The sequence below is a fragment of the Arthrobacter agilis genome (assembly GCF_006494655.1).
Taxonomy (GTDB): Bacteria; Actinomycetota; Actinomycetes; order Actinomycetales; family Micrococcaceae; genus Arthrobacter_D; species Arthrobacter_D agilis.
In genome coordinates this window covers 1-115,343 of record NZ_VHIM01000007.1, presented here as the reverse complement: position 1 = coordinate 115,343, position 115,343 = coordinate 1, and the positions used below count along the sequence as shown (strand labels likewise).

At 69.4% G+C, this 115,343-nt stretch carries 95 protein-coding genes and 1 tRNA gene (1 of these 96 running past the window's edge); 28 read left to right on the top strand and 68 right to left on the bottom strand.

Translation table 11 applies throughout. The features are described 5' to 3' along the window. Nucleotides 1-736, top strand: partial view of a M56 family metallopeptidase gene (locus FJV46_RS11925; RefSeq protein WP_087026141.1) — the 3' portion only. Its footprint begins 260 nt before the window's first position; only the last 736 of its 996 coding nucleotides appear in the window; its start codon lies off the left edge, out of view; it ends in the stop codon at nt 734-736. 35 nt (nt 737-771) lie between these two features. Here the strand turns inward: FJV46_RS11925 and FJV46_RS11920 are convergent, their stop codons facing one another. Beyond that, nucleotides 772-2,880, bottom strand: coding sequence for a DNA gyrase/topoisomerase IV subunit B (locus tag FJV46_RS11920; protein WP_087026138.1), 2,109 nt, complete (start codon nt 2,878-2,880; stop codon nt 772-774). Nucleotides 2,881-3,151: 271 nt separating this feature from the next. Here FJV46_RS11920 and FJV46_RS11915 point away from each other — a divergent pair, with 271 nt between their 5' ends. Continuing rightward, the gene (locus FJV46_RS11915) at nt 3,152-3,373 is read left to right on the top strand and encodes a DUF7455 domain-containing protein (RefSeq protein WP_087026136.1); all 222 of its coding nucleotides are present in this window, start codon (nt 3,152-3,154) and stop codon (nt 3,371-3,373) included. A 271-nt stretch (nt 3,374-3,644) separates the two neighbouring features. On the opposite strand, the gene FJV46_RS11910 is transcribed toward FJV46_RS11915, so the two are convergent. The 4 genes from FJV46_RS11910 to FJV46_RS11895 form a co-directional block, all read right to left on the bottom strand. Further along, on the bottom strand, nt 3,645-4,829 hold the full coding sequence (locus FJV46_RS11910; protein ID WP_232008628.1) for an RNA polymerase sigma factor: 1,185 nt from the start codon (nt 4,827-4,829) through the stop codon (nt 3,645-3,647). A gap of 331 nt (nt 4,830-5,160) precedes the next feature. Continuing rightward, the gene (locus FJV46_RS11905; RefSeq protein WP_087026130.1) at nt 5,161-6,537 is read right to left on the bottom strand and encodes a DUF4192 domain-containing protein; all 1,377 of its coding nucleotides are present in this window, start codon (nt 6,535-6,537) and stop codon (nt 5,161-5,163) included. Nucleotides 6,538-6,691: 154 nt separating this feature from the next. Then, complete coding sequence (locus FJV46_RS11900; protein WP_087026127.1) at nt 6,692-8,032, bottom strand: MFS transporter; 1,341 nt, start codon at nt 8,030-8,032, stop codon at nt 6,692-6,694. A gap of 180 nt (nt 8,033-8,212) precedes the next feature. Continuing rightward, nucleotides 8,213-9,259, bottom strand: coding sequence for a proteasome assembly chaperone family protein (locus FJV46_RS11895; RefSeq protein ID WP_087026124.1), 1,047 nt, complete (start codon nt 9,257-9,259; stop codon nt 8,213-8,215). 282 nt (nt 9,260-9,541) lie between these two features. On the opposite strand from FJV46_RS11895, the gene FJV46_RS11890 reads away from it, so the two are divergent. From FJV46_RS11890 to FJV46_RS11870, 5 genes are all read left to right on the top strand, one after another. After that, nucleotides 9,542-11,089: a leucyl aminopeptidase gene (locus FJV46_RS11890; protein ID WP_087026121.1), complete on the top strand. Its 1,548-nt coding sequence runs from the start codon at nt 9,542-9,544 to the stop codon at nt 11,087-11,089. Nucleotides 11,090-11,399: 310 nt separating this feature from the next. Beyond that, nucleotides 11,400-12,782 (top strand): dihydrolipoyl dehydrogenase, encoded by a 1,383-nt coding sequence (gene lpdA / locus FJV46_RS11885; RefSeq protein WP_087025804.1) that lies wholly within the window; start codon nt 11,400-11,402, stop codon nt 12,780-12,782. Nucleotides 12,783-12,932: 150 nt separating this feature from the next. Next, nucleotides 12,933-14,789 (top strand): 2-oxoglutarate dehydrogenase, E2 component, dihydrolipoamide succinyltransferase, encoded by a 1,857-nt coding sequence (gene sucB, locus FJV46_RS11880; RefSeq protein ID WP_087025801.1) that lies wholly within the window; start codon nt 12,933-12,935, stop codon nt 14,787-14,789. A gap of 373 nt (nt 14,790-15,162) precedes the next feature. Continuing rightward, nucleotides 15,163-15,594 carry an OsmC family protein gene (locus tag FJV46_RS11875; protein ID WP_087025799.1) on the top strand — a complete coding sequence of 144 codons (432 nt, stop codon included), beginning with the start codon at nt 15,163-15,165 and terminating at the stop codon, nt 15,592-15,594. Between the two features lie 190 nt (nt 15,595-15,784). Next, a complete protein-coding gene (locus FJV46_RS11870; RefSeq protein ID WP_087025796.1) occupies nt 15,785-16,681 on the top strand; it encodes a TIGR01777 family oxidoreductase in 897 nt (298 codons plus the stop codon). Nucleotides 16,682-16,736: 55 nt separating this feature from the next. Here the strand turns inward: FJV46_RS11870 and FJV46_RS11865 are convergent, their stop codons facing one another. Beyond that, nucleotides 16,737-18,407 carry a protein kinase domain-containing protein gene (locus FJV46_RS11865; protein WP_126130569.1) on the bottom strand — a complete coding sequence of 557 codons (1,671 nt, stop codon included), beginning with the start codon at nt 18,405-18,407 and terminating at the stop codon, nt 16,737-16,739. Nucleotides 18,408-19,029: 622 nt separating this feature from the next. Between FJV46_RS11865 and FJV46_RS11860 the strand changes: the two genes are divergently transcribed. The 4 genes from FJV46_RS11860 (at nt 19,030) to FJV46_RS11845 (ending at nt 22,030) form a co-directional block, all read left to right on the top strand. Continuing rightward, entirely contained in the window at nt 19,030-19,404 is a 375-nt protein-coding gene (locus tag FJV46_RS11860; protein WP_087025790.1) for a hypothetical protein, read from the top strand. Between the two features lie 51 nt (nt 19,405-19,455). Next, nucleotides 19,456-20,196 carry a lipoyl(octanoyl) transferase LipB gene (lipB, locus tag FJV46_RS11855; protein WP_087025787.1) on the top strand — a complete coding sequence of 247 codons (741 nt, stop codon included), beginning with the start codon at nt 19,456-19,458 and terminating at the stop codon, nt 20,194-20,196. Continuing rightward, the gene (gene lipA / locus FJV46_RS11850; protein WP_087025785.1) at nt 20,193-21,194 is read left to right on the top strand and encodes a lipoyl synthase; all 1,002 of its coding nucleotides are present in this window, start codon (nt 20,193-20,195) and stop codon (nt 21,192-21,194) included. Before lipB ends, lipA begins: the two co-directional genes overlap by 4 nt. 83 nt (nt 21,195-21,277) lie before the next feature. After that, nucleotides 21,278-22,030 carry a DUF4191 domain-containing protein gene (locus tag FJV46_RS11845; RefSeq protein WP_087025782.1) on the top strand — a complete coding sequence of 251 codons (753 nt, stop codon included), beginning with the start codon at nt 21,278-21,280 and terminating at the stop codon, nt 22,028-22,030. 131 nt (nt 22,031-22,161) lie between these two features. Here the strand turns inward: FJV46_RS11845 and FJV46_RS11840 are convergent, their stop codons facing one another. After that, on the bottom strand, nt 22,162-22,599 hold the full coding sequence (locus tag FJV46_RS11840) for an RDD family protein (RefSeq protein WP_087025779.1): 438 nt from the start codon (nt 22,597-22,599) through the stop codon (nt 22,162-22,164). Between the two features lie 255 nt (nt 22,600-22,854). On the opposite strand from FJV46_RS11840, the gene glnA reads away from it, so the two are divergent. After that, a complete protein-coding gene (gene glnA, locus FJV46_RS11835; protein ID WP_087025778.1) occupies nt 22,855-24,279 on the top strand; it encodes a type I glutamate--ammonia ligase in 1,425 nt (474 codons plus the stop codon). Nucleotides 24,280-24,359: 80 nt separating this feature from the next. On the opposite strand, the gene FJV46_RS11830 is transcribed toward glnA, so the two are convergent. Both FJV46_RS11830 and FJV46_RS11825 read right to left on the bottom strand, forming a co-directional pair. Beyond that, on the bottom strand, nt 24,360-27,371 hold the full coding sequence (locus tag FJV46_RS11830; RefSeq protein WP_087025775.1) for a bifunctional [glutamine synthetase] adenylyltransferase/[glutamine synthetase]-adenylyl-L-tyrosine phosphorylase: 3,012 nt from the start codon (nt 27,369-27,371) through the stop codon (nt 24,360-24,362). 48 nt (nt 27,372-27,419) lie between these two features. Beyond that, nucleotides 27,420-28,760 carry a glutamine synthetase family protein gene (locus FJV46_RS11825; protein ID WP_087025772.1) on the bottom strand — a complete coding sequence of 447 codons (1,341 nt, stop codon included), beginning with the start codon at nt 28,758-28,760 and terminating at the stop codon, nt 27,420-27,422. Between the two features lie 254 nt (nt 28,761-29,014). Here FJV46_RS11825 and panB point away from each other — a divergent pair, with 254 nt between their 5' ends. Further along, nucleotides 29,015-29,914 carry a 3-methyl-2-oxobutanoate hydroxymethyltransferase gene (gene panB / locus FJV46_RS11820; RefSeq protein WP_087025770.1) on the top strand — a complete coding sequence of 300 codons (900 nt, stop codon included), beginning with the start codon at nt 29,015-29,017 and terminating at the stop codon, nt 29,912-29,914. Here the strand turns inward: panB and FJV46_RS11815 are convergent. After that, a complete protein-coding gene (locus tag FJV46_RS11815; protein ID WP_126130568.1) occupies nt 29,911-30,072 on the bottom strand; it encodes an SPOR domain-containing protein in 162 nt (53 codons plus the stop codon). The two genes, panB and FJV46_RS11815, sit on opposite strands and share 4 nt — an antisense overlap. Nucleotides 30,073-30,185: 113 nt before the next feature. Between FJV46_RS11815 and map the strand changes: the two genes are divergently transcribed. Together map and ppgK are read left to right on the top strand one after the other, a co-directional pair. Continuing rightward, nucleotides 30,186-31,064 carry a type I methionyl aminopeptidase gene (map, locus tag FJV46_RS11810; protein ID WP_087025767.1) on the top strand — a complete coding sequence of 293 codons (879 nt, stop codon included), beginning with the start codon at nt 30,186-30,188 and terminating at the stop codon, nt 31,062-31,064. A gap of 75 nt (nt 31,065-31,139) precedes the next feature. Next, on the top strand, nt 31,140-31,952 hold the full coding sequence (ppgK, locus tag FJV46_RS11805; protein ID WP_087025764.1) for a polyphosphate--glucose phosphotransferase: 813 nt from the start codon (nt 31,140-31,142) through the stop codon (nt 31,950-31,952). A 207-nt stretch (nt 31,953-32,159) separates the two neighbouring features. Here ppgK and nrdR read toward each other — a convergent pair whose 3' ends face one another. The 3 genes from nrdR to FJV46_RS15620 all read right to left on the bottom strand — a co-directional run bounded on the left by nrdR (nt 32,160) and on the right by FJV46_RS15620 (nt 34,902). Next, nucleotides 32,160-32,657, bottom strand: a complete 498-nt coding sequence (nrdR, locus tag FJV46_RS11800; RefSeq protein WP_087025761.1) for a transcriptional regulator NrdR — start codon at nt 32,655-32,657, stop codon at nt 32,160-32,162. A gap of 93 nt (nt 32,658-32,750) precedes the next feature. Next, nucleotides 32,751-34,211, bottom strand: coding sequence for a histidinol dehydrogenase (gene hisD / locus FJV46_RS11795; RefSeq protein WP_087025758.1), 1,461 nt, complete (start codon nt 34,209-34,211; stop codon nt 32,751-32,753). Nucleotides 34,212-34,374: 163 nt separating this feature from the next. Further along, nucleotides 34,375-34,902, bottom strand: a complete 528-nt coding sequence (locus FJV46_RS15620) for a hypothetical protein (protein WP_104150503.1) — start codon at nt 34,900-34,902, stop codon at nt 34,375-34,377. 150 nt (nt 34,903-35,052) lie between these two features. On the opposite strand from FJV46_RS15620, the gene FJV46_RS15615 reads away from it, so the two are divergent. Further along, the gene (locus tag FJV46_RS15615; protein WP_232008627.1) at nt 35,053-35,580 is read left to right on the top strand and encodes a flavin reductase family protein; all 528 of its coding nucleotides are present in this window, start codon (nt 35,053-35,055) and stop codon (nt 35,578-35,580) included. Between the two features lie 8 nt (nt 35,581-35,588). On the opposite strand, the gene dnaE is transcribed toward FJV46_RS15615, so the two are convergent. The 23 genes from dnaE to dinB form a co-directional block, all read right to left on the bottom strand. Continuing rightward, on the bottom strand, nt 35,589-39,134 hold the full coding sequence (gene dnaE / locus FJV46_RS11780; protein ID WP_256940800.1) for a DNA polymerase III subunit alpha: 3,546 nt from the start codon (nt 39,132-39,134) through the stop codon (nt 35,589-35,591). Between the two features lie 35 nt (nt 39,135-39,169). Continuing rightward, nucleotides 39,170-40,105: an RluA family pseudouridine synthase gene (locus FJV46_RS11775; protein WP_232008626.1), complete on the bottom strand. Its 936-nt coding sequence runs from the start codon at nt 40,103-40,105 to the stop codon at nt 39,170-39,172. Then, nucleotides 40,095-40,799, bottom strand: coding sequence for a signal peptidase II (lspA, locus tag FJV46_RS11770; protein WP_306298271.1), 705 nt, complete (start codon nt 40,797-40,799; stop codon nt 40,095-40,097). Before lspA ends, FJV46_RS11775 begins: the two co-directional genes overlap by 11 nt. A 138-nt stretch (nt 40,800-40,937) precedes the next feature. Beyond that, nucleotides 40,938-41,600, bottom strand: a complete 663-nt coding sequence (locus tag FJV46_RS11765; RefSeq protein ID WP_087025752.1) for a DivIVA domain-containing protein — start codon at nt 41,598-41,600, stop codon at nt 40,938-40,940. 144 nt (nt 41,601-41,744) lie between these two features. Next, a complete protein-coding gene (locus FJV46_RS11760; RefSeq protein ID WP_087025750.1) occupies nt 41,745-42,035 on the bottom strand; it encodes a YggT family protein in 291 nt (96 codons plus the stop codon). A 57-nt stretch (nt 42,036-42,092) separates the two neighbouring features. Next, a complete protein-coding gene (locus tag FJV46_RS11755; RefSeq protein WP_087025747.1) occupies nt 42,093-42,626 on the bottom strand; it encodes a cell division protein SepF in 534 nt (177 codons plus the stop codon). 95 nt (nt 42,627-42,721) lie between these two features. Further along, a complete protein-coding gene (locus tag FJV46_RS11750; protein ID WP_087025744.1) occupies nt 42,722-43,468 on the bottom strand; it encodes a YggS family pyridoxal phosphate-dependent enzyme in 747 nt (248 codons plus the stop codon). After that, nucleotides 43,465-44,217 (bottom strand): purine nucleoside phosphorylase YfiH/LACC1 family protein, encoded by a 753-nt coding sequence (locus FJV46_RS11745; RefSeq protein ID WP_087025741.1) that lies wholly within the window; start codon nt 44,215-44,217, stop codon nt 43,465-43,467. The genes FJV46_RS11750 and FJV46_RS11745 overlap by 4 nt, the downstream gene beginning before the upstream one ends. A 3-nt stretch (nt 44,218-44,220) precedes the next feature. After that, nucleotides 44,221-45,414, bottom strand: a complete 1,194-nt coding sequence (gene ftsZ / locus FJV46_RS11740; RefSeq protein ID WP_087025738.1) for a cell division protein FtsZ — start codon at nt 45,412-45,414, stop codon at nt 44,221-44,223. Nucleotides 45,415-45,678: 264 nt separating this feature from the next. Then, nucleotides 45,679-46,437: a cell division protein FtsQ/DivIB gene (locus tag FJV46_RS11735; protein ID WP_158250117.1), complete on the bottom strand. Its 759-nt coding sequence runs from the start codon at nt 46,435-46,437 to the stop codon at nt 45,679-45,681. 47 nt (nt 46,438-46,484) lie between these two features. Continuing rightward, the gene (gene murC / locus FJV46_RS11730) at nt 46,485-47,891 is read right to left on the bottom strand and encodes a UDP-N-acetylmuramate--L-alanine ligase (protein ID WP_232008670.1); all 1,407 of its coding nucleotides are present in this window, start codon (nt 47,889-47,891) and stop codon (nt 46,485-46,487) included. A 173-nt stretch (nt 47,892-48,064) separates the two neighbouring features. Then, a complete protein-coding gene (gene murG / locus FJV46_RS11725; RefSeq protein ID WP_087025733.1) occupies nt 48,065-49,204 on the bottom strand; it encodes an undecaprenyldiphospho-muramoylpentapeptide beta-N-acetylglucosaminyltransferase in 1,140 nt (379 codons plus the stop codon). 26 nt (nt 49,205-49,230) lie between these two features. Then, on the bottom strand, nt 49,231-50,643 hold the full coding sequence (gene ftsW, locus FJV46_RS11720; RefSeq protein ID WP_087025730.1) for a putative lipid II flippase FtsW: 1,413 nt from the start codon (nt 50,641-50,643) through the stop codon (nt 49,231-49,233). Beyond that, a complete protein-coding gene (gene murD, locus FJV46_RS11715) occupies nt 50,643-52,217 on the bottom strand; it encodes a UDP-N-acetylmuramoyl-L-alanine--D-glutamate ligase (protein ID WP_087025726.1) in 1,575 nt (524 codons plus the stop codon). The genes ftsW and murD overlap by 1 nt, the downstream gene beginning before the upstream one ends. Beyond that, complete coding sequence (gene mraY / locus FJV46_RS11710; protein ID WP_087025724.1) at nt 52,214-53,314, bottom strand: phospho-N-acetylmuramoyl-pentapeptide-transferase; 1,101 nt, start codon at nt 53,312-53,314, stop codon at nt 52,214-52,216. Before mraY ends, murD begins: the two co-directional genes overlap by 4 nt. Beyond that, entirely contained in the window at nt 53,311-54,870 is a 1,560-nt protein-coding gene (locus tag FJV46_RS11705) for a UDP-N-acetylmuramoyl-tripeptide--D-alanyl-D-alanine ligase (RefSeq protein ID WP_087025721.1), read from the bottom strand. The genes mraY and FJV46_RS11705 overlap by 4 nt, the downstream gene beginning before the upstream one ends. A 6-nt stretch (nt 54,871-54,876) precedes the next feature. Next, a complete protein-coding gene (locus FJV46_RS11700; RefSeq protein ID WP_087025829.1) occupies nt 54,877-56,481 on the bottom strand; it encodes a UDP-N-acetylmuramoyl-L-alanyl-D-glutamate--2,6-diaminopimelate ligase in 1,605 nt (534 codons plus the stop codon). A gap of 58 nt (nt 56,482-56,539) precedes the next feature. Then, nucleotides 56,540-58,345 (bottom strand): peptidoglycan D,D-transpeptidase FtsI family protein, encoded by a 1,806-nt coding sequence (locus FJV46_RS11695; RefSeq protein ID WP_306298270.1) that lies wholly within the window; start codon nt 58,343-58,345, stop codon nt 56,540-56,542. 71 nt (nt 58,346-58,416) lie between these two features. Then, nucleotides 58,417-59,076 carry a cell division protein FtsL gene (gene ftsL, locus FJV46_RS11690; RefSeq protein WP_087025718.1) on the bottom strand — a complete coding sequence of 220 codons (660 nt, stop codon included), beginning with the start codon at nt 59,074-59,076 and terminating at the stop codon, nt 58,417-58,419. After that, entirely contained in the window at nt 59,073-60,074 is a 1,002-nt protein-coding gene (rsmH, locus tag FJV46_RS11685; RefSeq protein ID WP_087025715.1) for a 16S rRNA (cytosine(1402)-N(4))-methyltransferase RsmH, read from the bottom strand. Before rsmH ends, ftsL begins: the two co-directional genes overlap by 4 nt. Nucleotides 60,075-60,293: 219 nt before the next feature. Beyond that, the gene (gene mraZ / locus FJV46_RS11680) at nt 60,294-60,725 is read right to left on the bottom strand and encodes a division/cell wall cluster transcriptional repressor MraZ (RefSeq protein WP_087025712.1); all 432 of its coding nucleotides are present in this window, start codon (nt 60,723-60,725) and stop codon (nt 60,294-60,296) included. Between the two features lie 335 nt (nt 60,726-61,060). Beyond that, nucleotides 61,061-61,438, bottom strand: a complete 378-nt coding sequence (locus FJV46_RS11675; RefSeq protein ID WP_087025709.1) for an SCO2097 family morphological protein — start codon at nt 61,436-61,438, stop codon at nt 61,061-61,063. Between the two features lie 242 nt (nt 61,439-61,680). Next, nucleotides 61,681-62,919: a DNA polymerase IV gene (gene dinB / locus FJV46_RS11670; protein WP_306298269.1), complete on the bottom strand. Its 1,239-nt coding sequence runs from the start codon at nt 62,917-62,919 to the stop codon at nt 61,681-61,683. Nucleotides 62,920-63,048: 129 nt separating this feature from the next. Between dinB and FJV46_RS11665 the strand changes: the two genes are divergently transcribed. Further along, the gene (locus tag FJV46_RS11665) at nt 63,049-64,239 is read left to right on the top strand and encodes a polyprenyl synthetase family protein (RefSeq protein ID WP_087025706.1); all 1,191 of its coding nucleotides are present in this window, start codon (nt 63,049-63,051) and stop codon (nt 64,237-64,239) included. A gap of 4 nt (nt 64,240-64,243) precedes the next feature. On the opposite strand, the gene FJV46_RS11660 is transcribed toward FJV46_RS11665, so the two are convergent. After that, nucleotides 64,244-64,597, bottom strand: a complete 354-nt coding sequence (locus tag FJV46_RS11660; RefSeq protein ID WP_087025703.1) for an Rv2175c family DNA-binding protein — start codon at nt 64,595-64,597, stop codon at nt 64,244-64,246. 318 nt (nt 64,598-64,915) lie between these two features. Between FJV46_RS11660 and FJV46_RS11655 the strand changes: the two genes are divergently transcribed. Further along, nucleotides 64,916-66,508 carry a lytic transglycosylase domain-containing protein gene (locus FJV46_RS11655; protein ID WP_087025699.1) on the top strand — a complete coding sequence of 531 codons (1,593 nt, stop codon included), beginning with the start codon at nt 64,916-64,918 and terminating at the stop codon, nt 66,506-66,508. Nucleotides 66,509-66,608: 100 nt separating this feature from the next. Next, nucleotides 66,609-68,834, top strand: coding sequence for a Stk1 family PASTA domain-containing Ser/Thr kinase (locus FJV46_RS11650; RefSeq protein WP_232008625.1), 2,226 nt, complete (start codon nt 66,609-66,611; stop codon nt 68,832-68,834). A gap of 138 nt (nt 68,835-68,972) precedes the next feature. Here the strand turns inward: FJV46_RS11650 and FJV46_RS11645 are convergent, their stop codons facing one another. Together FJV46_RS11645 and FJV46_RS11640 are read right to left on the bottom strand one after the other, a co-directional pair. Beyond that, a complete protein-coding gene (locus FJV46_RS11645; protein ID WP_087025696.1) occupies nt 68,973-70,355 on the bottom strand; it encodes a class II 3-deoxy-7-phosphoheptulonate synthase in 1,383 nt (460 codons plus the stop codon). Between the two features lie 94 nt (nt 70,356-70,449). Then, nucleotides 70,450-71,319 (bottom strand): lysophospholipid acyltransferase family protein, encoded by an 870-nt coding sequence (locus FJV46_RS11640; RefSeq protein ID WP_087025693.1) that lies wholly within the window; start codon nt 71,317-71,319, stop codon nt 70,450-70,452. A 254-nt stretch (nt 71,320-71,573) separates the two neighbouring features. On the opposite strand from FJV46_RS11640, the gene FJV46_RS11635 reads away from it, so the two are divergent. Then, complete coding sequence (locus tag FJV46_RS11635; RefSeq protein WP_087025691.1) at nt 71,574-72,116, top strand: hypothetical protein; 543 nt, start codon at nt 71,574-71,576, stop codon at nt 72,114-72,116. A gap of 65 nt (nt 72,117-72,181) precedes the next feature. Here FJV46_RS11635 and FJV46_RS11630 read toward each other — a convergent pair whose 3' ends face one another. Further along, a complete protein-coding gene (locus tag FJV46_RS11630; RefSeq protein ID WP_087025688.1) occupies nt 72,182-73,270 on the bottom strand; it encodes an ROK family glucokinase in 1,089 nt (362 codons plus the stop codon). A 135-nt stretch (nt 73,271-73,405) separates the two neighbouring features. Between FJV46_RS11630 and FJV46_RS11625 the strand changes: the two genes are divergently transcribed. Then, nucleotides 73,406-75,214: an AMP-dependent synthetase/ligase gene (locus tag FJV46_RS11625; RefSeq protein ID WP_087025685.1), complete on the top strand. Its 1,809-nt coding sequence runs from the start codon at nt 73,406-73,408 to the stop codon at nt 75,212-75,214. A 36-nt stretch (nt 75,215-75,250) separates the two neighbouring features. On the opposite strand, the gene FJV46_RS11620 is transcribed toward FJV46_RS11625, so the two are convergent. Then, the gene (locus FJV46_RS11620; RefSeq protein WP_087025682.1) at nt 75,251-76,654 is read right to left on the bottom strand and encodes a mycothione reductase; all 1,404 of its coding nucleotides are present in this window, start codon (nt 76,652-76,654) and stop codon (nt 75,251-75,253) included. Nucleotides 76,655-76,773: 119 nt separating this feature from the next. Beyond that, on the bottom strand, nt 76,774-80,187 hold the full coding sequence (locus FJV46_RS11615; RefSeq protein ID WP_087025679.1) for a pyruvate carboxylase: 3,414 nt from the start codon (nt 80,185-80,187) through the stop codon (nt 76,774-76,776). A gap of 232 nt (nt 80,188-80,419) precedes the next feature. Here FJV46_RS11615 and FJV46_RS11610 point away from each other — a divergent pair, with 232 nt between their 5' ends. Further along, a complete protein-coding gene (locus FJV46_RS11610) occupies nt 80,420-81,244 on the top strand; it encodes a ParA family protein (protein ID WP_087025675.1) in 825 nt (274 codons plus the stop codon). A 36-nt stretch (nt 81,245-81,280) separates the two neighbouring features. Here FJV46_RS11610 and FJV46_RS11605 read toward each other — a convergent pair whose 3' ends face one another. The 14 genes from FJV46_RS11605 to FJV46_RS11540 form a co-directional block, all read right to left on the bottom strand. Then, complete coding sequence (locus FJV46_RS11605) at nt 81,281-81,868, bottom strand: MerR family transcriptional regulator (RefSeq protein WP_087025672.1); 588 nt, start codon at nt 81,866-81,868, stop codon at nt 81,281-81,283. A 211-nt stretch (nt 81,869-82,079) separates the two neighbouring features. Further along, nucleotides 82,080-82,583, bottom strand: coding sequence for a bifunctional nuclease family protein (locus FJV46_RS11600; protein ID WP_087025669.1), 504 nt, complete (start codon nt 82,581-82,583; stop codon nt 82,080-82,082). 8 nt (nt 82,584-82,591) lie between these two features. Continuing rightward, nucleotides 82,592-83,341 (bottom strand): transcriptional regulator FtsR, encoded by a 750-nt coding sequence (gene ftsR / locus FJV46_RS11595; RefSeq protein ID WP_087025666.1) that lies wholly within the window; start codon nt 83,339-83,341, stop codon nt 82,592-82,594. Between the two features lie 8 nt (nt 83,342-83,349). After that, nucleotides 83,350-83,796 (bottom strand): FHA domain-containing protein, encoded by a 447-nt coding sequence (locus FJV46_RS11590; RefSeq protein ID WP_232008624.1) that lies wholly within the window; start codon nt 83,794-83,796, stop codon nt 83,350-83,352. Nucleotides 83,797-83,924: 128 nt separating this feature from the next. After that, nucleotides 83,925-84,311 (bottom strand): glycine cleavage system protein GcvH, encoded by a 387-nt coding sequence (gcvH, locus tag FJV46_RS11585; protein ID WP_087025661.1) that lies wholly within the window; start codon nt 84,309-84,311, stop codon nt 83,925-83,927. Between the two features lie 195 nt (nt 84,312-84,506). Continuing rightward, a tRNA-Pro gene (locus tag FJV46_RS11580) sits at nt 84,507-84,580 on the bottom strand. Nucleotides 84,581-84,667: 87 nt separating this feature from the next. Beyond that, on the bottom strand, nt 84,668-86,224 hold the full coding sequence (gene der / locus FJV46_RS11575; RefSeq protein ID WP_087025819.1) for a ribosome biogenesis GTPase Der: 1,557 nt from the start codon (nt 86,222-86,224) through the stop codon (nt 84,668-84,670). Between the two features lie 78 nt (nt 86,225-86,302). Next, nucleotides 86,303-86,956 carry a (d)CMP kinase gene (gene cmk, locus FJV46_RS11570; RefSeq protein ID WP_232008668.1) on the bottom strand — a complete coding sequence of 218 codons (654 nt, stop codon included), beginning with the start codon at nt 86,954-86,956 and terminating at the stop codon, nt 86,303-86,305. An 80-nt stretch (nt 86,957-87,036) separates the two neighbouring features. Continuing rightward, nucleotides 87,037-88,161: a prephenate dehydrogenase gene (locus tag FJV46_RS11565; protein ID WP_087025658.1), complete on the bottom strand. Its 1,125-nt coding sequence runs from the start codon at nt 88,159-88,161 to the stop codon at nt 87,037-87,039. 3 nt (nt 88,162-88,164) lie between these two features. After that, nucleotides 88,165-89,373 (bottom strand): pseudouridine synthase, encoded by a 1,209-nt coding sequence (locus FJV46_RS11560; RefSeq protein ID WP_087025655.1) that lies wholly within the window; start codon nt 89,371-89,373, stop codon nt 88,165-88,167. Between the two features lie 81 nt (nt 89,374-89,454). After that, complete coding sequence (gene scpB, locus FJV46_RS11555; RefSeq protein ID WP_087025652.1) at nt 89,455-90,093, bottom strand: SMC-Scp complex subunit ScpB; 639 nt, start codon at nt 90,091-90,093, stop codon at nt 89,455-89,457. After that, nucleotides 90,090-91,157 carry a segregation and condensation protein A gene (locus FJV46_RS11550; protein WP_087025649.1) on the bottom strand — a complete coding sequence of 356 codons (1,068 nt, stop codon included), beginning with the start codon at nt 91,155-91,157 and terminating at the stop codon, nt 90,090-90,092. The genes scpB and FJV46_RS11550 overlap by 4 nt, the downstream gene beginning before the upstream one ends. A 41-nt stretch (nt 91,158-91,198) precedes the next feature. After that, a complete protein-coding gene (locus tag FJV46_RS11545) occupies nt 91,199-92,083 on the bottom strand; it encodes a ParA family protein (RefSeq protein WP_087025646.1) in 885 nt (294 codons plus the stop codon). Between the two features lie 297 nt (nt 92,084-92,380). Further along, nucleotides 92,381-93,781, bottom strand: coding sequence for a cation:dicarboxylate symporter family transporter (locus tag FJV46_RS11540; protein WP_087025644.1), 1,401 nt, complete (start codon nt 93,779-93,781; stop codon nt 92,381-92,383). A gap of 218 nt (nt 93,782-93,999) precedes the next feature. On the opposite strand from FJV46_RS11540, the gene FJV46_RS11535 reads away from it, so the two are divergent. Then, nucleotides 94,000-95,763, top strand: a complete 1,764-nt coding sequence (locus tag FJV46_RS11535) for a sensor histidine kinase (protein WP_087025641.1) — start codon at nt 94,000-94,002, stop codon at nt 95,761-95,763. Beyond that, nucleotides 95,760-96,482 carry a response regulator gene (locus FJV46_RS11530; protein ID WP_087025638.1) on the top strand — a complete coding sequence of 241 codons (723 nt, stop codon included), beginning with the start codon at nt 95,760-95,762 and terminating at the stop codon, nt 96,480-96,482. Before FJV46_RS11535 ends, FJV46_RS11530 begins: the two co-directional genes overlap by 4 nt. Nucleotides 96,483-96,492: 10 nt before the next feature. Here the strand turns inward: FJV46_RS11530 and FJV46_RS11525 are convergent, their stop codons facing one another. Beyond that, complete coding sequence (locus tag FJV46_RS11525; RefSeq protein ID WP_087025635.1) at nt 96,493-98,439, bottom strand: AMP-binding protein; 1,947 nt, start codon at nt 98,437-98,439, stop codon at nt 96,493-96,495. Nucleotides 98,440-98,645: 206 nt separating this feature from the next. Here FJV46_RS11525 and FJV46_RS11520 point away from each other — a divergent pair, with 206 nt between their 5' ends. Genes FJV46_RS11520 through FJV46_RS11505 form a run of 4 tightly spaced genes read left to right on the top strand, consistent with a single transcriptional unit; the run spans nt 98,646 to nt 103,007 of the window. Then, nucleotides 98,646-99,383: a GntR family transcriptional regulator gene (locus tag FJV46_RS11520; RefSeq protein WP_087025632.1), complete on the top strand. Its 738-nt coding sequence runs from the start codon at nt 98,646-98,648 to the stop codon at nt 99,381-99,383. Beyond that, nucleotides 99,376-100,896 (top strand): MmgE/PrpD family protein, encoded by a 1,521-nt coding sequence (locus FJV46_RS11515; protein WP_087025630.1) that lies wholly within the window; start codon nt 99,376-99,378, stop codon nt 100,894-100,896. Before FJV46_RS11520 ends, FJV46_RS11515 begins: the two co-directional genes overlap by 8 nt. A gap of 9 nt (nt 100,897-100,905) precedes the next feature. After that, nucleotides 100,906-101,856: a methylisocitrate lyase gene (prpB, locus tag FJV46_RS11510; RefSeq protein WP_087025627.1), complete on the top strand. Its 951-nt coding sequence runs from the start codon at nt 100,906-100,908 to the stop codon at nt 101,854-101,856. Beyond that, a complete protein-coding gene (locus FJV46_RS11505) occupies nt 101,853-103,007 on the top strand; it encodes a bifunctional 2-methylcitrate synthase/citrate synthase (protein WP_087025625.1) in 1,155 nt (384 codons plus the stop codon). Before prpB ends, FJV46_RS11505 begins: the two co-directional genes overlap by 4 nt. 17 nt (nt 103,008-103,024) lie before the next feature. On the opposite strand, the gene FJV46_RS11500 is transcribed toward FJV46_RS11505, so the two are convergent. The 11 genes from FJV46_RS11500 to FJV46_RS11450 all read right to left on the bottom strand — a co-directional run bounded on the left by FJV46_RS11500 (nt 103,025) and on the right by FJV46_RS11450 (nt 115,112). Beyond that, nucleotides 103,025-103,567 (bottom strand): 8-oxo-dGTP diphosphatase, encoded by a 543-nt coding sequence (locus tag FJV46_RS11500; RefSeq protein WP_170212738.1) that lies wholly within the window; start codon nt 103,565-103,567, stop codon nt 103,025-103,027. A 1-nt stretch (nt 103,568) separates the two neighbouring features. After that, the gene (gene xerD / locus FJV46_RS11495; RefSeq protein WP_087025622.1) at nt 103,569-104,591 is read right to left on the bottom strand and encodes a site-specific tyrosine recombinase XerD; all 1,023 of its coding nucleotides are present in this window, start codon (nt 104,589-104,591) and stop codon (nt 103,569-103,571) included. Next, nucleotides 104,531-105,217 carry an NUDIX domain-containing protein gene (locus FJV46_RS11490; RefSeq protein WP_232008623.1) on the bottom strand — a complete coding sequence of 229 codons (687 nt, stop codon included), beginning with the start codon at nt 105,215-105,217 and terminating at the stop codon, nt 104,531-104,533. Before FJV46_RS11490 ends, xerD begins: the two co-directional genes overlap by 61 nt. Before the next feature lie 2 nt (nt 105,218-105,219). Then, nucleotides 105,220-106,920, bottom strand: coding sequence for a CTP synthase (gene pyrG, locus FJV46_RS11485; protein ID WP_087025618.1), 1,701 nt, complete (start codon nt 106,918-106,920; stop codon nt 105,220-105,222). Further along, the gene (gene recN, locus FJV46_RS11480; protein WP_087025616.1) at nt 106,917-108,644 is read right to left on the bottom strand and encodes a DNA repair protein RecN; all 1,728 of its coding nucleotides are present in this window, start codon (nt 108,642-108,644) and stop codon (nt 106,917-106,919) included. The genes pyrG and recN overlap by 4 nt, the downstream gene beginning before the upstream one ends. Further along, nucleotides 108,641-109,567 carry an NAD kinase gene (locus FJV46_RS11475; protein WP_087025613.1) on the bottom strand — a complete coding sequence of 309 codons (927 nt, stop codon included), beginning with the start codon at nt 109,565-109,567 and terminating at the stop codon, nt 108,641-108,643. Before FJV46_RS11475 ends, recN begins: the two co-directional genes overlap by 4 nt. Further along, complete coding sequence (locus tag FJV46_RS11470) at nt 109,560-110,411, bottom strand: TlyA family RNA methyltransferase (protein ID WP_158250118.1); 852 nt, start codon at nt 110,409-110,411, stop codon at nt 109,560-109,562. The genes FJV46_RS11475 and FJV46_RS11470 overlap by 8 nt, the downstream gene beginning before the upstream one ends. After that, nucleotides 110,398-110,745 carry a hypothetical protein gene (locus tag FJV46_RS11465; RefSeq protein ID WP_126130566.1) on the bottom strand — a complete coding sequence of 116 codons (348 nt, stop codon included), beginning with the start codon at nt 110,743-110,745 and terminating at the stop codon, nt 110,398-110,400. Before FJV46_RS11465 ends, FJV46_RS11470 begins: the two co-directional genes overlap by 14 nt. A gap of 126 nt (nt 110,746-110,871) precedes the next feature. Then, nucleotides 110,872-111,858 (bottom strand): HAD-IIA family hydrolase, encoded by a 987-nt coding sequence (locus tag FJV46_RS11460; RefSeq protein ID WP_179195182.1) that lies wholly within the window; start codon nt 111,856-111,858, stop codon nt 110,872-110,874. Continuing rightward, entirely contained in the window at nt 111,855-113,204 is a 1,350-nt protein-coding gene (locus FJV46_RS15610) for an ICP22 family protein (protein WP_232008622.1), read from the bottom strand. Before FJV46_RS15610 ends, FJV46_RS11460 begins: the two co-directional genes overlap by 4 nt. Before the next feature lie 1,176 nt (nt 113,205-114,380). After that, nucleotides 114,381-115,112: a DinB family protein gene (locus tag FJV46_RS11450; RefSeq protein ID WP_087025605.1), complete on the bottom strand. Its 732-nt coding sequence runs from the start codon at nt 115,110-115,112 to the stop codon at nt 114,381-114,383. Nucleotides 115,113-115,343: the final 231 nt, after the last annotated feature.

Genomic DNA, 115,343 nt, shown 5'->3' with positions numbered 1-115,343 from the left:
CGGCGTGGTGCACGTCTTCGCGATCAGCGCCGCGACACTCCTGTTCGGGCACCTCGTCTCCACACTGATCCTGACGTTCATCAGGATCCGCCGGCAGCGCAGCCGACACCGGGACATGCTGACCCTCCTGAGCTCCCCCGCGGCCGATCAACCCGCCACCCTCGTCATCAGCCATCCGGTGCCCGTGGCGTACTGCCTCCCGGGAGGTGCTCGCTCGGTCACCGTGATGTCCGACGGCCTCATGGATCTGCTCACCCGTGCGGAGCTCGACGCCGTCCTCACCCACGAGAGCGCTCACCTGCACCAGCGCCACCATCTGCTCCTGTGGGCGTTCGCCGCCTGGCGCTCGGCTCTCCCCTGGCTGCCCACCTCCCTGTTGGCCCAGCGCGCCGTCAGTGAACTCATCGAGATGCTGGCGGACGACGAGGCGCTGCGTCATGTGGACGAACCGACGCTCGTACGTGCCATCGCGATCGTCGGATCGGGAGCGCTGCCGGACCAGCCGGACACGCTCAACGATCCCCTGGCCGAGGACGCCGGAGCACCTGCCGCGCGCGGGACCACCGACGTGACCGGCGGGACCGCCGATGCCCGGTCGACCGCCCACCGGCTCCAGCGCCTCCTCACACCCCTGCCGCCGCTCAGCAGGGTCCAGCAGGGGCTGGCGCTGTCCGTCGCCGGGCTCCTCCTGATCGTTCCTCCGGCGCTGCTGGTCGCGCCGGAGCTGATCGGCTGACAGCCGCCCGATCCGCCGCGTGCGGGCAGCACGGGTCAGGCGTCGATACGGTCCCGGTCGAGGGACGCCGCGCCGGCCACGATGAAGTCCTTCCGCGGAGCGACGTCGCTGCCCATGAGGAGATTGAACACCCGCTCGGCTGATTCGGCCTCCTGGATACGCACGCGCCGCAAGGTCCTGTGTCGCGGATCCATCGTGGTCTCGGCGAGCTGGTCCGCGTCCATCTCCCCCAGGCCCTTGTAGCGCTGGATCGGCGACTTGTACCGCTTGCCCTGCTTCTCCATGGCCGCCAGGAGGCGGTTCAGCTCGGCCTCGGAATAGGTGTAGATCATTTCGTTGGCCTTGGAGCCGCCAGTGATGACCTCGACCCGGTGGAGCGGCGGGACAGCGGCGTAGACACGCCCAGCGTCGACCAGTGGCCGCATGTACCGGAAGAACAGGGTCAGCAGCAGCGTGCGGATGTGCGCGCCGTCGACATCGGCGTCGGTCATCAGGATCACCTTGCCGTAGCGCCGGGCGTCCAGCTGGAAGCTACGCCCCGAGCCGGCCCCGATCACCTGGATGAGCGCCGCGCACTCGGCGTTGGAGAGCATGTCTCCCACGGACGCCTTCTGGACGTTGAGGATCTTGCCGCGGATCGGCAGGAGCGCCTGGTAGTCGGAGGACCGGGCGTTCTTGGCCGTCCCGAGGGCGCTGTCACCCTCGACGATGAACAGCTCGGAACGCTCGGGGTCGTCGATCCTGCAATCCGCGAGCTTCGCCGGCATGGTCGAGGTCTCGAGGGCGTTCTTCCGCCGCTGGGTCTCCTTGTGGACCCGCGCGGAGATCCGCGATCGCATCTCCGCGACGACCTTCTCCAGCAGGAGCGTCGACTGCGCCTTGTCGTTGCGCGCCGTCGAGGTCAACCGCGCCTGCAACTCCTTCTCCACGACCCGGGTCACGATGGCCTTCACGGCGGAGGTGCCGAGGATCTCCTTCGTCTGCCCCTCGAACTGGGGTTCGGCCAGCCGGACGGTGAGGACCGCGGTGAGTCCTGCGAAGACATCGTCCTTCTCGATCTTGTCGCTTCCCGCCTTCAGCTTGCGGGCGTTGTCGCCGATCACCTTGCGGAAGGTCTTCAGCAGCGCCTGCTCGAATCCGCTCTGATGCGTGCCGCCCTTCGGCGTCGCGATGATGTTCACGTAGCTGCGGATCGTGGTCTCGTAGCCGATACCCCAGCGCAGCGCGATGTCGACATCGCAGTCACGCTCCACCTCCGCCATCCGGCTGTGGCCGCGATCGTCGAGGACCGGCACGGATTCCTTGAAGCGCCCCGAACCCTGGATGCGCCACACGTCCGTCACCGCGGCGTCGAGAGCCAGGAATTCGGCGTACTCGGAGATTCCACCGTCGTGCTGGAAGACCTCCTCGACCGGCCCGGACTCCCCCGGTGTGCCCGGCATCTTCCGCTCGTCCCGGAGCGTGATGCGCAGCCCGGGTACGAGGAACGACGTCTGGCGCGCCCTCGTCTGGAGTTCCTCGTAGGAGAAGGCTGCGTCCGGCGTGAAGATCTGGCGATCCGCCCAGTACCGGATACGCGTACCTGTCACACCGCGCTTGGCCGTCCCCACGACCTCGAGCCGCGAACCGTCGAGGAAGGGCTCGAAGGGTGACGTCGGCGCCGGCGTCCTCGCATCCTTGAAGACGCCTGGCTCGCCGCGACGGAAGGACATCGCGTAGGTCTTGCTTCCCCGGTCCACGAAGACGTCCAGCCGGGAGGACAGGGCGTTGACGACACTCGCCCCGACACCGTGCAGCCCGCCGGACGCCGTGTAGGAGCCGCCGCCGAACTTGCCTCCGGCATGAAGCTTCGTGAACACCACCTCCACCCCGGTCAGGCCGGTCTTCGGTTCGATGTCCACGGGGACCCCGCGGCCGTCGTCATGGATCTCGACGGACCCGTCCGCGTGCAGGATCACCGTGATGCTCTGCCCGTATCCGGCCAGCGCCTCGTCGACGGAGTTGTCGATGATCTCCCACAGGCAGTGCATCAGGCCTCGCGAGTCGGTGGACCCGATGTACATCCCGGGGCGCTTGCGGACGGCCTCGAGGCCCTCCAGGACCGAGAGGTGGCGGGCGGTGTAGTCCGAGCTCGGGGGTGTCACGGGGTCTCCTAGGCGGATCGGGCACGATCCAGGACAGAGCGTCAGGAGGATTGTGGGTATTCCCAGTTTATTACGGCCGACGGACACTCCGCGGGAGGCGGGCACGGACTGGGCGGAAGGCGGGGCGCCGGGCGCACCGTCCGCGGAACGGGTGGGCCCGCGCCGCCCTCCCTACCCCCTGGTACGCCCGGAGCGAAAGCCGGCCCAGCCTGGGAAGGCGCGGCGACGAATAGTGGTTATATGAGTACACGATCCACATGAGGAGGCAATCATGACCACTGCAGTAGCAACTCGCGAGCTCACTGCCCTGGACCGCTGCGACCGTTGCGGCGCCCAGGCTTACGTGCGGGCAGTCCTTCAGTCCTCCGGTGGAGAGCTTCTGTTCTGCGGGCACCACGCGCGCGCCGTCGAAGCCAACCTGAAGCCGCTCACCTCTGAGTGGCAGGACGAGACCCAGAGGCTTCACGAGAAGCCCGCGGTCGCGGCCGACTGACAGGCGGGACACCACCGCTCACACGACCTAGACGGCGCCCCGTGTACAGGCGCCCATATGCAGGACCACGAACAGGGTTCCCTCCGCCGGAGGGGGCCCTGTTCGTGTACGTGTCGATACCCGACCCGGGTCCGGCAACCAGGACGCTGCCGGTGGCGACGGGGCGGGGCACCGGGATCCAACCCGCCGTCGGACGGCATGAGGGCCTCCCCCGTCGGGGAAGGCCCTCATGTCAGGAGCTGAGGAGAGTGTCAGGCCCGGACGCAGTACATCAGTCGAGGTAGTCCCGGAGTACCTGCGACCTCGACGGGTGGCGCAGCTTGGACATCGTCTTCGACTCGATCTGGCGGATGCGCTCACGCGTGACTCCGTAGACCTTGCCAATCTCGTCGAGGGTCTTCGGCTGCCCGTCGGTCAGGCCGAACCGCATGGCCACCACACCGGCCTCCCGCTCCGAGAGCGTGTCCAGCACGGAGTGGAGCTGCTCCTGCAGCAGCGTGAAGCTCACGGCGTCCGCCGGCACCACGGCCTCCGAGTCCTCGATGAGGTCCCCGAATTCCGAGTCCCCGTCCTCGCCCAGGGGGGTGTGCAGGGAAATGGGCTCGCGCCCGTACTTTTGGACCTCGACGACCTTCTCGGGCGTCATGTCGAGCTCGAGCGCGAGTTCCTCGGGGGTCGGTTCGCGCCCGAGATCCTGGAGCATCTGCCGCTGCACACGGGCGAGCTTGTTGATGACCTCGACCATGTGCACGGGGATGCGGATGGTACGCGCCTGGTCGGCCATGGCGCGGGTGATCGCCTGACGAATCCACCAGGTGGCGTAGGTGGAGAACTTGAACCCCTTGGTGTAGTCGAACTTCTCGACTGCGCGGATGAGGCCCAGGTTTCCTTCCTGGATGAGGTCCAGGAACAGCATCCCTCGTCCGGTGTAGCGCTTGGCGAGCGAGACCACGAGGCGAAGATTCGCCTCGAGCAGGTGGTTCTTGGCGCGTTTGCCGTCGTGGATCACGAACTCGAGCTCGCGCTTGAGCTTGGCATCCATGTCGGGGTCCGCGGCGATCTTCTCCTCGGCGAAGAGCCCCGCCTCGATGCGCAGCGCGAGGTCCACTTCCTGCTCGGCGTTGAGCAGTGCGACCTTGCCGATCTGCTTCAGGTAGTCCTTGACCGGATCGGCCGTTGCGCCGGCTGAGACGACCTGCTGGGCCGGGGCGTCGTCGTCGTCGGCGTCCGAGTAGACGAACCCTGTCGACGTTCCACCCCCGGTAGCCTCGGGCTTCGCATCATCGGGCTCCGCGTCCGTCGCCTCGACGGCGGGGTCCACGGGTTCAAGCGTGTCCACCGAACCCTGGGCGTCCGACGTCGAGGCCTTGGCGGCAGCGGAGGAAGCAGCCTTGGTGGCTGGCTTCTTGGCCGCCACCCGTCGCTTGGTGGTGGTGGTACCAGCATCTGTCGACACTGGAGCTGCTGTCTTCTTGACCGGCACAGAAAACCTTTCGTACGGCGATGTGTGATGTCATCAGACGGACAACACCACTATGACCCTGTCAAGTCCGTGCTCAGTACCAGACGAACCAGGCCGGGCCGATTCCCTAGGGAACGGTCCAGCCGGCCTTGCTATTCCCGGGGTCGGCGGCCTTTCGGCGTCGTCTGTCCGGTCATGCTCGGAGAGTGCTGGTGCACGGACCCAACCGGGTCTCAACCTCGATTGTCTCACGCCCTTTGGTCCCGCCGGAAATCTGGGCATACCTGCCGCCCTTGCCGATCCGCCGGTCCGGAGCACCCCTCGATCACCCCGCTCGCCGCGGTTGCCGCCCTGCTGTCGCCGGGTCCGCGGTCCACGCCGTCGCCCGCGTCCTCGCCCACTCCGGGAGTCCCCCACGACGCAGCAGTTCATGGAGGAGACGTGCAAGCCGGTAGCCGGGTACTGCCCGCTCGGCCGCGTCGAGGAACACCGCTGCCCTCGATCCCCGCCCCCGGGCGTACTCGAACCATCCGGACATCGTGAGGACCGCGGCCCGTGATTCCCCCTCCGCCGCGGCGACCAGACCGCCGAGGACATCCGACATCGCATCGACCCTGGACCACATGATGTATCCGGTGAACTGTCCCGCCAGGACATCGGCGAACTGGAGGGCGCGGTCCCTCCCGCCCGCCACTGCCGATCCGTTGGTGGACGAGGGCGCCGTGCGCCCCGACGCCGCCGTCGTCCGGCCGACCGACCACAGCACCTGCGGCGGGGCGCCTCCGGGAAGCACGAACGACGGGCAAGGGTCCTCGCCGCCGCGTTCGGCGGCCGCGTCCGCGCGGACGGCTCGGGGGTGCAGGAGGGAGCATTCCATGGCGCCGGCGAGTGCAGCATCGGATCCGAGGCAGGCACTGGCCAGGAGGAAGTCGCGCACCGTCCGCGATTCCACACTCGCCAGCAGGAAACCTGCCACCTCGGGCAGCGCGTCGGGATCGAGCGTGCCCTCGAGGACGGCGTCCCACAGGGCGGACGTCGCGTGAAACTGCCGCTCCTCCGTCCAGAGGTCGCGGCATGAGGCGGCGAAGGATGCCCGGGCCGAACGGATCTCCGCGTGCTCCGGGGGTAAGGGGTGGGAGCCCGCGCCGACAGCGGGAACCTGACGCTCGACGGCCGCCGGCGCGGAGGCATCGACGGCGCTGCCACCGAAGACGAGTTCGGCGTTCAGGGCGCTGTCGGTCACCGCGTCCAACGGACGGCCCGGCCAGCTGCAGCAGTCCTGGTCGTCGCAGAAATAGTCACGCCATGCGGTGTCGGAGACGAACCAGCCGTCGAGGACCGTGAGGCCTGCACTCCCGAGAACGGCACCGAGCGCGCTGATCAGTGCCTGGTGGGGTGGCGGGGTCGAGGGGTGCCAGACCTGTCTGCTGTACACGATCAGAAGTGCCCCGTCCGCCCCGGCGTCCCCCTCGAGGAAGGACAGCAGTCCTCTGGTGAAGGCGAGAGGATCAGCGTCGTCGGGCGGCAGATCAACCCGGAGGGTGGCCCCCAAGCGCCTGCCCGACATGGTGAGCAGCACCAGGCTCTCGCGCGGCAGGAAACCGAGGGCATGAGGGACGTAGGAGAGGATGTCTGCCGGCGATGCGACGGAGAAGGGCGGGGAGCTGGAGGGTCCCGGCGAGGGGCTGGAGAAGGAGGACATGGAACCAGCCTGTCGGCCCGTCCGGCGTGCGGCCGGGGCGACGCCGGCTATGTGGACAAACCCGGCACAGTCGGCTTCGCCGCCAGGAGCGTCTCGGACGCCACGGGCGCGGCACGGCCCACGGTACGCTCCGCGGCCGCGCGCCACGCAGAACTCAGTCCGCGCTCTTCCGAGCGGATCTCGCTGCCCGTCGTCGGCGTCGTTCCCGGGCGAGCGCCTCCCTGAGCGGCGGGACGACCACCCCCTGCTCGGCCATGCGTCGTCGGACGCGCCGACGAGCAATGACCACCGCCGTCGCACCGGTGGCCAGGACGACGAGCTGGACGGCCATGGCGAGGCGGAAGGACGCCAGGGCGTAGAGGTCCCCTCCGGAGAATCCGCTGCTCAGGAGGAGATCGAGGACCACTCCTATCACGAACATGGTCATGAGCGACGCCATGAAGCCACCGATGTTGACGATGCCCGTCGCGGTTCCCATACGGGCTGCGGGGTTGAAGGTGCGTGCGAAGTCGAAGGCGATCATGGACCCCGGCCCGCCGATCGCGAGCGCCACCACGAGCAGCGTCAGCAGCGGCAGAGGAGCAGGCCCCGGGTACAGCAGCACGGCAAGCCAGGCAGTCGCCATGAGCCCCGCGATGCCGAGCACCATCGTGGACCGCCGCAGCGGATGCCGCCCCACGTACCGCCCGAGGAGCGGCCCGCAGGCTATTCCGACGGCGACGAACAGCGTCATCAGCGCCGACGCGGCGCCCTCTCCGACCTTCTCCGCACGGACCAGGTACGGGTAGCCCCACATGAGGACGAACACCGTTCCCGGGAACTGGATGGTGAAGTGCGACCACAGCCCCAGCCGGGTGCCGGGCTGCTTCCATGCCTCCGCGAGCGACGTGCCGGTCTCCCTGAGCGTCTGTGAGGATCGTTCCGTCCCGGGCACCGGCGAATCGCGGATGACGGTCAGGGCGAGCACGACGGCGAGCACGGACAGCGCCGCCGCGGACAGGAAGGCCGGCTGCCAGCCGAAGGTCGACAGCAGCGCGACGAACGGGATCACCGACACCACCTGCCCGAGTTGGCCGATGATGCCGGTCCACTGTGTGAGGACGGGAATGCGGCGCGGCTCGAACCAGGCGGGCAGGAGGCGCAGGACGCTGATGAAGGTGGTCGCATCACCGGCTCCTACGAGCAGCCGTCCTACGATCCCGGCTCCCACGGAGTCGGCGAACGCCAGTTGCGTCTGGCCGACCGCCATCAGCACGCCGCCCGCGACGATGAGCGCACGAGGACCCCATCGATCCACCAGGACGCCCACGGGCACCTGGAGCCCGGCATACACGAGCAGCTGGACCACCGTGAACACGGACAGCTGGGACGCGGTGGCCCCGAACCTGTCCGTCGCCTCGAGACCTGCCACCCCGAAGGTGGTGCGCTGGGTCACCGCGACGAGGTAGGCCGCCACTCCTGCCCCCCAGACCAGGCCCGCCTTCGAAGAAATCACCAGTTCATTATCCCGTGACGCCGCGTCCGCCGTGCCCGGGGCCTGCCGGAACAGGTATGAGAAAGCCCACCCGTCGGCGGGACGGGTGGGCTTTCTCCTGGGCCGGCGCACGGCAGCCGTCCGGGCTGCACCGGCCGGTCGGGCGGTCAGGCCGGACGGGTCAACGGGCCCGACGGGCGATCAGGCTGGACGCTGTCCGGACGTCCCGTCGTCCGTCGCCTCCGGTCCGGTGGTTGGATCCGGCCGGGGCCCGGTCCCGTCGTCACGGACCGCCGGCGGATTGAGGAACTCGGTGTCCCACAGGTGGGTAGATTCCTCCTCGGCCTGAGGACTGGCGAGATACGCCTCCACGGCCGCGCCGAGCTCGTCGGCACTCGCGAGTTCGCTGTTCTCCTTGACCAGCAGCGATCGGCGCTCAGCACCTTCCGCGTACTCGTCGTAACGCTGTTCCAGGGATGACACCACCGACTGCACCTCGGCCGAGTTGCCGACCTGGCGGGCGATCTGGCGTTCGACGTCGCGCCCTGTCTCCCGCAGCCGGTCCGTGGGCAGCACGAGCCGTGCGGACGCGCCCAGGTATTCGAGGCCGGCAACGGCGGCGGGCGGGTACTCGGCCTCCGCGAGGTAGTGCGGGACATGGATGGCGTGGCCGACGACGTCGTCGCCCGCCTCGATGAGGCGCATCTCCAGGATGTGGCCGATGGACGCCTGGAACTCGGCTGTCGGTCGCCAGGCACTCATGCCGTCGATGAGGTCCGGGCGGTTGCCGTGCATCGTCACACCGATCGGCCGGGTGTGCGGAACCGGCATGGGGATGGCGTGAACCCACGAGATGAGCGGGACCTCGAGGTCGGCGACGAGCCCGACGACGGCGCTCGCGAAGCGCTCCCACTGCAGATCGGGCTCGAGACCTGTGAGGAACAGGAACGGCTCGCCCAGTCCGTCGTGCAGGCGGTGCAGTTCGAGTCTGTGCGGCTGGTAATCGGTCAGATGGTCCTCGACGAAGGTGACCCTCGGGCGCCTGCTGCGATAGTCCATGAGCTGATCGGCGTCGAACTCGGCCACGAGTTCATGGTCGAGGACTTCGAGAAGCTCCTCACTGACCTGGGACACGACCTGCCCGGCGTCCATGAAGCCCGTCAGGCTCATGACGAGGGGCAGCCCCTTCGTCCCGGCGTCGTTGAACACCTCGGTGTTGATGTTGTACAGGGTTCGTGGATCCAGCATGGTTCTCCTTGCGGTTCGTCCTGCAGTGTTCAACGCCGCGTGCGCCGGCTTCATTCCGGCAGCCACCTCACCTGCATCTTCCCGGACCTCCCCCGAACCTCCCCCCGGGCCCGGCCGCGCATTCTGCGTCTCCCGTGCTCCCTGTGGACCGGACGGGCCGGTGGCGGAGCAGAGACTACGATCGTCAGGGAGGTCCGGCACCACCAGATACCGGACCGCGACGGACCCACCACGAGTGACGCAGCATCTGGACAACCATCCGGACACGAGGAGACATATTCCGTGATCAAGACGACCGAACTACACCTGACAGCCTCCGCGAAGGACCTGAAGAAGATTCCGAGCGACGCGCTCGTGATCGCGGTCGCCAAGGGCATCGACGGGCCCGTCCTGCTCGACAGCCCGTTGCCGGCCAAGGCAGCACGAGCGCTCGGAGACTCCCTCCAGGTCCTCGGCATCACCGGTGCCGCGGACGAGGTTCGCCGCCTCCCCGGCCTTCCCGAGACGGGCGCCGATTCGCTCGTCCTGTCCGGGGTCGGCCAGCAGACGACGGACGCCATGCTCTCCCCGGAGACCCTCCGTCGCGCCGCGGGCGCAGCGGTCCGCCAGCTGACCGGCCTCGACACCGTGGTCCTCGCCCTGCCTGCCGCAACCGTCGCCGCAGCGGCAGCCGTGGCCGAAGGAGCCGCCTTCGGTGCCTACAGCTACGAGGGCCATAAGTCGGGCATGAAGGCGGACGGGACCGTTGCGCCCGCCACGGACCGCGCCGCCGTGCGCAACGTCGTCGTCCACACCCCGGCCGCGGACGACTCCGAGCTCGCACCCGCGCTGAAACGCGCCGTCGTCCTCGGCAAGAACGTGAACGCCACCCGCTCCCTCGTCAACCAGCCCCCGAGCCACCTCTACCCGGAGACCTTCGCGCAGGCTGCGAAGGATCTCGCGCGGGGACTTCCCGTCAAGGTCACGGTCATGGACGAGAAGCGCCTCGAGCGGGACGGCTACGGCGGCATCCTCGGCGTCGGCAAGGGTTCCTCCCGTCCGCCGCGCATGGTCAAGGTGGAATACTCCCCCGCGAAGTCCGCCGTGCACCTCGCCCTTGTCGGCAAGGGCATCACCTTCGACTCCGGTGGACTCTCGCTCAAGCCCGCCGCAGGCATGCAGACCATGAAGCTCGACATGGCCGGCGCCGCCGTCGTCCTCACCACCCTCCTCGCCGTCGCCGAGCTGGGCCTCCCCGCGAAGGTCACGGCATGGCTCTGCCTGGCCGAGAACATGCCGTCCGGCACCGCGCAGCGCCCCGAGGACGTCCTGTCCATCTACGGCGGCCGCACCGTCGAGGTCCTCAACACCGACGCCGAGGGCCGCCTGGTCCTCGCCGACGGGCTCGTCGCAGCGAGCGAGGAGTCCCCCGACGCCATCATCGACATCGCCACGCTCACCGGCGCGCAGATGATCGCGCTGGGCACCCGCGTCTCCGGAGTGATGGGCGACGACGGCGTGCGCGATGCCGTGAAGGCCGCCGCCGACCGCGCGGGCGAGCAGTTCTGGCCCATGCCCCTGCCGGAGGAACTGCGCCCCAGCCTCGACTCCCAGGTCGCCGACATCGCCAACATCGGTGAGCGTAACGGCGGCATGATGACGGCGGCGGTGTTCCTGCGGGAGTTCGTGGGACAGGTCGACGGCGAGAAGATCCCCTGGGCCCACCTCGACATCGCCGGACCGGCCTTCAACGAGGGCGCCCCCTACGGCTACACGCCCAAGGCGGGCACCGGTGTCGGTGTCCGGACCCTCTTCGCCTACGTCGAGGACGTCCTCGCGCGCACGGCCTGACGGCAGCCGGTCGGCGGGACCCGCCCTGGCGCGGGTCCCGCCGACCAGGCCCGGCATCCCCGCCCCCGCCCCGCACTGCCCGACCACCCGAGGGTGGACCGACGCGGGCGGACCGGCACGCGTGACCCTGCGCACATCCGGGTACGAACCGAACGGACACCGACGACTTCAGGTGGATGACGGCTACAACTGGGGATAGGGTGAAAAACAAAGCACACGAAGCACCGCGACCGCTCTGCGACCGCACCAGCCAACGATCTATCAACCGACGCGCCCGGCGCGTCAACAGACCACGCGAGGGAGCGTTCAAGTGGCCGAATCGGCAACTGCGCAAGAATTCGACATCCTGGTACTCGGTGGAGGCAGCGGCGGTTACGCCGCGGCCCTTCGCGCCGTGCAGCTGGGGTTCACCGTGGGGCTCATCGAGAAGGGGAAGCTCGGCGGCACCTGCCTGCACAACGGCTGCATCCCCACCAAGGCGCTGCTCCACTCCGCGGAGATCGCCGACGGCGCCCGCGATGCCGAGAAGTACGGAGTGAAGGCGACGTTCGAGTCCATCGACATGAACGCCGTGAACGCGTACAAGGACGGCATCATCGCCGGCAAGTACCGCGGACTGCAGGGGCTCATCAAGTCCAAGGGCATCACCGTGATCGAGGGATCGGGCAAGCTCGCCTCGCAGACAACCATCGACGTCGACGGCACCGTCTACACCGGCAAGCACATCATCCTCGCGACCGGCTCCTTCTCCCGCAGCCTCCCCGGTCTCGAGATCGGCGGCAAGGTCATCACCTCGGACCAGGCCCTGACGATGGACTTCGTCCCCAAGAAGGCGATCATCCTCGGTGGCGGCGTCATCGGCTGCGAGTTCGCGTCCGTCTGGAAGTCCTTCGGCGTCGACGTCACGATCATCGAGGCCCTCCCCTCGCTCGTCCCCAACGAGGACGCCTCGATCGTGAAGAACTTCGAACGCGCCTTCAAGAAGCGCGGCATCGCGTTCAACACGGGCACCCGCTTCAAGTCCGTCGAGCAGAACGACGACGGCGTCGTCGTCTCGCTCGAGGACGGCAAGACCTTCGAGGCCGACCTCATGCTCGTCGCCGTCGGACGCGGGCCGGTCACGCAGGACCTCGGCTACGAGGAGGCGGGCCTCACGATGGACCGCGGCTTCGTCATCACCGACGAGCGCCTGCACACCGGCGTCGGCAGCATCTACGCGATCGGTGACATCGTCCCCGGCCTGCAGCTCGCCCACCGCGGGTTCCAGCAAGGCATCTTCGTCGCCGAGGAGATCGCCGGCCAGAAGCCGGTCGTCGTCTCCGACCTCAACATCCCCAAGGTCACCTACAGCGACCCCGAGATCGCCTCCGTCGGCTACACCGAGAAGGCGGCCCGCGAGAAGTTCGGCGACGAGAACGTGCTGACCCACGAGTACAACCTCGCAGGCAACGGCAAGAGCTCGATCATCGGGACGGGCGGCATCGTGAAGCTCGTTCGCGAGAAGGACGGCCCCATCGTGGGCGTTCACATGCTCGGGTCCCGGATGGGTGAGCAGATCGGCGAGGCGCAGCTCATCGTCAACTGGGAGGCGTACCCCGAGGACGTCGCTCCGCTGATCCACGCGCACCCGACGCAGAACGAGGCGCTCGGCGAGGCGCACCTCGCCCTCGCGGGCAAGCCGCTGCACGGCTGAGGCGGGCGGCCCACAACAGAACGGGCCTGGTCCACGCTCCGAGGGCGTGGACTAAGCTCGGAACCAGGAATTTCACGCACGCCCAGCTGGACGGGTCCCGCTCGTCGACCAGCTGTCAGGAACGATCTATGAAGGAGAAACGGGCACATTATGTCTGAATCCGTGAACTTGCCCGCTCTCGGTGAAAGCGTCACCGAAGGCACCGTCACCCGCTGGCTCAAGCAGGTCGGTGACCGTGTCGAGGTCGACGAGCCCCTCCTCGAGGTGTCCACCGACAAGGTCGACACCGAGATCCCTTCTCCGATCGCCGGCGTGATCGAGGAGATCCTGGTCGCCGAGGACGAGACCGCCGAGGTCGGCGCTCCGCTCGTGCGTATCGGCGACGGTTCGGGAAGCGGTGACTCCGACGACGCAGCTCCGGCCGCGGACGCCGCACCGGCTGAGGAGTCGGCAGAGGAGTCCGCGGACCAGCCCGAGGAGAAGGCGCCCGAGGCCGAGGCCCCCTCCTCCACAGGCGGTGCAGACAGCAGCGACGACAGCAGTGACGAAGGCGCCGGCGAGGGTACCGAAGTGACCCTCCCCGCCCTCGGTGAGAGTGTCACCGAGGGAACCGTCACACGCTGGCTGAAAGCCGTCGGTGACGACGTCGAGGTCGACGAGCCGCTCCTCGAGGTATCGACCGACAAGGTCGACACCGAGATCCCGTCCCCCGTGGCCGGCAAGCTGCAGGAGATCCGCGTGAACGAGGACGAGACCGCCGAGGTCGGCGCCGTGCTCGCGATCATCGGCTCGGGCGCGGCAGCCCCCAAGAAGGCCGAAGCGGGCTCCGGCGAACCTCTGGCCGCGGCGCCGGCGGAGGAGCGCGACGACGCACCGACCGAGAAGCCCGGAGCGGACAAGGAAGCCGGTCGTGAGGACGCCACCTCGGAGCCCGACGCCGAAGCCGGCAAGGCACCCGAGAAGCAGCCCGCAGCAGCTGAGAAGACACCCGAGAAGCCGTCGGAGGCTCCTGCGGAGAAGGCCGACACCTCGTCCGCAGACAGCGGCGGCTCGGACGCCTCGGCGTACGTGACCCCGCTCGTCCGGCGCCTGGCGAACCAGAACAACGTGGACCTCTCCGCGATCAAGGGAACCGGCGTCGGTGGACGCATCCGGAAGCAGGATGTCCTCGAAGCCGCGGAGGCGCAGAAGGCGGCACCGGCCGAGTCGTCGTCGCCCGCTCCCGAAGCTCAGGCGCCCGCCGCGTCCTCGAAGTCAGCAGCCCCGGCGGTCGAGCCGTCGAAGCTGCGGGGTACGGTCGAGAAGGCACCCCGGATCCGCCAGACCATCGCCAAGCGCATGCGGGAATCACTCGAGGTCTCGGCCCAGCTCACCCAGGTGATCGAGGTCGACATGACGAGGATCGCCAAGCTGCGCACCGCGTCGAAGGAGTCCTTCCAGGCGCAGAACGGCGCGAAGCTCACCTTCCTCCCGTTCATCTCGAAGGCCGTCACCGAGGCGCTCAAGCAGCACCCGAAGCTGAATGCCTCCTTCGACGAGGAGAAGAAGGAAGTGACGTACCACGACGCAGAGCACCTCGCGATCGCGGTCGACACCGAGAAGGGCCTGCTGGTCCCCGTCATCAAGGACGCCGGAAATCTCAACCTCGGTGGGCTCGCCAAGAAGATCGCCGACGTCGGTTCACGCACCCGCAGCGGACAGATCGGTCCCGACGAACTGTCGGGCGGCACCTTCACGATCACGAACATCGGTTCCGCCGGAGCACTCTTCGACACCCCGATCATCAACCAGCCGCAGGTCGGCATCCTCGGGACGGGCATCATCGTCAAGCGCCCCGTGGTGATCACAGGCGCCGACGGTGACGACACGATCGCGATCCGCTCCATGATGTACCTCAGCCTCACGTACGACCACCGCCTCGTCGACGGTGCGGACGCCGGTCGGTTCCTGCAGACGCTGAAGGCGCGGCTCGAGGGCGGCGCGTTCGAGCCGGACCTCGGCCTCTGAGCAGGGGATGCCGGGGCTGACGTCTCACTGACGTCTCACGGAAGCCGCTTCCCCCTCGGGGAGGCGGCTTCCGTCGTCCCGGTCGTGCGCGCAGCTCCCGTCGTTCCGGTCCGGAGCGCAGCTCCCGTCGTCCGGGTCGTGCGCGCAGCTCCCGTCGTTCCGGTCGTGCGCCCAGCTCCCGTCGTCCGGGTCCGGCGCGTAGCGGACGCCGTGACAAGGCCGGCCCTGGTCACGCCCACCGTCGAACCCGGGACCGAGCCGACAGCGTCCAGGTTCGGATCGCATCGGCGATGGAAGTGGCCGCCGGGCCTCCCTAGGATGGGAGGGCAGCACCGGACGCGAAGAGCGTGTCCGTCCGACAGCAAGGAGAACCATGGCTACCGTTCGCACAGCCCATACCGTCTGGAGCGGCGATCTTCCGTCCGGATCGGGGCAGGTCACGCTCGATTCATCGGGCCTCGGCACCTACGACGTCACCTGGAAGGCACGCGCCGAGGATGCCGGGGGGAAGACCAGCCCGGAGGAACTCATCGCAGCAGCCCACTCGGCGTGCTTCTCCATGGCGTTCAGCAACGCCCTCGGCGAGGAGGGCAACACGCCCGAGCGGGTGGAGACGACCGCGGAGGTCGATTTCCAGCCCGGCACGGGCATCACCGCCATCCGGCTGACCCTCGAAGCCTCGGTGCCCGGACTCGCGGAAGAGGACTTCCAGCGCATCGCACAGGCAGCCAAGGAGGGCTGCCCGGTGTCGCAGGCCCTCGCCGGTGTGAAGGACATCTCGCTCAGCGCGACGCTGAACAGCTGACTCGCATCGCAGGGATCGACAGGGCGGCCCCGGACCAGCGTCCGGGGCCGCCCTGTCGTCACCGGTCGTTGCGCGGAGAGGGCGCCGCTACGACCTCAGCGCGCCGTCATCGCCCGGGTAGGGGACGGGACGCCGGTCGGTGAACGGGTGCCCGGTACCTTTCACCCCTGACTAGTGGTTCGATGGGAGCATGCGCATCCTCCTCGCCGGCGCGTCCGGGACCATCGGCACAGCCCTCATCCGTCAGCTCGAGAAGAATCACGAGGTGACCAGACTTGTGCGCCGTGCACCCCGGGCACCACGGGAGATCCGATGGAATCCGGCGGCCGGTGAACTCGATGTCTCCGCAGTCGAGAACGCCGATGCCGTTATCAACCTCTCGGGCGCCGGGATCGCGGGCGGGCTCTGGACCAGGAGCTACAAGGAGACGCTGTACTCCTCTCGGATCATGCCCACGCGGACTCTGGTGCAGGCCATGCGGGCGGCCCATCATCCGCCCGAGGTCTTCATCAGCCAGTCGGCGTCCGGCTACTACGGCGATCGGGGCGACGACGTCCTGACGGAAGCCGCCGCGTCCGGGCAGACCCTGCTGGCCGACATCTGCCGGCGGTGGGAGGCAGAGGCGCTGGGCGCACCCGACTCCGTGCGCGTGGTGCTGCCGAGGACCGGCATCGTGATGGCACAGGGCGGCGGAGCTCTACCGAACCTCCTGGTCCCCATCCGACTCTTCGCCGGTACCTCCCTCGGCCCGGGGCGTCAGTGGTGGCCGTGGATCTCCCTGAACGACGAGGTCCGGGCACTCGAGTTCCTGCTCACCGCTCCCCTCTCCGGCGCCGTCAATCTGAGCGCGCCGACTCCTGCCACCCTGGACACCATCACGCTCGCGCTCGGCAAGGCCTTCAGCCGACCCGTGTGGTTCCGGGTGCCGGCATCCCTGCTGAAGGCGGTGATCGGACAGCTCGGCTACGAACTCCTGCTCGTGAGCACCCGCATGGAACCACGGAAGCTGACCGCGGCGGGCTTCACCTTCGACGAACCGACCCCAGAATCACTCGCGTCGTGGGTCCGGCGCCTCACGCACTCCTGAACCACCGGGCGCAGGCGACGGTTCGCCGTCCTCCGGGGACGACGCGCGGGACCGCTCAGTCCGGCGCCTCGATCACCGAGTGGATGAGCCACCCGTCGGTGCTGGTGCCGTCGTTCCAGAGGACGAACACGAGGTCCTGCCGGCTGGCGGCCATGAGCGCCGGTGGAGGGAGGCCGGACGCCCGATCGGTGCTCTCCTCGGTGTAGGCGGAGAGCGCCGCCGTCGCACGCACGAGGGCCACGTCCGTGTCCGCCGGAGCCGCGTCCGCGTACGGTACGCCCGGCAGCACGGGGAGAGCGGCCTGTTCCGCTGGCTCCAGGAGTGCCGCGTCGCGGATCGCGATCGTCAGGTCAGGAAGGTGCCGGTCCGATGTGGCGAGCGCCTCGACCGCGTCCTGATCTGCCGTCATCGCGGGCGATCCAGCAACATCGACCCGCCTGAGGATCTCCGCGTCCGGCGTTGCGAAGGCTGCGGCGCGGAGTGCGGCGAGACCGACCAGCGCACGGGTCGGGTCACCAGGGCCATCATCCGTTCCGGGCTCGCCCGGACCGCCACCGCCGGAGCCTGCGTCCAGTGCCTCCGCTCCTCCACCTCCCCGGCTCGCCGACTCCCCCGCGCCTCCCGTCTGGGCGGCACCCGGTCCAGCGCGGCCGGTCGCACCGACGACAGGCCGTGGGGAGGACGCAGGCGCCGGACTGCTGCTGTTGGCGCTGGTGCTGCTGCTGCTGCTGCCTGCGCTGAGCCGATCGGGATCAGCGGGCCCCGACACGCCTCCCATCGTCAGGGCGATCCCTGCACTCAGCAGGAGCAGGGCGAGAGTGCCCGAGAGGAGCGCGAGACGCCGCCACGTCGTGTCATCCCGGCCGACGGTCGAGCTACCCCGGCCCGAACCCGACGAACGGGCGGAGGGCGCCGGCCGCGACCGGTCAGGCCCCCAGCGCTGCAGGCGGAGGCGCTGCCAGGCCGGCTTACTCGGCGCACGGGGAGATCCGGAGCGGCGGGTCAGAAGCTCGGGACGAACACTGGCGTGGACCGCCGGAACCAGATCCACCGGATCGGCAGCGGCACTGGCGAGCAGAACACGCGCGAAATCGTCCGCGCCCGGCCTGTGCCGCCGGTCCGCACTCAACCCGTCCTCGATGAGCTGGACGAGTGGCGGCGGGACGTCGGGCACGATGAGCACGAGCGGAGGCCGCTGCTGCTCAGGTCCCGGTATGCGACCGGTGAGCGCGAACCAGGCCACGGCAGCGAGGGCGAAGACATCCGCACCGGGATCGTAGGCGGCTCCCCGCGCCGGGTCGACGAAGCCGGGCGTCCCCGGCGCCGCGCGATCCGGTGTCCCGAGGAGTCTCCCCGTCCCGAAGTCGGCGAGCAGCGGCTTCCCCTCCTGCGTGAACAGGATGTTCGCGGGCGAGACGTCCCCGTGCACCGCACCGCTGCCGTGCAGGTAGTCGAGCGCCTGGGCGATGGGCACGAGGGCTGTGACCACCTCCGCGATGGGGAGCGGACCGCGTGCGGTCAGGAGGCCGAGGAGCGAGCCTCCGGCGGCGAACTCCAGCAGCAGCGCCGGTCCGCGATCGGTGGCGACCGTGCGATGAATCCGGAGCAGGTGCTCGTGATCGAACCTCCGCAGCAGGCGCATCTCGAGAGCCATGTCCTCGGCCTCGGAGCCGGACGGATGCGCAGAGCCGGCGACGGACCCGGCCGGTGCCGGTGGGACAGGCACGGACGGCGCCTGCAGGGGCGGACCCGAGGACGAGGTAGCGGTGGCTGCGGCCCGTCTGCCATGTCGGGGTGGCGGCTGAACGTGCGGCGCGGGTCCCGGCGTGGGGTTCCGTCTCCCGATCACGGGAGAGGCAGCGGTGGTGCCGCGTGCAGCCGGATCCGACGCATCGCCCGCCGGGGATTCTGCGCCCTCCTGCGCTGCCCCTCGCGGGGTACCGCTGGCGTCCGTACCCCGGCCCGGGTCCGCTTGCGGAACCTTCAGGGCGAACCGTCCACCTCCCTCGTCCTGGACCAGCCACACCGCGGCGGAGCCGCCGCTGCCCAGCAGACGGCCCACCGTGAACCCAGCGGCACTCGGAGCAACCGGTGCCTCGTTCGGGGCGTGCGCCGCTCCACCGGAGGGACCTGTCGGCGGCGCTCCCCGAGCCCCGATGGGCTCGCCGGTTCCACCGGTCGCCTCGGCGGTCCGCCCCTGGTCACGTGGCGTGGTTCCACTCATACGACAGTTGTAGTCCACCGCGCGGCGCGGCCGCCGGTTATCCACAGCCTCTCCCGGCAGAGCGAGCCGATTGACGTAGTAGTACACGCGTTCTATTTTTGATCCATCGAAAGAGGTGGATTCCATGAGGACAGGGCTGCTCCCGGCTGCGGGAACCTGGCACGTGGTCGACGAGGAGATCGACGTGTCGTCCGACGGCGCCGGCGAGAGCTTTGCTGCGCCGTCAGAACTCTCCTGGCGCGGTTCGACCTGGCACGTCACCGGCCCGAGCCTGCACTGGACCACGTGGCGCGCGCTCCCGATTCCCGTCGCGGACACCGGAACCCGTGCCGGGACGAAGCGCCTCACATCGGATTTCTGGCGGTTCACGGCACAGCTCGGCTGTACCCCCACCACGATGGCGTTCGAGATCCGACGGGTGGATCGCGCCTGGCGGATCGTCCGGCTCCGCGTCCCCGTGCCGCTGGTCAGCCAGGAGCATCCGGGCCGGAGCGAGTAACGGGACGCCGCCTCGGCACAAGCTGTCAGCGGACAGGACTACCCTTGCACCATGACTCTCGTACTGTCGCGCGTGGGACTCGCGCCGGATTTCGTCGGGTACATGGAGGGCTGGGAGATGCAGAAGGACCTGCATGCCCGCGTGCTCGCCGGTTCGACACCGAGCACCGTCCTCCTGCTCGAGCACACCGCCGTCTATACCGCCGGCAAGCGGACCGAGGAGCACGAGCGGCCGTTCGACGGCACTCTTGTGATTCCCGTGGACCGCGGCGGCAAGCTCACCTGGCACGGGCCGGGCCAGTTGGTCGGCTACCCGATCATCGCGCTCAGGGATGCCGCCCGGGTGGCCGAGTACGTGTCCGTCCTCGAGGAGATCATCATCGCCACACTGTTGGAACTCGACATCGAGGGCATCCGGATCGAGGGGCGCTCCGGGGTCTGGCTCGCCGCCTCGAACAGCCGGCCCGCCCGCAAGATCGCCGCCATCGGCATCCGGGTGAAGAACCGTGTCACCATGCACGGCTTCGCGGTGAACTGCAGTAACGATCTGGCGCCCTTCCAGCAGATCGTCCCCTGTGGCATCAGCGACGCAGGGGTGACAACCATTTCGGAGGAGATCGGCCGGACGGTCCGTCCGGCGGAGCTGGTTTCGTCCATCGAGGCAGGTTTGCGCAAGAATGAGGCGTTGCTGCTGGGCGACGGATCCGCCCACGGTCTGCGCGCGCCGACCCCCGACGGAGCCGGAGCCTCCGGCGCCGCCCATGACACGCCGTCAGAAGGAGTTCTACTGTGAGCCTTGCACCCGAGGGTCGACGCCTGCTGCGCATCGAGGCGCGTAACGCGGAGACGCCGGTCGAACGGAAACCGGACTGGATCAAGGCCAAGGTGAACATCGGGCCGGAGTTCGTCGCCATGAAGAATCTCGTGAAGAAGGAGGGCCTCCACACCGTCTGCGAGGAGGCCGGTTGCCCCAACATCTTCGAATGCTGGGAGGACCGCGAGGCGACGTTCCTCATCGGAGGGTCCGAGTGCACGCGCCGCTGCGACTTCTGCCAGATCGACACGGGCAAACCCCAGCCACTGGATCGCAGCGAGCCGTTCAAGGTCGCTCAATCCGTGCAGTCGATGAATCTCCGGTATGCGACCGTCACGGGCGTGGCACGCGACGACCTGGCCGACGAGGGCGTGTGGCTCTACGCCGAGACGATCCGTCAGATCCACAGCTTGAACCCGGGCACCGGGGTCGAGATCCTCATCCCCGACTTCTCGGGGCGACCGGAGCACATCGCGGCGATCTGTGACGCGGCGCCCGAGGTCTTCGCCCACAACGTCGAGACCGTGCCCCGTATCTTCAAGCGCATCCGTCCCGCGTTCCGCTACGAGCGGTCGCTTGACGTCATCAGCCAGGGCCGTGACCGCGGCATGGTCACCAAGTCGAATCTGATCCTCGGCATGGGCGAGACGAGTGCGGAGATCTCGGAGGCCCTCCGGGACCTGCACGAGGCCGGCTGCGATCTCATCACCATCACCCAGTACCTCCGCCCGAGCGAACGCCACCTGCCCGTGGACCGGTGGGTGAAGCCGGGCGAATTCGTCGAGCTGAGCGAAGAGGCGGAGGAGATCGGCTTCCTGGGCGTGATGAGCGGTCCCCTCGTGCGTTCGTCCTACCGCGCAGGTCGCCTGTGGGCGCGGGCGATGCGCCGGAAGGGGCTCGAGCTCCCGCCGGAGCTCGCACACCTCGACGAGTCCGGCTCCGCGACCCAGGAAGCATCCTCCCTCCTCGCCGGCTGATCGCGGCTCGTCCTCCGGCAGACGAGGAGGATCGCCCCCAGCGCCGCCGTCGGCCTCCGGTCATCCCGTAGAATCGAGGAACTATGTCACACGCGATTGATCCCTCAGGTTCGCCCACGCCCAAGCGCCGGCTCTTCTCCCGCAAGCCGAAGGCCGAGAAGGGGCCGAAGAAGACCGGGCGGATGAAGCAGGTCGTCGAGGTCTTCAAGATGACCCGGCGCAACGACCCGGGGGTCGTCTGGTTGATGCTGCTGGCCTTCGTCGGCATCATCGCCATCGGCCTGCTGGTCGGTTTGCTCATCAACAACGTCATCACCCTGATGATCATCGCCGTCCCGCTCGCGTTCCTCGCCGCGATCTTCATCCTCTCGAGGAGGGCGGAGCGGGCGGCGTTCTCGCAGATCGAGGGCCGACCCGGAGCGGCGGGCGCCGCGCTCAGCGTGCTCCGTCGCGGTTGGATCCTGCAGGAGCAGCCCGTGGCCGTGAACCCCCGCACCCAGGACGCCGTGTTCCGGGTGATCGGCCGGCCGGGCGTGATCTTGGTGTCCGAGGGCCCCTCCACTCGGGTGAAGCAGCTCGTGGACGGCGAGAAGCGCAAGATGGCGCGGATCATCCCCAATGTCCCGGTCCACGTCATCGAGACCGGCCGTGACGATCGCCAGGTTCCGCTGTCCAAGGTTCCCAAGGCCGTCCAGAAGCTGAAGAAGACGCTGACAAAGCAGGAGGTCTACGCGGTGGACAAGCGCCTCACCGCCCTCGGCACGAAGCTCCCGATCCCCAAGGGTGTCGACCCGTTCAAGGCCCGCCCCGACCGCAAGGCGATGCGCGGCCGCTGACACCCGCCGAACGAAGACCAGCAGTCACGAAGGAGCCCCCTCCCGGCCGGGAGGGGGCTCCTTCGTCCGTTCGGCGAGGACGTCGTCCGTGAGGGAAAGGGCTCGTCCGTCGCCTCCGGCGGGGACGGTCCTCAGATGCGGAAGAGGCCGGTCCCGCGGGCCCGGTCGTGCAGGCCCCGCTGATCGGCGTCGATCACGAAGACCGGGATCACCAGGCAGAGGAGGACGCTCCTGATGACGGCCGTCAGGTACCCCGCCGGCCGTCCATCGAGTGTCTGGACCTGCATCCGCAGGAAGCGGTGGCCGATGCTGTAGCCGAAGAACCCGACGAGGAGGATCTGTTCCGCCAGGAAGATGTAGAGGGTCGCGAAGCTGTCGTAGCCGAAGAACGCGGCGGAGGCGAGCGAGCAGATCAGCCAGTCGATGAGGAGCGCGGCGGCGCGAGGTCCGAAACGGGCGATCGATCCCGGACCGCTCTCCGGGCGGCCGAGCCGCTGGCCCGGCCACTGCTGCCCGTTGGACGGCGGCGGCCCCTCCATCCACGACCCGATGTCTCCTCTGTTCACCACGCCCCAACCCTACCGCCCCGGCAGGTCGCCATTATGACCCGGGGCCCGTCGGCAGGCTAGGGTGGGAGCCGCAGTACAGCGCCATGTAACGTCCCGGAAACAAGCGCGACACCAGCGAGAAACTGCCCGCTCCTACAGTTGTGACGAGTCGGCGGCAGCGTTTCATCCTGCCAGAGCTCGTGACTTCCCTTGCGGTGCAGGGACGCGCGCTGGCGTCGGGTTCTGACCCCAGCCATGCGTAAGGAGCACTGATAGATGTTTAAGAATGCGGACGAGGTCCTCACATTCATCTCCGACGAGGACATCAGGTTCGTCGATGTCCGTTTCACCGATCTGCCGGGCGTGCAGCAGCACTTCAACGTTCCCGCCAAGTCCGTCGACGCCGACTTCTTCATCCACGGCCAGCTCTTCGACGGCTCCTCGATCCGCGGGTTCCAGGGCATCGCAGAATCTGACATGCAGCTCATCCCCGACGTGACGACGGCATTCGTCGACCCGTTCCGCACCGAGAAGACCCTCGCACTGAACTTCTCGATCGTGAACCCGCGAACGGGAGACCCCTACCACCGCGATCCCCGCAGTGTCGCCGAACGTGCCGAGGCCTACCTGTCCTCCACGGGCATCGCCGATACCGCGTTCTTCGCCCCCGAAGCGGAATTCTTCATCTTCGACAACGTGCAGTACGAGTCCTCCCCCCAGGGAAGCTTCTACAAGGTGGATTCCATCGAGGCGCCCTGGAACTCCGGCCGCGAGGAAGTGGGCGGCAACCTCGGCAACAAGACGCCGTTCAAGGGCGGCTACTTCCCTGTCTCCCCCGTCGACAAGCAGGCCGATCTCCGCGACGCCATCTGCGTCGAGCTGGACAAGGCGGGCCTCGAGGTCGAGCGCTCGCACCACGAGGTCGGTGGCGCCGGTCAGGCGGAGATCAACTACAAGTTCACCACCATGACGCATGCGGCGGACGACCTGCAGAAGTTCAAGTACATCGTCAAGAACGTCTCCAACGCGTGGGGCAAGTCGGCCACGTTCATGCCGAAGCCCATCTTCGGTGACAACGGGTCCGGCATGCACTGCCACCAGTCGCTGTGGGCCGGCGGCGAGCCGCTCTTCTACGACGAGCGCGGCTATGCAGGACTGTCCGATACCGCTCGCTGGTACATCGGCGGGCTGCTGAAGCACGCCTCCGCCGTCCTCGCGTTCACCAACCCGACGGTGAACTCCTACCGCCGCCTGGTCAAGGGTTTCGAGGCTCCGGTCAACATGGTGTACTCGCAGGGCAACCGCTCCGCCGGCATCCGCATCCCCATCACGGGTTCGAACCCGAAGGCCAAGCGCATCGAGTTCCGTGCGCCGGACCCCTCGTCGAACCCGTACCTCGCCTTCGCCGCCCAGCTCATGGCGGGCCTGGACGGGATCAAGAACCGGATCGAACCGGCGGACCCCATCGACAAGGACCTCTACGAGCTCCCCGCCGAGGAGGCAAAGGACATCCAGAAGGCTCCTGGCTCGCTCGAGGAGGCCCTCCTGGCCCTCGAAGCGGACAACGAGTTCCTGCAGGCCGGCGACGTCTTCACGCAGGACCTGATCGACACGTGGATCGCCTACAAGCGCGAGGTCGAGATCCTGCCGCTGTCGATGCGCCCGAACCCCTACGAGTTCGAGCTCTACTACGGCGTCTGATCCGTACCGCAGCACCTGATCGAACGACGACGGCGGCTCTCCCGGGGGCCGCCGTCCTCGTGTCCGGGGCGGGCCGTGTCTCAGTACCCGTAGAAGTGCCGCTCGAAGACCGCCCTGCTCCGGCGCGTCAGCCGGAGGTAGTCCTCCTCGAGGTCCGAGCCGCTCCCCGGTCCGTACCCGCACCAGCGCGCCACTGCCTCGAGATCCCGCCGTGGGGAGGGCAGCAGATCGGAGCCCCGGCCGGACCAGATGACATTCGCCGCACGGATGCGTGTTGCCAGGTTCCAGCTCGCCCGGAGGGTCTGGACGTCCTCGAGCGGCAGCAGGCCCTCGTCGGCGATCACGTCGAGCGCCGCCAGCGTCGACTGGACACGGAGCCCCGGGAGCGAGCGGGCGTGCTGCAGCTGCAGCAGCTGCACCAGCCATTCGACGTCGCTCAGGGCGCCGCGACCGAGCTTGAGGTGCCGCGAGGGGTCGGCTCCCCGCGGAAGCCGCTCGGATTCCACGCGCGCCTTGACGCGCCGTATCTCCCGGACGTCGGTCTCCCGCAGCTCCTCCGGGTACCGGACCGGGTCGATGAGCTCGAGGAATTCCTCGGCGAGGGTGTCGTCGCCGGCGAGCGGCCGCGCCCGGAGCAGGGCCTGCGCCTCCCAGACGAGCGACCAGCGTCGGTAGTACTCCCGGTAGGAGTCGAGGGTCCGCACCATGGCGCCCTGCTTGCCTTCGGGCCGGAGGGCCGTGTCGATCTCCAGGACGCGTTCGGCGAGGACCGGCGGCCGGCACGGCTGGGTGAGCAGCGCGGCGAGGCGCGCCACGATCGTCTCGGCCTGCTTCTGCGCGGCAGCGCCGTCGGCGCCCTCCAGCGGACGGTGGACGTACATGACGTCGGCATCGGAGCCGTAGGTGATCTCGCGCCCGCCCTGCCGCCCCATGGCCATCACGACGACGTCGGTGAGGCGTTGCTCACCGCGGGCGCTGATCTCCTTCTCGGCGACGTGGAGTGCTCCGAGGATCGCGGCGCGATCGGCATCGGCGAGGGCCTCGCCGACCTGCGCCTGCGTCAGCAGCTGGGAACTGTCCGCGATGGCGATCCGCAGCAGCTCGCGGCGCCGGATCAGCCGGATCAGCCGGATGGCCTCACCCGGTTCGGGGTGGCGGGACATCTTGGACTGGATCTCCGTCCACTGGGCGTCGAAGCTGTCGGGCACGAGCGCTGCGTCCGAGCCGAGCCACTGGGTGGATTCCGGCGAGACCTCGAGCAGGTCCGTGATGAACCGGCTGCTGGACAGGACGGCGCAGAGCCGCTCGGCGGCGGCCGTCGAGTCGCGAAGCATGCCGAGGTACCAGTGGCTCTCCCCCAGTGACTCACTGAGGCGGCGGAACCCGAGGAGCCCGGCGTCCGGGTCCACGCCGTCCGCGAACCAGGCGAGCAGGATGGGCAGGAGCTGTTTCTGCAGCATGGCACGCCGTCGGAGCCCGCCCGTCAGGGCCTCGATGTGGCGCATGGCGCCGCGCGGGTCCTGGTAGCCCAACGCGGCGAGGCGGGCCTGCGCCGCCTCGGCGGTCAGCTGCACGTCCTCCGGCTGGAGCGTGGCCGCGTTGTTCAGCAGCGGGCGGTAGAAGATGGATTCGTGGAGCCGTTTCACGAGTCGGCGCGTGCGCTGCCACTTCTCGGAGAGGCTCTGCGCGCTGGGCCTCACCGTGACCAGGCAGCCTTCGGAGGAGCGCGCAAGGGCCCGTAGCGCCGTCTCGTCCTCGGGCATCAGGTGGGTGCGGCGCATCTGCATCAGCTGGATACGGTGTTCGAGGACACGGAGGTAGCGGTATGCGTCGTCGAGGTCGAGCGCATCCGACCGGCCGATGTAGCCCGCCGCGCTGAGTGCGGCGATCGCTGACACGGTGTCCCGGACCCGCAGCGAGTCGTCGAGGCGGCCGTGCACGAGTTGCAGCAACTGCACGGTGAACTCGACGTCCCGGAGCCCTCCGGGCCCCAGCTTGAGCTGACGGGCCTCCTCGTCCCGGGGGATGTTGTCCGTGACCCGGCGGCGCATCGCGCGGACCGCCTCGACGAAGCCCTCGCGTTGGGACGACGCCCAGACGAACGGCTCGATCGCTTCCTCGTACCGCCGGCCGAGGGCGGGGTCCCCCGCAGCGGCACGTGCCTTGAGCAGTGCCTGGAACTCCCAGGTCCTGGCCCACCGCTGGTAGTACGAGACGTGCGACTCCAGCGTCCGGACGAGTTGGCCGTCCTTGCCCTCGGGACGCAGGTTCGCATCCACCTCCCACAGCGCGGGTTCGGGTCCGGGTGAGTAGACTCCGCGCGCCATACCGGAGGCCAGACCCGTCCCGATCCGGGTGACGGTCGTCTCGTCGAGGCCGTCACCCTCGACGACGTAGACGACGTCGACATCGGAGATGTAGTTGAGCTCGCGCGCACCGCACTTGCCCATGGCGATCACCGCGAGGCGGACCCGGGCGACGACGTCGGCCTCGTGCACCTCGCCGAGTTCGGCACGGGCGACGGCGAGGGAGGCCTCCAGCGCGGCCGTCGCGAGGTCTGCCAGTTCGCGGGCGACCACGGGCAGGTAGTCAACGGGCGCGCAGTGGCAGAGATCGCGCACCGCGAGGTCCGTCAGGTGCCGCCGGTAGGCGACCCTCAAGGCCCGGTAGGCCTCCACGCCGGTCACGCCGGCCACGGGATTGTCCGCGGCAGGATCGGCGTCCACGGAGCGGAGCAGCAGCGCCCGGAGATCCGCGGGGTCCAGGACGCGGGGCGTGGCCGGGCCCGCCACGACGACGTCCAGGTGCTCGGGCCGGCGCATGAGGAACTCGCCGAGCGCCTCCGAGGCGCCGAGCAGCCTGAAGAGCGGGCCGCGACGGTCTCCGTCGGCGAACACCGCCTCCACCGCCCTCCGGTGGGAGGCCAGCAGCCGGACGAAGGACTGGAGCGCCAGATCCGGGTTTGCCGCTACCGCGAGGCCGGCGAAGAGATCGTCGTCGTTCAGTCCCCGCAGCTCCGGAGCCTCCAGGAAGCGCCGGCTCTTCTCGAGGTCCGTGAACCCGTAACTGATCAGCTTGCGGTTGAGGCTCATGGAGCAACACTAGCCAAGCAGCGACCGGCAGGCGGACCTGCGGACCGGCTAGAGAATGTTGAGGTTCCGGCGCAGTTCGTAGGGCGTCACCTGGATGCGGTAGTCGTGCCACTCCTCGCGCTTGTTCCGCAGGAAGTTCTCGTAGACCTGTTCGCCCAGGATGTCCGCCACGAGCTCCGAGTCCTCCATGACGCGGATGGCGTCGTGGAGGCTCGCCGGCAGCGGATCGTGCCCCATGGCGCGCCGCTCCGCCGCCGTGAGGCTCCAGACGTCGTCCTCGGCGGCCGGCGGGAGGTCGTAGCCCTCCTCGATACCCTTGAGGCCGGCACCGAGGAGCACGGAGTACGCGAGGTAGGGGTTGCTCGCCGAATCGATGCCGCGGTACTCGATGCGCGCGGACTGGCCCTTGTTGGGCTTGTAGAGAGGCACCCGCACGAGCGCCGAGCGGTTGTTGTGGCCCCACGCGAGGTGGCTCGGGGCCTCCCCGCCACCCCACAGCCGCTTGTACGAGTTGACGAACTGGTTGGTCACGGCCGTGAACTCGGGCGCGTGGCGGAGGATACCCGCGATGAACTGGCGCGCGGTCTGCGAGAGCTGGAACTCAGCCCCGGCCTCGTAGAACGCGTTGCTGTCACCCTCGAACAGCGAGAAATGGGTGTGCATGCCGGAGCCGGGGTGCTCGGAGAACGGCTTCGGCATGAAGGTCGCGTAGCTGTCGGAGGTGAGGGCCACCTCCTTGATGATGGTGCGGAACGTCATGATGTTGTCCGCGGTCTGCAGCGCATCGGCGTAGCGCAGGTCTATCTCGTTCTGGCCCGGACCGGCCTCGTGGTGGCTGAATTCGACGGAGATCCCCACGGATTCGAGCATCGCGACGGCGGTGCGGCGGAAATCCTGGGCCACGCCACCCGGCACGTGGTCGAAGTAGCCTGCCTGGTCCACGGGGACGGGTTGACCGTCGAGGCCCAGTTCGGACGACTTCAGCAGGTAGAACTCGATCTCGGGGTGCGTGTAGCAGGTGAACCCCATGTCGGCGGCCTTCGCCAGGGTCTTCTTCAGCACGCCCCGCGGATCCGCGGTGGACGGCTGCCCGTCAGGCGTCAGGATGTCGCAGAACATCCGCGACGTCTGCTCCTTCTCGCCGCGCCACGGCAGGATCTGGAACGTCGACGGGTCGGGCTGGGCCAGCATGTCCGACTCGTAGACGCGGGCGAGGCCCTCGATCGAGGAGCCGTCGAAGCCGAGGCCCTCCTCGAAGGCGCCCTCCACCTCGGCCGGTGCCAGCGCCACGGACTTCAGTGATCCGACGACGTCGGTGAACCAGAGACGCACGTACCGCACGTCGCGCTCCTCGATGGTGCGCAGTACGAACTCCTGCTGCCGGTCCATGACAACCTCATTCCTTGACTCGTTGCCCCGCGCCGCCCGGGAGGGCTGCGGGGTGTCCCTGTCCGACGTCGGACGGGGGGGGTGCCGTCGTATCCGCGGTCCGCGTGACATCGGGTCCGCGTGACATCGGGGCCGTGAAACGTCGGGGCCGTGAACGACCGCCGTCAATACTCTACTGACCCGGACGCCCGGTTCATGCGCGGCGGGCCGCTGGTGTCCGGAAGCCTCGACCGGGGGTCGGCTAGGCTCGATGCATGACCTCCGCCGAGCTGCCCGCCCCCTACGGAGAAGGCGCCGCGTCCTCCTCCCCCTCGCCCGGTGCACCGAACGGCCAGACCCGGCCGAGTACACCGACACCACCCGGGCGGGTCCGGATCCACCACCTGCAGCAGGCGAAGGAGCAGGGCACGCGATTCGCGATGCTCACCGCCTACGACCAGTACGCCGCGCAGGTGTTCGACGAGACCGGGATCGAGGTCCTCTTGGTCGGCGATTCGGCTGCTAACAACGTCCTCGGGCATGCGACCACGCTGCCCATCACGCTGGACGAGATGATCCTCTTCAGCCGTGCTGTGAGCCGCGCGGCCCGCCGCGCGCTCGTCGTCGCCGACCTGCCGTTCGGCAGCTACGAGGTCTCACCACAGCAGGCCGTCGAGTCCTCCGTCCGGCTGCTCAAGGAAGGGCTGGTGCACGCCGTGAAGATGGAGGGCGGCGCCGACTACGCGGACACGGTCCGCGCCCTCGTCCGCGCCGGCATCCCCGTGATGGCCCACATCGGTTTCACCCCGCAGAGCGAGCACGCGCTCGGCGGGTACCGCGTGCAGGGCCGTGGGGAAGCGTCGCAGCGCGTCGTGGACGACGCCGTCGCCCTCGCGGACGCGGGCGCGTTCTGCGTCCTCATGGAGATGGTGCCCGCGGAGACGGCGCTCGCCGTCGACGCAGCCGTCAGCGTACCGACGATCGGCATCGGAGCGGGCCCCGGGACCACGGGCCAGGTCCTCGTCTGGCAGGACATGGCCGGCCTGCGCGGCGGCCGGCAGGCGAAGTTCGTCAAGCAGTACGCCGACCTGCGGACAGCCCTCGCGGAGGCCGCCTCGGCCTACCTCGACGAGGTCCGGTCCGGAACGTTCCCCGGACCCGAGCACACCTTCTAGTCGTCCTCGCGATCCCAGGCGTCGTTGCGCTGCTGGACCTTCTCCAGGGCCTTCTCGGCCTCTCCCCGCGTGGCATAGGGCCCGATGAGCTGTGACCAGTCCGACTGGCGGTCCTCCTCGACCTCATGCGTCCGGACGTTGAACCAGTACTCCGTCATAGCGGAACTCCTCGCGTCGTCGTGGGCCCGCCGGTCCCCCGACTGGGAACTCGGTGGCCTTCCGGCCCCGCCGCACCAGAGGTGACCTGCTGCCCGGTTATAGGATCAAGGGTATGCCCCAGTCATCCACAGCTGCGCCCATCGGGACCCTGACACCCGGGACCGTCTCGCCGATGCGGCCCGTGCCCCCGGGTATCGCTCGTCCCGAGTACGTGGGGCGCCCGGCTCCCGCCGTCTTCACCGGCTCCGAGGTCAAGACGCCCGAGACCATCGAGAAGATCCGGGCGGCCGGGCGGATCGCGGCCCAGGCCATCGTGGAGGTCGGACGGAACGCGAAACCCGGTGTCACGACCGATCACCTCGACCGCATAGGACACGAGTTCATCCTCGATCACGGTGCCTATCCCTCGACCCTGGGCTACAGGGGCTTCCCGAAGTCGCTCTGCTCCTCGTTGAACGAGGTCATCTGCCACGGCATCCCGGACTCGACGGAGCTCCGCGACGGGGACATCCTCAACATCGACATCACGGCCTACAAGGACGGCGTGCACGGCGACACGAACCACACGTTCTGCGTCGGGACGGTGGACGAGGAATCGCGGCTGCTCGTCGAACGCACGCAGGAGTCGCTCACCCGAGCCATCCGGGCCGTGGCCCCGGGACGCGAGATCAACGTCATCGGACGTACCATCGAGTCCTACGCGAAACGCTTCGGTTATGGTGTTGTCCGTGACTTCACCGGGCACGGCGTCGGAGAAGCGTTCCACACGGGCCTGATCATCCCCCATTACGACGCCGCCCCCGCCTACAACCGCGTCATCGAGCCGGGCATGGTCTTCACCATCGAGCCCATGCTCACGCTCGGCACCATCGAGTGGACGATGTGGGCGGACGACTGGACCGTCGTCACGAAGGACCGCAAAAGGACAGCGCAGTTCGAGCACACACTCGTTGTCACCGACAGCGGCGCGGAGATCCTCACCGCACCCTGACATGGGCGCCCCGTTTTCCTCTGCACCACCCCCTTCCGGCTTGCGCCGAACCACCAACCCACGTGACGGAGAATCATGGCCAAGGACATCGAGAAGAAGAAATCTAGGAAGCTCCCCCCGTCCGTCATCGGCATCGACATCGGCGGTACGGGAATCAAGGGCGGGATCGTCGATCTCGAGAAGGGTCTCATCGTCGGTGAGCGCTTCCGCATCCCGACACCGAAGCCTTCCACGCCCGAGGCGGTGGCCGACGTCGTCGCGCAGATCGTCGCGGAGCTGAGCTCACGGCCCGAGGGCCCGCCGGCCGATGTGCCGGTCGGGGTCACCTTCCCGGCCATCATCCAGCACGGCGTGGCACGCTCCGCGGCGAACGTGGACAAGAGCTGGGTCGACACGGACGTCGACGCCCTGTTCACGACGGTCCTCGGGCGCGACGTGCACGTGATCAACGACGCCGACGCCGCCGGACTCGCCGAGGTCCGCTACGGTGCGGGCAAGGGCAAGCTGGGGACGGTTCTCGTCATCACGCTCGGCACCGGTATCGGGTCGGCGTTCATCTTCGACGGCAAGCTCGTGCCGAACGCGGAACTCGGCCACCTCGAGATCGACGGGCACGACGCCGAGACGAAGGCATCGGCCGTCGCGCGTGAACGGGACGGGATCGACTGGGACGAGTACGCCGTCCGGCTCCAGCGCTACTTCTCGCACGTCGAGTTCCTCTTCTCCCCCGAGCTGTTCATCGTGGGCGGCGGCATCTCGAAGCGCAGCGGCGAATACCTGCCCTCGCTGAACCTCCGGACCCCGATCATCCCGGCGCAGCTCAAGAACCACGCCGGAATCGTGGGGGGCGCCCTGCAGGCCGCACTGCTGTCGAGCCAGAAGGCCTGAGCAGCTCGAGAGGCTCGAGCTACCCACGCTGACGGCGGGAACGACGACGGAGCGACCCTGGACACGGCCCCCTCGACGCACGAAGCCCGGTACGGACATCCGTACCGGGCTTCGTGCTGTTCCTGTGCCGGGCGAGCCCGGACGAACGTGGTGCCGGTGGTGGCGTCGGCTTCCCCTCCGCAGCCACCACCGGGGTCTGGAGCGGCGCTACTGCGCCGTCAACGGTCTCTGCACACCCGAGGGTATGCGCTCGTTGTCCTTCGCCTGCCGGCGAAGGGTATCAATGGCTTCCTCGAAATCCTCCAGGGACTCGAAGCCCTGGTAGACGCTCGCGAAGCGAAGGTAGGCGATCTGGTCCAGCTTGCGCAGCGGTTGCAGGATCGCCAGCCCCACCTCGTGCGCGTCGATCTCGGCGACGCCGCTCGCACGCACGGTCTCCTCTACCTCCTGGGCCAGGAGAGCGAGGTCGTCCTCGGTGACGGGCCTCCCCTGGCAGGCCTTGCGGACTCCGTTGATGATCTTGGACCTGCTGAACGGCTCACCCGCCCCCGACCGCTTGATGACGCTGAGGCTCGTGGTCTCGACCGTGCTGAAGCGGCGTCCGCACTCGGGGCACTGGCGACGGCGACGGATGGCGGAGCCATCATCGGCGAGGCGGCTGTCGACCACCCGCGAGTCGGGGTTCCGGCAGTACGGACAGTACACGGCTCCCCCTCGGATGGTCGGCGATCGTCCCGTTCGATCAGTCTAGGACTAGATGTGGTGAAACAACAACACTGTAATTACCAGATGTAGTGTTCAGCCGTCCGTGCGGACCGCTCGACCCGTCGCCTCGAAGCGGGCCGCCACGGCCTCTCCGTGCGCCGGCAGGTTCTCCGCGTCGGACAGAGCCTCGATCGACGCCGAGACCTCCCGCAGCGCCTCGCGGTCGTACTGGACGAGCTGCACGGCCTTCAGGAAGGTGGTGACATTGAGGCCGGAGGTGAAGGCGGCCGTCCCTCCGGTCGGCAGCACGTGGTTGGACCCCGCACAGTAGTCCCCGAGGCTCACGGGGCTGTAGGCGCCCACGAAGACCGCACCGGCATTCCGGATGCGGCGCGCGACGCCGGCGGCATCCGCCGTCTGGATCTCGAGGTGCTCGGCCGCGTAGGCATCGCACACCGCGATCCCGTGCTCGAGGTCGTCGACCAGGATCACTCCCGACTGCGGTCCCGAGAGGGCTGTCCGGACACGATCGGCGTGGCGGGTGCGCTGCGCGCGGACACCCAGCGCCTCGACGACGGCTGCAGCGAGCTCCTCCGAGTCGGTCACGAGGACGGACGCCGCCTGCGGATCGTGCTCGGCCTGGCTGACGAGGTCGGCCGCCACGAGGTCCGCGTCAGCACCGGCGTCCGCGAGGACGGCGATCTCCGTGGTTCCGGCCTCCGAGTCGATGCCGACGCTGCCGCGCACGAGGCGCTTCGCGGTGGCGACGAAGACGTTCCCGGGACCGGTGATCAGATTCACCGGATCGATCGCGCCCGGGCGCGACGGGTCGGCGGCGGAGCCCCCGGGCAGGGCACCCGGCTCGCCCGATCCTACGCCGTCCCCCGTACCGTCTCCCGTGCCGCCGTCCGCGACGACACCGTACGCCAGCGCCGCGACGGCTTGGGCCCCGCCCATGGCGTGGACCTCCGTCACGCCCAGCATCGCAGCGGCCGCGAGGATGACGGGGTGCGGCCAGCCGCCGAACTCCTTCTGCGGCGGGGAGGCGAGCGCGATGGAACGGACGCCTGCGGCCTGCGCGGGGACCACGTTCATGACGACGGAGGAGGGGTACACCGCGAGCCCCCCGGGCACGTACAGGCCCACGCGGTCGACGGCGATCCACCGGTGGGTCAGCCGAGCGCCCTCGGCGATCTCGATCTCGACGTCGGCCGGCCGCTGGGCCTCGGCGAACAGGCGGGCACGACGGATCGCTTCCTCGAGCGCACCCCGGACGTCGTCGTCGAGCTCCTCCAGCGCTGCCGCGATCACGTCCGCGGGTACTCTCGGGTGATCCTGCTCGACGCCGTCGAAGCGGTGGGCCAGCTCGCGCAGCGCGCCGAGTCCTCGAGCCCTGACGTCGTCGACGATGGCCTGCACGGCCGCCTCGGACGAATGGGCACTCACGGCGGCGCGGGGAAGAAGGCGCTTGAGGTCTCCGGGGGAAAGCGTGCGGCCGCGAAGATCGAGCGTGCGGAAATCGACGACGGACGGAGTGCTGGGCGCTGAAGTCACCCGTCGAGTCTATCGGGCGCCACCGGCCGGCACCGGCCGTCGGAACTGCAGGGACGGGAGCGCAGGGACGGGAGCGCAGGGACGGGAGCGCAGGCACCACAGTGCCGGCCAGGAGTGCGGCAGGCGAAGGTCACGGGGCGGGTCAGGCGGAACGGCGGCGCGGTCACTCCCTGCGGCGCGCGAGTCCGATCAGGGCGGCCACCAGGATGACGACGGATGCGGTGGCGGGCCAGAGGGCGAGTGCGCCATAGGAGTGGAGCATGAACAGGGAGCCGGGGACTCCCTCCGGTCCATGCGGGCCGAAGACGTAGGCGAGGCCTTCTCCGACGCCGAGTGCGAGGAGCGACCCGACCGTCGATCCGCCGACGGCGGCAAGGATCCGGGCCACCACGCCCGGCAGTCGCAGCCGCACCGCGACGACGGCTCCCACGGCGAGACCGACGACGACCTCGAGGCCCGCCAGGGTGAGGTCGCGCAGCACCCACTGCTGCGGATCACCGGGATCGCCGAACACCCGCCCGGTCGGTGCAAGCAGCCACCACGCGGCGCCCAGCATCGCGCCGAGGAGGATGGTGGAGCCCAGCCACCAGAAGACCCCTGCCGGCGGGACCGACCGGCGGTCCTCGGCAACGGCGTAGACAGGAGGAGGGTAGTTGCTCGAACCCGTATCCGGTCCCTGGTTGGCGCGCATGACTTCTACATTAACAAACCAGCCGGAGGCCACGGACCGCGCCTAGTGTGGAATCAGCGGGACCGGCCCTGTCCGGCTCGGGTGACACCTACGGAGGGTGTCGCGAAGCCGCCCGTCCCGCCCGCATCCGTCGATCCCCGGAGGACACCCGTGAACCACCAGAGCACTGCACCGGATCGCCGGCTACCCGCCGAATTGCACGGCGAATCCTTCCGCGAGGTCTTCCGCCGGCATGCGGCAGGAGTCGCGATCATCACCGCCACCTACAACGACGTCCCCTTCGGCTTCACCGCCACGTCGGTGGCCTCGCTGTCCGCCGAGCCGCCGCGCTTCTCCTTCAACATGGCACGGACCTCCTCCTCCTGGCCCGCCGTCGCCAACACGAACTTCGTAGGTGTCCACATGCTCAGCACGGAGAACGAGGGCCTGGCGAACCGCTTCGCGCGGACGAAGGACCGGTTCACGGGCGACCACTGGGAGGCCGGGCCCGAGTGCGTTCCCATCCTGAAGGACGTGGCCGGCTGGCTCGTGGGGCGCATCAGCATGCGCCTGTCCTTCGAGAACAACGCGGTGGTCGTCGCGGAGGTCGTCGCGGGGACCATCGGCCCCGACGGCGCACCCCTCCTGTATCACGGCGGCAGCTACGGTACGCCGACGGCCACCGACTACGTGATCTGAGGAGCGGCTCAGGCGTCGAGGCAGGCCGGGCCGAGCAGGACCTTCAGGTCCCCGAAGAGCCCGGGGGTCGGATTCACGCGGAGGTCGACGCCGAGCTTCATGACCTCGACCTTGCGTGAGCCGTTGAGCCGGATCAGCACCTCGCTGGTCCCCGGGTGGGTGCGCAGGACGTCGCCGAGTGCGGTCACCGCCGTCTCGGTGGCCTTGTGCTGCAGCATCGAGATCACCACGGGACCGGAGTGTCCCTCGCTGAGGTCCGGCACCGAGAGTTCCTGCGCGTTCAGCATGACGGCGCCGTCGTCCCGGCGTTGCAGGCGCCCCCGGACGACGACGATCAGGTCCTCGGCGAGGACGCCCGAGATGGGGCCGTACACCTGGCCGAAGAACATGACCTCCATCGACCCGGCGAGATCCTCCACCTCGGCACGGGCGTAGGCGTTGCCGCTGTTCTTGGCGATCCGGCGCTGCAGCGAGGTGATCATGCCGGCGATCGTCACGATGGCGCCGTCGGCCGGCCCCTCCTCGCTGATGATCGAGGGGATCGAGGAGTCCGCGTGGTTGCTGAGGATGCCCTCGAGCCCCTGCAGCGGGTGGTCCGAGACGTAGAGCCCGAGCATGTCGCGCTCGAAGGAGAGCTTGTCCTTCTTGTCCCACTCCGGGAGGTCGGGAACCTCCACCGACAATCCGCCGGGCCCGCCCATGCCGCCGTCGTCGTCGAACGCGCTGAAGAGATCGAACTGGTTCGCCGCCTCGTTGCGCTTGAGGACGATCACGGAGTCGACCGCCTCCTCGTGGATCATGACGAGGGCCCGGCGAGGGTGCTTCAGGGAGTCGAACGCGCCGGCCTTGATGAGCGACTCGATGGTGCGCTTGTTGCAGACGACGGCGGGCACTTTCTGCAGGAAATCGCTGAACGAGGTGAAGGCGCCCTTCTCCTCGCGCGCACCGACCATCGCGCCGACGACATTCGCGCCGACATTGCGGATGGCGCCCATCCCGAAGCGGATGTCCTTACCCACGGGCGTGAAATTGACGCTCGACTCGTTGACGTCGGGCGGCAGCACCGTGATGCCCATGCGACGGCATTCGTTGAGGTAGATAGCGAGCTTGTCCTTGTCGTCGCCGACGCTCGTGAGCAGCGCTGCCATGTACTCGGCCGGATAGTGCGCCTTGAGGTAGGCCGTCCAGTAGGAGACGAGGCCGTAGGCCGCCGTGTGCGCCTTGTTGAACGCGTAGTCGGAGAACGATTCGAGGACGATCCAGAGCTTGTCTATCGCGGCCTGGGAGTAGCCGTTGGCCTTCATGCCGGCGAAGAAGTCGGCCTGCTGCTTGTCCAGCTCCGACTTCTTCTTCTTACCCATGGCACGGCGGAGCATGTCTGCCTGGCCGAGCGTGAAGTTCGCCAGCTTCTGGGCGGCGCTCATCACCTGCTCCTGGTACACGATCAGGCCGTAGGTGCCACCCAGGATCTCCTCGAGGGGTCCCTCGAGCTCCGGGTGGATCGGCTCGATCTCCTGCAGCCCGTTCTTGCGGAGCGCGTAGTTCGTGTGCGAGTTCACGCCCATGGGGCCCGGCCGGTAGAGCGCCAGGACCGCGGAGATGTCCTCGAAGTTGTCGGGGCGCATGAGCTTCAGCAGTGACCGCATGGGCCCGCCGTCGAGCTGGAAGACCCCCAGGGTGTCGCCCCGTGCCAGGAGCTCGTAGGACTCGCGGTCGTCGAGCTCGAGATCCTCGAGGACCAGGTCGGTGTCCTTGTTCGCCTTGATGTTCTCCACGGCGTCCGTGATGATCGTCAGGTTCCTCAGGCCGAGGAAGTCCATCTTGATCAGCCCGAGCCCCTCGCACGTGGGATAGTCGAACTGGGTGATGATCTGGCCGTCCTGCTCACGGCGCATGATCGGGATGATGTCGATCAGCGGGTCCGAGGACATGATGACACCCGCCGCGTGCACCCCCCACTGGCGCTTGAGGCCCTCGAGGCCGAGGGCCGTCTCGAACACCTTCTCGGAGTCGGCGTCGGTCTTCAGCAGCTCCCGGAGTTCCTCCGCCTCCGAGTACCGCTTGGCGTCCTTGTTATGGACGTCCGCCAGGGCGAGTCCCTTGCCCATGACGTCGGGCGGCATGGCCTTGGTGAGCCGCTCACCGGTCGAGAACGGATAGCCCATGACGCGCGAGGAGTCCTTGAGCGCCTGCTTGGCCTTGATGGTGCCGTACGTGACGATCATGGCGACGCGCTCGTCGCCGTACTTCTCCGTGACGTACCGGATCACCTCGGAACGGCGCCGATCATCGAAGTCGACGTCGAAGTCGGGCATCGACACACGCTCGGGGTTGAGGAACCGCTCGAAGATGAGGCCGTGCTTGAGGGGGTCGAGATCGGTGATCCGCATGGCGTACGCGACCATGGAGCCCGCGCCCGAACCACGGCCCGGACCCACGCGGATCCCGTTGTTCTTGGCCCAGTTGATGAAGTCGGCGACGACGAGGAAGTAGCCGGGGAACCCCATCTGCGTGATGACACCGACCTCGAACTCGGCCTGCTTGCGGACGTCGTCCGGCACGCCTGCGGGGTAGCGGAACTGCAGGCCCGTCTCGACCTCCTTGACGAACCAGGACTGCTCGTTCTCCCCCTCCGGGACCGGGAAGCGCGGCATGTAGTTCGCCTTGGTGTTGAACTCGACGTCGCACCGCTCGGCGATGAGCAGGGTGTTGTCGCAGGCTTCCGGGTAGTCGCGGAAGATGGCCCGCATCTCGGCGGGCGACTTCAGGTAGAACTCGTCGGCGTCGAACTTGAAGCGCTTGGGGTCGGCGAGAGTCGATCCGGACTGGACGCACAGCAGGGCTGCGTGGGCCTTGGAGTCCTCGGCATGCGTGTAGTGCAGGTCGTTGGTGGCCACGAGTGGGAGCCCGAGCTCGTGCGCCAGCTTGATGAGGTCCGCTTTCACGTTCCGCTCGATGTCCAGCCCGTGGTCCATCAGCTCGCAGAAGTAGTTGTCCGCCCCGAAGATGTCGCGGAAGTCCGAGGCCGCCTGCTTGGCCTCGTTGTACAGTCCGAGCCGGAGCTTCGTCTGGACCTCGCCGGAGGGGCAGCCCGTCGTGGCGATGAGACCCTTCCCGTAGGTCTGCAGGAGGTCACGGTCCATGCGGGGCTTGTAGAGATAGCCCTCGAGGGAGGCGAGCGAGGACATGCGGAACAGGTTGTGCATGCCGCCGGTGGTCTCGGACCAGAGCGTCATGTGCGTATAGGCGCCCGCTCCCGAGACGTCGTCGCGACCGCCGCCGCCCCACTGGACGCGCGTGCGGTCGTTGCGGGCAGTGCCCGGCGTCAGGTAGGCCTCGACGCCGATGATCGGTTTGATCCCGGCGCTGGTGGCCTTGCTCCAGAAGTCGAAGGCACCGAACACGAACCCGTGGTCCGTGGTGGCGAGGGCCTTCATCCCGAGTTCCTCGGTGTGGCTGAAGAGATCCGTCAGCCGCGCGGCGCCGTCGAGCATCGAGTACTCGGTGTGGTTGTGGAGATGGACGAACGAGTCGGTTGATGCAGGAGTAGCCACACCCCGAGTCTAGTGCTCGCGCCGACGTCGGCGCGTCAGACGAGCCCGTTGGACAGGGCCGTGAGCGCGTAGGCGAGGTCCACCGGATAGGGACTCGTGACCTGGACCGGCTCCCCCGTCCGGGGGTGCGCGAACCCGAGGCGGTGCGCATGCAGCCACTGCCGTGTCAGGCCCAGTTCGGCGGCCAGTCGCGGGTCGGCGCCGTACGTGAGGTCTCCTGCGCAGGGATGCCGGAGGGCGGAGAAGTGCACCCGGATCTGATGGGTCCGGCCGGTCTCGAGGTGCACCTCCACGAGGCTGGCACGGCCGAAGGCCTCGAGCACCTCGTAGTGGGTCACCGAGTCGCGGCCGTCCTCCAGGACCGCGAAACGCCACTCGTGGTGTGGGTGGCGGCCGATCGGCGCGTCGATCGTGCCCTTCAGGGGTTCCGGCAGGCCCTGCACCACGGCGTGGTAGACCTTCTCCACCGTGCGCTCCTTGAAGGCCCGCTTCAGCGCCGTGTACGCGGGCTCCGTCTTCGCGACCACCATGGCGCCCGAGGTCCCCACATCGAGCCGGTGGACGATCCCCACGCGCTCCGGGGCTCCCGAGGTCGAGATGCGGTACCCCGCAGCAGCCAGGGCCCCCACGACCGTCGGCCCGACCCACCCCGGTGAGGGATGTGCGGCGACGCCCACGGGCTTGTCCACGACCACGAAGTCGTCGTCGTCGAGCAGGATCCCCATGCCGTCGACGGCCTCGGGGATGATCCGGTGGCGATCGTCGGGATCGGGCAGCTCGACCCCGATCCGGTCACCCTCGTGCACGCGGTCGGACTTCGCCAACGGCGTTCCCGCCCGCAGGATCCTCCCGTCGGCGGACCACTGCGCGACGGCGGACCGGGAGACCTCGAGCAGGCGTGCCAGTGCGGCGTCGACCCGCGAACCGGCCTCGGAGGCCGGGATGACCAGATCCCTGTGCTCAGCGGCCACGCTCCGCCTCCTCGTCCGGCGATGGTGGGGTCGTCCCGGAGGGTCCGGGGGTGCCGGGTGCAACCGTGCCCGATCCGGTGTCCGGCGCCTCCGTTCCGGCGTCCTCTGGCTCCTCGTCCGACGTGCGCCGTCCGTCCATCCCGATGCCACGCAGGGTCAGGAGGCAGATCAGCACGACACCACTGACCACGGCGGAGTCCGCGATGTTGAAGATCGCGAAATTCGGCAGCGCGATGAAGTCGACCACATGGCCCTGGCCGAAGGAGGGTTCACGGAGCAGGCGGTCGGTCAGGTTCCCGAGGGCACCACCGAGGACCAGGCCCAGGGCGACGGACCAGCCCCAGGAGGCCACCCTGCGGACCTGCAGGACGATCGCGGTGGCGACCACCACCATGATGATGGTGAACACCCACGTGTAGTCGGTGCCGATCGAGAACGCGGCGCCCGGGTTCCTGATGAAGCGCCAGTTCAGGAGCGGCGGCAGGACCGGGGTGATCTGGCCCTCCGTCATCGTCGAGACGACCCACCACTTGGTCAGCTGGTCGAGGACATAGGCCACGAGCGTGCACCCGAGCATGAGGACGGCGAAGCGCCTCGGCGGGCGCCCTCGCTCCCCCTCACGCTCGACGCCGCGATCGGGTTCTCGCGCGGGAGGCTCGTTGGGGGCGGGCTCGGAGGGTTGCTGGTCGTTCACTGTCCATCCAGGGATCGAGGGGCGGAGGCGGGTGCCGGGGACCGGAGGTCCGACGGCGAAGGGCCGGTCACCGGGACGACGCCCCGGCCACCGGCCCTTCCACTGCTGGACCGACGTCCCGTCGGCCCGGATGTCCTGTTAGGAGGCGGAACTGTCCGACGCGAGCGATCCGTGCGCGTCCAGGTCCTGGAGCTGCCCCTCGATGTAGGCCTTCAGGCGGGCGCGGTAGTCGCGTTCGAAGCCACGGAGCTGCTCGACCTTGCTCTCCAGCACCGACTTCTGCTCCTCGAGGTCGCCGAGCGTCTTGCGGCTCTTCTCCTCAGCATCGGTGACGAGTCCGGTCGCCTCGATCTGCGCCTCGGCGATGATCTTGTCGCGCTGCTCCACACCGGCGTTGACGTACTCGTCGTGCAGGCGCTGTGCCATGGCCAGGACGCCGGCGGCCGATTCGGCGCTTCCGGTGCTGGGCGCGGATGCGGCGGGTGCCGGCGCCGGCGTGGGCTCCTCGTCGGTGGCGGTCAGCGTCTCCTCGGACCCCTTCTCCTCGGAGGCCAGGTCGTCGGACGGCAGGTCCTCGGTCTGGGTGCTCGCGGCGACCGGAGCAGGTACCGCCGTGGTCGAGGACGCGTCCGCCGATCCTCCCGCGATGGTGCGGCGCAGTTCCTCGTTCTCGGAGTTCAGGCGACGCAGCTCCACGACGATCTCGTCGAGGAAGTCGTCGACCTCGTCCTGGTCGTAGCCTTCGCGGAACTTGGTGGGCTGGAACCTCTTGTTGACAACGTCTTCTGGCGTCAGAGCCATGGGTCACCTCAAACTGATAGAAGCCCGCCGCCGGGGAGGCGGTCATGGCTGCGGTACCGAATTGTGGACCGACGCCCGAGGCGCCCGTCGAACTGTGGATCAGCGTATCTGGTCGGGAACTGCATCACGAAACGAATCCGCTCGTCAGCCCGCGAGGCTCCTGGCGACCGACATCAGGATCAGGACCACGATGAAGAGCACGAGGAACGCGAGGTCGAGCTGCACTCCCCCGAGCCGGAGCGGCGGGATCAGTCGACGCAGCGCCCTGATGGGCGGGTCGGTTGCCGAGTACACCCCGGAGGCCACGACCAGCGCGGCCTTCTGCGGCCGCCAGTCACGGGCGAACCCCTGCACGGCGTCGTACACGATCCGCAGGATCAGGGCGAGCTGGAACAGCATCAGTACCAGGTAGATCAGGGCGAATACCAAATTCACAGGGCTGGTCCAGTCCTTCGGGCCGTGGGTCTCTTGCGACCATCACGGCCGCCGGGCTCAGCTCTGGTTAAAGAAGCTGGTCTGTGCTTCGCTTGCCTTCAGGTCCTCACCGAGGACTTCAATATACGACGGCGACAGCAGGAACACCTTATTGGTGACCCGCTCGATGCTGCCGTGCAGCCCGAAGACGAGTCCTGCGGAGAAGTCGACGAGACGCTTGGCGTCCGCCTCCCCCATGTCGGTGACGTTCATGATCACCGGGATCCCGTCACGGAAGCTCTCGCCGATCAGCTTCGCATCGTTGTACGAGCGCGGGTGGATGGTGGTGATCTGGCGCAGCGCTGCTGAGTCCTCCCGGGAGGACGGCGCCCGCTTGATGGGGGTCACCGGTGCACGGTACTCATCGGCGGAGGACATCCGGTTCGTTGCGGGAGCGGGCTCCAGCCCTCGCTCTTCGCGGCGTTCGTCACGATCGTAGTCCACGGTGTACTCCTCGTTCCGGCTCTGCGCGTTCTTCGTTTCGGGCTCGTAGTGCTCGTCACCATCGGCGAGCCCAAGGTAGATCATCGTCTTGCGCAGTGCGCCGGCCATGGTAGCTCCTGTCATAACAGAGTGGATGAGGGGTGGCCCCCCGGGCCGTCGAAACCGGTCCGGACGCCTGTGGTGCCGCCGTTCTAGCTGGAACGCTACCCCACGGCCGGACGCGGACCGAGGACATCAGAACCAATCCGGAGGTGTGTCGCCCCAGCGGCGACCGCCGCCTCCAGGTCACCGCTCATCCCGGCCGAGACCCCGGTCGCGGAGGGATCGACGGCGCGCACGGCGGCCGAGATCATGAGGAGCCTGGCGAAGGCTTCGTCCGGGGAGGCATCGACCGGCGCCACCGCCATGACGCCGGCGAGGCGAAGCCCCGCGGTGCCCGCGACCTTCTCCGCAAGGCCTGCGGCATCGGCCGGCAGGGCGCCTCCCCGCCCGTCCGCGGTGCCGTCCGGGTCGAGGGAGAACTGGAGATAGCAGTCGAGGTCGGGCCGGGGTTCCGACCCTGCCCCGCCTCGCCGCTCCTGCTCGACGGCGACGGCCTTCCCGAGTGCAGTGACCAGTGAGACCCGGTCCACCGAGTGGACGCTCCGGGCATACCGGACCACTGACCGCGCCTTGTTGGACTGCAGCTGGCCGATGAAATGCCATGCCAGCGACAGGTCCTCGAGCTCCGCGGCCTTGGCGGCTGCCTCCTGGTCACGGTTCTCGCCCACATCCGAGACCCCGAGCCCGGCGAGGATGCGGACATCGGACGCCGGGAAGTACTTGGTGACGACGATCAGTCGGGGCTCGCTGCTGTTCGCGGCGTGGGACGCCGCGGAGATCCTCGACCTCACCTGCGCCAGACGACGCGACAGGTCCTCCGGCCGGCCGCCCTCGGGAGCGCCGCTCATGATGTTCTCCATACGAGGCCCGCGATCCGGCCCTCGCCCGGTGCTCGTCGGTGGGAGAAGAGTCCGGTGTTCTCGACCGTGCAGGAGTTCCCGGCCACTGCCTCGACGCGCACACCCGAGCGTCTCAGCTGCTCCCGTGCGGCAGCCGGCAGATCGAGGGCCGGGGTGCCCTGCGGAGTCCGCGACGCCGCCATCGGGAGATCCCGGGCGAGATCCGTCATCATGTCCTCCGGCACCTCGTAGCAGGACCCGCAGACGGACGGACCGATCCAGGCCGCGAGGTCATGCGCACCAGCACGGGTCAGCAGACGCACCGCCTCGGCGAGGATACCGTTCCCGATGCCGGCGCGGCCCGCGTGGACCGCGGCGGTCGCTCCTGTCCCGCCCTCGCTCCTCGACGCGTCCGCGAGGATGATCGGGACGCAGTCCGCGACCAGGACGGCGAGGGGTTCCTCCCCGCGGGGCGAGACCAGGCCGTCGGCGTCGGGTCCGCGGGTCGGGGTCCGGTCTCCGTCCACCAGCACCACCCGTTTCGAATGGGTCTGGCTCATGAAGCGCAAGGACGCGACCGGCACGCCCATCTCAACCTCGAGCAGCCGCCGATTGGCTTGGACGGACGGGGCGTCGGAGCCGACGTGCAGCGCGAGGTTGCCCGCTGCGGCCGCGGTGAAAGCGACCCGCAGTCCCGGACGCACCTCCTCCTCCCAGTGGAAGGGGGACGTACGCCCGGGACCGACGGACGGGTTCATCGCCTACTTGAGGAAGTCGGGGACGTCGAGGTCGTCCGACCGGCCCGCGGACAGATCGGGCTCCACGATCGCCGGGAGGTCGACGTCGAAACCGGAATCGGCCGGCACGGCCTGCACGTTCTGGCTGCGCTGCTGGGACCAGGCACCGAGTCCGGCGGTCGCGGCGGTGCGCGACTGGTCTCCCCCCACGCTCGGAGCCGAGGCAGGCCTCGACGCCGGGGCCGCGGCGGGCGCGGGCTGCGACGTGGCGTCGACCTGGTCGAAGCCCGCCGCGATCACGGTCACGCGTGCCTCGTCGCCGAGGGCGTCGTCGATCACCGCACCGAAGATGATGTTCGCCTCCGGGTGTGCGACCTCCTGCACGAGGCGTGCAGCCTCGTTGATCTCGAACAGTCCGAGATCCGAGCCGCCCTGGATGGACAGCAGCACACCGTGCGCGCCGTCGATCGAGGCCTCGAGCAGCGGCGAGGCGATGGCGAGTTCCGCCGCCTTGACGGCACGGTCCTCGCCACGGGCGGAGCCGATGCCCATGAGTGCCGAGCCCGCGCCCTGCATGACGGACTTCACGTCGGCGAAGTCGAGGTTGATCAGACCCGGCGTGGTGATGAGGTCGGTGATGCCCTGGACACCCGAGAGCAGCACCTGGTCGGCCGACCGGAAGGCATCGAGCATCGAGACGTTGCGGTCGCTGATCGAGAGCAGGCGGTCGTTCGGGATGACGATGAGGGTGTCGACCTCCTCGCGGAGGGTGTCGATGCCGCTCTCGGCCTGGTTCGACCGTCGGCGACCCTCGAAGGTGAAGGGACGCGTGACCACGCCGATGGTCAGGGCGCCGAGCGAGCGGGCGATACGCGCCACCACGGGGGCGCCACCCGTCCCGGTTCCGCCACCCTCGCCCGCGGTCACGAAGACCATGTCGGCCCCGCGGAGGACCTCCTCGATCTCTTCCGAGTGGTCCTCGGCGGCGCGGCGGCCGACCTCCGGATCCGCGCCGGCGCCGAGCCCGCGCGTCAGTTCGCGCCCGACGTCGAGCTTCACGTCGGCGTCGCTCATGAGCAATGCCTGCGCGTCGGTGTTGATGGCAATGAACTCCACGCCGCGGAGACCCACCTCGATCATGCGGTTGACGGCGTTGACGCCGCCGCCGCCGATGCCGACGACCTTGATGACGGCCAAGTAATTCTGAGGTGCTGCCACGTCCTGTGTCCCTTGTTCGAATCTGTGTGCTGTACGGGGGCTGCCGATCATTCGGCTTCAACTTTCACCTGAACCAACGTTAACGTTCAGGTTGAGAGTTAACGTTATGTCAAGTAACTTCTAGGAACGACGCTAGTGCATGCGCAACGCGTTGCAACCACCGGCCGCCGCGTGTCGGGCGTGTCGGACGTGTCGGAGTGCGTCCACGGCGATACGCTCCGGTGCGCTCTGTGTCGCCTCGACCGCCCGGAGCGCCGGCCTCATTCAGCGCGTGACTGGTCGGTCGGGCGAACTGACGTCGAACTCCGTGACCGGTGGGTCGGAGGCAGGCATCCGCAGCATCGCCTCCAGTACCAGGGCCTTCTCGCCGTTGCGGTCGGCGCTCCCCCAGAAGATCCCCTGGTCTCCGGAGAGGGACAACCGGATCGAGTCGACGCTCGAGGCCGAAGCATGGTTGAGCCGCGACAGGACGGACACCGGGAGTTCGGCGAGGACGGACGTGATCGCAGGGAAGACCTCCGACTGGACGGCACCGGTCCCGCCGTCGATGAGCGGCAGCTTCACCTGGTCGCGCCGGTCGATCCCCGCCAGTTGGCGCCCTTCGGAGTCGATCAGCACGAACCCCGCGCCGTTCTGGAGAACGGCCACGGGAACGCGCTCCCGCACGGTCACCACCAGGGTCGACGGCGGCTCCGCAGCGACCCTCACGTCCTCGATGGGTGCCTTGTCGGCGAGCATGCCGCGGACCTGGTCGGCGGGGATCCGCGTGAGCGGGATCCCTTCCAGCGGCGCCAGCGTCTCCTGGATCTCGGCGGTGCCCACGAGATCGTTCCCCTCCACGACGATGGTCCGCAGGGCCAGCGCCGGGGAGAAGAGGACGTAGGCGACCACACCCCCCAGCACCAGCACCACGGCCGTGATGGCGAGTACGAGGTTCCGCACCCGGTGCGATTTCTTCGGAGCCGGGAAGTCGAGCACCGTCCCCGACGGCAGTGGACCGTCCGCCCGGTCGAGCAGGGACACCGTTCCCCGGGGGGCCGGGGGGCGTGTGACCTGGGGCTTCCGGGGCGTCATCCCGTGGCCCCGCCCTGCGCCTGGCGCTGGTCCGTCCCGCCGGCCCCGTCCAGGCCTGCGCTCGGCGTGGTCTCACGGTCCATGAGGAGACGGACGAGCCGGAGCCCGTACTGCGTCACGTCACCTGCTCCGAGGGTGAGGACGAGATCACCCGCTGCCGCGTTGCCGACCACGGTGCGGAGGGCCTCGTCCGGGTCCGCGACATAGGCCGAGCCCGGGGCCGGCATGCGGTCCGTGATCGTCCACCCGCCGACGTCGTCCACCGGGTCCTCGCGCGCGGCGTACACCGGCAGCACCGTCGCGGTGTCGGCGAGTGACAGCGCCTCCGCGAAGCCCGCTGCGAACTCGCGCGTCCGGGAGAACAGGTGGGGCTGGAACAAGACGTGGACGCGATGGTCACCGGCGACGGTCCGCGCCGCCGTCAGCGCCGCGTGCACCTCCGTGGGGTGGTGCGCGTAGTCGTCGAACACGCGCACTCCGTCGCCCTCCCCGCGCGCCTCGAACCGGCGAGCAGCACCCGAGAAGAGGGACAGTCCCAGGGCCGCGACGGAAGGGTCCACGCCGAGCTCCAGGGCCACCGTGAAGGCCGCCGCCGCATTGAGGATGTTGTGGCGACCCGGCACGCTCAGTTGCAGGTCCTGCTGCGCGTCGAGACCGTCGACGGCGAACGAGAGCACGCTGTTGGTGGTGCTGCCGAGCGCCCTCGTGGCGCTGATCCGGATGTCAGCGGTCGGCGCGTAGCCGTAGGTGCGGACGCGCCGCGTGTGCGGGACGGCGCCGGCGAGGGTCGAGGACCCCTCGTCGTCGGCACAGGCGACGAGCAGGCCGTCGTCGGGAAGCAGGGCGGCGAAGTGCCGGAAGGCGTCCTGCACCGCGTCCGCGCTGCCGTAGTGGTCGAGGTGGTCTGCTTCCGCATTGGTGACCACGGCGATCTGCGGCGAATAGTTGAGGAAGGAGCCGTCCGACTCGTCGGCCTCGGCGACGAAGACCTCACCGGTGTCCCACGCGGCGTTGACGCCGAGGGCTGCCACGTCTCCCCCGATGGCGAAGGACGGAGCAAGGCCCGCCTGGCGCAGCAGGACGGTGATCATCGCCGTCGTCGTAGTCTTGCCGTGCGTGCCCGCGACCGCGATGGTACGCCGACCCGTCATGGCAGCCGCGAGCGCCTGGGACCGGTGCAGGACGGGCAGCCCGCGGCGCGTCGCCTCGACCAGCTCGGGATTGGTCGGACGGATCGCCGAGGAGACCACCACGGTCCCGCGGTCCGGGACGGCGGCGGCATGGTGCCCCACGTGCACCTCGGCACCGAGGCCCGCCAGTGCCCGGAGGGTTCGCGAGTCGGCGGCGTCGGAGCCCGAGACCCGGACCCCCTGTCCCAGCAGGACCCGCGCGACCGCCGACATTCCCGCGCCGCCCAGGCCGATGAAGTGCACGGGTTCCAGCAGCCCCGTGCGTCCCGCGGCGCCGGGGGCCGTGCCGGCGGAAGGGGAGCCATCCGCGTTCCTGAGGTCTCGTGCCGCTCCCCCGGATGCAGCATCGTTCGTTCCGGTCATCGTTCCTTCCGTTGCGCCGTCCGTCATCGTGATTCTCCTGCCACCGTGAGGACGAGCTCCGCCATCCGGCGGTCCGCGTCCCGCACGCCCTGGGAGTAGGCGGCCTTCGACATCGCGCCGAGCCGCTCGGCATCGGCGACGAGCGGTACCACCGACTCCCGGATCCAGCTCGGGGTGACAGCGGCGTCCTCGACGAGGAGGGCACCGCCTGCCGCGACGAGGGACGCCGCGTTGAGTCGTTGTTCGCCGTTGCCATGGGGCAGCGGCACCAGGACCGAGGGGAGGCCGACAGCACTCACCTCGCTGACCGTGGCTGCGCCGGCACGCGCCACGAGGAGGTCGGCTGCCGCGTAGACCCGCTCCATCCCGTCGACGAACTCGACCTGGTGGTACCCGGCGGCCGTGAACCGCGCACCGTCGTCGCCGTCGATCCGCTTGCCCCGGCCGGTGATGTGCAGGACCTGGATCCCGGCAGCAATGAGGTCCGGCACCGACGCGGCGATGGCCCTGTTCAGGCTCGCCGCCCCGGAGGAACCGCCCGTGACGATCAGGGTGGGCCGGTCCGGGTCCAGGCCCAGCGATGCGCGCGCCCCACTGCTGTCCGCCGACCGGTCGAGATCCGCGATGCTCCGGCGCATTGGCATGCCGACCAGCACGGCGTCGGTGAGGCCCGTGCCCTCGAAGGCGACGGCCACGCGGGCCGCGATGCGGGCTCCCACCCGGTTGGCGATCCCGGGGCGGGCGTTCGCCTCGTGGATCACGACGGGGACCCGACGGATCCATGCGGCCAGGTAGACGGGTGTGGACACATACCCACCCACGCCCACGACGACGTCGGCGCCGGTGTCCACGATGATGGCGCGGGCCTGGCGGACGGCACGGACGAGACGCACCGGGAGCTTCAGGAGATCGACGGACGGCCGTCGTGGCAGAGGCACCCGGTCGATGGTCCGGAGGTCGAACCCCGCCGCCGGGACGAGCCGCGTCTCCATGCCGGCTTCGGTGCCGACCGCAGTGATCCGGGTGCCGGGGCGCTGCGCGACGACGGCTCCGGCGATGGCCAGCAGCGGGCTGATGTGCCCGGCCGTGCCTCCCCCCGCGAGGACGACGGACAGGGCGCCCGGCTGGGCCGCGGACGCCTCGGACGCAGCAGGGTCGGCCATGGGACGGCCGGGGGGTGAAGGGTGTGTCATGACGAGGCGAGGTCTCTTCCGGAGCGTGGACCGACGGGATTGCTGCCCGGCGTCGGCGGGAGGGTGGCGTGCGGGGACTTCCGAGCGAAGGACAGGAGGACGCCCACGGCGGCGAGCGTGAAGGTGAGGGCGGAGCCGCCGTAGGAGATGAACGGCAGCGGCACCCCGATGACAGGCAGCAGGCCCGTCACCATCCCGATGTTCACGAAAGCCTGCCCGATGAGCCAGACGAGGATGGCGCCCATCAGGATGCGGACGAACGGATCCGAGTAGCGCAGGGCCACCCGGATGGTGGCGACGGCGAGGATGCCGAACAGGACCACGATCACGAGGGTCCCGACGAGCCCGAACTCCTCGCCGATGATGGCGAAGATGAAGTCGTTGTGGGCCTCGGGGATCCAGTTCCACTTCTGCCGGCTCTGGCCGATACCGACACCGAACCAGCCGCCCGACGCCATCGCGAAGAGCCCGTTGTCCGACTGCAGGCACAGGTCCGCGCCGTCGTCGCAGTTGAGCCGCAGCCAGGCGCTGATCCGCCCGCCACGGTTGGAGCTGGTGGCCACCATCAGGAGGGAGCCGGCCAATGCTGCGACGCCGGCGAGGGTGAAGAGTTTCAGCGGGGCGCCGGCGAAGAACAGGGCCGCGCCGGCGATCATCATGAGGACGAGGCCGGTGCCCAGATCACCGCCGATCAGCACGAGGCCGATCGGCAGGCCGCCCAGCGGCAGCGCCGGGATCATGGCGTGCTTCCAGTCCCTGATGAGCGCCTTCTTGCGGTCGAGGACGGCCGCGAACCAGAGTGCCAGCGCCAGCTTCGTGGGCTCCGACGGCTGGAACGTCTGGCTCCCGATCCTGATCCAGTTCTTGTTGCCGTTGATCTCGACACCGATGACGAGCACCAGCACGAGGAGCACCACGGCGATCAGGAGGCTCGGCCAGGCCAGCGCCCTGTACGCGCGCGGACCGAGGCGGGAGAGCACGACCATGAGGAAGATGCCCGCGGCGGCCCACAGCGCCTGCTTGAGGAAGAGGTCGAACGAATCCTTGCCGTCGGAGATGGCCTCGACGGAGGACGCCGACAGCACCATCAGCAGTCCGATCGCGGTCAGCGCGAGTGCGGATCCGAGAATGAGGTAGTAGCTGGAGCCGGAGGGGGCGTGATCGGTGCCCTCGAGGAGCTCCCACCCCCGCCGCAGGCGATGCCGAAGGCCCTTGCCCGGACCCTCTGCGGCCTGCTCCGGTGCGCCGATCGTGCCCTTCGGGTGCCTGGTCCGGCCGAGGGCGGCCGCGAACCGGCGCCCGGGCGTGGAACCCGCACCCGCCGGTGCTGCCGGCCGCCCGGCGTCCCCGTCCCGTCCCGGTCCGGCGGGCGGCTTGCGTCCGCCCGGACGGGTGGGCGTGGTCACCATTACGACTCCTTCGCGGTTGTCCCCTGGAGACCCCGTGCCTCGACGGCCGCCATGAAGGCGGTCCCGCGGTGCGCGTAGGAGGAGAACTGGTCCATCGATGCGGCGGCCGGTGCCATCAGCACCGTATCGCCGTCCCGGGCGAGACCTGCTGCCTCGGCGACGGCCCACTGCATCAGGGCATCGCCGGTGGTCGGGTCGGGTGACCCTTCGCCGTCGTCCCCGTGTCCAGTGTGAAGGTTCGGGTGGAGCGAGACCGGAACATCGGGTGCGTGTCGCCGCAGAGCGTCCAGGAGCGGAGCCGGGTCCTCGCCGAGCAGGACGACGGCGCGCAACCGGCCGGCGTGGTCCTGCACGAGGGCATCGTAGGAGACACCCTTGGAGAGCCCTCCGGCGATCCATACCACCGACTGGAAGGAGGCCAGCGAGGCCGAGGCCGCATGCGGGTTCGTCGCCTTGGAGTCATTGATCCACAGCACACCGGCCTCGTTCGTGACCACCTGGATGCGGTGTTCGCCCGGCTGGAAGGAGCGGATACCGTCGCGTACCGCGGCCGCCGGGAGACCCGCCGCCCGCACGAGCCCCGCAGCGGCGAGGGCATTGGCGACGAGGTGGCGGGGCACCACCTCGCCGAGCTCGCCGATCGCCGCGAGTTCGGCGGCGGAGTCCTTGCGCTGCTGGATGAAGGCACGGTCCACCAGCAGGTCCTCGACGACGCCCAGCATGCTGACCGAGGGCATCCCCGTGGTGAAGCCCACGGCCCTGCACCCCTCGACGACCTCCGCCTCCTCGACCATCGCCTCCGTCTCGCGCTGCTCCACGTTGTAGATACAGGCGACGCGCGTGCGCTCGTACACGGAGGCCTTCGCCGCTGCGTACGCCTCGTAGCTGCCGTGCCAGTCGACGTGGTCCTCGGCGATGTTGAGGCAGACGCTGGCGAGCGGTGAGAGGGAGTAGGACCAGTGCAGCTGGAAGCTGGAGAGTTCGACGGCGAGGAACTCGAAGCCCTGCGGATCACGGATGACGTCGAGGATCGGCGTTCCCACGTTCCCCGCGGCGACGGCCCGCTTGCCTCCCGCGATCAGCATGGACTCGGTCAGGCCCACGGTGGTCGTCTTGCCGTTGGTACCGGTGATGGTGAGCCATTCCGGCGTCGTGCGGCCTGCCCGCTCACGCAGGCGCCAGGCGAGTTCGACGTCGCCCCAGACCGGCACGCCCGCAGCGGCCGCCTCGGCCAGCAGGGGCTGCGTGGGACGCCAGCCGGGCGAGGTGACCACGAGGTCCGCCTGCACGCCGTCCACGAGTGGCAGTCGTTCGGCGTACTCGGCACCGAGGAGCACCTCGTGCGCCCCGACGATCCTGAGGGTGTCGGCCTTCGCCTCGTTCGCCGCGGTCGCACCGCCGTCCACCACCACGACGACGGCGCCGAGCTCGATCAGCGTGTCAGCGGCGGAGAAGCCCGAGGCTCCGATGCCGGCCACGACGACGCGAAGCCCTGCCCACGCGGAGTCCCACGTGGTGAGGTCCTTCAGGCGGGGAGTCTCCCAGTGCGGAAGCGCTGCGTCAGGCCCGCTCATCCCACGACCCATTCGGCGTAGAAGATGCCCAGGGCCACGGCGACGAACAGGCCCGCGAGGATCCAGAACCGCACCACCACGGTGACCTCCTGCCAGCCCTGGAGCTCGAAGTGGTGCTGCAGCGGAGCCATCTTGAAGACCCGCTTGCCGCCGGACAGTTTGAAGTACCCCACCTGGATGATGACCGAGAGGGTGATCATGACGAAGAGTCCCGCGAGGATCACGAGGAGCAGTTCCGTGCGCGACAGGATCGCGAACCCGGCGATCGCCCCGCCGATGGCGAGCGAGCCGGTGTCGCCCATGAAGATCTTGGCGGGAGAGGTGTTCCACCAGAGGAAGCCCACGAGCGCCCCGCACATCGCCCCAGCGATGAGGGCCAGGTCCAGCGGGTCCCGCACCTCGTAGCAGACACTTCCGGCGCCGGGTGAGCCGCAGCTCTGATTGCTCTGCCAGATGCCGATCAGCATGTACGCGCCGAACACGAGGATGGAGGCGCCCGCGGCGAGACCGTCCAGTCCGTCCGCCAGGTTCACCCCGTTGCTCGCGCCCGTGATGATGAGATTCGACCAGATGACGAAGAGGATCGCCCCCAAGACCGTCCCCGCGAAGGCCAGGTCGATCGGCAGGTCGCGGATGAAGGAGATCGCGGTGGACGCCGGCGTGCGGCCCTGCTCGTTGGGGAACCCGAGGGCCAGGACGCCGAAGACGATGCCGACCGCCGACTGGCCGATGATCTTCGCCGGGGCACTGAGGCCCAGGCTGCGCTGCTTCGAGATCTTGATGTAGTCGTCGGCGAATCCGACGAGCCCCATGCCTGCGGCGAGGAACAGCAGCAGCAGGCCCGAGGCGCTCGGGCCGCCGACGGGCGACCCCGTGGCCATCATGATGAGGTGCGTGAGGAAGTAGGCCAGGAGGACGGAGCCGACGATCACCGCCCCACCCATGGTCGGTGTGCCGCGCTTGGTGTGGTGGGCCGTGGGTCCGTCGTCACGGATGAACTGCCCGTACCCCCGTTTGACGAGCAGCCGGATGAACAGGGGCGTGCCGACGAGCGCGAAGAAGAGGGCCGAAGCCGAGGCTATGAGGAGCGCGATCACGGCTGCTGGGCCTTTCCGGGAGCGTCGGGTCGAGGGCCGCCGGCCGTGGCTGGGGACTGGGACTGGGATGTGGACGCTGCGTCTGTCGTGACGGCCGGTCCGCTCGCGACGGAGGCGTCCGGCGCCGACTGCGCGACCCGGTCTCCGAGGAAACGCAGGCCCGCACCGTTGGAGGACTTGAAGAGAATGATGTCCCGGGGCTCGAGTTCGTCGGTGAGCATGCGTTCGGCCGCCTCGACGTCGTCGACGTGGACCGCCTCGCTCCCCCAGGACCCTTCGAGGACGGCACCGTTGAACAGCGCCCGGGTCCTCGGCCCTACACAGATGAGCTTCGAGATGTTGAGCCGGACCACCACGCGCCCCAGCAGATCGTGCTCTTCGATGGAACGGTCCCCGAGCTCGAGCATCTCGCCGAGTACCGCCCAGGTGCGCCGCTGCCCCCCGCCGAGTTCGGCGAGCGTGCGCAGGGCGGCGCGCATCGATTCGGGATTCGCGTTGTAGGCGTCGTTGATCACCGTCACGCCGTCGGACCGTTCGGTCCGTTCCATCCGCCAGCGGCTGGCTGCGGCGAGCGTCCGGAGACCCGCGGCGATCTGCGCGGGTACGCATCCCACCTCGAAGGCCACGGCGGCCGCGGCGAGCAGGTTCGTGGTGTGGTGGAGCCCGAGGAGCGGCGAGACGACGTCGTGCTCACTGCCGTCCGGCAGCACGAGGGTGAAGGAGGGATTGCCGTCCGGAGTCGTCGTGCTGTTCCGGGCACGCACCACGCGGTCGCCGACCGGCGAGAAATCGTCCGACGACGTGAAGAAGGCGGGCTTCGCCGTCGTCCGCGACAGCATCGCGAGCACGCGCTCGTCATCGGCATTGATGATCGCCGTGCCGGCCGGGGCCAGGGCCTCGAACAGCTCTCCCTTGGCCTTCGCGATGTTCTCCACCCCACCGAACTCGCCGGCGTGCGCCGACCCGACACCGAGGACGACGCCGATGTCCGGCCGGACGAGGGACGCCAGGTACGCGATGTGGCCGGGCTTCGTGGCGCCCATCTCGATGACGAGGAACCGCGTGTCCCAGCCGGCCTGGAAGACCGTCAGCGGCACGCCGACCTCACCGTTGTACGAGCCGCGGGGCGCGACGGTCGGGCCCTGGGCGGAGAGGAGGCCTGCCAGCAGGTCCTTGGTGGTGGTCTTGCCCGCCGAGCCGGTGATGCCGATGACCGTGATGTCGCCGGCGGCGCGCAGGCGGCGCACGACCTCGGCCGCGAGCGTGCCCATCGCCAGGACGGCGTCGGGGACCACGACCGCAGGATGGGCGGACCCGGAGGGAGCGGGGACCTCCCGCTCCGACAGGGCGAGGACAGCCCCCCGCTCGAACGCCGCACCGACGAAGAGGTGTCCGTCGGACTCCTCACCGGGCTTGGCGACGAAGAGGGAACCGGTGATGCATTCCCGCGAATCGGTCGCGGCGGAGGTGACCGAGATGGCAGGACCCTCCGGGTCGATACCGACCAGGACCCCGCCCGTGAGTGCCGCGATCTCGGCTGCGCTGAATTCAATCATGACGGTTCAGGACTCTATCCCGGCTCCGGAAAGCCCAGAGAATCCGTGCCTTGTCAACGCGGAACGCAGCTCCACGCGATCATCGAGCGCCAGGTTCGTCCCCTTCACTTCCTGCCAGACCTCGTGTCCGCGCCCGGCGATGATGACCGTGTCGGTCGGCCGGGCCAGGGCGACCGCCCGATCGATGGCGTCGGCGCGCGGAAAGACCTCGAGGACCTCGCAGGACAACCCCTCGGCCTGCACCGCGGCCTCGGCGCCGGCGCGCACGGCACGCCGGATCACGGCGTCGTCCTCGTCGTGCGGATCGTCGTCGGTGACGATCAGGATGTCCGAGAGACGCGCGCCCACGGCACCCATGACGGGGCGCTTCGACTCGTCCCGCTGACCGGTGGCGCCGAAGACGGCGATGACGCGTCCGCCGGGCCGCCGGACGGACGCGAGGGTCCGCTCGAGTGCGTCGGGATTGTGCGCGAAGTCCACGATCGCGGCCGGCGCCTCCCCGATGAGCTGCATGCGTCCTGGCACTTCGGTGGTGAACGGATCGTGGGCGTCCAGCGCGCGCTGCAGGTCTTCGGTCGGAACCCCCGAGGCCAGGACCATGACGGCTGCGAGGGCCGCGTTGGAGACGTTGAAGGAGCCGGGCAGCCCCGTGCGCAGGCGGAGCCGCGGACCCGATGCGGACTCGAGCGAGAAGACATGGCCCAATCCGCTCGGCCGCACGTCCGTGACCGTCCAGTCCGGCGCCTGCCCGGCGTCGTCCGGCGGGTCGGTGTGGGTACGGAGGGTGGTGACGGGCACCGCCGCCGTCGCCGCCAGCCGGCGGCCCCAGGCGTCATCCACGAGGACCACCGCCCGCTTGCACCGTTCGGCGGTGAACAGGGCGGACTTCACATCGAAGTAGTCCTCCATGGTCCCGTGCAGGTCCAGGTGGTCCTGCGTCAGATTGGTGAAGCCTGCCACGTCGAAGAGCACGCCGTCCACGCGACCGAACTCCAGAGCGTGGGAGGAGACCTCCATCGACGCGGCGTCGAGGCCCCGTTCACGCATCAGCGCGAGCAAGGAGTGGACCTGCGGGGACTCGGGTGTGGTGAGCGCACTGGGGATCGCCTCGTCGCCGGCCCGGATCTCGATGGTCCCGATCAGCCCCGTGGATCGGCCGAGGGCCTCGAGCAGGGCGTTCAGGAAGTACGTGGAGGTGGTCTTGCCGTTGGTCCCCGTCACCGCGAACAGGGTGGGAGCCGTCGATCCGTCCTGGGGGCCGCTGCCGAAGATCAGCCGCGCGAGGGGGCCCACGACGCTCCGCGTCCCCGGAACGACGACGACGGGCACTCCCCCGCCGTCGTTGAAGGGCCCGGTCGACTCGAGCATCCGGTGGCCGTCCTCGTCCGTGACGATCGCGACGGCGCCGGCGCGGAGAGCCTGTGCCGCGAACTCGGCGCCGTGGCGGGCGGCGCCCGGCAGGGCCGCGTACACGTCACCCGGCAGCACGGCCCGGGAATCGAGCGAGATGCCTGTGACGACGGGAAGCGTCGACGCGCCCCCCGGCCGATCGACGCCGATGGCCGCCAGGGCGTCGGCGAGGCCGACCGGGCGCGGAGCGCGGGGACGCATCAGGGAAGCGTCGCTTCCCTGCGAGGTGGTCTGGTGCACGGTGCTGTCGGCCTCCGGGTCAGAATTCGACCGGGTAGATGTCCGGCTTCGTCGTCGAAGCCGGCACGTTGTCGGAATTGAGGGCCTGCTGCATGACCTTCTGGAAGGACTGCCCGGGAATCAGGTAGTACAGATCCCCCTGCGGCCGCTGCAGCGTGATCACGACGACGTACTCGGGGTCCTCGATCGGGGCGATCCCCGCGTAGGACAGAGTGTAGCCGTCGTATCCGCCACTCGGGCTGGGCGCCTCGGCGGTGCCGGTCTTCGATCCGACCCGGTACTGCTCGAGTTCGCCGGACTTGCCGGACCCCTCCTCCGTCACCGTCTCCAGCATCTTGCGCATCTGGGCTGCGGTCTCCTCGGACACCACCTTCGTGCCCTCTGCCTCGGGGACCACGTGCTCCGTACCGTCGGGATCGATGTAGGCATCGATCAGGCGCGGCTGCAGGCGCACGCCGTCGTTCGCGATCGTCTGGTACACCATGGCCGTGTGCAGCGCCGTCTGTGTGAGGCCCTGTCCGAAGAGCACGGTGTACTGCTGGCGGTCGTCCCAGTTGTCGGGCGTGGTCAGGAGACCCTGGTTCTCCTCGTTGAGTCCCGTACCCAGCGGCTCGCCGATCCCGAACTTCTTCAGCCAGTCGTACCGCTGCTGCTTGGTGAGCTTCTCACCGATCTGCACGGTACCGGTGTTCATGGATTTGGCGAGCACCCCGGCTGCCGTCCGCTTCTCCGTGCCGTGCTCCCAGGCGTCCTTGAAGGTCTGGCTCCCGACGGTGTAGCGGTTCTCGAGCGTGAAGCGCGACGTCGGTTCGATCAGCCCCTCCTCGAGCGCCGCCGCCATCGTGATGACCTTGGTGGTCGAGCCCGGTTCGAAGGAGGCACTCACGGAGTTGGGCCGGCGTTTCTCGGCCGGCGTCGCCGTGGGGTCGTTGGGGTCCGGAGTGGTCGATTCCGCCATGGCGCGGATGGCTCCGGTCTTGGCCTCCACCACCACGATGTTGCCCCACTCGGCGTTGTAGTCCTTCACCTGCGACGCGATGGTCTGCTGTGCGAACCACTGGAGGTCCTGATCGATGGTGAGGCGCACCGTCTGGCCGTCGACGGCGGGGATGTCCTCATTGGTCGCATAGGGGATCCGGATCCCGTCGCCACCGATCTCGAAGGTCCTGCTGCCCGCTTCGCCCTCGAGGGCATCGTTCTGGGAGTACTCGAGCCCTTCCTGCGGATCCCCGTTGTCGGACACGAAACCGATGATGGAGCCCGCGACGGGTCCTGCCGGGTAGGTGCGGACGCTGGTCTTGTCGGCGTAGACACCGGGGATGCCGACGGCCAGTGCCCGGTTCCTGACCTCGGGGGTGACCGACCGGGCCACGTAGTTGAAGGTCCTGTCCCCCAGCACGGATGCGCGGAGCGTCTCGACGTCGATCCCGAGCACTGCGGACAGTTCTGACAGGCCCTGCTCGATCGGGACTCCTGTCTCGCGGATGACCTCGCCCTCCTCCTCGGGATCGGGCACGGTACGGGTGAAGTCCTCGACCGCGCTGAGCGTCTGGTCCACCACCACGTCGTAGCGTTCGACGCTGCGGGCGAAGTACTTGCCGTTCATGTCGACGATGGAGCCGCGAACGGGCTCCACCGTGGTGATCGTCAGGCGCTTGGACAGGCCGGCCTGCGCCATCCCGTTGAGGTCGAGGGCCTGGAGCTGGAACAGGCGCACACCGAGGACCATCAGCAGCACGAGCACGAAGGCGAGTCCCACGCGGAGCCTGGTCGAGCCGAGAACCAGGCGGAAGCTGTCGGCGCTGCCGGTGCGTGCAGGTGTCACGGAGAATTCCTTGGTGATCGGTACGTGCAGGGTGTGCTGGGCTGTGGCCGGGCGGGGACAGGCGACACCTGCTACCGGTCGGAGCCACCCTGCTCCGGGCCCGGAAGGGTGCCGGACGCCGCGCTGCCCGCATCGCCGTCGACCGGGGTCTCGTCCGAGGCCGACGGCGGGAGGACGTCCACGGACGCTCCGGCGGCTGCCGACTGCTCCGTGGCGAGGTTCGGCGCGGCGATGAGGACCTCGGGCTTGGGGCCTTCCTTCGCGGGCTCCGGGGTGCCCGTCACCTTCTTCGAATCTAGCTCAATGGTCCCGAAGGTCGGGGAGGACACCATCCCGAGTTTCGTCGCGGCGGCCGCGAGATTCTGGGGCGTTTCCCTGGCCTCGATCTCGAGGACGAGGGCCTCGTTCTGCTGGCTGAGCGCGGTCTGCTGGTTCCGCAGCTTGACGAGCTCGTACTGGGTCCCCGACACGGAGATGTTGAGCATGAGCACTGCCGCCAGGGCGGCACCGAGCACCATGAGGCTGAAGACGGCGAACGGGACGCGCCGTCGCGTCGGAGCGGCGGGGACCACGGACAGCGGAGTGCGCTGCTTCTGCGCCGGGACGTCCGTCGAGCGCACTGGCACGCCGGCGGAAGGACTCGCGTAGCGCTTCGGGGCCAGCGCGAGTGCACCGTTGCTGGAGAAGCTCGCCGCTCCGTGTCGCTTCTCAGCGGTAAGTGTCTGGCTCATCGGTTCTTCCTGTCCACGGGTGCTGCCTTGATTCTTTCAACTGCGCGCAGCTTTGCCGACGCGGCGCGCGGGTTCTCCTCGATCTCGTCCGCCGTCGGCGCTTCCGTGCCGCGCGTCAGGGAGCGGAGATAGGCCTTGTGCTCCTCGAGTTCCACGGGGAAGCCGACGGGCGCCGAGGACTTCGTGCCGGCGGCGAAGGCACTCTTCACGATCCGGTCCTCGAGCGAGTGGTAGGACATGGCCACGACCCGGCCGCCTAGAAGGAGCGCATCGATCGACGCCGGGACGGCGCGTTCCAGGACGGAGAGTTCCTCGTTGACCTCGATCCGGAGTGCCTGGAACGTACGCTTCGCGGGGTGTCCGCCGGTACGGGCGGCAGCGGCGGGCACGACGCCCCGGATCACCTCCACCAGCTCTGCCGTGGTCCGGAAGGAGCGGTCGGCCCGGGCGCTCACGATCGCCGACGCGATGCGACCTGCGAACTTCTCCTCGCCCCACGCGCGGATGATCCGGAGCAGGTCTGCTTCCGCATAGGTGTTGACCACCTCGGCGGCCGTGATGCCCGTGGTCGTGTCCATCCGCATGTCCAGCGGCGCGTCATAGGAGTAGGCGAAGCCGCGGTCGCGCTCGTCGAGCTGCAGCGAGGACACCCCGAGATCGAAGAGGATGCCGTCGATGCCGTCGACTCCGAGATCCGTGAGGACGTCCGGGAGTTCGTCGTACACCGCGTGGACGAGGTCGGTCCGGTCCTTGAAGCGTGCGAGTCGCCGGCCGGCGAGATCGAGGGCCTCGGAATCACGGTCGATGCCGATCAGGTGGGCGTCGGGGAATCGCTCCAGCATGCTCTCGGAGTGGCCGCCCATACCGAGCGTCGCATCGACGACGACGGCGCGACGGCCGGCCGCTTCGGCGGCGAGGACGGCGGGGGCGAGGAGGGCGACGCAACGATCACGGAGGACGGGGACGTGACGCTCGCCCGTCGGCCGGTCATCGCGCATGGCCTCTCCTTCCTGCAGTTCGTCGTGTCTCGTCCGGCTATCTCTGCAGGCCCGCGGGGTGCCCTCCCCGCGCTCTTGGATCAGACCCCCATCCGGCCGGACTGTCCCCGCCTGGCTCCGGGGAAGTGGAGCCAGGAAGTGGATCCTGTCCGGCGGCTGGAGATCTCATCCAAGAGACCTTCTTCAACCGCGTCGTGCTGGTGCTGCTGGTGGTGCTGGTCAGATGATCCCGGGAAAGGCGTCTTCATCCGTCTCCGAGAAGGCGGTCTCCTTCTCCGTGAGGTAGGACTCCCATGCCCCTGCAGCCCAGATCTCGGCCCTGCTGCCCGCACCGATGACCGCGAGGTCCCGGTCGAGGCCGGCGTACGTCCTCAGGGCCGGAGGGATGGTGATCCTTCCCTGCTTGTCAGGAACCTCGTCCGAGGCACCCGACAGGAAGATGCGGTTGTAGTCCCTCGCCTGGCGTGACGAGATCGGTGCCGCCCGCATCTGCTCGTGGACCCTCTCGAATTCACGTGCACTGAACACATAGATGCAACGTTCCTGCCCCCTTGTGAGGACCAGGCCGTCGCCCAGCTCGTCGCGGAACTTCGACGGCAGGATGAGCCGGCCTTTCTCGTCGAGGCGCGGGGTATGCGTTCCGAGGAACATCCCTGACCGCCTGTTCTGAGTCCGCCGAGCCCAGCGTGTTGCTGTCTTGCTCTTATGCTCTCCACTTTACTCCACAACTCTCCCCGGTCAACGCTCCTCGAGCGCGGCGCGGCACTTTTCGCTCGCGTGTCGGCGCTTTTCTCCCCGCCGTCGCGGGCCGCGGGCTTCCGCGAGGGATGGTGGAGCGAAGTGGAGGGAAGGGAGGGACGTGGAGCGGGAGGGACGATGTGGAGAGGCGGAGCCCTGGCAATCAGGACCAAAAAAAGGAAGAACCCGCCGCGGCGGGTTCTTCCCTCGTGATCAGCTGTGCCGGTGGTCCTCACCGGGGAGGCACCTCAGGTCTGGTCGCGCTTCCGTTCGTCCCATTTGTTCTCGAGACTGGACATGAATCCACTCTTGCCGGCCGCCGTCGCTTTCGACGGTTTGCCGGCGGGCTCGCCCGACACGGCCTGCTTGGACTTCGTCGTGGCGAAATACACGCCGGCGCCCATGACCAGGAATCCGGCGACTCCGATGAAGATGTTCTGGTAGACGATCCCCGCCAGCAGGACGAGGATGCCTGCGATCGTGATCAGCGACCCGATGACCAGGCGCCGCGTCGACATCGACGTACGGGATTCCGAGGCCATCGAGTGCGCGAACTTGGGATCGTCGGCGTGCAACTGCTGTTCAAGCTGATCAAGCAACCTCTGCTCGTGTTCCGAGAGTGCCATGACCGCCTCCTTGATGTGAGTACCAACGTTCCTCCATCCACCCAACGTCCCGCGAGCTGGCCCGGTTCCCGATGGAGGGGCCTGTGATCGCGGGCTCCGGACGGTGGATCTGCGTGCTGGACGGTAGGTGGACTACCTGATTAAAGACTAGTTTGCTCTGTGCCGGCCGGAAAGTCACAATGCGGAATCCTCGGGGTCTTTCGCAGACCCCGGGAGGGGCCTTATACGCCTGCGCCGCCCCGTCATCCGCCGGTCGCCGGCCCGTCGTTCGCCCCGGGCTGCTTCCGCGGAGCGAGCAACCCGGCAGGAATGACGCGGGCCTCGCCGAACTTCCGGTTGACGTCGTCGAGCACCCGCTCGGCGAGCCGCCAGTTGTCGTCCCGCCGGTCGATGGTCAACTGCGTCGAACCGTCCCCGCCCGATTCCAGTGACTCGGCGCGCAGGCCGATCAGGCGCACCGGCATGGGCCGGTCACCGAGGACCGCCAGCAGCGAGGTCGCGGCGGCATAGAGGGCGTTGGCACTGTCGACCGGCTCATCGAGCTTCTTCGACCGCGTCAGCGTACTGAAGTCGGCGTACCGGAGCTTGAGTGCGACGCCTCCGGCACGATTACCGGACGCCCGAAGCCGTGCCGCCGTCCTGTGTGAGAGGCGGAGCAGTTCGCGCTGGAGCACGTTGGTGTCCTCGATGTCCGTGGCGAAGGTCTCCTCCGCCCCGATGCTCTTCTCGGCCCGCGACACCACCACCCTCCGCGGGTCCCTCCCCCAGGCAAGGTTGTGGACGTGCTCTCCGGCAGATCCGAGCAGACGTCTCAGCGTGGGCACGGGAGTATGGGCGACGTCCTCGACGGTGTGGATGCCGATCCGCGCGAGGGCCTCCTGGGTCTTCGCGCCGACGCCCCAGAGTGCGGAGACCGGCAGGGTATGGAGGTAGGCGACCGTCTGGTCGCCGGGGATCAGCAGGAGACCGTCGGGCTTCGCACGGGTCGAGGCGATCTTGGCAACGAACTTGGTGGTCCCGGCTCCCACGCTCGCGGTGATGCCGAGGGTCGAGGAGATCTCCGCGCGGACCTGCTCACCGATCTCGCGGGGCCCGCCCAGTCGGCGCATCGATCCCGCGATGTCCAGGAAGGCCTCGTCCACGCTGAGCTGCTCCACGTGTGGCGTCACGGAGCGGAAGATCCGCATGACCTGCTGCGACACCTCGGAGTAGCGGCGCTGGTGGGGAGGCAGGATGACGGCGCCGGGACAGCGCCGCATGGCAATGGACATCGGCATCGCGGAACGGATACCGAAGGCCCGGGCCTCGTAGGAGGCGGAGAGCACCACGGACCGCCCGGAGGGGGATCCGACCACCACCGGAACGCCGTGCAGATGCGGATGGTCCAGCAGTTCGACCGAGACGAAGAAGGCGTCCATGTCGATGTGCAGGATGTGGCACTCGGCGTAGTCGACCGTCGGCGACCCCTGATCCTTTGGCACGCACACATCGTACGCAGTGTCACTGACACCTCTCACGGCAGTGGGGATGCGGGCCCACCCGGGCGATGGAACCGGCAATCCGAAGGCTAGAGTGAAAGCATCAGAACCGCCGAGTAGCCCGGGAGAACCATGCTGTCCGCACCTGCCACTCCGAACGAGGGCGGCGCCGCCTCCAGCAGCGACACCGGTCGCGGCACGCTTGCCACGGCACCGGTTCCGAGCCTCACGGCGTCCTCGCGTTCGGCCCTGGGTGCCGAGCAGGACGCCTTCCGCTCCTCCCTGACCCGGACGATCGACGAATTCCTCGCCGAGCAGCGCGCGGTACTCACCGAGATCTCCCCCGAATGCGTACCTCTCATCTCGAGCATCGCCACCCTCACGGGCGGGGGCAAGCGGATGAGAGCCCTCCTGTGCTACTGGGGCTGGCGGGCAGCGGGCGGGTCGGCGGACGACGCCGCGCCGGTCACCGCCGGCACCGCCCTCGAGTTCTTCCAGGCAGCGGCACTCATCCACGACGACATCATCGACAGATCGGACACGCGCCGCGGGCGGCCGAGCGTGCATCGCCAGTTCTCGACCCGCCATGCGGATGCGGGGTGGCACCTCGACCCCGAACGCTTCGGCGTCTCGGCCGCCATCCTCGCGGGAGACCTCTGCCTGGCCTTCAGCGAGGAGCTGTTCACGGCGTCGTGCTCCCAGGACGCGGGCCGGTCCGCACGGACCATCTTCAACCGGATGCGCACGGAAGTCATGGCGGGCCAGTACCTCGACCTCCTCGAAGAGGCCGTGGGGCCGGACCAGACACCGAAGGTCGCTGAGGAGCGCGCCCTGAACATCCTGCGCTTCAAGTCCGCGAAGTACTCGATGGAGCGGCCGCTGATGCTCGGCGGAGCCCTCGCGGGCGCGGACGACTCCCTGCTGTCCGCCTATTCCGCATTCGCCCTTCCGCTCGGCGAGGCGTTCCAGCTGCGCGACGACGTGCTGGGGGTCTTCGGGGATCCCGAGGTCACGGGCAAGCCTGCGGGCGACGACCTGCGGGAGGGGAAGCGCACGTTCCTGATCGCGCGGGCCCTGGCCTCGGGCAGCCAGGACGAGCGCGTGCGGATCAACGGCATGCTGGGTGATACCGCGCTCGACGCCGGGGCCATCCGCGAGCTGCGCGGGCTGATCGTCGCCAGCGGTGCCCTCGCGGACACCGAGCGCCTCATCGAGGAGAAGTCCGCCGAGGCCTTCGCCGCTCTCGACATCCTCGGCACCGACCCCGTCTCGACCGAGGCGCTCCGCCTCCTCGCGGAAGCAGCGGTGACGAGGACGGCCTGAGGCCTTACCAGGCCGCGGCCTGGGCCCGACGGCGGATCTCGGTCTTCCGCCCTTCACGCAGGGCGTCGATCGGACGTCCGGGGAGTGATTCGTCCTCGGTGTAGAGCCAGCGGATGATGTCCTCGTCCGTGAAACCGGAATCGCCCAGCACGACGACGGTGCCCCGAAGGCTGTCGAGCACCGCGCCGTCGACGAGGAAGTCGGCAGGCACGCTGCGGATGTTCCTCTCCCCGATGCGGACGCTGACGAGGGCCCTCTCACTGATGAGCGAGTGCACCCTGGTGATCGGCAGATCGAGGGCTACGGCGACGTCGGGGAGATTCAGCCAGGCGGGTACGAGTTCTTCGAGTTCATTCACTGTCCAAGCGTGCCATGGCAGTGTGCGCCGACTCCACTCGGGGCACCGCACGCCGGCCGCCCGGCAGGCGCCGATCCTCCGATTCCCGGAACGCGAGGCTGCGGCGGCGGATCGACACGCCGAACCCTGATGTCACGCTCCCGGTTCAGTGCTTGTGATATGGCTCACGTAGTGTAAATTCTCAGGAGTCACAGAGGTAACAGTAACAACACATGACACAGAAGCATCACCAGTATCTGCACGCGTCCGGTCAGGAAGAAACACTCCCGGGCGCGTGCGTCCGCGCGGACTCAGCCGCCAACAGACGAGGAACGAATCATGAATGCCCAGCGATCGAACGCACCGCTGCCCGGCGTCCGCAGCAAGCCCGTGGGTGCCAGTCCACGCGCCCTGTCGGTTGCCGTGACCACCGCCGCCCTGCCCGCGGTGATGCTGTCCTCCGTAGCCCTCGCCCAGCCGGCCACGGCAGCACCGGCACCCCTGGCTCCTGCGACCCGGCATCTGGTGAGCCCGGTCGCCCACGTACCGGCTCGCGCCGTCGTGCCTGCCGCGCTCGTCGCCGTCCAGGTGCCGTCCCAGCGGATCGCCGTCGCCGCCGCGACCATTCCTGCCGACTACACGATCAAGCCGGGTGACACCGTCAGCGCCATCGCGAAGCGCTTCGGGCTGACGACCGACGCCGTGCTGACCCTGAACCGGATGAACGCACGCACCGTCATCTACCCGGGACAGAAGCTCAAACTCTCCGGTGGCTCAGCCCCGAAGGCCCGCCCGGCACCGGCGGCCGCCGCTCCCGTGACGAAGACGACGGCATCCTCCTACGTCGTGAAGCCCGGCGACACCCTCGGTGCCATCGCCTCCCGCAACGGCGTGAGGCTCGACTCCCTGCTGAAGGCCAACAGGCTCTCGATGACGTCGGTCATCTACCCGGGCCAGAAGCTCGCGATCAGCGGCAAGGCCCCTGCGGCACCCGCACCAGCCGCCCCCAAGCCCGCTCCGGCACCCGCCCCCGCACCGGCCGGCTCGTACACGATCAAGCCCGGCGACACCCTCGGCGCCATCGCCTCCCGCAACGGGGTGAGCCTCGACTCCCTGCTGAAGGCCAACAGGCTCTCGATGACGTCGATCATCTACCCGGGCCAGAAGCTCGCGATCAGCGGCAAGGCCCCTGCAGCACCGGCACCAGCCGCCCCCAAGCCCGCCGCCAAGCCCGCTCCGGCACCCGCCCCCGCACCGGCCGGCTCCTACACGATCAAGCCCGGCGACACCCTCGGCGCCATCGCCTCCCGCAACGGCGTCGCACTGTCCGCGCTGCTCAGCGCGAACAAGATGTCGATGACGACGGTCATCTACCCGGGACGCACACTGACGATCCCGGGTCGCGGCACCACGCCGGCGCCGGCCCCCGCTCCCGCCCCGACCAATCTCGTCCCCTCGTCGTTCCTCGGCTACACCTACCCGGACGCCGTGGTCGCCGACGCGAACGCCAACAAGGCCCTCCTCAATTCCCTGCCCGCGCCGTCCCCGGCCGAGATGAAGAAGATCGTTGCCGACACGGCCCGCTCCATGGGCGTGGACCCGAGCCTCGCGCTCGCGTTCGCCTTCCAGGAATCGAGCTTCAACCAGAGGTCCGTGTCCCCCGCGAACGCCATCGGCACCATGCAGGTCATCCCGTCCTCGGGTCAGTGGGCCAGTGACCTCGTGGGGCGCAAGCTCAACCTGATGGACCCCTACGACAACGCGACGGCGGGCATCGCCATCATCCGATCGCTGCTCAGGACGAGCCCCTCGGAGGAGATCGCCATCGCTTCCTACTACCAGGGCCAGTACTCGGTGCAGTCTCGGGGCATGTACGAGGACACGAAGCGGTACGTGGCCGCGATCAAGGGGCACCAGAAGAACTTCCGCTAGGCAGCACCGGCCGGACCGACGGCAATTCGACCGGCCGGTGAGGGGACGGGGTCGCGTGGTGGTCCCGTCCCCTTCCGCTGCCCGCGTCTAGTATCGGAGGGTGCACCAGCAACGGAAGGACCCGCTCGAGGGGGCCACTGTGGACGGCCGCTACGTGGTCCAGTCACGGCTGGCCCGGGGTGGCATGTCCACCGTCTACCTCGCCCTGGACCGCCGGCTGGACCGCCGCGTGGCCCTGAAGGTCCTCTCTCCGCATCTGGCGGAGGAACCCGGGTTCATCGACCGGTTCGAGCAGGAGGCGAAGTCCGCGGCGCGTCTGTCCCACCCCCACGTGGTCGGAGTGCTCGACCAGGGCGTCGACGAGATCGGCGGGCAGCCCGTCGCCTACCTCGTCATGGAGTTCGTCGAGGGTCGCACCCTCCGGGACGTCCTCCGCGAGCGCGGACGGCTCACACCCCGCCACGCGCTGGACCTGCTCGACGCCGTCGTCGAGGGCCTCGCGGCCGCCCATGACGCCGGAATCATCCACCGCGACGTCAAGCCCGAGAACGTGCTCCTCTCGCGGACCGACCAGGTGAAGATCGCCGACTTCGGCCTGGCGCGTGCCGTCTCGGTGACCACGGGCACAGCGACGCTGGTCGGCACCGTGGCCTATCTCTCCCCCGAACTGGTGCTGGGCAGGCCCGCCGAAGCGCAGAGCGACATCTACTCGACGGGCGTCATGCTGTTCGAACTCCTGACGGGTCGGCAGCCCTTCACGGGTGAATCCGCCATCCAGGTGGCGTTCCAGCATGCGCAGTCCGAGGTCCCGGCGCCGTCCCGCCTGCTGCCCGGGCTTGCCGAGGACATCGACGAGCTCGTCCTGTGGTGCACCTCGAAGGACCCGGACTCCCGGCCGGTCGACGGCACGGCCCTGCTCGGGGAGCTCCGCCACATCCGCAGCACCCTGACACCGGCGGAACTGGACTTCAGCCCGCAGCAGGACGCGGAGAACCAGCCCGGACAGGACCCCCTGAGAGCGGCTGTGGTGCCCCGGATCGGGGTGCAGCACAGCAGCGACGACGCCACGGACCGGACACCCGACGGTGCCACCGAGTTCCTGTCCCCGCCGGCGTCGGGGGACAACCTGACCAGGGTGATAGGTGGCGATCACAGCGCGACGAGGGTCATCGGGTCCCTTCCCGCATCGCCGCCCTCGGCCGCGCCGGCCATCGGGTCCGGTCCCACGCGTCCCGCCGACCGGGCCGACCCCCGCTCCGGCCATCCCCATCCCGGCACATCAGGCGTCCGCTTCGACGATGCGCCCGACCCCGGCTCCGACCCCCACGACGCCGTCCATCCCGCAACGGGCTCCGGCGGAACTCCGGCGCGGTCGATGACGAAGCGCCAGCAGGCCCGTCAGGCACAGCGGCCGCAGAAGACACTGCAGGGCAAGGGACCGCGCCGGTCCGCACGCGTCCTGGTGGTGCTGCTGATCCTCCTCGCCGGGCTGGTCGCCGGCGCCGGCTGGCTGTTCGGCGCCGGGCCGGCCGGACTGGTCACGCTTCCGGACGTCACCAACGTGCCGCTGGCGGAAGCACGGGCCGTCCTCGACGGGCAGGGCCTCGCCGCGTCCGCGGAGGAGGTCTTCGACGAGACGGTCCTCGAAGGACTCGTCATCGCGTCCGAGCCGGCAGCGTCGACGGACGTGAGGCGCTTCGAGCGGGTGGAGCTGACCGTCTCGAAGGGTCCGGAGCTGTTCTCCGTCCCGGATGTCGCGGGCAGGACGGGAGTGGACGCCGCGGCCGCTCTCGGGGCAGCACAACTCGCCGTAGGAGCCCTCGAGGAGGAGTACAGCGAGTCGGTGGTCGCCGGAGAAGTCATCCGCCAGGCGCCGGAGGCAGGGGTCGAGCGCCGGAGGAACAGCACGGTGGATCTCGTGGTGTCGCGGGGACCGGCGCCGGTCGCGGTTCCCGAAGTGGTCGGCCTGGGCGAGCAGGACGCCGTCGCCGCTGTGGAGGAGGCCGGCCTCGACGCGTCCGTCGCCGAGCTCAGGGAGTTCAGTCGCACCGTACCGTCCGGAGCCGTCGTCAGCCAGTCGCCGTCCGGGGCGGAGGTGGAGCGGGGCAGCGTCGTCACGCTCACTCTGTCCCAGGGCCCGCGGATGGTCAAGGTGCCGAACGTGTTCTCGCTCTCGGAGGACCGCGCGGTCGAGGCACTGGAGGCTGCAGGCTTCACCGTGCAGGTCGACTACACGTTCGGGAGCGCAGTGCTCGGGCTGGTGGCAGGCCAAAGCCCGGCGGGCGAGCAGCCTGAAGGAACCACGATCCGCATCACGGTCACCTGACCCCAGCTCCCTGCAGGGCCCCGTGTCCTCGCCGGCACACGGCCTTCCGGGGTGATGGCTGCCGGGCCCACCGATCGAGCCGGACACAGAGGCGGGGACGGCGATCGATGTCGCCGTCCCCGCCTCCGCTGCTGCACATCAGCTCTTGGACAGTGCTCCGGCCACGAGGAATGCCATCTCGAGCGACTGCATGTGGTTCAGTCGGGGGTCGCACACCGATTCGTACCGTTCGAGGAACGCCTCCTGGTCGATCGGATCGGCACCCCCGAGGCACTCGGCGACGTCGTCGCCCGTCATCTCCACGTGCAGCCCGCCGGGGAAGGTGCCGAGCGCGTTGTGGACCTCGAAGAAGCCGCGGACCTCGTCGATGACGTCGTCGAAGTTGCGCGTCTTGTAACCGTTGGGCGACGTCACCGTGTTGCCGTGCATCGGATCGGTGACCCAGAGTACCTGCGCGCCCGACGCCGTGACGCGCTCCACCAGCGTGGGCAGCTTCTCCCTGATGTTCGTGGCGCCCATGCGGGTGATGAAGGTCAGCCGGCCCGGCTCGCGGTGCGGATCGAGCTTGTCGATGAGGGCGAGGGCGTCGTCCGCGGACGTCGACGGGCCCAGCTTCACACCGATCGGGTTCCGGACGCGTGACAGGAAGTCGACGTGCGCGCCATCGATGTCGCGGGTCCGCTCCCCGATCCACAGGAAGTGGGCCGAGGTGTCGTAGGGCAGCGATGTCCGCGAGTCGATGCGGGTCAGGGCCCGCTCGTAGTCCAGGAGCAGGGCCTCGTGGCTCGCGAAGAACTCGACACGCTTGAGTGCTTCGAAATCCGTACCGCAGGCGTCCATGAAGCGGACAGCGCGGTCGATCTCGCGGGCGAGGGACTCGTAGCGCGAGTGCGCCGGGTTCGCCATGAACCCCTTGTTCCAGTGGTGCACCAGGCGCAGGTCCGCAAAGCCGCCCTGCGTGAACGCGCGGATCAGATTCAGCGTCGAGGCGGAGGTATGGTAGGCCTTCACCATGCGCGACGCGTCGTGCCCGCGGCTCTCGGGCGTGAACTCGTAGCCGTTGACCATGTCGCCGCGGTAGGCGGGAAGTGTCACGCCGTCGCGGGTCTCGTCGTTGGAGGAACGGGGCTTGGCGAACTGGCCGGCCATGCGCCCCATCTTGATGACGGGCAGCGACGCGCCGTACGTCAGGACGACCGCCATCTGCAGGATCGTCTTGACCCGCGCGCTGATCTTGTCAGCCGTGGCGCCGTCGAACGTCTCGGCGCAATCGCCTCCCTGCAGGAGGAAGGCCTTGCCCTGTGCGGCAGCGGCGAGCCTCTCGCGTAGCACGTCCACTTCCCCGGCGAAGACCAGGGGCGGCAGGCTGGAGAGTTCCTTGACCGACGACGAATAGACTTCCGTGTCCTGCCAGGAGGGCTGCTGGACCGCGGTCATCGAACGCCAGGCATCGAGGCCTGCTGTGGTGGATGAAGCGGATTCCGCGAGACGCGGAAGGACGGGAGCTAGTGAATCGGTCACACCGGAATTCTACGTGCTGGGCGTGCGGCGCCCGATTCGCGGTGTCATCGCCGCGTAGCGGCATGTCACAGAGAGGGTCCGGGAGGAGCGTCCGTCAGCCGGCCTGCGGCCGGCCGTTCTCCGCGGTCTGCCCGTCGTCCGCGACGCCAGGCTTCCGGACACCGGCGGCCCCGCCGATCTCGGTCACCGCGCCTGGAGCGGGAGCACCCGCGTCGGTCGAGATGCGGACGGCGGCCCGCCGCGTGTCGGCCCCGGGCTTCGGGCTCTTACGGCCTGCGGCCTTCTCCGCCGCGAGGCGCTCCTTGACCGTGCTGGCGTAGGCATCGACGTATTCCTGGCCCGACAGCCGCATCAGCTCGTACATGATCTCGTCCGTCACCGATCGCTGGACGAACCGATCGTCCTCGAGACCCTCGTAGCGGCTGAAGTCGAGCGGCTCGCCGATGATGACGCCCACCCGCCGGATGTTCGGGATACGCCGTCCGATCGGCTGCACCTTGTCGGTGCCGATCATCGCAACCGGGACCACCGGGACCCCCGTGGCCAGCACCAGCTTCGCGACTCCCGTCTTGCCGCGGTAGAGGCGCCCGTCCGGGCTCCGGGTGCCCTCGGGGTAGATCCCGAGGATCCCTCCCTCGTTGAGGATGTCCATCCCGGCGGAGAGCGAGGACGACGACGCCGCACCCCCCGAACGGTCCATCGGCAACTGGTTGGACAGGCGGAAGAAGAGAGCGGTGAGCCGGCCCTTGATCCCCTTGCCCGTGAAGTACTCGGACTTGGCCAGGAACACGACCGGGCGGGGCACCACGATGGGCAGGAAGATCGAGTCCGAGAACGACAGATGGTTGCTGACGAACACTGCCGCACCGGTGGACGGGACATTGTCGAGTCCCTTGACCCAGGGGCGGAAGAGGAGGTTCAGGATCGGACCGACGATGATCCGTTTCATGACCCAATAGAACACGCTGCCAGCCTCCCTGCATGGACGGTGCGGCACGTGGCATGCCGCCCGCAGTATCATGTGGAAGCCTACTCTAGAGGCGTCGCGGACCAGCACGACGGGTCGGTGGTCGCGGGGCCGGTCACCGACACGCTCGGAACCGGTTGACGTAGCGCCGCGCGGTGTCCACGATTGAAGCAGTACGCCCTCCGAATCCCAGGGTGCCGGCCGGACGCCCTCCGAGCCCAGGCGCAGCACGCGACAGCAGGTAGCAGAGTATGGGCCCCCGAGGTCAGGAACCGAACGAATCCACCGATGACGCCGTCTGGCAGGATCTCGTCGCGCGCTTGGAGGGGACCTCGCACGACCCCGACGCCCCCGGTCCCGCGAGCGACCGGGACCGTCCGGGGACGGGTAGTTCGAACGGGCACGCGGTGTACCCGACGGATGGGTCCGGTCGTCGTGGTGACGGCGCCGGCGACGGCCTGACGGATCGCGAGCGTGCGGACGCGATCTTCCGCGACCAGCCCTTCGGCGCGACAGGTCCCCGCGACTACAGCGCTGCCGAGGAACCGGAGGAGGACGAGGGTTTCACCCCGGACGAACCGCCTCCTCTCGGGTCCGGCGATCCCCTGACGGTCCTCGCGTGGATCGGTGCGGCAGGCGGCCCTGTACTCCTCCTGCTCTTCGCGATGTTCTGGCAGGATGCACCGCTCGCAGCAACCCTCGGTGTCCTGATGCTCTTCCTCGCCGGAGCGGGCTACCTGATCACGAAGCTGCCGAAGCACCGGGACATGGGCGACGACGGCGCAGAGGTCTAGGAACGCCCGTCCCCGACCGCAGCCCGGCACATCAGGCGCCCGCACGGTCAGGTACCGCCAAGCGGTCAGGTACCGCTGCGTGACAACTGCCGCGACAGGTCCGCCGCGCCGATGAGACCCGCCTCCGGCCCGAGGGCCGCCCGCTCGATCCGCGCCGGCGGCCGGAACCCTCGGCCCGTGAGGTTGCGGCCGAAGGCGCGGCGCGCCGGATCGAGCAGCAGCTCCCCCGCGGCGCTGAGGCCTCCTCCGATGACGAACGTGCCGGGATCGAGGGCCGCGGCGAGATTCGCGAGCCCGAGGCCGAGCCACTGCCCGACGTCGTCGACCAGTTCGCGGGACGCGGCGTCCCCCTCCATCGCGAGCCGTGTGACGATCGCCCCCGTGATCGGCGAGCCGTCCGCCGGTGCGGCGTCCAGGAGCCCCCGGGCGACGGGAGAGTTGGCCGCCGCGAGCTCACGTGCCTCGCGCCCCAGTGCATTCCCGGAGGCGTACTGCTCCCAGCACCCCCGGTTGCCGCACTCGCAGCGATGACCCTGCGGGACGACGATCTGGTGCCCGAACTCGCCCGCCACTCCGTACCTGCCGCGCTCGACGCGCCCACCCATGATCATCGCCCCGCCGATGCCCGTCCCGAGGGTCACGCACACCAGGCGGGACTCCCCGCGGCCGGCCCCGAACCGCCACTCGGCCCACGCTGCCGCGTCGGCGTCGTTGACCACGGTGACGCGGCGGCGCAGGAGTCCCTCGAGGTTGCGCCTCAGGGGCTCGTTCCGCCAGGCCAGGTGCGGGCTGAACAGCACGGTGCTGTTGGTGAGATCCATCCAGCCGGCGGCACCGATCCCGACCGAACGGATCCGGTACTCGCGGGAGAGCTCACGCACGAGGTCGGCGATCACCGCCTCGACCGCGCGGGCGTCCTGTCCGGGCGTGGCCCTCCGCGCCTCGGCGAGGATGCGTCCGCGGACGTCGACGACCCCCGCGGCCACTTTCGTCCCGCCGATGTCGATGCCGATGGACAGCCCGCGACGCGTCGGGTTGGGGAAGGGGGTGCGTGCGGCACGTGCTGCGAGGGGCCCATCGCCCCGCAGGGTCGTGCTGCCGTCGGCGCGGCCGCGACGGACGCGTGCCCCTCTGGGCTCGGGCAGGGTGGGCATGCGGTCCTTCCGTCGTGCTCGCGGAGCGTCAGGTGCCCGCCGTTACCGATTCGTACAGTACGGGACACTCAATCGGTGACGTGACCCTATAGGCTGAAGCGACCCCACGGTCAAGGTGATATCGAAGGAGCTATCGTGCGCGACATCAGCGTTCCCGTCCTCGTGGACGTCCCCCGCCAGACGAACATCACGGATCTGGTGATCCGGCAGGCGACCAAACCGTCCAACCCCGCCCTGTTCGCCGTCAAGGGCGCATCGGGCGAATGGGAGGACATCTCCGCCACCGATTTCCGCCGTCAGGTCGAGGACATCGCCAAGGGCCTCATCGCCTCGGGTGTCCAGCCCGGCGACCGCGTGGCGATCATGGCACGCACACGCTACGAGTGGTCCCTGGCGGACTTCGCGATCTGGTTCGCCGGCGCCGTGTCCGTTCCCGTCTACGAGACGTCCTCCCCTGCCCAGGTCGCCTGGATCCTCAGTGACTCCGGCGCGGTCGGCGCCTTCGTCGAGGCGGCCCGGCACGAGGCCGTGGTGCGCGACGCCGTGGCGCTCGAGGGCATCGGCTCCCTGCAGCACGTGTGGCAGTTCGACGGCGACGGCCTCGACACCCTGCGCACCGCGGGCGCAGGGACGGACGACGCCATGCTCGCCGACCGGCGGGCCACGGCGGGCCTGGACGACCTCGCGACGATCATCTACACCTCGGGGACCACCGGCAAACCGAAGGGCTGCGAACTGACGCACGGCAACTTCGTGGAGTTGTCGGAGAACGCCGCCGCGGCGCTTCCCGAGGTGGCGCGCGAGGGCGGCCAGACCATCATGTTCCTGCCGCTCGCCCATGTGTTCGCCCGCTTCATCTCGGTCCTGTGTGTCGCTGCGGGTTCGACGGTCGCGCATACGCCCGACGTCAAGAATCTGCTGCCGGACCTACAGAGCTACAAGCCCACGTTCATCCTCGCCGTGCCCCGCGTGTTCGAGAAGGTGTACAACAACTCGATGCTGAAGGCCGAGGACGGCGGCAAGGGCAAGATCTTCCACGCCGGTGCCGACGTGGCCATCGCATGGTCCAAGGCTGAGCAGGCGGGAAGGGTCCCCCTCTCGCTCAAGGTCAAGCACGCCGTGTTCGATCGTCTGCTCTACGGCAAGATCCGCACGGCGATGGGCGGGAGGGTGCAGCACGCGGTCTCCGGCGGGGCGCCGCTCGGTGACCGGCTGGGTCACTTCTTCCACGGGATCGGACTCATGGTGCTCGAGGGCTACGGCCTCACCGAGACCACGGCGCCCATCACCGTCAACACGCCCAAGAAGATCAAGATCGGGACGGTCGGTGCTCCCCTGCCAGGCAACGCGGTCAGGATCGCGGACGACGGCGAGATCCTCACGCGCGGCGTTTGCGTCATGAGGGGTTACTTCAACCGTCCTGACCTCACCGAGGAGAACTTCGTGGACGGCTGGTTCCGCACGGGTGATATCGGCGAGCTCGACGACGACGGTTTCCTGAGCATCACGGGCCGCAAGAAGGAGATCATCGTGACGGCCAGCGGCAAGAACGTGATCCCGGCCCTGCTGGAGGACGCCATCCGCGCCAACGCCCTCGTGTCACAGTGCGTGGTGGTCGGTGATCAGCGCCCCTTCATCTCCGCCCTGGTGACCCTCGACGAGGAGGCGCTGCCCGGGTGGCTCGAGCGCCACCAGCTTCCCGCCGGGACCACGATGGCCGAAGCGGCGGAGCATCCGAAGGTCCTCGCCGAGATCCAGGAGCTCGTGGACACCGCCAACACGACGGTGTCCAGGGCGGAGGCCATCAAGGTCTTCCGGATCGTCCCGCGTGACTTCACCGAGACCACGGGACATCTCACGCCGTCGCTCAAGATCAAGCGGGCCCAGGTCCTCCGGGACTACTCGGACGTCGTCGAGTCCATCTACTCGAACGCCCGCGTGTGACCCGGACCTGGCGGGCCCGGGGCACACCCCGGGCCGTCAGGCGGTCTTCAGATTCAGTAGGGCGTTCTCGATCACTTCGGTGAGCGCGGGGTGGATCCAGTACTGGCCGCGCGCCATGGTGTGGGCGTCGAGGCCGAAGGACATGGCCTGGATGACGGGCTGGATGATCATCGAGGCCTCGTGCCCGAGCACGTGCGCGCCGAGGATCCGGCCGGTGGACTGCTCGGCGATCACCTTGGCGAAGCCGATGGTGTCCTCCATGGCCCAGCCGTACGCCGTCGAGCCGTAGTGCTGGACGGCGGTCACGATCGTGGTGCCTGCAGCGTCCGCGTAGGCGAGCGCCTCGTCCTCGGTCATGCCGACGGACGCGAGCTGGGGGTGCGAGAAGACCGCGGCGGGCACGAACCGGTGGTCGCTCGCGCGCAGGTTTCCGGGATGCAGGAGGTTGTGCGCGACGACCTTCGCCTCATGGTTCGCCACGTGCTTGAGCTGGTAGTCGCTGCTGACGTCACCGAGCGACCAGAGGCCGGCCACGGGCTTCCCCCTGCTCAGGACACGTTGGTACTCGTCGACGGCGAGGCGCCCGTCGGCGTGCAGATCGAGGCCGGCCTCGGAAGCGCCCAGGGTGTCCGTGTTCGGGACGCGGCCGACGGCGGCCAGGACGACGTCCACCTCGAGGTCCTCCGGCCCGGCGCCGCTGTCCAGGCGTGCGGTGATGCTGCCGTCGGAATTCGGCGTCAGGGCTGTCACGTCCGTGCGGAGCCGCAGGTCCCACTGGTGCGCCGCCTGCTCGGTGAAGGCCGCCGAGACCGTTTCGTCGAGGTGGCGCAGCATGGCGTCCGACCGCACGGCGATGGTCACGGTCGTGCCGAACGCCGCGAAGACATGGGCGAACTCGGCGGCGATGTAGCCGCCCCCGATGATGAGCAGCCGCTTCGGCAGCTCATCGATCCGCATGATCGTGTCGGACGTGTGTACCTGCGGCGACGAAATCCCGGGAACGGCGGGCAGGACGGCGCGGGAGCCCGCGGCGATCACGAGCTGGTCCGCCGTGACGGCCTCCCCCGACGCCGTCACGAACGACGTCGGACCCGTCAGCCGGACGTACTCCTCGATCAGCGTGACGTTCTCCAGTTCGTTCGCCCGGTAGGCGCGGCCACCGGCCGAGATCGCATCGATGCGCGTGAAGATCCTGTCCCGGATGTCGGTCCACCGCACGCCGTCGAGGGAGAGGTCCACCCCGAGACGGGAGGAGGCGGTGGGCGCGGACGCCAGTTCCGCCGGGTAGACGTACATCTTGGTGGGGATGCACCCGACGTTCAGGCACGTTCCTCCGAAGGTGCCGCCGTCGACCAGCACGACCCTCCTGCCGTCCCACTCCGGCGAGATGAGGGTGTTGCCCGAGCCGGAGCCGATGATCGCGAGGTCGTAGTGGGTCACCTCCGCAGTCTAGCCGCGGTCGGCCGACGCGCCGGCAGACCGCCGGGCACCCACCTCGTCGCGGGTTCCGGCCGCTCCACCCGCCAGGAACTACCCCCGCGAACCGCCCCCGGGGGATGTCACGACGCGGTGATGACGAGGAGGAGGTCTCCTCCCTGTGCCGGCCCGACGCCCGTGATGGTGACGCGCTGGACGGTGCCGGCGATCGGGGTGGTGATGCTTGCCTCCATCTTCATGGCTTCGATGGTGGCGACGGTGTCTCCTGCGGCGACGGTATCGCCCTCGGAGCGGGTGACGGTCACGGACCCGGCGAAGGGTGCGGCGATGTGGCCGGGGGTGGAGGGGTCGGCCTTCTCGGCTGCCACGACCTCGCTGTCGACGCTGCGGTCGCGCACGCTCACGGGCCGCATCTGGCCGTTGAGCGTGCACATGACGGTGCGCATGCCTTTCTCGTCCGGCTCGGACACGGCTTCGAGGGTGGCGATGAGCCGGACGCCCTTCTCGAGCTCGATGATGTGTTCGGTGCCTGGCTGCAGGCCGTAGAGGTAGTCGGCGGTGCCGAGGAGGGAGACGTCCCCGAAGGTGTCGCGGGTGGCGGAGAAGTCCTTCGTGGGCCCGGCGAACAGCAGGCGGTTCAGGGCCTGCCGGCGATCCTTCGACTCACCGACCAGTGTCGCCTCGTCCTCGGCGCTGATCTCCACGTCGCGGGGCTTGAGCTCGCGACCCTGCAGGGCCTTGGTGCGGAAGGGTTCGGGCCATCCGCCGGGCGGGTTGCCGAGGTCGCCGTTGAGGAACCCGATGACCGAGTCGGGGATGTCGAACTCCTGCGGATTCTCCTCGAACGCGGCCGGGTCCGCGTCCCTGCCGACCAGGGCGAGGGCGAGGTCCCCGACGACCTTCGAGGACGGGGTGACCTTCACGAGTCGGCCGAGGATGCGGTCTGCCGCGGTGTACATGTCCTCGATGGCCTCGAAGCGTTCCCCGAGCCCGAGGGCGATGGCCTGCTGCTTCAGGTTCGACAGCTGCCCCCCGGGGATCTCGTGCCGGTAGACGCGCCCCGTGGGCCCGGGCAGACCGGACTCGAACGGCGCATACATGCGGCGCACGGCTTCCCAGTAGGGTTCCAGGGCACAGACGGCCCCCAGGTCGATCCCGGTGTCGCGGGGCGTGTGGGCCAGGGCTGCGACGAGGGCCGACGCCGACGGCTGGCTCGTCGTCCCGGCCAGGGGCGCACTGGCGACGTCGACGGCGTCCACACCGGCGTCGATCGCGGCCAGGAGTGTGGCGAGCTGCCCGCCCGCGGTGTCGTGGGTGTGCAGGTGGACGGGCACCTCGAAGCGGTCCCGCAGCGCGGTCACGAGCTTCGCGGCGGCCGCGGGACGCAGCAGCCCGGCCATGTCCTTGATCGCCAGGATGTGCGCGCCCGCGTCCACGATGCGCTGGGCGAGGTCCAGGTAGTAGTCCAGGGTGTAGAGCTTCTCGGTCGGATCCAGCATGTCCGAGGTGTAGCAGAGCGCCACCTCGGCGACCGCGCTCCCGGTGTCCCGGACCGCCCGGACGGCCGGTTCCATCTGCGTGACGTCGTTCAGGGCGTCGAAGATCCGGAAGATGTCGATACCCGACGCGGCGGCCTCCCGGACGAACGCCGTGGTCACCGCCTCCGGGTACGGGGTGTAGCCGACGGTGTTCCGGCCCCTCAGCAGCATCTGCAGGCAGACGTTCGGCACCTCACGGCGCAGTGTGTCCAGGCGCTCCCACGGATCCTCGCCCAGGAACCGCAGCGCGACGTCGTATGTGGCGCCGCCCCACGCCTCCACCGAGAGCAGGCCCGGGGTCAGCCGCGACACGCTCGCTCCGGCCGCCGCGAGGTCCCGCGTCCGCACCCTGGTGGCCAGCAGGGACTGGTGGGCGTCGCGGAACGTCGTGTCCGTGACCGCGACCGCCGTCTGCTTCCGCAGGGCCTTCGCGAAGCCTTCGGGCCCGAGTTCCTGCAGGCGCTGGCGGCTGCCCGCGGGCAGCGGTGCATCCTTCCGGTCCTCCGGGACAACGGGGAGTTTCTCCCTCGGGTCCAGATGCGCGGGCCGTGCGCCGTTGGGCTGGTTGACCGTCACGTCCGCGAGCCAGGTCAGCAGCTTCGTCCCCCGGTCCGCGGGCACCCGCGCGGTCAGCAGCTCGGGCCGCTCGTCGATGAAGGAGGTCGCCACGTTCCCCGCGATGAAGTCCGGATCGTCCAGGACCGCCTGCAGGAAGCTGATGTTCGTCGAGACCCCACGCACGCGGAACTCCGCCAAGGCCCGCCTGGCCCGGGTGACCGCGGACGGATAGTCCCGCCCACGGCACGTGAGCTTGACCAGCATGGAGTCGAAGTGCGGGCTGATCTCCGCTCCCGCGTAGACCGTCCCGCCGTCCAGACGCACTCCGGCACCACCTGCGGAGCGGTAGGCGGAGATGCGACCGACGTCGGGCCGGAAACCGTTCGCAGGATCCTCCGTGGTGATCCGCGACTGCAGGGCCGCCCCGCGGAGCGTCACCGTCTCCTGGCTCAGGCCGAGATCCGCCAGGGACTCCCCCGCCGCGATGCGCAGCTGGGACTGGACGAGGTCCACGTCCGTGACCTCCTCCGTGACGGTGTGTTCCACCTGGATGCGCGGGTTCATCTCGATGAACACGTGCTCACCGGCCCGCTCCCCGACCGTGTCGACGAGGAACTCCACCGTCCCCGCGTTCACGTACCCCAGCGCGGTCGCGAACTTCACCGCGTCCCGGTGCAGCGCCTGCCGGATGCTCTCGTCGAGATTCGGGGCCGGGGCGATCTCGATGACCTTCTGATGCCGTCGCTGCAGCGAGCAGTCCCGCTCGAACAGGTGCATCACGTTGCCCTGTGCGTCGGCGAGGATCTGGACCTCGATGTGCCGGGGCCGGAGCACGGCCTGCTCCAGGAACATCGTGGGATCCCCGAACGCCGACTCCGCCTCCCGCATCGCCGCGTCCAGGGCGTCCGGCAGCGCCTCGCGCGTGTCGACGCGGCGCATGCCACGGCCACCGCCGCCCGCGACGGCCTTCGCGAACACGGGGAAACCGATCTCGTCCGCCGCAGCGATCAACTCGTCGACGTCGGCGCTGGGACGCGACGACGCCAGCACGGGGATGCCCGCCGACCGGGCGGCGTCCAGGGCCTTGACCTTGTTGCCCGCCAATTCGAGCACGTCCGCCGGCGGTCCCACGAAGGTGATCCCCGCCTCCGCCGCTGCGCGTGCCAGACCGGGGTTCTCCGACAGGAACCCGTATCCCGGGTAGATCGCATCACACCCCGATTCCCGCGCCACCCGGATGATCTCCTCGATGTCCAGGTACGCCCGCACCGGATGGCCCTCCTCGCCGATCAGGTACGCCTCGTCCGCCTTCTGCCGGTGGATCGAGTTCCGGTCCTCCTGCGGGAACACCGCGACCGTCTTCGCGCCCACCTCGTGACCCGCCCGAAAAGCACGGATCGCGATCTCGCCGCGGTTCGCCACCAGAATCTTCGAGAACAAATCAGTACTCCTGCATCATCGCCGGCCGGATTCTCACGCTTGCTCGATCCTACCCGTCCGCCCCTCGGGGGCGTCGGGCGGGCCGGACGCGCCCGCTCCCCTCCGCAGTCACGGGGCGGCACCGCGGGCACGCGCCGGCATCACGGGGCCCGAGCAGCATCACCCTATGATGGATCGGGGATCATCAGGACAGCCGCCCGCCCCCGCGGCGGCCACAGTGAGGTATGGGTACGTGCAGGTAGTGAGCATCAGCAGCCTCAAAGGCGGCGTCGGCAAGACTTCGGTGACCCTGGGGCTGGCATCCGCTGCTCTGGCGGCGGGCGCACCGACCCTCGTCGTCGACCTGGATCCCCACGCCGACGCGACCACCGGCCTCGGCGTCCGCCCGTCGGGCCAGACCGACGTCGGCCGACTGCTGAGGAACGCCCGGCGCGAGGATCTCGGCGCCAACATCGTTCCCGCCGGCTGGGTTGCCACTGCGTCGCCGCAGGTCGCGCGGAGCACGGCTCTCCTCGACGTCGCCATGGGGTCCGCCTACTCCGGGATCTACGACCGGCCGGATCTCGGGCGGCGCGACCAGCGTCGCCTCTCGACCCTGCTGTCGAAGGTCACCGGGTACTCGCTCGTCCTCATCGACTGCCCGCCCTCGTTGAACGGCCTCACGCGCATGGCCTGGACGGCAAGCAACAAGGTGCTCCTCGTGGCGGAGCCGGCCCTCTTCTCCGTCGCCGGGACCGAGCGGACCATGCGGGCGCTCGAGCTCTTCCGCCGCGAATACGCTCCCGAGCTGCAGACCGCAGGCATCGTGGCGAACAAGGTCCGGGCGACCTCCAACGAGCATGCGTACCGGCTCGCGGAGATGAAGCAGATGTTCGGGGATCTCCTCCTTCAGCCCACGATCCCGGACCAGGTCAACTGGCAGCAGATCCAGGGCGCCGCGCACGCGCTGCACCAGTGGCCGGGGGAATCGGCCCATCAGGCAGCCGGGTATTTCGATGAACTGCTGAGGAGCGTCCTGGACTCCGGCCGGCTGCGGAGCCGCGGTATCCGCCGCTGACCGTCGGCGGTCGCTGCAGGGTCAGGGCCTGAGGGCCTAGCTGATCTTGCGGGTCGCCCGGCGCTTGCTGAGCTCGTCGCCGGGGAAATCCTGGTCGAGGGCATGCTCGCTCGGCAGGGCCGCGAGACTCCCCTCGACCTCCCGCCACACGCGGCCGACGGCGATGCCGAAGACACCCTGCCCGCCCTGGACGAGGTCGATGACCTCGTCGGCCGACGTGCATTCGTAGACACTCGCGCCGTCGCTCATCAGCGTGATCTGCGCGAGGTCCTCGACGCCGCGCTCGCGGAGGTGTTCCACGGCGGTGCGGATCTGCTGCAGGGAGACACCGGTGTCGAGAAGTCGCTTGACGACCTTGAGCACGAGGATGTCCCGGAAGCCGTAGAGCCGCTGCGTGCCGGAACCGGAAGCGCCGCGGACGGCCGGTTCGACGAGTCCGGTCCGGGCCCAGTAGTCGAGCTGGCGATACGTGATGCCGGCTGCCTTGCATGCCGTGGGCCCTCGATAGCCTGCATCCTCGTCCAGGACGGGGAGGTCTTCCGTGAACAGTAAGCCCTGGGCGCTTGCTGGGACACCAGCGCCTGCCGGGCTGGTTGCCTTGCCGGCGTCACCCTTCGGACTCACGTGCTGCCTCCTCGTAGGGTTCCCGGGGACGATGCACCGGGCCGGGCCTCGGGAAGTCCACCAGGGGTGCCCCGAGTCCGCCACATGAGCAGTGGGAACTGTATGCTCCGACGTTAGATCGCGGAGGGCCTGAGGTCAAAGAGGTTGGCCTCCAGGGGTGGGCGTGTCGGCGCGGCTCGCCGTCCCCGCCGGCGCAGTACCGTGGACGCACCTAGCGCTCGAAGTCCTCCGGCTCGACATCCGCGAGGAATTCACGGAACTGGAGGACCTCCTTCTCGGCGGTCTCCTCCGTGGCGCCGTCCTCCGCGTCCTCCGCGTCGGCCTCCGCGATCTCGACGCCCGCCACCGCGAGGACGTCGTCCGCGCAGTAGATGGGGCACGGGACACGGAGGGCCACCGCGAGGGCGTCCGAGGCCCGGGAACTGACGGTGACGCCGTCGCTGAACACCAGCTGGGCGTGATACACCGTGTCCTCCACGGAGGTGATCCGCACCTCCGTGATCACCTTGCCGGCCGCCGTGACGACATCCACCAGGAGATCATGGGTCATGGGACGGGGCGGGACGATACCCTGCTGCACGAAGGCGATCGCACTGGCCTCGGGAGCTCCGATCCAGATGGGAAGGTGCCTCTCCCCGTCGCTCTCCCGCAGCAGGACCAACGGCTGGTTGGACGGCAACTCGATGCGCACACCGACCACTTCTACTTCGATCACGGGGAAGCCTAACTGTCCATCCGGGCGATGTGGCTGTGGACGAGGGCGCTGTGCAGGCCGAGGCAGAGCTCACTGATCTCGCGGGCGGTCTCGGCGGCGCGCGCCTTGGACGCGACATCCTTGCGGGATGCCACGGGCGCGACGACTCGCTCGACGAGACCGAGCTCGCGGTCGGCCGCCGCGCGGAACGGCCGGAGGTGGCGCGGTTCGATGCCGTGGCCCTCGAGCTGCACGCACGCCTTCGTGATGTTGAGCGCGTGCTCGTCGAAACGGTTGTCAACGGCGGTGATGAGGCCGAAACTCACCAGGTCGTCGACGAGCCGGCGCGGCGCCCCGGCCTCCGCCGCCAGCGTCTCGGCCGTCAGTCGCCGCGCATGGGCCGTGAGCTCCCGGGACACCTGGTCGGAGACCGCCCGCGGTGCGAGGGTCATCCCGCCCGGCAGGGAGTCGGGGCGTTCACCGCGGTCGATCGCGTCGACGTAGTCCTTGATCACCTTGAGCGGAAGGTACTGGTCCCGCTGCAGGGCAAGGACGAACCGCAGCCGCTCGACGTCGTGCGATCCGTACTTGCGGTACCCGGCGCGCGTCCGCTGCGGCGTGATCAGGCCCTTCTCCTCGAGGAAGCGGATCTTCGACGCGCTGACCTGGGGGAAGTCCCCCGACAGTTCACGCAGCACCTCACCGATGGTCAGGACGCCGGCAGCGGAGTGGCCGGAGGCGACGCCGGCCGGTGGACGGGCGGGTTGGGAGACAGGCATGAAGCGGACTAGGCCTGCTCTGTGGTCTGCTGCCCGGCCGTACCGGGAGCCGTGCGTGCCGCGTAGAAGGTCAGGCGGAACTTCCCGATCTGAACCTCGTTGCCATTGCGGAGGGCGACGCTGTCCACGCGGTCGTTGTTCACGTAGGTGCCGTTGAGGCTGCGGGTGTCCACGACCATGAAGCCAGTGCCGGTCCGCCGGAACTCGGCGTGCTGCCTCGACACGGTGACGTCGTCGAGGAAGATGTCCGCGTTGGGGTGGCGTCCGGCTTTGGTGATGTCCTCGTCGAGCAGGAATCGGGCGCCGGCATTCGGCCCCGAGTGGGCGATCAGGAGGGCGGACCCTGTGGGGAGCGCCGCGACGGAGGCTTGCTCCTCGCGGGTCAGGAGCCGTTCCAGATCCGTCGTGGCGACCTGCGGCGGCAGACCGATCGTGGTTGTCTCAGGAGACGTCATGTTCGGCTCTTCTCCATTCACGGCTGGATTCACGGTGGGCACCATTGGTCTTTCCTCCCCCTGCTGCTCGGCTTCAGCCGGATGTGCCCGGTCTGGCGCTTGTGTACGGCCGCGTTCGCCGGGTGGATCTAGCCTACCTGCTGGGAGTAATCGGCTGAACTCAGCAGCCCCTGGACCACCGAGGGATCGGACACCTTGATCTCGAGAAGCCACCCCTCACCGTAGGGGTCGGTGTTGATCAGGGACGGGTCGTCGTCGAGCGCCGCGTTGCGCCCCACGACCTCGCCGGTGATCGGTGCGTAGATGTCGCTGACGCTCTTGGTCGACTCGACCTCGCCGATGACGTCGGCGCCCGTGACGGCGGTCCCGGAGTCCGGCATCTGCACGTAGACGACGTCTCCGAGGGCGTCCTGTGCGAAGTCGGTGATGCCGATGCGCACCGTGCCGTCGACCGTGGGCTCGCTGACCCACTCGTGCTCCGCGGTGTAGTAGAGGCCATCGGGAATGTTGCTCATGGTTGCCTTTCTGACGCGGTCTGCAACGGTGCCTGGAACAGCCGGCCGTGCGGGTACTGGTCGAGTATAGGCATAACCGACAACCTGCGTGACGCCCCTCTCAGCCACAGGAGTCGCCGCGTGGCAGGACCCTCGCGGAATGCGAAAAGCCCGCCCCCTCCGGTCCGAAAACCGGTGGGAACGGGCTCTGCAGTGTCGGGATGACAGGATTTGAACCTGCGACCCCTTGACCCCCAGTCAAGTGCGCTACCAAGCTGCGCCACATCCCGATCGGCCCGTCCAGCGGGCCAAACCACTCGGATAACAATACAGCATTCTCCGGGCGGCTCGGCACATCGGACGGCACCGTACGGGCGTCAGCGCTTGCGGCTGCGCTTCTCCCGGACGCGCATGCTGACCTCGATCGGCGTGCCCTCGAAGCCGAACGTCTCCCGGAGGCGGCGCGTGATAAAACGGCGGTAGCCCGGGTCGAGGAAGCCCGTGGTGAAGAGGACGAATTTCGGCGGCCGGCTCGAGGCCTGCGTGCCGAAGAGGATCCGGGGCTGCTTGCCGCCGCGCACCGGATGCGGGTGGGCTGCGACGAGCTCGCCGAGGAACGCGTTCAGGCGTCCGGTGGGGATACGCCGGTCCCAGGACTCGAGGGCGACGTCGAGCGCCGGCACCAGGCGGTCCTTGTGCCAGCCGGTGAGGGCCGAGATATTGACGCGCGGCGCCCAGTCCACGTGCGCGAGGTCCTGCTCGATCTCGCGCTCGAGATAGCGGCGGCGCTCGTCGTCGAGCAGGTCCCACTTGTTGAAGGCCAGCACGATCGACCGGCCGGACTCGATGGCCATGTTGAGGATGCGGACGTCCTGCTCGCTGAGGATCTCGTCCACGGCGAGGAGCACGACGGCGACCTCCGCCTTCTCGAGGGCCGACTGCGTGCGCAGCGAGGCGTAGAAGTCGGCGCCCTGCTGCATGTGGACCCGGCGGCGGATACCCGCGGTGTCGACGAAACGCCACGTGCGGCCGCCGAGCTCGATCATCTCGTCCACCGGATCGCGCGTGGTGCCGGCGAGCGGATCGACGACCACGCGGTCGGACCCGGCGAGCTTGTTGAGCAGCGAGGACTTGCCGACGTTGGGCCGGCCGATGAGGGCGACCCGGCGGGGGCCTCCTGACCGCTCGATGCCACCGTGCTCGGAGAACTCCGGCAGGATCTCGACGACCTTGTCCAGCATGTCGGCGGTGCCGCGGCCGTGCAGGGCCGAGACGGGCCAGGGCTGCCCGAATCCGAGACCCCACAGCACCGAGGCGTCGGCCTCGTTCTGGATGTCGTCCACCTTGTTGGCCACGAGGATGACCGGCTTCTTCTTGCGGCGCAGCATCCGCACTACGGCCTCGTCGGTGGCGGTGGCCCCGACGGTGGCATCGACCACGAGCAGCACGGCATCGGCCATGTCGACGGCGATCTCCGCCTGGTCGGCGACGCGCGCGTTGATCCCCTTGGCATCCTGTTCCCAGCCACCCGTGTCCACCAGGGTGAAGTTGTGCCCCGTCCACTGGGCCGGGTAGGACACCCGGTCGCGCGTGACACCGGGGGTGTCCTCGACGACGGCCTCGCGGCGCCCGAGGATGCGGTTCACCAGGGTGGACTTGCCCACGTTCGGCCGTCCGACGATGGCGAGGACGGGGTTGAGCCGCCCCTCGGCCTCGTCGTCGTAGTCCTCGTCCTGGCGGGCGAGGAGCGCGGCGTCCTCGTCGTCGAGCTCGTAGTCCTCCAGACCCGCGCGCAGCGAGGCGGCACGCTGCTCGGCCTCGGCGTCGTCGAGCGTCTCGAGCAGCTCGCTGACCTGGTCCTCTCCGGTCGGCTCGTAGTCCTCGTCGGACCCGGCACCGGGGCCGGTCGCGTTCGGCGAAAGGTTCTCGCTCATCATTCGTTCCTTCGGTTGGTGTTCACCGTCTCCCGACGGCAATCCTGGTGGGCGTGAGCCCGGAGAGTGGGGGGCGAGTCAGTGCGCCACGATGCGGACGACGTCGAGGACGGCCGAGACGGTCTGCTCGAAGTCGAGATCGGACGAATCGAGGGTGACCACGCCGTCGGCGGCCTGGTGGAAGTTCACGACCGCTGAATCACGGGCGTCGCGGTCGAGGACCTGCTGCTTCAGCTGCGCGTCCGTCTGCGTCCCCCCGAGCTGGTCGCCGCGGCGGCGCAGCCGCGCCTCCTCGCTGGCGGTGAGCAGGATGCGCACCTCGGCGTCAGGGGCGACGACGGTGGTGATGTCGCGTCCCTCCGCGACGATGCGATGGCCCGCCCCGGCGATCAGCGCACGCTGGCGCCGGATCAGTTCGGCGCGCGCGCCCATCGTGGTGGCGACGGCGCTGACGGCGGAGGACACCTCGGGCTCGCGGATGGCCGCCGTGACGTCGTCGCCCGCGATCGTCACGGACTCGAGATCGGGGCTCGTGCTGATGAACAGCTCGATATCCCGGGCGGCCGCCTCGACCGCGGCGCCGTCGTGCAGGTCCACGCCCGTGGCGACGCAGTGGAGGGTCACGGCGCGGTACATGGCGCCCGTGTCGAGGTACGCCGCGCGGAGGCGGCGGGCCACCTCACGGCTGACGCTCGACTTGCCGGAACCGGAGGGGCCGTCGATCGCCACCACGAGCGACTTGCCGAGGCGGAAACCGGAGAACGGCCTCGCGTCCGCTGCCGCGGGTGCTTCTGATGCTGCTGATGTCGGGATCACTGCACTACCTTCCAGCCCCGCTGGGTCAGGGACTCTGTCAGTTCTTGTCGCTTGCCGGGCAGGACCGAGAGCTCCGCGAGCCCCACCTGCCGCCCGGGTGAATGCTCGAGCCGGAAGTCCTCGACGTTGATGCCGGTGTGGCCGATCTCCGTCAGGAGCTTCGCGATCTGGCCGGGGACGTCGTCGACCAGCACGGTGAGCCGCGCGAACGAGTTCGGCGGGGTGCCGTGCTTCCCCGGCACCCGGGCCTGGCCTGCATTCCCCTCGGTCATGAGCTGCGCCATGTCCAGCCGGGCTCCCCCGGCGGTGGGGTCCTCCAGGGTCGTGATGAGGCGGTCCAGGTCCTCGCGCACCCCGTACAGGATGTCGACGAGGCGCCCGGCATTGGCGGAGAGGATCTGCACCCAGAGCCTGGGATCACTCGCGGCGATCCGCGTGACGTCGCGCAGCCCGTTCCCTGCCAGCGCGAGGGCCTGCACGGGCGAGTCCTGGAGGCGGCTTGCGACCAGGGAGGACACGACCTGCGGAAGGTGCGAGATCAGGGCCACCGCGCCGTCGTGCTCCTCCGCTGTCATGCGCGCCGGCACGGCACCGAGATCGACGGCGAGCGATTCCGCCCGCAGGACGGCATCCGGCGCGCTCGTGGTGTGTGCGCACAGGACCCAGGGGGCGCCCGTGAAGAGTTCGGCGCGGGCAGCGACGGGGCCGGATTTCTCCCGACCCGCCATCGGGTGCGTCCCGACGTAGCGCGCCAGGTGGGCGGCGGCGCCGGGGATGGCCCCGAGTTCGCGCAGGATCGCTTCCTTCACGCTGCAGATGTCCACGACGACTGCCCGCGGGTAGGTCTGCAACGCATCGGCGACGGCGCGCGCGGTGACGTCCGGGGGCGTGGCCACCACGACGAGTTCCGGGAGGAAGGCCTCACCGGCGTCGAGCTCCGCCCGGAGCCTGCCGGCACCGATGTCGCGGGCCACGGCCTCCGTCGACGGCGAGCTGTCGGCCAGGACGACGTCGAGCCCGCGCGCACGCAGGCCCAGGCCGATGCTCGCGCCGAGCAGACCGGCCCCCACGATGAGGACCGGACCGGCGAGATGCGTGTCCTGTTCCGTGCGCTCGGTCATCGACTAGAGGCCCACCGATGCCAACAGGTGCCCTACCTCCTGGCGGCCGAGCACGCGGATGCTGCCCTGGCGCTGGTCCCCGACGCGGATGGGGCCCACCTGGGTGCGGACGAGGCGCTCCACGGGGTGCCCGACGGCGTCGAAGAGCCGCCGGACCACGCGGTTGCGCCCCGAGTGCAGGACTACCTCGACCAGGATGTGCCCGGGGGTCGAGTCGACGAGCTTGAAGGAGTCGACCTTCGCGAGGCCGTCCTCGAGCTCGATACCCTCCTTCATCTGGGCGCCGATGCCCTGCGCCATGGGACCGCGGACCTGGACGAGGTAGGTCTTCGGGACCTCGTAGGACGGGTGGGTGAGGCGGTTCGTCAGCTCGCCGTCGTTCGTCAGGAGCAGCAGGCCCTCGGTCTCGGCATCGAGGCGGCCGACGTGGAACAGCCGCTCGCTCTTGTCCTTGTTCTTCAGGAAGTCGCTGATGCAGCGGCGGCCCTCCGGGTCCTCCATGGTGGAGACGACGCCGCGCGGCTTGTTGAAGACGTAGTACTTCAGATGCTCGTTGAGCTGCAGTCGGATGCCGTCCACGTGGATGGCGACCTGCTCGGGGTCCACCCGGACGCCGAGCTCGGTCACGACGGTACCGTCCACCTCGACGCGGCCGTCGAGGATCATCTCCTCGCAGACACGGCGGGAGGCCACACCCGCGAGGGCCATGACCTTCTGGAGGCGCACGCCCTCGGGGTTGTGGACGTCGATCTCGTCGGCGGGCCTGGCGGAGCGCTTGGGCCGCGCGGTGCGGACGGGACCGAGATTCTGGCCGAACCGCTCCTTGCCGAACGCCTTCGCTCCCGCGGGCTTCTGGCGCGGGCCGCCGTCCTGGCCCGGCCGACCGGGCTTGCCCGCACGGCCCGCCTTCGCGCCGAAGCGGCTCGACGGCGTCCCAGCTGATGGGCGGCCCGCGGCGGAGCGGGCGCGGCCGTCGGCCGACTCACGGCGCTCGCCGCCCTGTGCACGGCCCTCGCCGGAACGGCCACCACGATCATCACGCGACGGGAACGAACGACCCTCGCCGGAGGCGGAACGGCCTCCGGCTCGTCCGCCCTGACCCGAACCGCTCCGCGGGGAGGACGACCTGCGGTCAGCGTCGGAGGGGCGCCCGGAGGACCCACCGCGGCGCGGTGTATTGCGTCCGGAACCGGATCCTGGCTGCTGTGTCATGTCGTCCTTCGGGTAGGTACTGCCGTGTTCGTCACTGCTCGTTCGTCACTGCTCGTTCATCACTGCTCTGCGCATGGCTGCTCAGTACGTCGTCTCGTCGTACTCCCCGAGACTCTCGAGACCCGGGAGATGGGGAGCGATGCGGGGCAGCTCGTCCACACTGCCCAGCCCCAATCTTTCCAGAAACAGCGTCGTGGTCCCATACAGGACGGCGCCGGTCTCGGGATCGGTCTCTCGCTCGACCACCAGTCCGCGCTGCAGCAGGGTGCGGACCACGGAGTCGACGTTGACGCCCCGGATCGCCGATACCCGGGCCCGGGACACGGGCTGGCGGTACGCGACGACCGCCAGGGTTTCCAGCGCCGCCTGGGAGAGCCGGGCCGATTGGCCGTCCAGCACGAAGTCGGCGACGACGGATGCGAAGTGTTTCCGGGAGAAGATGCGCCACCCGCCGGCGATGTTCCTGAGTTCGAAGCCGCGCGGCGCGGATGGTTCGGCGCCCTCGGGGCCTGAGCCAGTATAGCCGTCGTACTCGCACTGCAGGTCCACGAGCACCGCGTGCACCGCGTCGGTCGGCGTTCCGAGCACCGCCGCGAGCTGCTCGTCGGTCACGGGACGGTCGGCCACCATGAGGATCGCCTCCACGGCGCCGCGCAGTCCGCCCGGCAACTCCGTCACGGGCCCCTCCCCCGGGACAGGCCCCCAGCCACTGTCAGTCATCCGAGTCCTCCGCCATGTGTCTCCGCCGCGGCGTCCCCAGAGTCGTCCGCCGCGTCGTCCGCAGGGTCGTCACCGCCGCTTCCCCCGTTGCTGTCACTGTCACTGTCGCCGTCACTGTCACTGTCACTGTCGCCGTCGCCCTGGCTGTCACTGTCACTGTCACTGTCGTTCTCGAAATCGCTGCTCAGGGCTGCGGCCGACCAGCGTTCGTCCTCCGCGCTCCACCGCACCAGCAGGTCGGAGAGCGGCGCCGCCTGCTCGAAGGAGATGGCGCCGTCGCGGAAGAGTTCGAGCAGGGCGAGGAATCGCACCACCAGAACGAGCCTGCTTGCGGCGTCCTCCGTGAGCTGCCGGAAGGACAGCGGGCCCCGCGCGGTCAGGAGCTCCTGCAGCACCATGGCCTCGTCCCGGACGCTGACGGGAGGGGCGTGCAGGTGCTCGATCCCGACCCGGGTGGGCTTTTCCTCCCGTGGAGCGAGGACAGCGGCCGCGACGGCGGCGAACTCCTCGGGCGAGTGCTTCCAGACGAGTTCGGGCAGCAGTCTGGTGAACTGCGGCTCCAGCGGCACCTCGCGTGCGTGCCGGGAATCCTCCTCCTCGAACCGCTCTGCGAGGTGGCGCGCCATCTCCTTGAAGGCGCGGTACTGGAGCAGCCGGGCGAACAGGAGGTCCCTCGCCTCGAGCAGCGCGATGTCCTCCTCGTCCTCGACGGCGCCGGCGGGGAGCAGCCGCGCGGCCTTCAGGTCGAGGAGGGTTGCCGCGACGACGAGGAACTCGCTCGCCTCGTCGAGCTTCCACTCCCCCTCGGCAGCCTGGATCCGGCGGATATGGGCGATGAACTCGTCTGTGACCTGCGCGAGCGCGATCTCCGTGATGTCGAGTTCACGCCGCGAGATGAGAATCAGCAGCAGGTCGAACGGACCGGTGAAGTTGACCAGCTGCACTTCGAACACGGTCGGGCGGCGGGATGTCGAGGCCGCGGCGCCCCCGGTGTCCGTCACCGTTCCGTCGGCGGGCAGCGCGCCAGCCGTCGTCCGCTGTTCCGGCGCCGGTGCGGAGGGCATGGCCGCCATCTACCGGGCCCGGCCGGTACCGCACGCCCGCACTAGGGTGCTCCACCCCTGGCGATGAGCTCCTTGGCAAGGCGGCGGTAGGCATCGGCACCCGAGTGGTTGGCGGCATAGGAGGTGATCGGCTCCGCCGCGACGGTGGCATCGGCGAACTTGATGGTGCGCTTGATCACTGTCTCGAACACCTTGTCACCGAAAGCCTCGACCAGGCGGGCGATGACCTCGCGGCTGTGCAGCGTCCTGGCGTCGTACATGGTCGCGAGGACACCGTCGATCTGCAGGCGGGGATTGAGCCGGTCCTGGACCTTCTCGATGGTCTCCACCAGGAGGGCCACCGCGCGCAGCGCGAAGAACTCGCAGATGAGCGGGATGATGACTCCGTGCGCGGCGGTCAGGGCGTTGACGGTGAGGAGCCCGAGGGAGGGCTGGCAGTCGATGAGGATGACGTCGTAGTCGTCGGAGACCTTGCGCAGTGCGCGATCGAGCACCTGCTCGCGGGCCACCTCGTTGACGAGCTGCACCTCGGCGGCCGAGAGGTCGATGTTGGCCGGCAGGAGGTCGATGTTATCGATCGCGGTGTGCTGGATGGCGTCATGAATGGTCACCTTGCGGTCCATCAGGACGTTGTAGACCGTGACGTCCAGCTCGTGGGGGTTGGTGCCGAGGCCCGCGGACAGTGCGCCCTGCGGATCGAAGTCGACGAGCAGCACCTTGCGGCCGGCTTCCGCGAGGGCCGCCCCGAGGTTGATGGTGGAGGTCGTCTTGCCGACCCCACCCTTCTGGTTGACCATGGCGATGACCCTGGCCGGGCCGTGCGACTCGAGGACGCGGGGCTCAGGGAACTCCGTCACGGGGCGCCCCGTCGGGCCCATCTCCGCGTCCGCTGCGCCGGGCAGAGGGGAACCCTGTTCAGTACTCACGTCTTTTTCCACGCTTCCATCAGATCCGGTGCGGGCCGGTCGGGATTCGAACCTCCCGGACTGCTTTTCTCTTGGTCAACCGTACAACGCCCGGGACGGCCCCCGCGGAGAAGGGGGCGGACGGCCCCCGAGCCTTGAGCCTCAACCTGAGGTCCAAGCTTCGCTCCGGGCTGCCGTCCGCACGGCCCGGCGCGGCTCCGCATCGGCCCTGCAGGAGGGGTGGTGGAACCGGGTGGACGAGGACGGCGACGGCCCGGATACCCGGAGCCGTCGCCGTCCTTCCACCCGCGCGATTGGTCAGCGCGCTGTGGTGCCCTGCACCGCGGCCTCGGTCTTCACGGCCGAGCTCTCCTCGACGTCGTTGTCGTCGTCGAAGCGGTGGTCGGTGGTCATGGTGCTCTCGTCGAACGGCATGCGACCGTCCAGGACCTCGTCCACGCGGCCGCGGTCGATCTCCTTCGTCCACGTGCCGATCAGGACCGTGGCCACGGCATTGCCCGTGAAATTGGTGAGGGCGCGGGCCTCGGACATGAAGCGGTCGATCCCGACGATCAGGCCGACGCCGTCGACCAGGTCGGGGCGGTGGGACTGCAGGCCGCCGGCGAGGGTTGCGAGGCCGGCTCCCGTGACGCCGGCCGCTCCCTTGGAGGCGATGATCATGAAGACCAGCAGCGAGATCTGCTCACCCAGGGCCAGCGGCTTCCCGAGTGCCTCGGCGACGAACAGCGCCGCCATGGTGAGGTAGATCGCGGTGCCGTCCAGGTTGAAGGAGTAGCCCGTGGGCACGGTGACGCCGACAACCGGCTTGGAGACACCGAGGTGTTCCATCTTGGCGATGAGTCGGGGCAGCGCGGCCTCGGAGGACGAGGTGCTGAAGATCAGCAGGTATTCGCGTCCGAGGTACTTCATGAGCTTGAAGATACTGACGCCGGTGACCATCCGCAGGAGGCCTCCGAGGATCACCACGATGAACAGGGCGCAGGTGAGGTAGAACGCGATCATGAGCGTTGCCATACTGATGATCGCCTGTACCCCGGTCTCCCCGACGACGGCGGCGATAGCACCGAAGGCACCGATCGGCGCGAGCCACATGATCATGATGAGGATGCGGAAGACGAGTGCCTGGATGTGCCCGATACCGCGCAGGATCGGCGCGCCCGCCGAACCCATCTTCTGCAGGGCGAACCCCACGAGGAGGGCGATGAACAGGGTCTGGAGGATGCTGGGGCCCGTCAGGGCGGACAGCAGTGTCGTGGGGATGATGCTGAGCAGGAAGCCGACCGTGCCCTCCGCCGCACCCTCGGCGGCGGCGGGGACCTCGTAGGTCGACGACGAGATGTCGAGGCCTTCGCCGGGCTGGATCAGGTTGCCCACCACCAGGCCGATCGCGAGTGCGAACGTCGACATGATCATGAAGTAGCCGAGAGCGAGGCCGCCCACCTTGCCGACCGTCGCTGCCTTCGCGATCGATCCGACGCCCAGCACGATGGTGCAGAAGATGATGGGGGCGATCATCATCTTGATGAGGCTGATGAACCCGGTGCCGAGCGGCTTGAGCGATTTCGCGAAGTCCGGGAGAACGAGGCCGAGGATCGCGCCGAGAATGACGGCGGCGATGACGGCGATGTACAGGAAATGGGTCTTGTCGACCTTCTTGCGGGGTTGTGCTGGTCCTCTGCCGGACCGGGACGGCGCCATAGCCATGATGTTCTCCTCGGGGTGCCACGTGCCGGCGGCGTGTCCCGGACGAAGGTCGTTCGTCGTCCGGGCTGGTCCTGCCGGGGGGCGTAGTGTTGGGTGGTTCCCCCTCATCGTCGGCGGTCGAGTGACCCCGGTCACCCTTGCGTTCATACTGGTCGTGGCCGGCGGGAACGTCGTCCCGGCCCCCGTGAGCCCGGAAGGAGCAGGATCCGGTAGTGAGTCGATGGAGCCTCGCGCGGCAGTTCTTCGTGGCGCAGCTCGTCTTCATCCTGGTGCTCTCGGCGTCGCTGTCCGGGATCCTCTACGTCGATGCCGCTCGCGGTGTGAACAGCGCGACCGGCGAGCGGATGGTGGCGGTGGCGACCGCCATCGCGCTGGAGCCGGCGGTGCTCGAGGCCGTCCGGTCGCCGGACCCACCGGCGGAACTCCAGCCCTACGCGGTCGAGGTCATGGACCGCCTCGGCGTCGACTTCATCACCATCATGGCGCCCGATCGCACGCGGTACACGCACCGGAATCCCGAGCAGATCGGCAAGCCCTACATCGGCTCGGTCGCCGAGGCGCTCGCCGGCCGCACCCAGACCGAGACCTTCGCGGGAACGCTCGGGCCGTCCATCCGGTCGATCGTCCCCGTCGTCGACGACGCCGGGACGGTCCAGGCCATGGTGGCGGCGGGGATCACCGTGGACCGGGCCGGCATCGCCCGCGACGCCCGGTTGCCGATCGTCGCCGCCATCGCCCTCGGCGCCCTGCTCCTGGGTGCCCTGGCCTCCTACCTCCTCAGCCGGCGGCTCCGGGACGCCACCCTGGGGATGGGGCCGGCAGACCTCTCACGCACCTTCGTGTTCTACGACGCGGTTCTCCATTCGGTGCGCGAAGGCCTGCTGCTCACCGACGCCACCGGCCGCCTCGTGCTGTACAACGATCAGGCGGCGAAGCTGCTGGGGCTCAGCGGCTCGCCGCAGCCGGTCCCGGCAGCACGCCTCGCGGTGGCCCCGTCCCTGCGGGACCTCCTCGCCTCGGGCCGCAGGGCGCGTGACGAGGTACACCTCACCGACGAGCGTGTCCTCGTCGTGAACCAGGAGCCGGCTATCCCGCCGACGCCGGCGGGCCGGGCAGCCACGCCCCAACCGCCCCTCGGGACCGTCACGACCCTCCGGGACCACACCGACATCGAAGCACTGACCGGGCAGGTGGAGACGATGCGCACGCTCACCGATGCCCTGCGTGCGCAGACCCATGAGCATGCGAACCGGCTGCACACCATCGTCTCCCTCGTGGAACTCGGCAGGACCCGGGACGCCCTCGACTTCGCCACCCGGGACCTGCAGCAGGCGCAGCGGCTCACGGACACCGTGGTCGAGGCCGTCGAGGAGCCGTTCATCGCAGCCCTGCTCCTCGGGAAGGCCGCGCAGGCCAACGAGCGGGGCGTCGAGCTCGTGCCCGTGATCGAGCCGGATGCGCAGGCAGGACTCTTCGATCCGGTGGACCTCGTGACCATCATCGGCAACCTCCTCGACAACGCCATGGACGAGGCTGCGGCGGCGGCGACCGATCCGCTGGTGCGCCTGGGCGTGAGCCGGGTTATCGCCGGGGACGGGGCCTCGCACGTCCTGATCGTGGTCGAGGACAACGGCCACGGGCTGGCCGATTCCGACAAGGCACGGGTGTTCGAGACCGGCTACAGCACGAAGATGCAGCAGGAGCCGCAGCAGGAGGATCCGCAGGCGGCCCACGGGCCCGGGACACCGCAGGGTGGCCGCGGCTTCGGCCTGGCGCTGGTCCGCCAGGCGGTGCGTCGCCTCCACGGCACCGTGGAGGTCACCGATACTGACGACGGCGGCGCCCGCTTCGCCGTGCGATTGCCCTGTCCGGCGCACGAGGACGGCGGCAACGGGCCGGTCCACCCTGCGTCGCCCCGTCCGTTCGGCGCGCCCGGAGGGAAGCGGTCCGCAGCGCGGGACGAGGACGACGCATGAGCTCGATCCGCGTGCTGGTCGTGGAGGACGACCCCGTTGCGGCGGACGCACACGCCGAGTACGTGCGGCGAATCGACGGTTTCGAGGTGGCGGGCGTGGCCCGCAGCGGTGCTGAGCTCGCCTCCCTCCTGCGCCTCGCCGACGCACCGGGGGAACGGCGGGAGGCGGTCGCCGACCTGATCCTGCTCGACATGAACCTCCCCGACGCGCACGGACTGGACATCATCCGCAGGGTGCGCGGGCTCGGCCTGCCCGTGGACATCATCGCCATCACGGCCGTCCGCGATCTGCACGTGGTCCGGTCCGCGATCTCGTCCGGGATCGTGCAGTACCTCATCAAGCCGTTCACCTATTCGTCGTTCGCGGAGAAGCTGACGGCGTACCAGGACTTCCGCCGCACGCTCGTGGAGCAGGCCTCGGCCACCACGCAGGCGGAGGTGGACCAGGCGTTCGCGTCGCTCCGGCCCGTGACGGCGTCGAGCCTGCCGAAGGGACTCTCCGCCGAAACGCTCAGCGCCGTGTCCCGCCTCCTCAAGAACCAAGTGGCTCCGACCTCGGCCGTCGAGGTCTCGGAGGCCCTTTCGATGTCGAGGGTCACGGCGCGGAGGTACCTCGAGCACCTCGCCGACCAGCGATCCGTGCGGCGCACACCCCGCTACGGCACGCGCGGACGCCCCGAGTACGAGTACAGCTGGGCCCGGGAGTCCCGGCAGGACTGATCCGGCCCCGTCACCCGCGTTGTGCCGGACGCAGCAGCGGTTTCAACACGTCGAGGACGGAGGCATCCTCGATGGTGGACGGCACCGTGTACGGCTTCCCCGCCGCGATCTGACGCATGGTCTTGCGGAGGATCTTCCCCGATCGGGTCTTCGGCAGCGCCTCCACCACCGTCGCCGACCTGAAGTCGGCCACCGGCCCGATCCCGGCGCGCACCATCCGCACGAGGTCCGCCTCGAGCTCGGCAGGATCCGGATGCTCGCCTGCTTTCAGTACCACGTAGGCGCTGGCCCGCTGGCCCTTGAGCGGATCCTCCACTCCGAGGACCGCGCACTCGGCGACGGCCGGGTGCCCTGCGATCACCTGTTCGATCGCGCCGGTGGACAGGCGATGTCCGGCCACGTTGATGACGTCGTCGGTCCGCCCCATCACGAACACGTAGCCTTCCTCGTCCACGTAGCCGGAGTCGCCGCTCGTGTAGTACCCCTCGAACGTGCTGAGGTAGGAGTCCCGGTACCGCTCGTCGCTGCCCCACAGGGTGGTCAGTGCACCGGGCGGCAGCGGGAGGCGCAGCGCGATGCTGCCCTCGGTCCCGGCGGGAACCGGCGAACCCCCGTCGTCCAGGACCACGACGTCGTAACCGGGCGAGGGCAGGGACGGGGAGCCGGCTTTGAGCGGGAGGTCCCCGAGACCGCGGGGGCTCGCGCAGATGGGCCACCCCGTCTCGGTCTGCCACCAGTTGTCGACCACGGGCACCCCGAGGAGATCGCCGATCCACGCGGACGTCCCGGTGTCCAGCCTCTCCCCCGCCGAGAACAGGGTACGGAGGGAGGACAGATCGTGCCGTCGGATCGCCTCGCCCCGCGGGTCCACCCGGCGGATGGCCCGGAGTGCGGTCGGCGCCGTGAACAGCACGTTCACGCGGTGCTGGTCGATCAACCGCCCGAAGGCACCGGCGTCGGGTGTTCCGACGGGTTTGCCCTCGTAGAGCACGGTGGTGGCGCCTGCCAGGAGCGGGCCGTAGACGATGTACGAGTGCCCGACCACCCAGCCGACGTCGGAGGCCGTCAGCATGACGTCACCCGGACCGATGCCGTAGATCGACCGCATGGACCAGGCGAGGGCGACGGCGTGCCCTCCGTTGTCGCGCACCACTCCCTTCGGCGCACCCGTCGTCCCGGAGGTGTAGAGGATGTAGAGGGGGTCCGTTGCGACGACCTCGACCGGCGGGACCGCGACGGCGCGCCCCACGGCCTCGTCCCAGTCCACCCAGTGCGCCCCGGCCCGGTGACCGTCCGGCCCCGTGGAGTCGAATCCGTCCCGGTGCTTCACCATCACCGGGGTCAGCGCGCTGTCCGCGAGCGCGAGTGCCTCGCGGACAGCGGGCAGGTATTCGACCCGACGCCCGGGTTCGAGGCCGCCGGAGGCCGTGACGACGGCCGAGGGGCGCGCGTCCCGGATGCGCGCGGCGAGTTCGGCGGGCGCGAAGCCGCCGAAGACCACCGAGTGGACGGCGCCGAGCCGCGCGGTCGCGAGCATCGCGATCACCGCCTCGGGAATCATCGGGAGGTAGATGAGAACGCGGTCCCCCGCGCCGACGCCGAGGTCCGCGAGGGCGCCGGCCGCGACGGCGACCTCGTCCCGCAGGTCGGCATAGGTGTAGGTGCGGCTGAGACCAAGCATCGCGGAGTCGTACACCAGGGCGGTCCGGTCGCCGTGGCCGGCCTCGACATGACGGTCCAGGGCGTTGTAGCTCGTGTTCAGGGTGGCCGAGGGGAACCACCGGTGCAGCGGTGCCGCGGCGCTGTCGAGCGCCCGCTCCGGCTGCTGCGACCAGTCCACCGCCCGCGCCGCCTCCAGCCAGAAGGCCTCCGGGTCGGCGAGGCTGCGTGCGTGCAGGCTCCGGTAGTCGTCGGGTGAGAACGAACCGTCGTCGGCACTGTCTGGTCCTGTAGCCATGATCGCCCCTCGTCGCGCGTGATCGGTGACGAACAGTACCACGGCAATGGAAGGAACCGCATGACCCGCTGTATACAGCGGGGTACCGAACAAGGCCCATCTTGGCCGATCGGTTGCTCTCGCCGGGATCGGTGTATACATTGGGGTGACGTGGCGGGACATCCCGCGATGATTCTCCGCAGTGAGACGAAGGCCGAGGGGGCTGAATGCGCGCGAGCGACCATGCCCATGCGACCCTCCGCTGCGACATCATCGAGTGGCGGCTGGTCCCGGGCGACCTGCTGGCCGAGGTGGAGCAGTCGGCCCGTCTCGGCGTCTCACGGACGCCGCTGAGGGAAGCCCTCTCCCGCCTCGTGGCGGAGGGCCTCGCCGCTCCGCACTCCGGCCGCGGCGTCGTCGTCTCGGCCATCTCCCTCGAAGCCGTCGCAGACCTGTTCGAGGTACGCCTGCCACTGGAGTGCGCCGCCGTGCGGCTCGCCGTCGCGCGCAACCGGCCGGGAGCCTTCGCGGCGTTGGCGGAGGAGTTCGCGGAGGCCCCGCGACTCATCGACGGCGACGACGACGGCCAGAAGGGCTACTACGCCCTCGTGTCGCGCCTCGACCAGGAGATCGACGCTGCGGCAGCCAATCCATATCTGCTGCAGGCGCAGAAACCGATCCGGACCCACCTCGCCCGGGTGCGGCGGCTGGCGCGGGACAATCCCGCACGTCTGCTCGCCTCCGCCCGCGAGCACGAACAGATCGCCCTCGCGCTCGGAGCGGGTAACGCGGACCTCGCCGAGGCCGCCATGCGCGTCCATCTGCACAACAGCCTTCACCACCTGCTCTCCCAGCCCCTGGCGACACCCTCACGTACCACCGGTGCCGCCAGTGCCGCCGGCGCCACAGCTACCACCGATCCTCCGCCACTCGTCCCGAACCACCTTGAGGAACACCATGGTTGAACTGCATCCCGTCCGTGTCCACCGCAGCGAGGAGAACCTCCCGAAGGCCGGGCAGCTGGCCTGGAAGATCGCCGAGGTGGCGACCGACCCCGTGGACGTCACGCCGGAGGTGACGGACATGGTGATCAACAGGATCATCGACAACGCCTCGGTCGCCCTCGCCTCGCTGACCCGAGCCCCCGTCGCCGCCGCACGCGCCCAGGCCCTCAGCCACCCCGTCTCCTCGCACGGCGCCGGCGCCTCGGTCTTCGGTGTGGATACCGCGGTGTCCGCCGAGTGGGCCGCCTGGGCCAACGGGGTGGCAGTGCGGGAGCTCGACTACCACGACACGTTCCTGGCCGCCGACTACTCCCACCCCGGCGACAACATTCCGCCGGTCCTCGCCGCGGCCCAGCACACGGGGGCATCCGGCCACGATCTGGTCCGTGCGATCGCCACAGGCTACGAGATCCAGGTGGACCTCGTGAAGGCCATCTGCCTCCACGAGCACAAGATCGACCACGTGGCCCATCTCGGTCCGTCCGCCGCCGCCGGGATCGGCACCCTGCTCGGGCTCGCACCCGACGTCATCTTCCACGCCGTCGGTCAGGCCCTGCACACGACGACGGCGACGCGCCAGTCCCGCAAGGGCGAGATCTCGACGTGGAAGGCACATGCCCCTGCCTTCGCGGGCAAGATGGCCGTCGAGGCGGTCGACCGCGCCATGCGGGGCCAGACCTCGCCGACCCCGATCTACGAGGGCGAGGACGGCGTCATCGCCTGGCTGCTCGACGGACCGGAGGCCGCCTACGAAGTGCCGCTGCCGGCGCCGGGCGAGCCGAAGCGGGCAATCCTCGACACGTACACCAAGGAGCACTCCGCCGAGTACCAGGCGCAGGCATGGATCGACCTGGCGCGGCGCCTGCACGCTTCCCACCCCGAGGCGACAGACCCCGGGAATGTCGAGTCCGTGGTCATCCACACCTCGCACCACACCCACTACGTCATCGGGTCCGGCGCCAAGGATCCGCAGAAGTACGAGCCGACGGCCTCGCGCGAGACGCTGGACCATTCGATCCCGTACATCTTCACGGTGGCGCTGCAGGACGGTCGATGGCACCACGAGGACTCCTATGCTCCGGCGCGGGCGGCACGCCCCGACACGGTGGCCCTCTGGCACAAGGTCACCACGCTCGAGGACCCCGAGTGGACTCGGCGCTACCACTCGCTCGACATCGCCGAGAAGGCCTTCGGCGGCAGGGTCGAGATCACGCTGACGGACGGCACGGTGATCACGGACGAGATCGCCGTCGCCGACGCCCACCCCCTCGGTGCGCGCCCCTTCGCCCGCGCCGACTACATCGCCAAGCTGCGCATGCTCGCTGCGGGGGTCGTCGACGACGCAGAGCTCGATCGCTTCCTCACCGCCGTCGAGCAGTTGCCCGATCTCCCGGCCGGCTCCCTGGGACAGCTCAACATCGTCGCGCGCCCCGGCCTCATCGATGCGGCCGCTGCGCCGCAGGGACTGCTCTAGGGGCCCCGGATGCTGTACTCGAGCATTCCCCCGGAACAGAAGCGCAGGGCACTCCGGGAGGGTCTGGCCTCCGGCCGGCTTCAGCAGTTCCCCGGTGCCTTCAACCCGCTGTCCGCCCGCCTGATCGGCGACAAGGGCTTCGACGGCGTGTACATCTCGGGCGCCGTGATCGCAGCCGATCTCGGACTGCCGGACATCGGCCTGACCACCCTCACGGAGGTGGCACACCGTGCGGGGCAGATCGCCCGGATGACGGACCTGCCGTGCGTCGTCGACGCAGACACCGGCTTCGGTGAACCGATGAACGTCGCGCGCAGCGTGCAGGAGCTCGAGAACGCCGGGCTCGCAGGGTGCCACATCGAGGACCAGTTCAATCCCAAGCGGTGCGGACACCTGGACGGCAAGAACGTGGTGGACCTCGACACCGCCGTCAAGCGCATCCGGGCCGCCGCCGACGCCCGGCGTGATCCGGACTTCCTCATCATGGCCCGCACCGACATGCGCGGCACGGCGGGGCTCGAGGAGACACAGGAGCGGGCACGCGCTCTCGTGGAGGCCGGGGCGGACGCCATCTTCCCCGAGGCGATGCGGAACCTCGACGAGTTCCGGGCCATCCGCGACGCCGTCGACGTGCCGATCCTCGCGAACATGACGGAGTTCGGCAAGAGCGACCTGTTCACCGTGGACCAGCTGCAGGACGCCGGAGTGAGCATCGTCATCTACCCGGTCACCCTCCTGCGCAGTGCGATGGGCGCCGCCGAGCGTACGCTGGACTCGATCCGGCTCGAGGGAACGCAGGAGCCGGCCGTGGGAGAGATGCAGACGCGGAGCCGGCTGTACGAGCTCGTGGACTACGAGGGGTACAACCGGTTCGACGCGTCCGTGTTCAACTTCGAGGTACCGGACGGCCGCGTGCCGGACCGGCAGGCCGCAGCACCCGACCAGAAGGAGCAGCCGTGACAGAACCAGAGATCCACAAGGGCCTTGCAGGGGTCGTGGTGGACCACACCGCGATCTCCAAGGTCAATCCGGAGTCCAACTCCCTCCTCTACCGGGGCTACCCCGTGCAGGAACTCGCCGGCCACAGGGACATGGAGGACGTCGCGTACCTCCTGTGGCACGGCGAACTGCCGGACGCCGCTCAGCGCCGCGAGTTCGACGCGTTCGAGTGCGCCCACCGCGCCCTTCCGGAATACGTGATCGCTGCCATCGACCTGCTGCCGCTGACGGCGCATCCCATGGACGTGGCGCGGACAGCCGTCTCCGTCATGGGCGCCGCCCACCCGCTGGCGGGCGACAGCTCCGTCGGAGCCGACCTGGAGAAGGCGGCGACACTCTTCGCGGCCTTCCCCGCCGTCGTCGCCTACGACCAGCGACGCCGCCGCGGGCAGGAGCTCATCGGCCCGCGTGACGATCTGGGCTACTCGGCGAACTTCCTCTGGATGACCTTCGGCGAGGAAGCACCGGCGGAGGTGATCCATGCCTTCGACGTCTCGATGGTCCTCTACGCCGAGCACTCCTTCAACGCGTCGACCTTCACGGCGAGGGTCATCACCTCCACGCAGTCCGATCTCCACTCGGCGGTGACCGGTGCGATCGGCGCCCTCAAGGGAGCCCTGCACGGCGGCGCGAACGAGGCCGTCATGCACACCTTCGAGGAGATCGGCATCCGCGAGGACGAGACCGCCGAGGACGCCGCGGCCCGCGCGAAGACGTGGATGGAGGACGCCCTCGCCTCGAAGAAGAAGGTCATGGGCTTCGGGCACCGTGTCTACAAGAGCGGCGACTCCCGCGTGCCGACCATGAAGTCGGCGCTGGACGCGATGATCGACTACTTCGGCCGCAGCGAGATCCTGGGACTGTACGCCGGCCTCGAGACGGCGATGGATGAGGCCAAGGGCATCAAACCCAACCTGGACTATCCCGCGGGACCCACCTATCACCTCATGGGCTTCGACACCGAGATGTTCACGCCGCTGTTCATCGCGGCCCGCATCACGGGGTGGACCGCCCACATCATGGAGCAGGCGGCCTCGAACTCCCTGATCCGGCCGCTCAGCCTCTACAACGGGCCGGACGAGCGGCACGTCGGCTCCGTCACCCAGGGCTGACCCCGGCCCTGCCTCGCTCAGCGGTGGACGGCGGAGGCGACGTGCTCGTCGTCGTCGGCCATGACGATGTGCGCATCGACGCGGCGCCCGGCCAGGACCGCCGGGATCCAGTGCGGAGCGTCCTTCCACATGTCCGGCCACGGCAGGTCGTCGACGGCGTACCACCTCGGGTCGATCTCGTCGCTGGCAGCCGGAGGCTGTCCGACGTCGTCCGCGGTGAACAGGGTTGCAGCCATGTTCCACGCGGGGTGCGCGGGGAAGGACCACGAGATGCGTCCGGCCTCGCGCACGGCGGCCGGCACCAGCCGGATGCCGCTCTCCTCCTCGACCTCGCGGACCGCGGCGTCGAGCGCCGACTCGGGTCCGTCGATCTTCCCGCCGAGGGCGACGAGGCGGCCGGCACCGAAGCCCGTGCGCTTGAGCCCGAGCAGTACCTCGTGCCCGCCGGGACCCGGGCGGACGAGGAAGCAGAGGACCACCCGGCGGTAGGCGACGTCCTCCAGCACCAGCCATTCCTCCGGTGCCTGGGCGTCGTCGCTCCCGCCAGGAGGGTGAAGCACGTCAGGCCCGTGCCCGCGGGTGCGCCGCTGCGTAGACCTCGCGCAGCGTGTCGGCGGTGACGAGCGTGTACACCTGGGTGGTCGTGACCGACGCGTGTCCGAGGAGTTCCTGGACCACACGCACGTCAGCACCGCCCTCGAGGAGATGGGTCGCGAAGGAGTGCCGCAGCGTGTGCGGCGAGACCTCCCGCGTGACGCCGGCCCGCTCGGTCGCCGTCTTCAGGATGCTCCACGCGCTCTGCCGGCTCAGGCGTCCCCCGCGCATGTTGAGGAACAGGGCCGGGCTGCCCGTGCCCTTCGGGGCGAGCGAGGACCGGCCCCGCACGAGATAGGAGTCCACCGCCCTGGCCGCGTACGATCCCATGGGCACGAGGCGCTCCTTCGAGCCTTTTCCCGTCAGCCGGACGACGGCCGGACCGTCGAGAGCCTCGCTCACGGAGAGGTCGTCGACGTCCAGACCCACCGCCTCGCTGATCCGCGCACCCGTGGAATAGAGGAATTCGAGCAGCGCCCGGTCCCGCAGCCCTGCGGGCAGCGAGGTGTCGACCGTCCCGAGGATCCTCACGACGTCGGCCACCGGGATCGCCTTGGGCAGGCGTTGCCCGGTCATGGGTGGATGCACGTCCCGTGCAGGATCGCCCTCGGTGATGTCCTCGAGGGCCCAGAACCGGTGGAGTCCGCGGACGGCGACGATGGTCCGCGCGGCGGATCTCGGGCTGAGCGGGGAGTGCCCGTCCTCGCCCGAGACCACGGCCCGGGCAAAAGCGGAGACGTCGTGCCGGGTGATGTCCGTGGGGCTCCCGACGGCCCGGGCCGCGAGGAAGGCCTCGTACCGTCGCAGATCACGGCGATAGGCAGCGAGCGTGTTCGCGGACAGACCCCGCTCCACGGACATGTGCTGCAGATAGTCCCGGATGAGGGCCGACAGCGGCCCGTCCTCATCGACAGGAGCCGGCACGGTGCTCAGCTCTCGAGCACGGCGCCGCGCGGCCACGTCGAGTGCTGGCTCGGGTGCTCCGGCCATGGTGTCGTGGCGGGACGGAGGTCGATGAACCCGTTCTCCCGTGCGACGCGCGCCGCCAGGACGGCGGCGACCGCGGAGGGGCTGTGCATGCGGCCCTCCAGTGCTGCGCTCACGGCGTCGTCGAGGTCCACCCACGCCAGTTCGATCTCGGCCTCCTCGTGGGTGCGAGTGTGGCGCTCACCCTCGGGAACGTCCCCGACCCCGCGCGCGAGATAGACGCGCAGCGCCTCCGAGGACGAGCCCGGGGAGAGGAAGAGGTCCACGAGGACGTGCCACTGCCGCGCGGTGAGATCGGCCTCCTCGGCCAGCTCCCTCGCGGCGGCGTCGACGAAGTCCTCGCCCTCCTCGTCGAGCAGGCCGGCCGGGATCTCCCACAGCATCATCCGGACGGGGTGGCGGTACTGCCGGATGAGCAGCACCTGGCCGTCGTCGTTCAGGACGAGCACCGCCACGGCGCCGGGATGCTGGATGAAGTCCCGCGTGATCGCCTCGCCGTCGCCGGTCAGCCGGAACTGCTCGCTCACGACGTCCCAGACCCGGCCCTCGTAGACCGTGGTCGATTCCAGCAGCCGGCGAGGGCTCTGCTCGTCCCCGAAAGTGGCGTCGTCGGCCCCGGTCGCGCGCACGGTCAGACCTTCGCGCCGCGGCGCTCGAGCGCCGCCTTCACAAGGCCGGCGAAGAGCGGGTGCGGGCGAGTCGGCCGCGAGCTCAGCTCGGGGTGTGCCTGGGTCGAGACGTAGTACGGGTGGACGTCCTTCGGGAGTTCGGCGAACTCGACGAGCTTGCCGTCCGTCGTGGTCCCCGAGAACACGAGCCCGGCGTCGGCGATCTGGTCGCGGTACTCGTTGTTGACCTCGTAGCGGTGGCGGTGCCGTTCGAAGACCGTGGTCTTCCCGTAGGTTCCGGCGATGACCGACCCCTCCTGCAGCTTGGCCTCCCAGCGGCCCAGGCGCATCGTCCCGCCCATGTCGCCCTCACCGGCGACGATCTCGAGCTGCTCCGCCATGGTCGCGATGACCGGGTAGGTGGTGTCGGGCTCGAACTCGCTCGAGGAGGCGCCCTCCAGCCCGACGACGTTCCGCGCGTACTCGATGACCATGCACTGCAGACCGAGGCAGAGGCCGAGCGTGGGGATCCGGTTCTCACGGGCGAAGGTCAGCGCACCGAGCTTCCCCTCGAGGCCGCGGATACCGAAGCCGCCCGGGACGCAGACGGCGTCGACGCCGTCGAGCGCCTGCCTGGCGCCCTCGGGGGTCTGGCATTCGTCCGACGGGACCCATTTGATCGTGACCTTCGCCTTGTTCGCGAAGCCGCCTGCCCGCAGTGCCTCCGTGACCGAGAGGTAGGCGTCGGGGAGGTCGATGTACTTGCCCACGAGAGCGACCTCGACGTGGTGCTTGGGATTGTGCACGGCCTCGAGGAGCTTGTTCCACTTGGTCCAGTTGACGTCCTTGAACTTCAGGTCGAGGGCCTGGACGATGTAGGCGTCGAGTCCCTGGGCGTGGAGCGTCTTCGGGATGTCGTAGATGCTGGGTGCGTCCGCGGCATTCACCACGGCATCGACGTCGACGTCGCACATGCGGCCGATCTTCTCCCGCATGGCCGTGGGGACCTCGCGGTCGGAGCGGATGACGATGGCGTCCGGCTGGATGCCGATGGAGCGGAGCATCGCCACGGAGTGCTGTGTCGGTTTGGTCTTCAGCTCCTGGGACGGGCCGATGTAGGGCACGAGGGAGACGTGGAGGAAGAAGACGTTGTTCCTGCCGATGTCCTGCCGGACCTGCCGTGCGGATTCGAGGAAGGGCTGCGACTCGATGTCGCCGACCGTGCCGCCGATCTCGGTGATGATGACGTCGGGGGCCTTCTTCCCGGGCGTCGCCTCCGCGGGCAGGCGCATCCGGCGCTTGATCTCGTCGGTGATGTGCGGGATGACCTGGACGGTGTCACCGAGGTATTCGCCGCGACGCTCCTTGGCGATGACGGTCGAGTAGACCTGCCCGGTCGTCACGTTCGCCGACCCGTCGAGGTTCTCGTCGAGGAACCGCTCGTAGTGCCCGATGTCCAGGTCCGTCTCGGCGCCGTCGTCCGTGACGAACACCTCGCCGTGCTGGAAGGGATTCATCGTGCCGGGATCGACATTGAGGTAGGGATCAAGCTTCTGCATCGTCACGGAGAGGCCGCGCGCCCGGAGGAGGTGACCCAGGCTGGATGCCGTCAGTCCCTTGCCGAGTGAGGAGGCCACGCCGCCGGTCACGAAGATGTGCTTGGTCGTTGAGGACTTGAGGAACCGGGAATTTGTTTGCTGCGCCACGGAGTTCAAGGCTATCACCGAGCCGCGGTGCGGGCTGCATCCGCCAGGAGTTCCTCTGCGTGCGCCCTCGCCGACGCCGAATCCTCCTGGCCGGCCAGCATGCGCGCGAGCTCCCGGACGCGCTCGTCGTCCGGCAGCACCTCGACGTCGCTGGCCGTCACTCCCCCGCCCTCGCCGTCCCGCGAGACGTTCTTGGTGACGCGGATGTGGCGGGCGGCGAACGCGGCGACCTGGGGCAGGTGCGTGACCACGATGACCTGGACGTGCTCGGCCAGCATCGCGAGCCTCCGCCCGATCTCCACAGCCGCCTTCCCACCGACCCCGGCGTCCACCTCGTCGAACACGAAGGTGGGGACGGGGTCGACGGCGGCGAGGACCACCTCGATCGCGAGCATCACGCGGGAGAGCTCGCCGCCCGAGGCACCCTTGCCGAGTGCCCGGGGCGCGGAACCGGGGTGCGGCTGGAGGGCGAACGCGATGTCGTCGGCGCCGTGCACCGTCAGCGACTCGGCGGGTGCCACGTCGATGTGCAGGAGGGCGTCCGGCATCGCGAGGGCTGTCAGTTCGTCGCTCACCCGCGTCGCCAGGGTTTCGGCAGCCGATCGTCGAAGCGACGACAGAGTGTCGGCCAGCTCGTGCACCCGCGCGTCCAGTGCCTCGATGACGTCGTCGAGTTCCTCGACGCGCGAGGAGTCCCCACTGAGCTCCAGCAGTCGCTTGACGGCGTCCTCCTGCCATGCCAGGACCTCGTCGATCGACGGGGCGTACTTCCGCAGCAGGACGGAGAGGGCCGCCCGGCGCGCCTCGACCTCCTCGAGCCGTCCCGCGGCCTCGCCGTCGAGAGCGGTCCCGTATCCGGCGAGCTCGGCCGAGATGTCCGCGAGCAGGTACCCGACCTCCGCGAGCCGCTCGGCGAGCCTGCCGAGATCGGCGTCGTGCTCCGCCACGGCATCGAGCTGTCGCTTCGCCTCGTCGACGAGGGAGACGGCATCGGCATTGGCCCCGATGTCCTCGGACACGAGGGCCTGGTGCGCCACCACGGCTGCGGTCCGGAGCTCCTCGAGATTGCCGAGGCGCATCGACTCGGCCTTCAGGGCGGCGTCCTCTCCGGGCTGCGGGTCGAGGTCGCCGATCTCCGTCAGCGCCGCCTCGAGGCCTTCAGCTTCCCGGAGCCGCTCGCGCGCCTCGCTCCTCAGCCGGTCCCGTTCCGTGAGTGCGTCACGCCAGCGCCGGAAGGCGTCCTCGTACGCGCGCAGGGCCTCCTCGACGGGTTTCCCCCCGAACTTGTCCAGGGCCTGCCGCTGGGCCGGGGCACCCTTCAGCCGCAACTGGTCGGACTGTCCGTGCACGACGACGAGCTCGTCGCCCAGTTCAGCCAGGACACCGACCGGTGCGGCCCGTCCCCCGACGAAGGCCCGGCTCCGGCCCTCGCTCGTCACCGTGCGCGCGAGGATCAGTTCCGCGGCGCCGTCGTACTCCTCGAGCGACGCCCCCGCCTCGGCCGCGCGACGGGCGGCGGCGCTCCTCGGGTCGAGCCGCAGCACCGCTTCCGCGGACGCCGACTTCGCGCCCAGGCGGACCGCGCCGGCATCGGAGCGCGCCCCCCTCAGGAGCCCGAGCGCCGTGATGACCATCGTCTTGCCGGCCCCGGTCTCCCCGGTGACGACCGTCAGTCCGGGCCCCAGTTCGAGCGTCGCGTCGGTGATGACGCCGAGGTCGCGGATACGCATCTCCTCGATCATGACGGCGCTCCGTCCTGGTGGCGGAGCGGCCCGCGCCAACCGTGGATGGGCAACTCGAACTTCCGGACGAGACGCTCCGAGAACGGGGTCTGCCGTGTCCTGGCGAGCTTCACCGGGTGCGCGGACCGCCGCACCTCCACCCGGGCGCCGGGCGGCAGATCGATGCTGCGGCGGCCGTCACACCAGAGGACACCGGCCGCGTCGGTCCGGGTGAGCAGCTCCACCGCGAGCACGGACGTCGGGGCGACGACGAGGGGCTTGGCGAAGAGGGCGTGCGCGCTGATGGGCACCATGAGCAGCGCCTCGACCTCGGGCCAGACGATCGGGCCGCTGGCGGAGAAGGCGTAGGCCGTGGATCCGGTCGGGGTGGCCAGGACCACGCCGTCGCACCCGAAGGAACTCACGGGCCTGCCGTCCACCTCCATGACCACTTCGATCATGCGTTCGCGGTTGGCCTTCTCCACCGCGGCCTCGTTCAGCGCCCAGTTGGTGCCGAGCAGGGTGTCCCCGTGCCAGACGAGGACGTCGATGGTGGTGCGCTCCTCCACCGTGTAGCTGCGGTCGGCCACCCAGCGGACCGTCTCCTCCAGATCGGCCCGCTCGCTCTCCGCGAGGAATCCGACGTGGCCGAGGTTCACGCCCAGGAGGGGGATGTCGGCCTCCCGGACCAGTTCGGCCGCACGCAGGATGGTGCCGTCACCGCCGAGCACCATGACGAGTTCCACGTCGCCGAAGCCCACGCCGTCCCCCAGCACCTCTGCGGGTGCCGCCAGTTCCCCGTACTCGCCCTGGATGTCGGCGAGCTCCTCCGGACGCATCACGGGTTGCAGGCCCAGGTCGTGGAGGCGCGTACACGCCTCCTGGGCGGCGACCATCGCGTTCCGTCGGCCGGTGTGCGCGAGCACCAGAATTCGTCTACTCATCAAGCTCCGTCTGATCGGTGGGGCGGCCCGGCATCGGGAAGAGATGACTCTCGGCGAGCACCTGCTCCACGGCGAGGTCCCGCTCCTCTCCGATCCTAGGCATCAATTCTCCGCGGGGCACCTTTATCCACACGAAGTACTCCAGGTTGCCGTCCTGGCCCGGTAAGTCGCTCTGCGCGAGGCCGCGGGCCTCGAGCCCGAGCTCGAGTGCACTCCGCAGCACCCCTCCGACAGCGCGCCGACGCGCGTCCGTCGCGGTGACGATGCCCAGCCGATTGAGCCCGCTCCGTCCCACTTCGAACTGCGGCTTCACCATCAGCACCAGGTCCCCACCGTGCTCCGTGGCTCCTGCGAGGGCCGGGAGCACGAGCGTCAGGGAGATGAAGGAGAGGTCGGCGACCGTGAGCCGGACCGGCCCCCCGATGGCGGCGGGAACCAGATGGCGGACGTTCATGCCCTCGAAGACGAGGACGCGCGGATCCTCGCGGAGTTGCTGGACCAGCTGGCCGTGACCCACATCGACGGCCGCGACCTCGCGGGCGCCCCGCCGCAGCAGGACGTCGGTGAATCCACCGGTCGAGGCGCCGGCATCGAGGCACCGCTTGCCGAGGGGATCGATCGCGGGGAAAGCACGAAGAGCGCCGTCGAGCTTCGTGCCGGCCCGGCTCACCCATTCCTCGCCGCGCTCCTCGACCAGCAGGACGTCCGTCGGGAGGATCGGGGCAGAAGGCTTCCGGAGGACGGTGCCGCCGCGCAGCACGCGGCCCGCATCGATGAGCTGGGCGGCATGCGAGCGTGACCGTGCGAGTCCGCGCGCCACCAGTTCCTGGTCAAGCCGCGCCATGATCCCCTGCCCGGCGGGCGTCCTGCCCGGGGTTCAGCTCCCGGGCCAGCCGGTCGTGGACGTCCTGGTACAGGTCCGCGTGCGCGTCGATCGCATCGTCGTCGAGCGTGTCGAGGACATCGAGGATGCGGTCCACGCGGTCGTCGCCCGACGACGCTCCCCCGCCGCCTGCGCCGGCAGCGGCAGGAACTGCGGCTTCGTCGGGTTCCTGTGCGTCGTTCGGGTCGACGCGGCCGGTGCGGCCGGTGCGGCCGGTGGCCGAAGCGGACGGGCGCACGGAGGCCGGGGTCGCCCGCTCCGGGCCGCCGAGGGTCCCGCCGACCTGCTCACCCATGTCCATCGCCTCCTGCCTGTCGTCCTGCCGGGTCCTGCACGATCCTGCCGGGTCCTGCGCGGTCACTGGTCCTGCGCTGTGCGGGGCGTCCTGAGCCGTCGCTGGTGTCCGGCGCCGCTGCGCGCCCTAGGCGTCCGCGAACCGCACCTCTGGGGCCGAGCGGGGCGCCGTCGAGGGGTGTGCGGCCCACCAGGCCGCGCACGCGGCACGCCAGCTGTCGACGTCGTCCTCCCGCCCGCTCACGCTGATCACCGTCTCCCGGACCGTCGCCGTCGCAGCACCGGCCGAATATGTTGCGCCGTCCTGCGCCACGGACGGGTACTCCTCGTACAGCGCCCCGAGGGTCGGGATCAGGTAGGTGGGTCGCTGGTCGACGGGCGCGGCCAGTGCGGTACGGGGCGTATCCACACCGGTGAGGACGAGCGCCGTCGCCATGCCCGCACGGTTCCCGCCGAGGATGTCGGTGTCCAGCCTGTCCCCCACCACCAGCGCGTGGTCGACGCCCGAATGCCGGGCAGCGGTCGAGAACAGGACGGCACCGGGCTTGCCGGCGACGAGGGGTTCCATGCCGGTGGCCGCGGTGACGGCCGCGACGAGAGTCCCGTTGCCCGGTGCTATGCCACGTTCCTGCGGGATCGACATGTCGGTGTTGGTCGCCACCCACACGGCACCGGCGGCCACGGCATAGGCGGCCTCCGCGAGATCCTTCCACCCCAGGGTGGGCGAGAACCCCTGGATGACGGCGTCGGGCCCGTCCTCGGCCGAGTCGACGACGACGAGCCCCTGCGCACGCACCGCGTCCGCGAGTGTGTCACTGCCGACGACGAGGACCGTGGACGCCGGGGCGACCTGCCCCGCCAACAGTTCCGCTCCGGCCAGCGCGGACCCGAACACCTGGTCGGCCGTGGCGGGCGCTCCCAGCTCGCGCAGATGGGCAGCGACCTGTTCGGAGGACCTCGAGGCGTTGTTCGTCACGTAGGCAAGGCTCTTGCCCTCACCCTGCAGCCGGTCCAGCGCCTCGGTGGCACCGGGAATGGCATGCGGGCCGGCGTACACCACCCCGTCGAGATCCGCGAGCACGCCGTCATAGGCATCGATCAGGCGATTCCTCACGCGTCACGTCCGTCGGCGGCAGGGCCCTCGGTTCCGTGGTCGGCCGAGCCGTCCGAGTCATGCCCGCCACCACCGTCACCGACACCGTCGCCGGCTCCGTCGGGGGTTTCGTCGGTTCCGCCGCCGCCCGCGGGCGTAACGCCGAATTCCTCCATACTGAAGAGCATCTCCGTCTGCAGCCCCTCCTCCGGCGTGGTCGACGCGTCGGACGACACCTGCTCCGGCGGAGCAGCAGACGTGGACGGTGGGCGCGTCCTGTCGTCCGGCTCCTGCCCGTCGGACTCGTCGGACTCCTGCTCGGTGCCCGACGCTGCGGGGGTGACCTCATGACCGTCGGTCTCGAGATCGCGGATCTCCTCCGGCTGCCGCACCGCCGCCGACCCGGCGACCTCCTCGTCGTCCGCGGGCTGCCGGCCCTCACCGTGGCGCGCGAGGTCGTCCTCCAGATCGAGGGACACATCCCCGATCGCATCCGCCTCGATCATGACGTCGGCCTCTGTCCCGGGATCGTTCAGATCGTCGTCGGCCTGGTCGTCAGCCTCGGACGCACCGTCCCGGGGCGACGCCGCGACGTCGGCAGACGCGACGTCGGAAGGTGCGACGTCGGAAGGTGCACTCGCTGATACCTCGGCTGACGCGGCATCCGAGGAAAGGGTTGCGGCCTGGGGCGCGGGCCTGCCCAGGAGATCGGTGACCTTGGGCACCGGTACCGGAGCGGGATCGTCGTCCTCGCCGAGGTCGATGATGTCCGGCTCCAGGTCGTCGTCGAGTCCGAGCGCCTTGTCGGCCACCGCGGCCTGGCGACGCCAGGTGTCCGATTCAGTTGACCGTCCTGCGGCGTCGAGCGCATCCGCGTACGCGCGGAACAACCGCGGGCTGAAGGAGAAGGCCCGGTGGAGGTCCAGCTGCGGGATCTCCAGCGCGGAGACTGCGGCCTCCACCTGCCCGAGATCCGCACGGGCACCGGACACCACCATGGCGAGTTCCGCCTTCCCGGCAGCGTCCAGGGTCTCCGCCTCCTCGCTCCGGGCGAGATCGAGCGCGCGATCGGGCCTGCCGAGCCCCCGCTCGCAGTCCGCCATGACGGGAAGATGCACATTCGAACCACTGATACGACGGAAGGTCCGGAACTCCCGGAGCGCCTCCCCGTAGTGGCCCGCTGCGTACGCCGTGACACCGACGGCTTCACGGACCGCAGCGAGGCGACCACCGCGGCGGCTCGCCGCCAGGGCATGCTGGAAGGCCTCCTCCGGGTCGATCTCGATCAGGCGGCCCGCCATCACAAGGTGCTTGGCAACCCACAACGCGCTCCGCTCCTCGAGATTGCGTACCTGCGCCCGGGTCACGCGATCGAGCTCATCTCCCTTGACGTCGTCGTCAATCTCGGGAGACCGCTCACGATCCGGTCGGTTCGCGCTCCGGAGGTCGCGGGCGTTGTGCGGGCGGGGGCCCGACGACGCCTCCTCGGCCCGGCCGCCCCGACGGTCGAAGCTGCGCGAGCCGTCCTGCGGCCCGCGATCCTGCCGGTCCGATGGCCGGCGGTAGGGCCCACGCTCGGAGGGCCGCCGGTCGGCGCCCGAGAAGCGGTCGGAAGAACGATCGGCCGAACGGTCCGAGGACGACCGAGCCTGGTACGGGCGTTCCGCCCCTCCAGCCCTGCGATCAGGTGCGCCACCACTGCGGCCACCCGACCGCGGCTGCCGGTCGGCAGCCGATCCCGACGAAGCGCCACCCCTCGACGCGGAATTCCGCAGGTGCGCTCCCCGATCGGACTCCCCGCCACGATCTGGCCGGCCGAAGGAGGTCCCGCTCCGGGACCCGCCGCCCTGGGACGTCCTGCCGTCCGGTTTATCCTGCCGGCGGTCGCCCCCGCGTGCGGCGCGATCGGCGTCGCGCCCGCGGGTGTCCTTTTGTGGCCCGGCCTCACCTTCCGTACGGCGGTCTTCGGAGCGGCCACTGCGATCGGCATCCGCACGCTCGGTTCCGCGGTCGCGTCCCTCACCCGACGGCCCTGCGGATTCTCCGCCGGAACGCCCGTCACGATCGCCGGTGCTCCTGGTAGGGCGCGATGCGCCTGCTGCACCGTCCGCGGTGCGCCCGCCCTTCGAACCCCAGGCGTGGCGCGTGGATCGAGCTGATCCGCCCTGGCGAAGCTCTCCTGCGGCATCCGACGGACGGGACTCCCCGTCGTTTCCAGCGGTGTGCTCCTGCTCAGTCATGGCAGCGCGGTCCTCTCGTCAGGTGCCGGCGAGGGTGCCACCGGCGGATCTCTATTGTTCTGTGGGTACTACCCATCTATGGAACCACGAACACCGTATCGAGGTGTCATCGCCTCGAGGTGGCCTGAACCACACCGGCGGGCATCGGTGGCAGAGCTATGGACGCCAGAGCCCATCGAAGGTAGAACCCAGGAGAGGCTTTCGCAGGTCGCGGTGGTTGGTGGGAGGGCACGAAGTTCTCTCCCGCCCTCAGCCCTCCAGTCCTTCATCGCTAAAGTCCGTCGTCGCTCAAGTCCGTCATCTTTACTGCAGGAGGGCAAGATCCCGGCGCACGTAGCGCAGGTGGGCCCACTCCTCTTCGAGGATCACGCGAATGCAGTCGCCGACGCTCGGGCGCCAGTCCTCACCGCCCCAAGGATCCGCGCGGTCCTCCGCGAGCACCTCGGCGGTCACTGTCCGCAGGAACCCGGTGACCTGCTGCTGGCGCTCGGCTCGTACCGCCAGGACTTCCTCGAAATCCGGTGCAGCTACGCTGAAGATCGACAGATCGAAGCCCATCTCCCCGGCTCCGGTGAAGATCTGACCGATCTTGTGGAACGGCTGCTCCCGGCCGTGGACACCGCGTCCGAGCCAGGCATCGGTCGCCAGGATGAGGTGCCGCAGGGTCTGGGCCAAGGACCACTCGTCGTCCCTGTGCGCGTCGACGAGATCTGGCGGGGTCTCCGCCACGAGGCGTTCCCATGCTGCCTGGACAGCAACCCAGCCGTTCCGCAGCCCGGAGGGTGTCTGCGCCTTCTGGAGTTCGCGCCCCGGGAACCGTCGATTCAACTCCGCGTCCACGAGCGGGACCACGTCCACTCCGTTCACCACGAGGCTACCCAAGAACAGGTCGTGGCTGTCGATGTCGAGCCCGTCCACATCGACCCCGCGCATCGTCACGCCGCTGACGTCCGAGAAACGCAGTGTCGCACCTCTGACACTGGCTCTGATCAGGGTTGCGCCTTCGAAGTCCCTGACACCGGTGTGGATGGTCATGCGCCCAAGTATGGATGCAGCGGAGCGGGTGGCGCCAGGGTGCCGGGCCGGGCGGTTGTGGCGCGGGCCGGCGCCGGGCCTGCCGGTCTGGCCAGGGCCGCGCCGGGTGGGTGGTTAAAGGGGTGAGGCCCCGCACCTGGTGGTGTGGGGCCTCAGCCTAATGGTTGTCCGGCGGTGTCCTACTCTCCCACACTCTCTCGGGTGCAGTACCATCGGCGCTGTGGGTCTTAG

Excerpts from the sequence above, each read along its gene's own strand:
- FJV46_RS11915 (WP_087026136.1), top strand. The coding sequence starts at position 3,152 with ATGACCACTGCAGTAGCAACTCGCGAGCTCACTGCCCTGGACCGCTGC.
- FJV46_RS11905 (WP_087026130.1), bottom strand. The coding sequence starts at position 6,537 with ATGTCCTCCTTCTCCAGCCCCTCGCCGGGACCCTCCAGCTCCCCGCCC.
- FJV46_RS11895 (WP_087026124.1), bottom strand. The coding sequence starts at position 9,259 with ATGCTGGATCCACGAACCCTGTACAACATCAACACCGAGGTGTTCAAC.
- sucB (WP_087025801.1), top strand. The coding sequence starts at position 12,933 with ATGTCTGAATCCGTGAACTTGCCCGCTCTCGGTGAAAGCGTCACCGAA.
- FJV46_RS11875 (WP_087025799.1), top strand. The coding sequence starts at position 15,163 with ATGGCTACCGTTCGCACAGCCCATACCGTCTGGAGCGGCGATCTTCCG.
- FJV46_RS11870 (WP_087025796.1), top strand. The coding sequence starts at position 15,785 with ATGCGCATCCTCCTCGCCGGCGCGTCCGGGACCATCGGCACAGCCCTC.
- FJV46_RS11860 (WP_087025790.1), top strand. The coding sequence starts at position 19,030 with ATGAGGACAGGGCTGCTCCCGGCTGCGGGAACCTGGCACGTGGTCGAC.
- lipB (WP_087025787.1), top strand. The coding sequence starts at position 19,456 with ATGACTCTCGTACTGTCGCGCGTGGGACTCGCGCCGGATTTCGTCGGG.
- FJV46_RS11845 (WP_087025782.1), top strand. The coding sequence starts at position 21,278 with ATGTCACACGCGATTGATCCCTCAGGTTCGCCCACGCCCAAGCGCCGG.
- glnA (WP_087025778.1), top strand. The coding sequence starts at position 22,855 with ATGTTTAAGAATGCGGACGAGGTCCTCACATTCATCTCCGACGAGGAC.
- FJV46_RS11830 (WP_087025775.1), bottom strand. The coding sequence starts at position 27,371 with ATGAGCCTCAACCGCAAGCTGATCAGTTACGGGTTCACGGACCTCGAG.
- FJV46_RS11825 (WP_087025772.1), bottom strand. The coding sequence starts at position 28,760 with ATGGACCGGCAGCAGGAGTTCGTACTGCGCACCATCGAGGAGCGCGAC.
- panB (WP_087025770.1), top strand. The coding sequence starts at position 29,015 with ATGACCTCCGCCGAGCTGCCCGCCCCCTACGGAGAAGGCGCCGCGTCC.
- FJV46_RS11815 (WP_126130568.1), bottom strand. The coding sequence starts at position 30,072 with ATGACGGAGTACTGGTTCAACGTCCGGACGCATGAGGTCGAGGAGGAC.
- map (WP_087025767.1), top strand. The coding sequence starts at position 30,186 with ATGCCCCAGTCATCCACAGCTGCGCCCATCGGGACCCTGACACCCGGG.
- ppgK (WP_087025764.1), top strand. The coding sequence starts at position 31,140 with ATGGCCAAGGACATCGAGAAGAAGAAATCTAGGAAGCTCCCCCCGTCC.
- FJV46_RS15620 (WP_104150503.1), bottom strand. The coding sequence starts at position 34,902 with ATGCGCGCCAACCAGGGACCGGATACGGGTTCGAGCAACTACCCTCCT.
- FJV46_RS11765 (WP_087025752.1), bottom strand. The coding sequence starts at position 41,600 with ATGGCTCTGACGCCAGAAGACGTTGTCAACAAGAGGTTCCAGCCCACC.
- FJV46_RS11755 (WP_087025747.1), bottom strand. The coding sequence starts at position 42,626 with ATGGCCGGCGCACTGCGCAAGACGATGATCTACCTTGGGCTCGCCGAT.
- FJV46_RS11750 (WP_087025744.1), bottom strand. The coding sequence starts at position 43,468 with ATGAGCGGCGCTCCCGAGGGCGGCCGGCCGGAGGACCTGTCGCGTCGT.
- FJV46_RS11745 (WP_087025741.1), bottom strand. The coding sequence starts at position 44,217 with ATGAACCCGTCCGTCGGTCCCGGGCGTACGTCCCCCTTCCACTGGGAG.
- murC (WP_232008670.1), bottom strand. The coding sequence starts at position 47,891 with ATGTCGGCGGTCGCGCGGGTCCTGCTGGGACAGGGGGTCCGGGTCTCG.
- murG (WP_087025733.1), bottom strand. The coding sequence starts at position 49,204 with ATGGCCGACCCTGCTGCGTCCGAGGCGTCCGCGGCCCAGCCGGGCGCC.
- ftsW (WP_087025730.1), bottom strand. The coding sequence starts at position 50,643 with ATGGTGACCACGCCCACCCGTCCGGGCGGACGCAAGCCGCCCGCCGGA.
- murD (WP_087025726.1), bottom strand. The coding sequence starts at position 52,217 with ATGAGCGGGCCTGACGCAGCGCTTCCGCACTGGGAGACTCCCCGCCTG.
- FJV46_RS11705 (WP_087025721.1), bottom strand. The coding sequence starts at position 54,870 with ATGATTGAATTCAGCGCAGCCGAGATCGCGGCACTCACGGGCGGGGTC.
- FJV46_RS11700 (WP_087025829.1), bottom strand. The coding sequence starts at position 56,481 with ATGCGTCCCCGCGCTCCGCGCCCGGTCGGCCTCGCCGACGCCCTGGCG.
- ftsL (WP_087025718.1), bottom strand. The coding sequence starts at position 59,076 with ATGAGCCAGACACTTACCGCTGAGAAGCGACACGGAGCGGCGAGCTTC.
- rsmH (WP_087025715.1), bottom strand. The coding sequence starts at position 60,074 with ATGCGCGATGACCGGCCGACGGGCGAGCGTCACGTCCCCGTCCTCCGT.
- mraZ (WP_087025712.1), bottom strand. The coding sequence starts at position 60,725 with ATGTTCCTCGGAACGCATACCCCGCGCCTCGACGAGAAAGGCCGGCTC.
- FJV46_RS11675 (WP_087025709.1), bottom strand. The coding sequence starts at position 61,438 with ATGGCACTCTCGGAACACGAGCAGAGGTTGCTTGATCAGCTTGAACAG.
- FJV46_RS11665 (WP_087025706.1), top strand. The coding sequence starts at position 63,049 with ATGCTGTCCGCACCTGCCACTCCGAACGAGGGCGGCGCCGCCTCCAGC.
- FJV46_RS11655 (WP_087025699.1), top strand. The coding sequence starts at position 64,916 with ATGAATGCCCAGCGATCGAACGCACCGCTGCCCGGCGTCCGCAGCAAG.
- FJV46_RS11635 (WP_087025691.1), top strand. The coding sequence starts at position 71,574 with ATGGGCCCCCGAGGTCAGGAACCGAACGAATCCACCGATGACGCCGTC.
- FJV46_RS11630 (WP_087025688.1), bottom strand. The coding sequence starts at position 73,270 with ATGCCCACCCTGCCCGAGCCCAGAGGGGCACGCGTCCGTCGCGGCCGC.
- ftsR (WP_087025666.1), bottom strand. The coding sequence starts at position 83,341 with ATGCCTGTCTCCCAACCCGCCCGTCCACCGGCCGGCGTCGCCTCCGGC.
- FJV46_RS11590 (WP_232008624.1), bottom strand. The coding sequence starts at position 83,796 with ATGACGTCTCCTGAGACAACCACGATCGGTCTGCCGCCGCAGGTCGCC.
- gcvH (WP_087025661.1), bottom strand. The coding sequence starts at position 84,311 with ATGAGCAACATTCCCGATGGCCTCTACTACACCGCGGAGCACGAGTGG.
- der (WP_087025819.1), bottom strand. The coding sequence starts at position 86,224 with ATGAGCGAGAACCTTTCGCCGAACGCGACCGGCCCCGGTGCCGGGTCC.
- FJV46_RS11565 (WP_087025658.1), bottom strand. The coding sequence starts at position 88,161 with ATGACCGAGCGCACGGAACAGGACACGCATCTCGCCGGTCCGGTCCTC.
- FJV46_RS11560 (WP_087025655.1), bottom strand. The coding sequence starts at position 89,373 with ATGACACAGCAGCCAGGATCCGGTTCCGGACGCAATACACCGCGCCGC.
- scpB (WP_087025652.1), bottom strand. The coding sequence starts at position 90,093 with ATGACTGACAGTGGCTGGGGGCCTGTCCCGGGGGAGGGGCCCGTGACG.
- FJV46_RS11550 (WP_087025649.1), bottom strand. The coding sequence starts at position 91,157 with ATGCCCTCCGCACCGGCGCCGGAACAGCGGACGACGGCTGGCGCGCTG.
- FJV46_RS11540 (WP_087025644.1), bottom strand. The coding sequence starts at position 93,781 with ATGGCGCCGTCCCGGTCCGGCAGAGGACCAGCACAACCCCGCAAGAAG.
- FJV46_RS11530 (WP_087025638.1), top strand. The coding sequence starts at position 95,760 with ATGAGCTCGATCCGCGTGCTGGTCGTGGAGGACGACCCCGTTGCGGCG.
- FJV46_RS11525 (WP_087025635.1), bottom strand. The coding sequence starts at position 98,439 with ATGGCTACAGGACCAGACAGTGCCGACGACGGTTCGTTCTCACCCGAC.
- FJV46_RS11520 (WP_087025632.1), top strand. The coding sequence starts at position 98,646 with ATGCGCGCGAGCGACCATGCCCATGCGACCCTCCGCTGCGACATCATC.
- FJV46_RS11515 (WP_087025630.1), top strand. The coding sequence starts at position 99,376 with ATGGTTGAACTGCATCCCGTCCGTGTCCACCGCAGCGAGGAGAACCTC.
- prpB (WP_087025627.1), top strand. The coding sequence starts at position 100,906 with ATGCTGTACTCGAGCATTCCCCCGGAACAGAAGCGCAGGGCACTCCGG.
- xerD (WP_087025622.1), bottom strand. The coding sequence starts at position 104,591 with ATGGCCGGAGCACCCGAGCCAGCACTCGACGTGGCCGCGCGGCGCCGT.
- recN (WP_087025616.1), bottom strand. The coding sequence starts at position 108,644 with ATGATCGAGGAGATGCGTATCCGCGACCTCGGCGTCATCACCGACGCG.
- FJV46_RS11475 (WP_087025613.1), bottom strand. The coding sequence starts at position 109,567 with ATGAGTAGACGAATTCTGGTGCTCGCGCACACCGGCCGACGGAACGCG.
- FJV46_RS11470 (WP_158250118.1), bottom strand. The coding sequence starts at position 110,411 with ATGGCGCGGCTTGACCAGGAACTGGTGGCGCGCGGACTCGCACGGTCA.
- FJV46_RS11465 (WP_126130566.1), bottom strand. The coding sequence starts at position 110,745 with ATGGGTGAGCAGGTCGGCGGGACCCTCGGCGGCCCGGAGCGGGCGACC.
- FJV46_RS11450 (WP_087025605.1), bottom strand. The coding sequence starts at position 115,112 with ATGACCATCCACACCGGTGTCAGGGACTTCGAAGGCGCAACCCTGATC.